Origin of the sequence: Lachnotalea sp. AF33-28 (assembly GCF_003477885.1) — a bacterium.
Lineage (GTDB): Bacteria > Bacillota > Clostridia > Lachnospirales > Lachnospiraceae > AF33-28.
In genome coordinates, this window is record NZ_QUEE01000001.1 from 288358 (window position 1) to 403700 (window position 115343).

Annotated in this window: 92 protein-coding genes, 1 riboswitch and 1 other annotated feature (2 of these 94 only partly in view); of the genes, 14 read left to right on the plus strand and 78 right to left on the minus strand. The window is 49.5% G+C overall.

Annotated elements, in window-relative coordinates; genetic code table 11:
- The 6 genes from DWZ56_RS01190 to rho form a co-directional block, all read right to left on the minus strand.
- A protein-coding gene (locus DWZ56_RS01190) for a glutaminase domain-containing protein (RefSeq protein ID WP_118554554.1) crosses the window boundary here: on the minus strand, positions 1 to 827 show its start. The gene continues 1138 nt to the left of window position 1, outside the view; only the first 827 of its 1965 coding nucleotides appear in the window; the start codon lies at positions 825 to 827; its stop codon lies beyond the left edge, outside the window.
- A 682-nt stretch (positions 828 to 1509) separates the two neighbouring features.
- The gene (gene prfA / locus DWZ56_RS01195) at positions 1510 to 2586 is read right to left on the minus strand and encodes a peptide chain release factor 1 (protein WP_118554555.1); all 1077 of its coding nucleotides are present in this window, start codon (positions 2584 to 2586) and stop codon (positions 1510 to 1512) included.
- Between the two features lie 61 nt (positions 2587 to 2647).
- A complete protein-coding gene (gene prmC, locus DWZ56_RS01200; RefSeq protein ID WP_118554556.1) occupies positions 2648 to 3508 on the minus strand; it encodes a peptide chain release factor N(5)-glutamine methyltransferase in 861 nt (286 codons plus the stop codon).
- Positions 3498 to 4466 (minus strand): DUF1385 domain-containing protein, encoded by a 969-nt coding sequence (locus DWZ56_RS01205; RefSeq protein ID WP_118554557.1) that lies wholly within the window; start codon positions 4464 to 4466, stop codon positions 3498 to 3500. Before DWZ56_RS01205 ends, prmC begins: the two co-directional genes overlap by 11 nt.
- A gap of 68 nt (positions 4467 to 4534) precedes the next feature.
- A complete protein-coding gene (gene rpmE, locus DWZ56_RS01210) occupies positions 4535 to 4741 on the minus strand; it encodes a 50S ribosomal protein L31 (protein WP_118554558.1) in 207 nt (68 codons plus the stop codon).
- Between the two features lie 103 nt (positions 4742 to 4844).
- Entirely contained in the window at positions 4845 to 6542 is a 1698-nt protein-coding gene (rho, locus tag DWZ56_RS01215) for a transcription termination factor Rho (protein WP_118554559.1), read from the minus strand.
- Positions 6543 to 7214: 672 nt separating this feature from the next.
- Between rho and DWZ56_RS01220 the strand changes: the two genes are divergently transcribed.
- Complete coding sequence (locus tag DWZ56_RS01220; protein WP_118554560.1) at positions 7215 to 7742, plus strand: DUF4364 family protein; 528 nt, start codon at positions 7215 to 7217, stop codon at positions 7740 to 7742.
- A 31-nt stretch (positions 7743 to 7773) separates the two neighbouring features.
- Positions 7774 to 8370, plus strand: a complete 597-nt coding sequence (yihA, locus tag DWZ56_RS01225) for a ribosome biogenesis GTP-binding protein YihA/YsxC (protein WP_118554561.1) — start codon at positions 7774 to 7776, stop codon at positions 8368 to 8370.
- Between the two features lie 684 nt (positions 8371 to 9054).
- Here yihA and lon read toward each other — a convergent pair.
- The 18 genes from lon to DWZ56_RS01315 form a co-directional block, all read right to left on the minus strand.
- Positions 9055 to 11355 (minus strand): endopeptidase La, encoded by a 2301-nt coding sequence (gene lon, locus DWZ56_RS01230; RefSeq protein WP_118554562.1) that lies wholly within the window; start codon positions 11353 to 11355, stop codon positions 9055 to 9057.
- A 101-nt stretch (positions 11356 to 11456) separates the two neighbouring features.
- Positions 11457 to 12728, minus strand: coding sequence for an ATP-dependent Clp protease ATP-binding subunit ClpX (clpX, locus tag DWZ56_RS01235; protein WP_118554563.1), 1272 nt, complete (start codon positions 12726 to 12728; stop codon positions 11457 to 11459).
- Positions 12729 to 12738: 10 nt separating this feature from the next.
- Positions 12739 to 13320, minus strand: coding sequence for an ATP-dependent Clp endopeptidase proteolytic subunit ClpP (gene clpP / locus DWZ56_RS01240; RefSeq protein WP_118554564.1), 582 nt, complete (start codon positions 13318 to 13320; stop codon positions 12739 to 12741).
- 48 nt (positions 13321 to 13368) lie between these two features.
- Entirely contained in the window at positions 13369 to 14655 is a 1287-nt protein-coding gene (gene tig / locus DWZ56_RS01245; protein ID WP_118554565.1) for a trigger factor, read from the minus strand.
- Between the two features lie 165 nt (positions 14656 to 14820).
- Positions 14821 to 15543 carry a lysophospholipid acyltransferase family protein gene (locus DWZ56_RS01250; RefSeq protein ID WP_118554566.1) on the minus strand — a complete coding sequence of 241 codons (723 nt, stop codon included), beginning with the start codon at positions 15541 to 15543 and terminating at the stop codon, positions 14821 to 14823.
- Positions 15544 to 15571: 28 nt separating this feature from the next.
- Positions 15572 to 17044, minus strand: coding sequence for a cardiolipin synthase (gene cls / locus DWZ56_RS01255; RefSeq protein WP_118554567.1), 1473 nt, complete (start codon positions 17042 to 17044; stop codon positions 15572 to 15574).
- A 185-nt stretch (positions 17045 to 17229) separates the two neighbouring features.
- Complete coding sequence (gene rplL, locus DWZ56_RS01260) at positions 17230 to 17604, minus strand: 50S ribosomal protein L7/L12 (protein ID WP_118554568.1); 375 nt, start codon at positions 17602 to 17604, stop codon at positions 17230 to 17232.
- 77 nt (positions 17605 to 17681) lie between these two features.
- Positions 17682 to 18176, minus strand: coding sequence for a 50S ribosomal protein L10 (gene rplJ / locus DWZ56_RS01265; protein ID WP_118554569.1), 495 nt, complete (start codon positions 18174 to 18176; stop codon positions 17682 to 17684).
- 32 nt (positions 18177 to 18208) lie between these two features.
- Positions 18209 to 18349: a sequence feature (ribosomal protein L10 leader region), on the minus strand.
- Between the two features lie 60 nt (positions 18350 to 18409).
- Positions 18410 to 19102, minus strand: coding sequence for a 50S ribosomal protein L1 (rplA, locus tag DWZ56_RS01270; RefSeq protein WP_118554570.1), 693 nt, complete (start codon positions 19100 to 19102; stop codon positions 18410 to 18412).
- A 105-nt stretch (positions 19103 to 19207) separates the two neighbouring features.
- Positions 19208 to 19633, minus strand: coding sequence for a 50S ribosomal protein L11 (gene rplK / locus DWZ56_RS01275; RefSeq protein WP_118554571.1), 426 nt, complete (start codon positions 19631 to 19633; stop codon positions 19208 to 19210).
- 151 nt (positions 19634 to 19784) lie between these two features.
- The gene (gene nusG, locus DWZ56_RS01280) at positions 19785 to 20306 is read right to left on the minus strand and encodes a transcription termination/antitermination protein NusG (protein ID WP_118554572.1); all 522 of its coding nucleotides are present in this window, start codon (positions 20304 to 20306) and stop codon (positions 19785 to 19787) included.
- A 15-nt stretch (positions 20307 to 20321) separates the two neighbouring features.
- A complete protein-coding gene (gene secE / locus DWZ56_RS01285; protein WP_118554573.1) occupies positions 20322 to 20528 on the minus strand; it encodes a preprotein translocase subunit SecE in 207 nt (68 codons plus the stop codon).
- A 35-nt stretch (positions 20529 to 20563) separates the two neighbouring features.
- Positions 20564 to 20728, minus strand: coding sequence for a 50S ribosomal protein L33 (gene rpmG / locus DWZ56_RS01290; RefSeq protein ID WP_279220265.1), 165 nt, complete (start codon positions 20726 to 20728; stop codon positions 20564 to 20566).
- Positions 20729 to 21304: 576 nt separating this feature from the next.
- Complete coding sequence (locus DWZ56_RS01295) at positions 21305 to 22885, minus strand: DUF5597 domain-containing protein (RefSeq protein ID WP_118554574.1); 1581 nt, start codon at positions 22883 to 22885, stop codon at positions 21305 to 21307.
- A gap of 15 nt (positions 22886 to 22900) precedes the next feature.
- Positions 22901 to 23920 (minus strand): LacI family DNA-binding transcriptional regulator, encoded by a 1020-nt coding sequence (locus tag DWZ56_RS01300; RefSeq protein ID WP_118554575.1) that lies wholly within the window; start codon positions 23918 to 23920, stop codon positions 22901 to 22903.
- Between the two features lie 9 nt (positions 23921 to 23929).
- Entirely contained in the window at positions 23930 to 24532 is a 603-nt protein-coding gene (locus DWZ56_RS01305; RefSeq protein WP_158584385.1) for a carbohydrate ABC transporter permease, read from the minus strand.
- A gap of 318 nt (positions 24533 to 24850) precedes the next feature.
- Positions 24851 to 25729, minus strand: coding sequence for a carbohydrate ABC transporter permease (locus DWZ56_RS01310; RefSeq protein WP_158584386.1), 879 nt, complete (start codon positions 25727 to 25729; stop codon positions 24851 to 24853).
- Positions 25730 to 25879: 150 nt separating this feature from the next.
- On the minus strand, positions 25880 to 27217 hold the full coding sequence (locus tag DWZ56_RS01315) for an ABC transporter substrate-binding protein (RefSeq protein ID WP_158584387.1): 1338 nt from the start codon (positions 27215 to 27217) through the stop codon (positions 25880 to 25882).
- A 146-nt stretch (positions 27218 to 27363) separates the two neighbouring features.
- Between DWZ56_RS01315 and DWZ56_RS01320 the strand changes: the two genes are divergently transcribed.
- A complete protein-coding gene (locus tag DWZ56_RS01320; protein WP_118554579.1) occupies positions 27364 to 29244 on the plus strand; it encodes an RICIN domain-containing protein in 1881 nt (626 codons plus the stop codon).
- Positions 29245 to 29281: 37 nt separating this feature from the next.
- Positions 29282 to 30211, plus strand: a complete 930-nt coding sequence (locus tag DWZ56_RS01325) for a helix-turn-helix transcriptional regulator (RefSeq protein WP_158584388.1) — start codon at positions 29282 to 29284, stop codon at positions 30209 to 30211.
- Between the two features lie 203 nt (positions 30212 to 30414).
- Here the strand turns inward: DWZ56_RS01325 and DWZ56_RS01330 are convergent, their stop codons facing one another.
- The 3 genes from DWZ56_RS01330 to DWZ56_RS01340 form a co-directional block, all read right to left on the minus strand.
- Positions 30415 to 32148, minus strand: coding sequence for a glycoside hydrolase family 35 protein (locus tag DWZ56_RS01330; RefSeq protein ID WP_118554775.1), 1734 nt, complete (start codon positions 32146 to 32148; stop codon positions 30415 to 30417).
- 184 nt (positions 32149 to 32332) lie between these two features.
- Positions 32333 to 33121, minus strand: a complete 789-nt coding sequence (locus tag DWZ56_RS01335; protein WP_158584389.1) for an APH(3') family aminoglycoside O-phosphotransferase — start codon at positions 33119 to 33121, stop codon at positions 32333 to 32335.
- Positions 33122 to 33134: 13 nt separating this feature from the next.
- Positions 33135 to 34328: a winged helix DNA-binding domain-containing protein gene (locus DWZ56_RS01340; RefSeq protein ID WP_243095005.1), complete on the minus strand. Its 1194-nt coding sequence runs from the start codon at positions 34326 to 34328 to the stop codon at positions 33135 to 33137.
- Positions 34329 to 34750: 422 nt separating this feature from the next.
- Between DWZ56_RS01340 and DWZ56_RS01345 the strand changes: the two genes are divergently transcribed.
- Positions 34751 to 35335 (plus strand): helix-turn-helix domain-containing protein, encoded by a 585-nt coding sequence (locus tag DWZ56_RS01345; RefSeq protein ID WP_118554582.1) that lies wholly within the window; start codon positions 34751 to 34753, stop codon positions 35333 to 35335.
- A 185-nt stretch (positions 35336 to 35520) separates the two neighbouring features.
- Here DWZ56_RS01345 and gnpA read toward each other — a convergent pair whose 3' ends face one another.
- The 4 genes from gnpA to DWZ56_RS01365 all read right to left on the minus strand — a co-directional run bounded on the left by gnpA (position 35521) and on the right by DWZ56_RS01365 (position 41087).
- Entirely contained in the window at positions 35521 to 37677 is a 2157-nt protein-coding gene (gene gnpA / locus DWZ56_RS01350) for a 1,3-beta-galactosyl-N-acetylhexosamine phosphorylase (RefSeq protein WP_118554777.1), read from the minus strand.
- A 102-nt stretch (positions 37678 to 37779) separates the two neighbouring features.
- Positions 37780 to 38622: a carbohydrate ABC transporter permease gene (locus DWZ56_RS01355; RefSeq protein ID WP_118554583.1), complete on the minus strand. Its 843-nt coding sequence runs from the start codon at positions 38620 to 38622 to the stop codon at positions 37780 to 37782.
- A gap of 15 nt (positions 38623 to 38637) precedes the next feature.
- Positions 38638 to 39531, minus strand: a complete 894-nt coding sequence (locus DWZ56_RS01360) for a carbohydrate ABC transporter permease (RefSeq protein WP_118554584.1) — start codon at positions 39529 to 39531, stop codon at positions 38638 to 38640.
- A 125-nt stretch (positions 39532 to 39656) separates the two neighbouring features.
- Complete coding sequence (locus DWZ56_RS01365; RefSeq protein WP_118554585.1) at positions 39657 to 41087, minus strand: carbohydrate ABC transporter substrate-binding protein; 1431 nt, start codon at positions 41085 to 41087, stop codon at positions 39657 to 39659.
- 377 nt (positions 41088 to 41464) lie between these two features.
- Between DWZ56_RS01365 and DWZ56_RS01370 the strand changes: the two genes are divergently transcribed.
- Both DWZ56_RS01370 and DWZ56_RS01375 read left to right on the plus strand, forming a co-directional pair.
- Positions 41465 to 42316, plus strand: coding sequence for an AraC family transcriptional regulator (locus tag DWZ56_RS01370; protein ID WP_118554778.1), 852 nt, complete (start codon positions 41465 to 41467; stop codon positions 42314 to 42316).
- A gap of 24 nt (positions 42317 to 42340) precedes the next feature.
- Positions 42341 to 43807: an arylsulfatase gene (locus tag DWZ56_RS01375; RefSeq protein ID WP_118554586.1), complete on the plus strand. Its 1467-nt coding sequence runs from the start codon at positions 42341 to 42343 to the stop codon at positions 43805 to 43807.
- Positions 43808 to 43810: 3 nt separating this feature from the next.
- Here DWZ56_RS01375 and DWZ56_RS01380 read toward each other — a convergent pair whose 3' ends face one another.
- From DWZ56_RS01380 to DWZ56_RS01390, 3 genes are all read right to left on the minus strand, one after another.
- Positions 43811 to 44539 carry a ComF family protein gene (locus DWZ56_RS01380; protein ID WP_243095007.1) on the minus strand — a complete coding sequence of 243 codons (729 nt, stop codon included), beginning with the start codon at positions 44537 to 44539 and terminating at the stop codon, positions 43811 to 43813.
- Positions 44529 to 46802 (minus strand): SF1B family DNA helicase RecD2, encoded by a 2274-nt coding sequence (recD2, locus tag DWZ56_RS01385; protein ID WP_118554780.1) that lies wholly within the window; start codon positions 46800 to 46802, stop codon positions 44529 to 44531. The genes DWZ56_RS01380 and recD2 overlap by 11 nt, the downstream gene beginning before the upstream one ends.
- 175 nt (positions 46803 to 46977) lie before the next feature.
- Positions 46978 to 47973: a rod shape-determining protein gene (locus tag DWZ56_RS01390; RefSeq protein ID WP_118554587.1), complete on the minus strand. Its 996-nt coding sequence runs from the start codon at positions 47971 to 47973 to the stop codon at positions 46978 to 46980.
- A 416-nt stretch (positions 47974 to 48389) separates the two neighbouring features.
- Here DWZ56_RS01390 and spoIIID point away from each other — a divergent pair, with 416 nt between their 5' ends.
- On the plus strand, positions 48390 to 48638 hold the full coding sequence (gene spoIIID, locus DWZ56_RS01395) for a sporulation transcriptional regulator SpoIIID (protein ID WP_118554588.1): 249 nt from the start codon (positions 48390 to 48392) through the stop codon (positions 48636 to 48638).
- 160 nt (positions 48639 to 48798) lie between these two features.
- Positions 48799 to 49683, plus strand: coding sequence for a putative ABC transporter permease (locus tag DWZ56_RS01400; protein ID WP_118554781.1), 885 nt, complete (start codon positions 48799 to 48801; stop codon positions 49681 to 49683).
- Between the two features lie 75 nt (positions 49684 to 49758).
- On the opposite strand, the gene DWZ56_RS01405 is transcribed toward DWZ56_RS01400, so the two are convergent.
- The 12 genes from DWZ56_RS01405 to DWZ56_RS01465 form a co-directional block, all read right to left on the minus strand.
- Positions 49759 to 52782 carry an efflux RND transporter permease subunit gene (locus tag DWZ56_RS01405; RefSeq protein ID WP_118554589.1) on the minus strand — a complete coding sequence of 1008 codons (3024 nt, stop codon included), beginning with the start codon at positions 52780 to 52782 and terminating at the stop codon, positions 49759 to 49761.
- A 21-nt stretch (positions 52783 to 52803) separates the two neighbouring features.
- Positions 52804 to 54492 carry an efflux RND transporter periplasmic adaptor subunit gene (locus DWZ56_RS01410; protein WP_158584390.1) on the minus strand — a complete coding sequence of 563 codons (1689 nt, stop codon included), beginning with the start codon at positions 54490 to 54492 and terminating at the stop codon, positions 52804 to 52806.
- A complete protein-coding gene (locus DWZ56_RS01415) occupies positions 54470 to 55186 on the minus strand; it encodes a TetR/AcrR family transcriptional regulator (RefSeq protein WP_158584391.1) in 717 nt (238 codons plus the stop codon). Before DWZ56_RS01415 ends, DWZ56_RS01410 begins: the two co-directional genes overlap by 23 nt.
- Positions 55187 to 55483: 297 nt before the next feature.
- Positions 55484 to 56521 carry a family 43 glycosylhydrolase gene (locus DWZ56_RS01425; RefSeq protein WP_118554592.1) on the minus strand — a complete coding sequence of 346 codons (1038 nt, stop codon included), beginning with the start codon at positions 56519 to 56521 and terminating at the stop codon, positions 55484 to 55486.
- Between the two features lie 89 nt (positions 56522 to 56610).
- Positions 56611 to 57393, minus strand: a complete 783-nt coding sequence (locus DWZ56_RS01430; RefSeq protein WP_118554593.1) for a response regulator transcription factor — start codon at positions 57391 to 57393, stop codon at positions 56611 to 56613.
- Positions 57368 to 59116 carry a sensor histidine kinase gene (locus tag DWZ56_RS01435; protein WP_118554594.1) on the minus strand — a complete coding sequence of 583 codons (1749 nt, stop codon included), beginning with the start codon at positions 59114 to 59116 and terminating at the stop codon, positions 57368 to 57370. The genes DWZ56_RS01430 and DWZ56_RS01435 overlap by 26 nt, the downstream gene beginning before the upstream one ends.
- A 212-nt stretch (positions 59117 to 59328) precedes the next feature.
- The gene (locus tag DWZ56_RS01440) at positions 59329 to 60618 is read right to left on the minus strand and encodes an MFS transporter (RefSeq protein WP_158584392.1); all 1290 of its coding nucleotides are present in this window, start codon (positions 60616 to 60618) and stop codon (positions 59329 to 59331) included.
- A gap of 97 nt (positions 60619 to 60715) precedes the next feature.
- Positions 60716 to 62353: a GH39 family glycosyl hydrolase gene (locus DWZ56_RS01445; protein WP_118554596.1), complete on the minus strand. Its 1638-nt coding sequence runs from the start codon at positions 62351 to 62353 to the stop codon at positions 60716 to 60718.
- A gap of 83 nt (positions 62354 to 62436) precedes the next feature.
- Positions 62437 to 64077 (minus strand): GH39 family glycosyl hydrolase, encoded by a 1641-nt coding sequence (locus DWZ56_RS01450; protein WP_158584393.1) that lies wholly within the window; start codon positions 64075 to 64077, stop codon positions 62437 to 62439.
- Between the two features lie 145 nt (positions 64078 to 64222).
- Positions 64223 to 65113 carry a carbohydrate ABC transporter permease gene (locus DWZ56_RS01455; protein ID WP_118554598.1) on the minus strand — a complete coding sequence of 297 codons (891 nt, stop codon included), beginning with the start codon at positions 65111 to 65113 and terminating at the stop codon, positions 64223 to 64225.
- Positions 65114 to 65123: 10 nt separating this feature from the next.
- Complete coding sequence (locus tag DWZ56_RS01460) at positions 65124 to 66038, minus strand: ABC transporter permease (protein ID WP_176927325.1); 915 nt, start codon at positions 66036 to 66038, stop codon at positions 65124 to 65126.
- 104 nt (positions 66039 to 66142) lie between these two features.
- A complete protein-coding gene (locus DWZ56_RS01465) occupies positions 66143 to 67759 on the minus strand; it encodes an ABC transporter substrate-binding protein (RefSeq protein WP_118554599.1) in 1617 nt (538 codons plus the stop codon).
- A 272-nt stretch (positions 67760 to 68031) separates the two neighbouring features.
- Between DWZ56_RS01465 and DWZ56_RS01470 the strand changes: the two genes are divergently transcribed.
- Positions 68032 to 68943 (plus strand): ATP-binding protein, encoded by a 912-nt coding sequence (locus DWZ56_RS01470; protein WP_442911435.1) that lies wholly within the window; start codon positions 68032 to 68034, stop codon positions 68941 to 68943.
- 116 nt (positions 68944 to 69059) lie between these two features.
- Here the strand turns inward: DWZ56_RS01470 and DWZ56_RS01475 are convergent, their stop codons facing one another.
- Positions 69060 to 70175 (minus strand): FKBP-type peptidyl-prolyl cis-trans isomerase, encoded by a 1116-nt coding sequence (locus DWZ56_RS01475; RefSeq protein ID WP_118554600.1) that lies wholly within the window; start codon positions 70173 to 70175, stop codon positions 69060 to 69062.
- 302 nt (positions 70176 to 70477) lie between these two features.
- Between DWZ56_RS01475 and DWZ56_RS01480 the strand changes: the two genes are divergently transcribed.
- Positions 70478 to 72451 carry an LTA synthase family protein gene (locus DWZ56_RS01480; RefSeq protein WP_118554601.1) on the plus strand — a complete coding sequence of 658 codons (1974 nt, stop codon included), beginning with the start codon at positions 70478 to 70480 and terminating at the stop codon, positions 72449 to 72451.
- 14 nt (positions 72452 to 72465) lie between these two features.
- On the opposite strand, the gene DWZ56_RS01485 is transcribed toward DWZ56_RS01480, so the two are convergent.
- The 12 genes from DWZ56_RS01485 to DWZ56_RS01540 form a co-directional block, all read right to left on the minus strand.
- A complete protein-coding gene (locus tag DWZ56_RS01485) occupies positions 72466 to 73425 on the minus strand; it encodes a D-2-hydroxyacid dehydrogenase (RefSeq protein ID WP_118554783.1) in 960 nt (319 codons plus the stop codon).
- A gap of 10 nt (positions 73426 to 73435) precedes the next feature.
- Positions 73436 to 74338, minus strand: coding sequence for a sugar phosphate isomerase/epimerase family protein (locus DWZ56_RS01490; protein WP_118554602.1), 903 nt, complete (start codon positions 74336 to 74338; stop codon positions 73436 to 73438).
- Between the two features lie 138 nt (positions 74339 to 74476).
- Complete coding sequence (locus DWZ56_RS01495) at positions 74477 to 76555, minus strand: beta-galactosidase (protein ID WP_118554603.1); 2079 nt, start codon at positions 76553 to 76555, stop codon at positions 74477 to 74479.
- A 26-nt stretch (positions 76556 to 76581) separates the two neighbouring features.
- Positions 76582 to 77973, minus strand: a complete 1392-nt coding sequence (locus DWZ56_RS01500) for a family 4 glycosyl hydrolase (protein ID WP_118554604.1) — start codon at positions 77971 to 77973, stop codon at positions 76582 to 76584.
- A gap of 310 nt (positions 77974 to 78283) precedes the next feature.
- The gene (locus DWZ56_RS01505; RefSeq protein ID WP_118554605.1) at positions 78284 to 79192 is read right to left on the minus strand and encodes an AraC family transcriptional regulator; all 909 of its coding nucleotides are present in this window, start codon (positions 79190 to 79192) and stop codon (positions 78284 to 78286) included.
- A gap of 16 nt (positions 79193 to 79208) precedes the next feature.
- On the minus strand, positions 79209 to 79718 hold the full coding sequence (locus DWZ56_RS01510) for a shikimate kinase (RefSeq protein WP_243095011.1): 510 nt from the start codon (positions 79716 to 79718) through the stop codon (positions 79209 to 79211).
- A 95-nt stretch (positions 79719 to 79813) separates the two neighbouring features.
- The gene (locus DWZ56_RS01515; RefSeq protein ID WP_118554606.1) at positions 79814 to 81466 is read right to left on the minus strand and encodes a putative manganese-dependent inorganic diphosphatase; all 1653 of its coding nucleotides are present in this window, start codon (positions 81464 to 81466) and stop codon (positions 79814 to 79816) included.
- A 407-nt stretch (positions 81467 to 81873) separates the two neighbouring features.
- Positions 81874 to 82146: a hypothetical protein gene (locus DWZ56_RS01520; protein WP_118554607.1), complete on the minus strand. Its 273-nt coding sequence runs from the start codon at positions 82144 to 82146 to the stop codon at positions 81874 to 81876.
- 162 nt (positions 82147 to 82308) lie between these two features.
- Positions 82309 to 84045, minus strand: coding sequence for an ABC transporter ATP-binding protein (locus DWZ56_RS01525; protein ID WP_118554608.1), 1737 nt, complete (start codon positions 84043 to 84045; stop codon positions 82309 to 82311).
- A gap of 16 nt (positions 84046 to 84061) precedes the next feature.
- Positions 84062 to 85192: an aldo/keto reductase gene (locus DWZ56_RS01530; RefSeq protein WP_199679534.1), complete on the minus strand. Its 1131-nt coding sequence runs from the start codon at positions 85190 to 85192 to the stop codon at positions 84062 to 84064.
- A gap of 117 nt (positions 85193 to 85309) precedes the next feature.
- A complete protein-coding gene (locus DWZ56_RS01535) occupies positions 85310 to 86251 on the minus strand; it encodes an ROK family glucokinase (protein WP_118554609.1) in 942 nt (313 codons plus the stop codon).
- A gap of 92 nt (positions 86252 to 86343) precedes the next feature.
- Entirely contained in the window at positions 86344 to 89778 is a 3435-nt protein-coding gene (locus DWZ56_RS01540; protein ID WP_118554610.1) for a glycosyl hydrolase 115 family protein, read from the minus strand.
- Between the two features lie 280 nt (positions 89779 to 90058).
- Between DWZ56_RS01540 and DWZ56_RS01545 the strand changes: the two genes are divergently transcribed.
- Complete coding sequence (locus DWZ56_RS01545; protein WP_118554611.1) at positions 90059 to 90907, plus strand: AraC family transcriptional regulator; 849 nt, start codon at positions 90059 to 90061, stop codon at positions 90905 to 90907.
- A gap of 247 nt (positions 90908 to 91154) precedes the next feature.
- On the plus strand, positions 91155 to 91913 hold the full coding sequence (locus DWZ56_RS01550) for an MBL fold metallo-hydrolase (RefSeq protein WP_118554612.1): 759 nt from the start codon (positions 91155 to 91157) through the stop codon (positions 91911 to 91913).
- Between the two features lie 190 nt (positions 91914 to 92103).
- On the opposite strand, the gene DWZ56_RS01555 is transcribed toward DWZ56_RS01550, so the two are convergent.
- From DWZ56_RS01555 to DWZ56_RS01645, 19 genes are all read right to left on the minus strand, one after another.
- Entirely contained in the window at positions 92104 to 92745 is a 642-nt protein-coding gene (locus DWZ56_RS01555) for a TasA family protein (protein ID WP_118554613.1), read from the minus strand.
- 3 nt (positions 92746 to 92748) lie between these two features.
- A complete protein-coding gene (locus tag DWZ56_RS01560; protein WP_118554614.1) occupies positions 92749 to 93306 on the minus strand; it encodes a signal peptidase I in 558 nt (185 codons plus the stop codon).
- Entirely contained in the window at positions 93284 to 93574 is a 291-nt protein-coding gene (locus DWZ56_RS01565) for a hypothetical protein (protein ID WP_243095013.1), read from the minus strand. The genes DWZ56_RS01560 and DWZ56_RS01565 overlap by 23 nt, the downstream gene beginning before the upstream one ends.
- Before the next feature lie 10 nt (positions 93575 to 93584).
- Positions 93585 to 94250, minus strand: coding sequence for a SipW-dependent-type signal peptide-containing protein (locus DWZ56_RS01570; protein ID WP_118554615.1), 666 nt, complete (start codon positions 94248 to 94250; stop codon positions 93585 to 93587).
- A 54-nt stretch (positions 94251 to 94304) separates the two neighbouring features.
- Positions 94305 to 94949, minus strand: a complete 645-nt coding sequence (locus tag DWZ56_RS01575; protein WP_118554616.1) for a SipW-dependent-type signal peptide-containing protein — start codon at positions 94947 to 94949, stop codon at positions 94305 to 94307.
- Between the two features lie 153 nt (positions 94950 to 95102).
- Positions 95103 to 95615 (minus strand): signal peptidase I, encoded by a 513-nt coding sequence (locus DWZ56_RS01580; protein ID WP_118554617.1) that lies wholly within the window; start codon positions 95613 to 95615, stop codon positions 95103 to 95105.
- A 43-nt stretch (positions 95616 to 95658) separates the two neighbouring features.
- A complete protein-coding gene (locus DWZ56_RS01585; RefSeq protein WP_118554618.1) occupies positions 95659 to 96225 on the minus strand; it encodes a hypothetical protein in 567 nt (188 codons plus the stop codon).
- A gap of 27 nt (positions 96226 to 96252) precedes the next feature.
- Positions 96253 to 101430: a vWA domain-containing protein gene (locus DWZ56_RS01590; protein ID WP_158584394.1), complete on the minus strand. Its 5178-nt coding sequence runs from the start codon at positions 101428 to 101430 to the stop codon at positions 96253 to 96255.
- Positions 101431 to 101622: 192 nt separating this feature from the next.
- Positions 101623 to 102102, minus strand: a complete 480-nt coding sequence (locus DWZ56_RS01595) for a hypothetical protein (RefSeq protein ID WP_118554620.1) — start codon at positions 102100 to 102102, stop codon at positions 101623 to 101625.
- A gap of 62 nt (positions 102103 to 102164) precedes the next feature.
- A complete protein-coding gene (locus DWZ56_RS23280; RefSeq protein ID WP_158584395.1) occupies positions 102165 to 103217 on the minus strand; it encodes a MucBP domain-containing protein in 1053 nt (350 codons plus the stop codon).
- Positions 103214 to 103987: a hypothetical protein gene (locus tag DWZ56_RS01605; RefSeq protein WP_118554621.1), complete on the minus strand. Its 774-nt coding sequence runs from the start codon at positions 103985 to 103987 to the stop codon at positions 103214 to 103216. Before DWZ56_RS01605 ends, DWZ56_RS23280 begins: the two co-directional genes overlap by 4 nt.
- 33 nt (positions 103988 to 104020) lie before the next feature.
- Complete coding sequence (locus DWZ56_RS01610; protein WP_118554622.1) at positions 104021 to 104671, minus strand: hypothetical protein; 651 nt, start codon at positions 104669 to 104671, stop codon at positions 104021 to 104023.
- A gap of 257 nt (positions 104672 to 104928) precedes the next feature.
- Positions 104929 to 106116: a methionine adenosyltransferase gene (gene metK, locus DWZ56_RS01615; protein ID WP_118554623.1), complete on the minus strand. Its 1188-nt coding sequence runs from the start codon at positions 106114 to 106116 to the stop codon at positions 104929 to 104931.
- 149 nt (positions 106117 to 106265) lie between these two features.
- Positions 106266 to 106363: riboswitch (SAM riboswitch) on the minus strand.
- A gap of 27 nt (positions 106364 to 106390) precedes the next feature.
- The gene (locus DWZ56_RS01620) at positions 106391 to 107686 is read right to left on the minus strand and encodes a UDP-N-acetylglucosamine 1-carboxyvinyltransferase (protein ID WP_118554624.1); all 1296 of its coding nucleotides are present in this window, start codon (positions 107684 to 107686) and stop codon (positions 106391 to 106393) included.
- A 378-nt stretch (positions 107687 to 108064) separates the two neighbouring features.
- Positions 108065 to 110611, minus strand: coding sequence for a hypothetical protein (locus DWZ56_RS01625; RefSeq protein ID WP_147369371.1), 2547 nt, complete (start codon positions 110609 to 110611; stop codon positions 108065 to 108067).
- Positions 110612 to 110864: 253 nt separating this feature from the next.
- Positions 110865 to 111398 (minus strand): hypothetical protein, encoded by a 534-nt coding sequence (locus DWZ56_RS01630; RefSeq protein WP_118554626.1) that lies wholly within the window; start codon positions 111396 to 111398, stop codon positions 110865 to 110867.
- Positions 111399 to 111556: 158 nt separating this feature from the next.
- The gene (locus DWZ56_RS01635; RefSeq protein WP_118554627.1) at positions 111557 to 112312 is read right to left on the minus strand and encodes a YwmB family TATA-box binding protein; all 756 of its coding nucleotides are present in this window, start codon (positions 112310 to 112312) and stop codon (positions 111557 to 111559) included.
- A gap of 96 nt (positions 112313 to 112408) precedes the next feature.
- The gene (locus tag DWZ56_RS01640; RefSeq protein WP_158584396.1) at positions 112409 to 114139 is read right to left on the minus strand and encodes a sensor histidine kinase; all 1731 of its coding nucleotides are present in this window, start codon (positions 114137 to 114139) and stop codon (positions 112409 to 112411) included.
- Positions 114120 to 114872, minus strand: a complete 753-nt coding sequence (locus DWZ56_RS01645; protein WP_118554629.1) for a response regulator transcription factor — start codon at positions 114870 to 114872, stop codon at positions 114120 to 114122. Before DWZ56_RS01645 ends, DWZ56_RS01640 begins: the two co-directional genes overlap by 20 nt.
- 244 nt (positions 114873 to 115116) lie before the next feature.
- On the opposite strand from DWZ56_RS01645, the gene DWZ56_RS01650 reads away from it, so the two are divergent.
- Positions 115117 to 115343, plus strand: partial view of an ABC transporter substrate-binding protein gene (locus tag DWZ56_RS01650; protein ID WP_118554630.1) — the beginning only. It continues 1156 nt past the right edge of the window; 227 of the gene's 1383 nt are visible here — the first part of the coding sequence; its start codon is at positions 115117 to 115119; its stop codon lies off the right edge, out of view.

Below are 115343 nucleotides of genomic sequence, written 5' to 3' on the forward strand. Positions count from 1 at the left end.
GTTCCTCCCAGACCTTCCGATCTCTGCTGTATCTCAAGCTCCAGGACCGCACAGCGCTCCAAAACCTCTTTTCTGTCTGCAAGGCTGGCTCCGATCGCTTCCAGTATGTTTCCGTACTTCTCTGTCCAGTATGACTTCCTCCACTGGCCGAAATAGTTTATCGAAACCTGATCGTCATAAGCGATCACAAGTCCTGCAGTTTTTGCCGATCTGCCCATCAAAACGGACGCTCCGATCCGTCCGCCCGCGCGATCATAGCTTAGGGCCGTCCGTTCCTCCTTAGAGGCCAGATATACGAAGCCCCAATCGATCGTCAGGCTGTCGCCGCTGTGGCACAGCGGCCGGGATGCAGCCCTTCCCATATATGCATATCCAAAATCCCGTATCCTGTAACTGCCTCCGATCAGTTCATCTTTTTTTCTCCGAACCAGATCCGAGGATACCCAGAGTTCGATATGCACGTCCGCATCCATCTTTCTGTCCACCCAAAAATCGATATACGTGCAGGGCCTGGACAGAAGCGCCGGATCGTCCGGTAAAAGGGGGGACGTAAAACAAACGGTGAGGCTGGCCCTCCCGTTTTCAAAATGATAGGTGGTGGAAACGGCACTGATATCCACCCAGACCTGCTCCATGACAGGATGCCCCTCTCTGTCCCCCATGAAACAGTACACGGTTTCATCCACCGTGATATATCCTCTGATTTGCTGCCTCTCACCGCACCAGTGCTGCGTGTCCCCGTCATACAGACGGTCGCAGGGTGACCAGATGCTGAAATAAGGATCATGCAGGACCAGAGGGGTGCTTGCTGTTCTTGTAATTCTCATATTGCCTCCATTCTTCCGCGGCCATGCCCTGTCTGAACATCTTCGTTCAAACAGGCACGGCGGCCGATTAAAATTTTCCGAATAAAGGCACAACATTGCATTGCAGGCGTCGTTTGAATTTACAATAATATATATCTGCGGTTTTGTCCAGTGAAATATAATCGGAACTGTTACTATTCACAGTTACCGTATAATTTCCGCGCATGTCGGGGCAGTGCATGGTCCTCATAGGGACACGCTCTCGCTCCGTGAAGCGCGCAGCGGTTCTAACGCTGCAAACTACGCAGCGCAAGAACCGGCGGGCTTCAAGGGATCCCTATGAGGACCATGCACTGCCCCGACATGCGCTGCTTTATCGGCAGCCGTGAATAGTAATCCTCGGATAAATTAATTTGATGCCATAACTGTTTATATACTTTGTCATGCTCATATAACAAGAAAGAATCCCGCTCGCGGGATTCTCCGCCTGCGGCGGGTCGCTTTAGCGACATGATTCCGCTGCGCCGCAGTGCGATCCACGCGGAGCGTTTTTATTACATAGGAGTACCTTCCTATGAAATAAAAAAGTAATGTCAATTAACTCTATCACATAGGAAAAGACGGTCTCCGAAACCATCGATGACCGTCTTTTTCATAAACTTATTGTAACCGCTTCATTCTCCTGAAATCCAAATCATGGCTTCTAGGCGTTTTCATCTAAGCGGCTTAGCTTCGCCGCCTGATCCGCCGCAATCAAGCTGTCGATGATCTCATACAGATCTCCGTCCATCACGGAATCGATCCTATATAGGGTCAGCTTAATCCTGTGCTCGGTCACACGCCCCTGGGGGAAGTTATAGGTGCGGATCTTTTCGGAACGGTCCCCGGTGCCGATCTGGCTGCGGCGTTCCTCCGCCTCGGCATTCTGCTTTTTGGCCAGCTCCAGATCGTACAGACGGGAGCGAAGGACCTTCAGCGCCTTCTCTTTATTCTTCAGCTGAGACTTCTCGTCCTGGCAGGAAACCACGATACCGGTGGGAAGATGGGTCAGCCGCACCGCAGAGTCCGTGGTATTTACGCACTGTCCGCCGTTGCCGGATGCGCGGAACACATCGAATTTACAGTCATTCATATCCAGCTCCACATCCACTTCTTCCGCTTCGGGCATGATCGCCACGGTGCTGGTGGAGGTGTGTATGCGCCCGCCGGATTCCGTGGCGGGCACCCTCTGTACCCGGTGAACGCCGCTCTCGTATTTCAGCTTGCTGTAAGCGCCCTGGCCGGTGATCATGAATACCACTTCCTTAAAACCGCCGATACCGCTCTCGTTCACGCTTAAGGTCTCCACCTTCCAGCGGTTCCTCTCGGCAAACCTCACATACATGCGGTACAGTTCGGCTGAAAACAGCGCGGCCTCATCCCCACCTGCGCCGGCCCTTATTTCCACAATAACATTCTTATCATCATTAGGGTCTTTAGGCAGCAGCAAAATCTTCAGCTTCTGCTCCATCTCTTCGATCCTGCGTTTCGCATCCGCCATCTCTTCCTTGGCCAGTTCACGCATCTCTTCGTCGGATTCCTCATCCAGAATCGCCAGGCTGTCCTCCACATCCTGCTTTGCCTGCTTGTACGCTTTATAGGCATCCACAACCGGTGAAAGCTCGGTCTGCTCCTTCATCAGCCTGCGGAATTTCGCCTGATCCTCCACCACGGAAGGATTGTTCAGCTCCTGTAGCAATTCCTCAAAACGGATCAATATATCGTCTAATCTGTCAAACATTTTATTCCCTCATTTCATGCAGCTGTCCGCAGTACCTGCCTGCCGCACAGCAAAATCCTGTTCATCGCATCACCGCTCTCACCACGCGGTCAAGCCCTGCCGGATCTTTAAATACCCGGACCTCATAAAAACTGTTTTCCTCCAACAGAGCAGCAACTGCCCGGGCCTGGTCATACCCGATCTCCAGATAAATCCTGCCCTCCGCACATAAAAACTTCCCCGCCTCGCAGGCAATCCTGCGGTAGAAGTACAGCCCGTCCCCGCTGCCGTCCAGCGCTATCCTGGGTTCATGGTCCCTGACCTCCGAGGTGAGCCCCGGGATCACCCCGCTGGGGATGTAGGGCGGATTGGAGAGCAGATAAGAATATTGTTCTCTGTCCGCAAGCGGTTCAAACAGATTTCCCAGACGGAAATCCACCTTCTCCCTGCAGTTTAAGTTCTCCGCATTTTTCTCTGCCGTCTTAAGCGCCGCTGCGGACACATCCACGGCGGTGACAGGCACCCCCTGAAGCTTCGCAACACTGATGCCGATGCAGCCGCTGCCCGTACACATATCCAGAACCGGCAGGGTGCGGCAGAGCCTCGCTCCCTGCGCCGTATTCATATCCGCCAGCACCAGTTCCACCAGGGTTTCCGTATCCTGGCGCGGGATCAGCACTTCCGGCCCCACCAGAAACTCAAGTCCCATAAACTCCTGGCTTCCTGTCAGATGCTGCAACGGTATATGCCCGGCCCGCTTCCCGATCAGTTCCCGGTACCGTTTAGTCTCTCCCAAAACGGGCATGTCGCGGTCCATCAGATATCTGGTCCGGTTCATCCCCAGAGCAAAGGACAGCAAAACCCATGCGTCAGTCCCCGCCTCCTCAATGCCGGAGGCTTTAAGGCACGATATGCCTTCTTCCAGCAGTTCTCTATACGTCATCTTCCTGCGGATACACCTTTCCAAAATTCTCCGTCTCATAGGCCTTCCAGTCAAATACGGCCTCCACCGAAGCGATGCCCACCTCAATCATGTCGTCATCCGGCTCTTTGGTGGTCAGATTCTGCAGCCAGAGGCCGGGCTTGCTTAACATATTCACAACCGGAGATTCACTGCGCCCGGCAAGCTTGATAAACTCATAGGATATGCCTGCGATGACCGGGATCAGCAGTATGCGTGAAATCACCCTGGGCAGCAGCGCCATCTTCGGGAGGAAGATAAACAGAATGATGCTGACCACCATGACAAACAGCATGAAGCTGGTGCCGCAGCGCTTATGCTGCTTGGAGCTCTTTCTGACGTTTTCCACCGTCAGATCCAGCCCGTGTTCTATGCAGTTGATGCATTTATGCTCTGCGCCGTGATACATGAATACGCGCTTAATGTCCTTCATCTGAGCGATCAGCGTCACATACAGCACAAAGATGCCGATGCGGATCACTCCTTCAATCAGCGACATAACAGTATGGGAAGGAATGAAACGGCGGAATACGTCCGCGATATAGACCGGCGCCACCATAAAGATCGCCACGGCCAGACAGATGGATACGGCTACGGTGCAGCCCATCATGATCTTGTCACGCTTTTCCTTCTTCGCGCTCTCTTTATCCAGCTCTTCCTGGGTCTTTGGCTTGGCATCTTCCTTCTCCTCCTCTTCCTCATAGAAGGTTGCGGAATAGGTCAGGGTCTTCATGCCCAGCACCATTGAGTCTATAAAGTTGAAAACTCCGCGGATAAACGGCAGAGCCAGTATTTTCTTCCCCTTTGTGAAGCCGGTATATGAATCCTTTTTAATCTCAATCTCCTGGTCGGGCTTTCGCACGGCAACCGCATAGTCATCGCCGTTTTTCATCATGATACCCTCTATAACGGCCTGACCTCCAATATTTGATGATTTCATTTAATCCTCCGCAATCTAAAAATAGGTTGAGGCTTAAAAACCAAACCTCAACCATATCTTTTTTGAAACTATTCAGCTTTTACGCCATACTTACGGTTAAACTTATCGATACGTCCGCGTGCAGCAGCAGCTTTCTGCTGTCCGGTGTAGAACGGATGGCACTTGGAGCAGATTTCTACGTGGATATCTTTCTTTGTAGATCCTGTTACGAATTCATTGCCGCAGTTGCAGACAACCTTTGCCTGATGGTACTCAGGATGGATTCCTTCTCTCATAATATTCACCTCTTCATCATAGTTGATGGTTTCCAACCATCTCTAACTAAAACAGCCTATTAATTGTATCACAGCCCATATGCTATTGCAAGCTGTTTTTCCTTTAAAACCTCATTTTTTTCACCATTTCTACAAATTCGCGGTTGTTCCTGGTGCGGGCAAAAAGATCCAGAACGCGCTCCACAATTTCCTCAGATCTCATATCCGTGGTGGCTTTTCGGATGATATCCACAGCCTCTCTCTCTTCAGGAGACAGCAGCAGATCATCCCTCCTGGTGCCGGATTTGAGTATATCGATGGCGGGGAAAATCCTCTTCTCGGACAGCTTGCGGTCCAGCACGAGTTCCATATTGCCGGTGCCTTTAAACTCCTCAAACACCACATCGTCCATCCTGGAACCGGTATCCACCAGCGCTGTGGCGAGAATCGTCAGGCTGCCGCCCTCCCGCATGTTTCTGGCCGCGCCAAAAAACCTCTTGGGCATATGCAGCGCCGCCGGGTCCAGACCGCCTGAAAGCGTGCGGCCGCTGGGCGCAACAGTCAGGTTATACGCCCTTGCCAGACGGGTGATGCTGTCTAACAGGATCGTCACATCCTTCCCATGCTCCACCAGACGCTTCGCGCGCTCCAGCACCATCTCCGACACCCTCTTATGGTGTTCCGGCAGCTCGTCAAAGGTGGAATAGATCACTTCCACGTTAGGCCCTTCAATGGATTCCTTAATATCGGTCACTTCCTCAGGCCGCTCATCGATCAGCAGGATAATCAGGTGCATCTCCCTGTGGTTTACGGTGATCGCCTTGGCGATCTGCTTGAGGAGCGTGGTTTTACCTGCCTTGGGCGGGGATACGATCATGCCTCTCTGCCCCTTGCCGATGGGCGACAGGATATCCACGATGCGCATGGAAGGCTTGCCCCCGGGCGTTTCCATATGGAGCCTCACGTTGGGGAATATGGGGGTCAGATCTTCAAAATTGGGCCTCCGCTCTGCCATATAGGCCGGCAGGCCGTTGACCTTGTTCACATACAGCAGCGCCGCGAACTTCTCCTGTCCGGTCTTAATCCTCTTGGAGCCCAGCACAATATCTCCGGTCTTTAAATTAAACCGGCGGATCTGGGAAGGGCTTACATAGACGTCGTTCTCGCCGGGCAGGTAATTGGCGCTTCGGATAAAGCCGAATCCATCCGGCATTACCTCGAGGATCCCTTCCGCCGGCACGCCGCTGTCAAGGGACTGCAGCTCCTCATTGCTCATGCCGCCGGGCCTTGTCATCCTTTGTCCGCGTCCGTCGTATCGGTTCTCCTGTCGTTCGGAACTCTTACCATCGGTTCGGTCGGCCCCTCCGGCATAGGAAGCATCTGTTCTTGCGGTATCTTCTGCGCTTTCCCTGGCCTCCTGTCCGTCATTTCCATTCAGGCTCACCCTGGCGTCCGGATTCTCTGTTCTGGGGGCATCCGCCCTCCGTCCTGCGGGCGGAAGTGTCCGTATGCTTCTGCTCCCAGCAGTATTCTGGCTTCTGGTGTTCTGGCGGTTTTCTCCCTGTCCCTGCCGGTTGTTCCTGGGCCTGCTCTCCTGACGCTCCTGGGGCGCGCTGTCCGTCCCTGTTTCGGTTTGCAGACCGCCGTTTTCTTTCACCATATCCGTATGTTCCGTCTGAATTTGTTTCTTCTCCTCTTCTGCCAGCGCCAGCAGGCTCTCAATGAGATCCGCTTTTTTCGCTGTAGAGATCCTCTTCAATCCTCTTGACTTTGCAATTTCTCTTAGCTCCGTCAAAGGCAGAGCTTCCAGTTTTTCCCGCATAATACTCTCCTTCATGCTTATGATCGCGTTTATCTGCCATTGCTTCATCCCACGCCCGGCAATCTCACGGAGTATGTCCACATCTTATATTAATACATGGCCCAACCTCATCTCAATGTGAGACCGATTTCCTTAGCCCACCGCTGCCGTTCATCTTATTCCTGGCAATTTATCTATCCGCATAGCTGCTTATTACCACATTTATCCATATAACTGAGTATCGTTTACCCGCACCGGCTGTTTGGCTTCAATGCCGGCTATATCCCGCTGTCTGGCTGTCTAGTATGCTGTTTGGCTGAACATAATAAAATGCTAGTTAATTATATGCTTTTCTTAGGTTATGGATTTGTAGGCGCAGCGGCCTTAAGACGTTTTACACGTAGAATTTCCCATTGTTTCATTCCGCACTCGGTAATCTCACAGAGCACCCCCACATCTTATCAGATGCATATGGCCTCATCTTTAGCGGAGGATACCGGTTTTTGTTAAAGAACAAGTAACATGTAAACGATTCTGTTTTCAGTTATATAACGCGCTGTGTTGTATCATACTTATATTACAGGAAGAATTCCACTTTGTCAAATATCTGTGCAGTTCTTTACTTGATTTCGCCACTTAAAATTGATATGATAAAGAGTGTCCGTACTTTTTTACCGGAAAGCAGGTGGATAAATGCTGTCAGAACCTTTAACTCTATACAAACTGATGATCCTCTATATGCTGAAACAGGTGAAATTTCCCCTGTCCAATTCGCAGATATCCGAATTCTTTCTGGATAATGAGTATACCACGTATTTCACTTTGCAGCAAGCCCTCTCCGAGCTTTTGGAATCCACTCTGATCCGGGTGGAAACCACGCGGAACAGCACCCGTTATGAAATCACGCGGGAAGGTGAAGATACGCTGACTTTTTTCGGAAAAAAGATCTCCGAAGCCATCGTGGAGGATATGGACCGTTTCCTTCAGGAAAATAAGATACGCTTAAGAAACGAAGTAGGAGTCGTAGCGGATTACTATAAGAACACCAGCCAGGATTTTACCGTACACTGTGAGATCCGTGAAGGAAAGAAGTCTCTGTTTGAACTGAACCTCTCCGTCCCCACCCAGGAACAGGCCGAGGCCATGTGCAGCCGCTGGCACGATTCCACTCAGGCCATCTACTCCTATGTAATGCAGGAGCTGATGAAAGAAAAAGATTAAACTATAACTATAGCAAAGAAGAGGTTAACCCATGATCATAAAATCCGTCAATCTGGAAACCGTATGTGGAATCACCAGCACTCTCCCCCAAAATACAATGCCCGAATTCGCATTCGCGGGCAAGTCAAACGTAGGGAAATCGTCACTGATCAACGCGCTGATGAACCGCAAATCCTATGCCAGGATCTCCGCCCAGCCCGGCAAAACTCAGACCATCAATTACTACAACATAAACGGCGAACTCTATTTCGTGGACCTGCCCGGCTACGGCTACGCCAAGGTATCCCAGGAGACTAAAGCCAAGTGGGGGAAGATGATTGAGAACTATCTCCATACCTCCGCACAGCTCAAATGTGTCTTTCTCCTGATCGACATCCGCCACGAGCCCTCCGCCAATGACCGGGATATGTATGACTGGATCGTATACAACGGCTTTCACCCGCTCATCATCGCCACTAAGGCGGACAAGATCAACCGCAGCCAGCTTTCCAAGCAGGTAAAGCTGATCCGCACAGCCTTAGATTTAGACGCCGGCACCACGGTCATCCCTTTCTCCGCCGAAACCAAACAGGGCAGAGACGACATATACGCCCGCATCGACCAATTACTCTCCGGCACCGATTTATAAAAATTCCGAATCCCACGCCCATGTCCGGCCAAATCTGCGCCTGACACGGGCATTTTTATTCAATAGGAAAAACGGCCTATTGAACAAAAATGCTCCGCAAGGATCGCACTGCGTGGAAGGTATTATGTCGCTAAAGCGACCCGCTGCAGGCGGAGAATCCCGCGAGCGGGATTCTTTTTCATTTATTTGGAAGATACTACCTATTATCCTTTTTCATTTCTTGAAGCTCTATTGAGGGCAGATAATCTCGCAAGTACTTCGGTTTTGCGGGCCGGCGTTCACACATGTACTCCGTTTTGAGGGCTGGCGATCTCGCGCATACTCTGTTTTGAGGGCCGGCGATCTCGCAGCCAGGGCTTAGCGGGGAGGACAGAAGGGGGGACGGAGGGCGCCGCTGCCAGGGGCTGTCTGTATACTTTGCATCTGCAGGCGTTTAGAGTATCTTAGTTGTCCTGATTTTATGCAAATGGGAAATGAACCTTGTTTGAGCGAAGCGAGTTTGGTTCATTTCCCATTGTCCTGCATAAAATCAGGAAAGCTTAGATACTCTTAACACCGAAGCCCGCAAAGTATGCAGACAGCCCCTGGCAGCGGCGCCCTCCGTCCCCCTTCCGTCCTCCCCGCTAAGCCCTGGCGGACCTCTTCGCGGCCCCACATTGGCGGACGCCTCCGGCGGCCCGCCCCCTACACCAGCGCCTGCTGAATCACCTCATCCATCGCGCTGACATAGGCGATATCCAATCCTCTGGTGATCTCCGCGGACAGCTCGGCCACATCCGGCCGGTTTTTCTCCGGCACCAGCACATGATGGATGTTCGCCATCTTAGCGGCCAGCAGCTTCTCCTTCAGCCCTCCGATGGGCAATACGCGTCCGCGCAGCGTCACTTCTCCGGTCATAGCCAGGTCCGCCTTTACCTTGCGGTCTATCACAGCAGACAGTATGGCCGTGGCCATGGTGATGCCGGCTGACGGGCCGTCCTTGGGCACAGCGCCTTCCGGTATGTGGATATGGATATCATGTTTATCGAAAAAGTCCTCTTCGATCTGAAAATCAGGCCCGATGGAACGGATGTAGCTGATGGCGGTCTGGGCGGACTCCTTCATCACATCCCCCATCTGTCCGGTCAGCTGGATCTTGCCGCTGCCCGGCATGACGTTGACCTCAATCTGCAGGGTGTCACCGCCCACGCTGGTCCATGCCAGCCCGCGCACAATCCCCACCTCGTCGGTTTCATTGGCCATGTCAAAGCTGACCCTTTCTATGCCCAGGTATTTCTCCAGACTGTTTTCTGTGACGCGCACCGAGGACTTGTTCTCCTCCAGTATCTCCTTGGCTGCTTTGCGGCAGATATCACCGATTCTTCTTTCCAGATTGCGCACGCCCGCTTCTCTGGTATAGTTTAAGATGATCTTCTGCAGGGCCTTTTTGCTGATGGACAGCTGGGCAGGAAGCAGCCCATTCTTTTTCATCTGCTTTGAAATCAGATAATTTTCCGCAATATGAAATTTCTCGTTTACCGTATAGCTGTTGACTTCGATAATCTCCATGCGGTCTAACAACGGCCGCGCAATGGTTTCCGTCGTGTTGGCCGTGGCGATGAACAGCACCTCCGACAGATCCAGCGGCAGTTCCACATAATGATCCCGGAATTTGTTGTTCTGTTCCGAATCCAGCACCTCCAGCAGTGCGGAAGCCGTGTCCCCTTTGTAATCGCTGCTTACCTTATCGATCTCGTCCAGCAGCATCAGAGGATTAGCGACGCCGGCCTGTTTCAGCCCTGCCGCAATGCGGCCGGGCATGGCGCCCACATAGGTCCTGCGGTGACCGCGGATCTCCGCCTCGTCCCGCACTCCGCCCAGGCAGATCCGCACATAATTACGGCCCAGCGCTCTGGCAACCGACCTGGCGATAGAAGTCTTACCGGTTCCCGGCGGGCCAACCAGACACAGAATCGGAGCCTCCCCTTTATCCGTCAGCCTGCGCACGGCTAGATGTTCCAGAATTCTCTCCTTCACCTTTTCCAGGCCGTAGTGGTCCGCATCCAGTATCTCCCTCGCATGCTTGATATCAATATTTTCTTCGGACTGCCTGTCCCAGGGCAGTTCCAGCAGCGTTTCGATATATGTGCGCATAACCGCGCTTTCCTGTCCTAAAGGGGTGGTGCGGAAACGCGCGATCTCCTTGCGGATTCTTTCCTTTATCTCGTCGGAAGCTGTCAGCGCGTCGCACTGCTTTATGTAGTCGTCGGCCTCTGATCCCGTATTCTCTTCGCCAAGTTCCTCGCGGATGACTTTCATCTGTTCCCGCAGGATGTATTCCTTCTGATTTTTGTCGATCCGGTCCCTGACCTTGATCTGGAATTCCTTCTTAATCCTGGCGATATCCGTCTCATGGCTGATCAGTTTCTCCTCATAGGCAAACAGCTCCAGATAGGACTCCGCATCCAGTATGGACTGTCTTGCTTCATACTCCAGCGGCAGTGAGATCCCAATCTGATAGAGAAGGACATCCAGCTCCTTTATCTTTAAAAGCCTGGGCACAATCTGTTTGCCCACCGGCATAACTTCCATGCCAAATACCTTCAGCCGGTCCCCTATGATTCGCACAAATCCTTCCTGGGTCAGAGGATCCAGTTCCCCTGCTATATCGCCCAAAGGTGAATCTTCCACCTCGCCAACCAGATAATCCCCAGATGTATCCAGTGTCATCAGTTTACCTCTGGTCAATCCCTCCACAGTCACTCTGGTCAGGCTGCTGGGCATCTTGAGCACCTGCTTTATACGGGCAGTTACTCCGAATCTGAACAGGTCCTCCTGCTCCGGCTCTTCCAGCTCCGGATCCCGCTGTGTGACCAGAAATACCATCTGGTCCGATTCCATGGCCTTGTCAAGCGCCGCAGCGGATTTGTCCCTGCTGACGTCAAAATGCGCCGACATATTGGGAAGGACTGAAAGCCCGCGAAGTGCTATTACTGGTTTTTCCATTGTATCCTCCACTTTTCATCTTATCTTTTTGCGAAAATAGCTGATAAAGGGGATTCTCCGGTTACAGGGTACTATCCTCATTTATCAGCTATTAGGTAAAGTTATGCAAACTTCTTTTTAACCTGAACCTCTTCTGTGCGGTAGGTCAGCTCCGGCTCACCGTCCTCCTCTTCCACCATAGCTCTGGTTACCCTGCATCTGCCTACGGTATCATCGGAAGGAAGCTCATACATCATATTCGTCATAGTATGCTCCAGAATCGCCCGGAGACCCCTGGCGCCAGTCTTGCGTTCCACTGATTTCTCCGCGATCACCTCCAGCGCATCCCTGTCAAATTCCAGCTCAATGCCGTCGATCTCGAACAGCTTCTGATACTGCTTGATCAGAGCATTCTTAGGTTCGGTGAGTATGCGCACCAAGGCGTCCTTATCCAGATAATTTAAGGATACGGAAACCGGCAGACGGCCCACAAACTCCGGGATCAAGCCGTATTTCACAAGATCCTGCGGCATGCATTTTTTCAGCATCACATCCACGTTATCGCCGACCTTCTCATGCACCTCGGCATTGAACCCGATGGAATTGGCCCCCAGCCGGTTTTCGATGATCCTCTCCAACCCGTCAAAGGCTCCCCCACAGATAAACAGGATGTTGGTAGTATCGATCTGATACATCTCCTGATGGGGATGCTTTCTTCCGCCCTGCGGCGGTACGCTGGCGATCGTTCCTTCCAGGATCTTTAACAGTGCCTGCTGTACGCCTTCGCCTGATACATCCCTGGTGATGGAAACGTTCTCGGATTTCTTTGTGATCTTATCGATCTCATCGATGTATACAATGCCGTATTCGGCCTTCTCTATGTCATAATCAGCGGACTGAATGATCTTGAGCAGAATGTTCTCCACATCCTCGCCCACATATCCCGCCTCTGTCAGAGCTGTCGCATCCGCAATGGCAAAAGGCACATTCAGCAGCCTGGCCAGCGTCTGCGCCAGAAAGGTCTTGCCGCAGCCGGTGGGTCCCAGCATCAGGATATTGCTCTTCTGTATCTCCACATCCGGGTCCACGCCGTATTTGATTCTTTTGTAATGATTATATACCGCTACCGACAGTACTTTTTTGGCCTCATCCTGGCCGATCACATATTCATCAAGAAATTTCTTGATTTCCTTCGGCTTAAGCAGGTTAATGCCTTCCAGTGCGCTGCCAGAAGCGTCATTCTCATCAAACTCTTCTTCTAAGAGCTCTGCGCAGAGCTCCACGCACTCATCACAGATATAGGTATCCTTGGAACCCGCGATCAGTTTTTTCACCTGATCCTGGGTCTTTCCGCAGAACGAGCACCTGTACTGATTGTCAAATCTATTCGCCATTGTTATCCTCCTACCGGCTTACAATCACTTCATCGATCAGGCCATAAGCTTTGGCTTCTTCCGCGCTCATGTAATTATCCCTCTCGGTATCCCTCTCAATTACCTCCAATGGCTGTCCTGTTCTGTCGGCGAGGATCTGGTTTAATTTCTTTCTGGTCTTGATGATCATATCGGCCACGATCTGAATCTCGGTGGCCTGGCCCTGAGCGCCGCCTGAAGGCTGATGAATCATGATCTCCGCATTTGGAAGCGCAAACCGCTTGCCCTTGGTGCCGCCCGCCAGCAAAAATGCTCCCATGCTGGCTGCCATACCCATGCAGATTGTGGATACGTCGCATTTGATATAATTCATCGTGTCGTAAATAGCCATGCCGGCCGTTACGGAACCTCCGGGGCTGTTGATGTACAGGGAAATATCCTTTCCGGGATCTTCCGACTCCAGAAACAGCATCTGCGCTACTACAATGCTGGCGGATACATCCGTCACCTCTTCACCTAAAAATATAATCCTGTCCCGAAGCAAACGGGAATAAATATCATAGAATCTTTCACCGCCTCTGACGGTTTCGATCACATTAGGTATAATAGCCATAGTGGCTCCTCCTCTCTGATCCTGCAATTAAGATGGGTGTAGAGCCCATCAAACCTCTGCTGCCTGTGCAACAAGGAAATCCACCGCCTTCTGTACGGCGATATCCTTCTTCATCGAGTTCTTTTCTTCCTCACCCATGAGGTCTTTCAGCTTGTCTGCCTCCATCTGGTACATGGCGGCCATATTTTCAATTTCCTTCTCCAGATCTTCTTCCGCAGCTTCGATGTTCTCCACGGCCGCCACTGCTTCCAGAACCAGTCTGGTCTGGATGCGCTTGAGTGCCTGAGGCTTCATCTGCTCTAACATGGAGCTCTCTGTCTGGCCTGTATACTGCATATACATCTCCATAGTCAGTCCCTGCTGCTGCATTCTCTGAGCGAAATCATTGACCATGGTCTTAGCCTGGGAATCCACCATCGCATCCGGAATCTCCATGGACGCGTTCTCAATCGCCTTATCCACTACGGCGTTTTCTTTCTCTGTCTTAGCTTCTTTCTCTTTGCGCTCGCGGATGTTCTTCTCAACATCGGCTTTGTATGCTTCCAGAGTATCGAATTCAGAAACTTCACTTGCGAACTCATCGTCAATTTCCGGCAGTTCTTTTACTTTGATGCCTTTTACGGTTACCTTAAATACAGCCGCCTTGCCCTTTAATTCTTCCGCCTGGTAGTCCTCCGGGAAAGTTACGTTTACTTCTGTCTCCTTGCCGATCTCGGCACCGATCAGCTGCTCTTCAAATCCGGGTATAAACGCGCCGGAACCGATCACCAGCTTATAGTCCGTACCCTTGCCGCCTTCAAACGCAACGCCGTCCACGAAGCCCTCGAAGTCAATGGTGGTTTCATCTTTATCCTGCACTGCGCGGTCTTCCACGGTGGTCATCACACCGTTCTTCTCCTGCTCTTTCCTGATCTCATCCATGATGTCGTCTTCGGTCACAATCACGGTGTTTTTAGGCACTTCGATTCCCTTATACTGTCCGAGAGTCACTTCCGGCTTCACAGCAACCGTAGCCGTATAGATCAGATCTTTGTCAGGATCCACCTGATCAAAGCCCAGTTCCGGCTGGGATACGATTTCCAGGCCGCTTTCCTTTGCAGCGTTTTCATAGCTTTCAGGAAGCAGGTCATTGACAGCGTCTTCCAGGAAGATACCCTTGCCGTACATCTGCTCGATCATTTTACGGGGAGCTTTACCTTTTCTGAAACCGGGAATATTGAATCTATTCTTTGTTCTTAAATAAACTCCCTGCATAGCCTTCTCCACCTCGGCAGCGGGTACCTCAATCGTAAGCTTTGCCATATTCTTTTCTAATGTCTCTACTTTTACACTCATCGCGTGTATCCTCCTTATTTATTCGCATTAATAATATTATTCCTGAATTCACTTTTTGTATAGCCAATTTTTAGCATTGGCAGTATATCATTATACCATAACACCGGCGGTTATGCCAACTGTTTTTTGTTCAATAGAAAATACTCCCGCGAGCGGGATTCTTTTTCATTTTATAGGCAAGTACTCGTTTTCGGAAATCACCGCATCGATCCTCTGCTTCACAAGGGCAGCCACCTCGTTGGTTTTCATATCTTTGTAATCGTCATAATACAGCGGGGCAAGATAATGCAGCTGCACGGTCAAAGGCTTTATAGAACTCACGTCAAACGCCTTATAGCTGTCGATGAGCACCGCCGGCACGATGGGGCATTTTGCATAATAGGCGCTCTTAAAGCTGCCGCCTTTAAATTCCTGGGTACGGTTCGGATTCTTCGTTCTGGTGCCTTCGCTGAAAATCAGATAGTTTCTTCCCTGCTTCACCTCTTCCGCCATCTGCCTGATCACTTTCATGGCGTTTCTGGGGTCTTCCCGGTCGATGGCCTGAGCCCGCATTATGATGCGCACCTGTTTGATCAGCACGACGTTCTGCACTTCCTTTTTCATCACTACGGTAAACGGATCGGGATTGGCCTCTAAAAATGCCAACACATCAAACAGCCCCTGATGATTTGGGAACAGGATATATCCGTTCTCTTTAGGAAGATTTTCCAGGCCGTGAACCTCTATCTTAACACGTCCGCCTTTATTAGCATGGACGGTCACATGTTTCAGCAGCGCAAATCTCTGTTCCTCCGTATATTTATCCGATCTGCCGTAATACCAGATCTTGAAAAACCAGATGGGCGCAAATAGTATATTTCTAAGCACCATGAGACAGATTCTTTTCATTTCAGCACCGCCTTCCGAATATCACCCGTTACATAAGCGGCGAAAGCAGCCTGCAGACCTGTTCCTTAAGGCGGATGATCAGCGGCCTTCCCGCATATGTTTTTCCGGTAATCTCCTTGCATTTTTTAATGTCTTCCAGGAAAATCTCCTCCAGCATGCCGGTGGCCTCTTCATCGTAGATCACAGCATTCACTTCGAAATTCAGCTGAAAGCTTCGGATATCCATGTTGGCGGTCCCGTAGCTGCTGACCGCCCCGTCCACCATAACGCCCTTGGCATGAATAAAGCCGTTCTGATAGGTAAAACATCTGGCCCCCGCCTCCAGAAGGTCGCCCATATAGGAGTAGGTTGCCCAGTAAACAAACGGATGGTCCGGCTTACATGGGATCATCAGCCGCACATCCACACCGGATTTAGCCGCGATGGTTAACGCCGACAGTATGGATTCATCCGGTATAAAATACGGCGTCTGGATATAAATATTTTTTTTGGCCTTATGCATCATACGCAGGTAAGTATCACGAATGTTTTCTGTCTTGGCATCCGGCCCGCTGGCGATGATCTGCATGCGGCGGCAGCCTTTACGCTCCCCGTTATAGGTGAAATACCGGCTGTCTGTAAAAAGATTCTTTCTGGTGGCGAAATTCCAATCCAGAGCAAATCTCATCTGCAGCGCCATCACCGCGTCTCCCCAGACCTTAAGGTGGGTGTCCCGCCAGTATCCGAACTTGGGATCCTTAGAGATATACTCCCTACCCACATTAAATCCGCCCACATAGGCTACCTTTCCATCAATTACAACAATCTTGCGGTGGTTGCGGTAATTCAAGCGGAGATGGAACCATTTCAGTGAGGCGGGAAAGAATGCGGTGATCTCAATACCGGCGGCCCTAAGCTCCTTTAAAAGCTTGCCGGGGAACATGCGGCAGCCCATAGCGTCGTAGAGAATTCTGACCTCCACTCCCTGCCTCGCTTTTTCTATCAGCACTTTCCGTATTTCATCAAACAGCTCGTCATTGCGGATAATGTAGTACTGCATATGGATATAGTCAGTGGCATTTTTCATCTCGGATATCAGGTCGTTAAATTTATCCACACCGTCCGTAAATATCTCCAGTTCATTGGTGTCAGTAAGTATGGCGCCCTCCACTTCCAGATTGTATAGGGCCAGATCTGCGAATTCCGAATAGATGAAATCGTCTTTATCGTGTGCTTTTGTCTTGAGCACCTCTTCCTGCATGCTGATGGTGGAATTGAGGCCGTCCTCCACTTCCTTAACCTTAAACATGTGGCTCTTATACATATCCTGACAAATCACCAGGTAAAGGATAAAGCCCACTATGGGAATGAAATAGAGTACCAGTAGCCATGTCCAGACCGCCTTGGGATCTCTTCTTTGAAAAAATACGATGATTATGGAAAATATGAGATTTATAAAAACCAGATTGTTCCAGATCCACATCCAGATTTCCATCAGGGTATCACCTAATGTATCCCACATAAGCGCTCCTTTCAATGTTACCGGCCAGTTAAGTTGGTGACCTGCGCGCACTTTACATGCGCCTTTGCCATGCCCATGCTTTCTTCAGAAAAGGGACAGCCAGCGGCTGTCCCTATGTGCGGTAATCCTAGTCCGCATACCGGATTCACAGTGATTCCGATATGATATCAGATTGTTTGCAGCTATTATTTCAGAGTAACCTTTGCACCTTCTGCTTCAAGAGAAGCCTTAGCAGCCTCTGCCTCTTCCTTGGAAACGCCCTCTTTCAGAACCTTAGGAGCTCCGTCTACCGCGTCCTTAGCTTCCTTTAAGCCTAAGCCGGTCAGCTCACGAACAACTTTGATAACCTTAACCTTGTTAGGACCAACTTCTGTCAGTTCAACATCGAAGGAATCCTTCTCTTCTTCTGCTGCTGCGCCAGCGCCTGCTGCTGCAACTACAACACCCGCTGCTGCGGATACACCAAATTCTTCTTCACAAGCTTTTACTAACTCGTTTAACTCTAATACGGATAACTCTTTGATAGCTTCAATAAATTCAGCTGTTGTTAACTTTGCCATTTCAATTACCTCCAATTATTTTTTTAATCTGATTATTCTGCTCCTGTCACCAACCGCAGGCTGATGACCTGCACACATTAGTGTGCTTCCGAATTTGCTTCTGCGATCTGATTAAGCACACGAGCCAGGTTTGTAATAGGTGACTGAATGCTTCCAAGCAGTTTGCCGAGCAGTTCTTCTCTGCTGGGGATCGTAGCGATAATTTTAATTCCGTCGTTGTCGTAGTATGTTCCGTCAACCACACCGGCCTTCAGTTCCAGTTTATCCGCTGTTTTAGAGAAGTTAAACAGGATTCTGGCAGGGGCTGTTGCGTCTTCTTTGGATACCGCTAGAGCAGTGGGTCCTTCCAGATGGGGAACCAGCGCTTCAAACTCTGTACCCTTAACCGCAAAATTGATCATGGTGTTTTTATAAACCTTGTAAACTACCCCGGCTTCTCTTAACTGCTTACGCATCTGTGTATCCTGCTCAACAGTCAGGCCTCTGTAGTCTACCAGCACCGCCGCTTTTGCGCCGTCTAACAGATCGGAGATCTCCGCAACGATCGGCTGCTTTTTTTCCACTTTTGCCATGAATGGTGCACCTCCTTATAGTATTAAGTACCGCCGATATAAAAAAACTCCTATACCGCAAGGCATAAGAGGCATAAGGATCTCTATCTAAGATTCTCTTATCTTCCTCGGCAGGCGTTATCATGCTTATGCCCTAAGGCACCTGCTGTCTTCGGCGTGATACTTGATATAAAATATCATAAAAAACCGGTTCTGTCAACCACTTTTTTGTTTTGACAGAACCGGTTATCTCGTTATCCTAATTTAACAGGATTGATCTTAACACCAGGTCCCATTGTGGAGGCCAGTGTTACACTCTTTAAGAACTGACCTTTAACAGCGCTGGGTCTTGCCTTAAGAATAGCATTTATAAGCGTCTGGAAGTTGTCGGTTAACTGCTCCTCACTGAAGGAAGCCTTACCAACTGGCACGTGAATAATATTTGTCTTATCCAATCTGTACTCAATCTTACCAGCCTTGATATCCTGGATCGCCTTTGTAACATCCATGGTAACGGTACCAGCCTTCGGGTTAGGCATTAAACCCTTCGGTCCAAGTACACGTCCCAGACGTCCTACAACGCCCATCATGTCCGGAGTAGCAACTACAACGTCAAAATCCAGCCAGCCTTCATTCTGGATCTTCGGGATCAGTTCCTCTGCGCCTACGAAGTCAGCGCCTGCAGCGGTTGCTTCATCAGCCTTTGCATTCTTTGCAAAAACTAATACCCTTACTGTCTTACCGGTTCCATGAGGCAGTACTACCGCACCACGGATCTGCTGATCGGCATGACGGCCATCACAGCCTGTTCTGATATGAGCTTCGATTGTTTCATCAAATTTTGCTGTTGCGGACTTCTTAACAAGGGATACTGCGTCTGCAACATCATAAAGTACGGAACGGTCAACTAATTTAGCGGCCTCAGCGTATTTTTTTCCTCTTTTCATTTCAAAAAACCTCCTAGTGGTAATTGCGGGAATGTCCCTCCCACGTTCTTTGTATTACAGTTCCCGCACATATGGCGGGTATTTCCTGCTGATTATCCGTAGCAGTTATTCAGCTACAGTGATGCCCATGCTTCTCGCGGTACCGGCTACCATGCTCATAGCAGCCTCTACGCTTGCAGCATTTAAGTCAGGCATTTTCTGCTCTGCGATCTTCCTTAAGTCTTCCTTGGAGATCGTAGCAACCTTGGTCTTATTCGGTACACCGGATCCGGATTTCAGGTTGCAGGCTTTCTTCAGCAGAACTGCTGCCGGCGGAGTCTTTGTGATAAAACTGAAGCTTCTGTCAGCATATACGGTAATCACTACAGGGATCACAACATCACCCATGTCCGCTGTCCTGGCATTGAATTCCTTGGTGAACTGCACGATATTCACACCGTGCTGTCCAAGAGCAGGACCAACCGGCGGTGCAGGTGTTGCCTTGCCTGCAGGAATCTGCAATTTGATATAACCTTGTACTTTTTTTGCCATTTTAGGCACCTCCTAAATCTTTTCAATTTTGCTCGTCACTCATGACGGCGCAACACTGAAAGTGTTGTGGTATTGTCGGGAGTTAATCACTGCTTCACGGCACGCATACGCGCCTTTCCCTCCCACGTCCGGCTTACAACCGGCACAAGTCTTACTGCATTTTCTTTACTTCCGTGAAGTTTAATTCCACCGGTGTCTCACGGCCGAACATGTCCACGTTGATCGTAACACTCTGTTTCCCCTGATTGATCGCCTTTATGACGCCAACCGTGTCTTTCCAGACGCCGGATATTACGGCTACGGTATCTCCCACTTCGAAATCAACAACAACATTGCCGCTCTCACGAATACCCAGAGGCCTCATCTCCGCCTCTGAAAGCGGAACAGGCTTGGAACCCGGGCCCACAAACCCTGTAACACCGCGGGTATTGCGGACTACATACCAGGTATCATCCGTCATGACCATGTGAATCAGCACATACCCGGGAAACATCTTCTTCTGAACTTCTTTTCTGACTCCGTTCTTCACTTCCACGACGTCTTCCAGGGGCACTGCCACTTCCAGGATCAGGTCGTGCAGCTTTCTGTTTTCGATTGTCTTCTCCAAATCGGCTTTGACTTTATTTTCATAGCCTGAGTAAGTGTGAACCACATACCAATTTGCCTCTGCCATAAAATCCACCCGTCCTTATTTAATGATCAAACCAAGACCTGACTTCAACACAAAGTCCAGCAATGCAATAACGATACCCAAGCCAATTCCTATTGCCAGCACGGCAGTAGTGTTTTTCACAAGTTCTTTCTGATCAGGCCATACAATTTTATGGAACTCTGCATTCAGATTTTTTAAGATGTTCTTTTTGGGAGCACGTTCTTTTTTTGCGTTTTCTTCCATTTTTTCACTTCCTTGCAATTGACTTGACGGCCTGTTTACTTAGTTTCCTTGTGCAGTGTGTGAGTCTTGCAGAATCTGCAGTACTTCTTGGTTTCCATTCTTTCCGGATGGTTCTTTTTTTCCTTTGTCATGTTGTAATTACGCTGTTTGCATTCTGTACATGCCAATGTGATTTTAACGCGCACAACTTCCACCTCCATATTCATTCACTTGTAAATTAGGTCAAAAAAAAAAGACCTATTCGCTTCCATACGCTCGCTCACTATACCATATTTCGAGCAGGAAGTCAATGGGTTGGGGAGGAAAATGTCAAATTGAAATTTGGTTACGGTTACGGTTGCTGTAAACTTCCCGCGCATGTGGGGGCAGAGTCTGGTCCTCATTGGGACACGCTCTCGCTCCGTGAAGCGCGCAGCGGTTCTAACGCTGCAAACTACGCAGCGAAAGAACCGGCGGGCTTCAAGGGATCCCTATGAGGACCAGACTCTGCCCCCACATGCGCTGCTTTACCGGCAACTCTAAGCTAATGTAAATCTCAGCATTCGATTTGACATTTTCAGCTGGGTGTCGGGCGGTTGCTGCTTTATGGTTTGCTCTAATGCTGCAAACTACGCAGCGAAAAAAACGGCGGGCTTCAAGGGATCCCTATGAGGACCATACTCCGGCCAGACATGTGCTGCTTTATCGGCAGCACTAAGCCATTGTAAATCGCAGCATTCGATTTGACATTTTCAGCTGGGTGTCGGGCGGTTGCTGCTTTATAGTTTGCTTGACAGTTAAAACTCATAGTATGACGCTTTTAATATGGTTGGCTTTTCTTCCATTTGGATGCGTTGTTCGTCGCCGTTTAGGTGCATATATCTAATACAGCCGGTGTCTTTATCGAAGGTACCCTTTTCCAGTGACAGGAAGTCCAATTGCCTGCCTGGGTCTGCGGTTTCGATGTTGGCTCTGTAGCCGTAGCCTAGAAAGATCAGCTCATTTTCGCTCTGTTGAATCGCCAGGCCGGCGCCTGGGATGAATTCGTCCACATCATTGATCGGATGGTAGAACTCTAATGATATGAGGTATCTGCCCAGACGGATCTGTTTGGTCATGCAGCCGTCGTTTTGTATAAATCCGATCATTTTATCCGATCCATAACAGCCGGCGATGAGCGGCATACTGTTGCCAAGCAGCCGGTAACTCATGGACAGGTACTCTTTTACTGTTTTGCTGGAAACATTCTTGTCATCCGGATTTGTGTGCATGATCTGCGTGATGAATGATTTATCCTCTCCGATACTCTCTGCGCCGAACGGGGAATAGCACAGCGCATGATAGGTGCCGACAGCTCCGTAAAGATTGGCGGGTGCCCATTTATCTCTGCGGGTTTCCGCTATGAAAAGCGGGTTGTCGCTTCTTGTATACAGGCCTGCCGCCTTTTCAAAGCTGAACGTGTAGAGATCCGGCGACAGCGCATCCAGATCGGGCGCTCCGCACTTCCAGATATCGAGCATCTCCGGCACCGGGCCGCCGCATGGATAAACACCTGGCTTTTCATCGTCGGATTCTTTCAGCCAGGCGTTCGTAAACATGAAAAGGGCATAGCACGCTTTGCCGGATTTCACTAGCCGGTTTATATGCAGGGAATAGTTCCAGCACATAAATGCTTCATCCGCGTTCCTTCTGAATATATTGGCCCAGGATTTATCGGAGGCGGATTTATAAATGTCCGCGGCTTCGCTAAGAAAGCTGGTTCCTGCTTTTTCGATATGCTCAATTAATGCCCGGGGAACATCTTTCCTGTATTCTTCGGCGGCGCCGGGCGAAAAATCTCTTGCAGCGCCAAGGATACCTACTTCGTTTTCGACCTGTACGGCTATCACGGTCTGACTGTCTAAGTCGGATTCTTTCAGAAATTTCATGAAGTTTGTAAAAGAATTGAGCTCCGCTGTTAAAAGATCGCTGCGAAACATGCTGAGCGTTCTTGTTTTCACTCCGGATTCGTCTTCCGTTCTTGGGAACCGTTCCAAATCCGTTTTGATCCAGTTCGGGACATAGGTTGAATGCCCGTTTTTCCAGCTTCCGAACCACAAAAGCACCAGTTTCATGCTGTGGCTGCGCGCGTCTGACAAAAGCTGTGAAACTGAATCAAACTCGAAATGATGTTCCTGGGGCTCTATGAGCTCCCAGTATACCGGGGCTAAAACTGTATTGCAGTTCAGCTCTTTTGCCCTTTTCCACACATTTTGCATATAATGGCGTGAGGTGCATGCCGAGTTATGCGCCTCAGCCGCCAGCATTATAAAAGGCTCTTCATTTATCAGAAAAGAAAAACCGCCGGCCGTTCGAACGATTCGAGGCAAATTTTTCATAGCTTTCCTCCCAAGTCATGACTGGTACCGGGTTGTACCCCTGATAATCAGATCTGTCGGTATGGCGATCCTGGTATTGGAACTCATATTCTCCACATTCTCTATCGCATTGACGATCGCCTTGGAATATTCTTTGTAATTGCACGCGACTGTTGTGATACCCGGATAAATGAACTTCGATATGTCCAGATTATCGTACCCCACAATCGCAATATCTTTGGGAATGCTCATGTTATTTTTATATGCCTCGCTCAATACCCCTGTCGCGACCAGATCATTGATGCATATAATGGCCTGCGGCAGCCTGTCGTTTTTTAACAGTCTCTGCATGGCGATATTGCCGCCCTGCACAGAGTAATCGCTTTCGATAATTTCCCTGCGTATGCTGATCCCATACTTCTCAGCATGATCGATAATCTCTTCTCTGCGCTTTATGGTGGTTCTGACATTAGAGTATCCCCCCAGCAGCGCAACATCCCTGTAACCGGAAGCGGATAAGTGCTCCAGAAGCTGCCTGCTGCTTTTATCCTGTTCCTGATAGATCTGTATGCACTTTAATTTGGGTACATCCACACAGGATATGACCGGTATCTTTTTATTGACATTTTCGATTTCACTGATATACTTTTTTTCACTTTCTGCATCGTCAAGGCGCCCGCCCATAAAGACTATCGCCCTGACATTGGCGGATATGAACTCATTGAGGATATTGGTTTCCAGGCGTTTATCTGATTCGGAATTGCATAACATCAGAGTATAGCCCTTTTTTTGAGCAATCAGCTCTGTTTCATAAAACAGCTGTGCATAATAGGGACTGTTAATGTGAGGGACAATAAAGCCCACCGTATTGGATTTGCTTGACTGCAGAGCTTTGGCGATCTGGTTCGGAGTATAATTGTACTTCTCGATCAGATCCAGCACCCTCCTTCTCTTTTCATCGTTCACTTTTCCCGTATTATTGATGATTCTGGACACCGTTGCCGTTGAAACATTCGCAAGTTTCGCAATTTCAACAATTGTTATTTTCTCGCTCATTAAACTGTCTTATCCTTTCAATCCACTGTCCACGATGCCTTTAATAAAATATTTCTGGAAGCATGCATACAGTATAATAATCGGCAATACCGAAAGCAATGCCATGGCCATGACCGGCCCCTGATCGAGCGCATCTTTGTATCCGCTGATGGATGAGTTTAAAAATACCAGGCCTACGGCCAATGTATATTTGTTCTGATCATTTAAAAATATAACCGGCCCGAAATAATCGTTCCATGTCCATGCAAACATAAAAATCGCCACTACGAATAAAACCGCTTTGGTATTGGGCAGCACGATATTATTTAAGATCTTCAGTTCGCTGCACCCGTCTATCCTCGCGGCTTCCTCTATTTCCGCCGGAAATGTCTTAAAGAACTGAAGCAGCAAGAATATGCTGAAAGCACTCCCCGCCAGCATATTGGGCAGTACGAGCGGTACAAACGTATTGATGAGCTTTAATTTCGCATAGATATTATACAGGGGTATGATCGTTACAAAATACGGCACCATCATGGTTGACATCAGTATTGCAAACCACAGGCTTTTAAGGGGGGCCTCATATTTGGCAAACCCGTAAGCCACCAGCGTAGTACTTATTAATGTACCCAAAATATTTAATACTGTTATTATACTACTATTTTTTAGATATGTAAAAAAATTGCCGCTTTTAAAAATATATTCAAAAGACCGCAGTGTAAAAGGTGACGGGAACAATTCCGGCGGATATTTTACGATTTGCTCCGTGCTCATTAAAGATGTCGATATAATCCAGAGAAACGGAAGTATAAAGATCGTCCCTAAAACAATACATACCAAAAACCAGGCCACATTTCTACTCTTTTTTAACATAAACAGCTGACTCCACCTTTCTCATGTCACCAGCCGAAGGCTGATGACCTACGCACACTTCTGTATGCTTCTTCAGACTTAATCTTCGTAATTCATGCGCTTCTGCAGTGATTTTAATATGAACATGCTGATGAACAATATGATAACAAACATTATCCATGCAAGCGATGCGGCGTATCCGAACCGGCCGAAACTAAATCCGCTGTCATAAATGTACATTCCGTACATATAAGTTTTTTTAAACGGACCCCCGCCGGTCATAATCAGCGGCTGTACAAATACCTGGAAGGCGTTAATGATCCCCATGACCAGATTGAACGCGAACACATTGGAGATTAACGGAAGAGTTATCTTAAAGAAACATTTTATGCTGCCTGCGCCGTCAATTTTGGCGGCTTCGTAATAGGAAGCGGGTATCTGTTTAATGCCGGCTAAAAATATCAGCATCTGTGAACCGCAGAAGATCAGATTCACCAGCGCAAGCGCATTCATGGCCCATTTAGAATCTGTCAGCCAGTACGGCCCCTGAATTCCGAAAACCGATAAAATATAATTGATTAAACCGCCCTCACCCTTTAATAAAAACTTGGCGACGGTAAATACCGCGGCCCCTGCGGCAATTGAGGGGAAATAAAAAACGATTTGAAAGAAATTGCTCGCCTTAGATTCCCTTGACAGCAAAAACGCGATGAGCAAAGCCAGGGTCAGACTTGTCGGCACCGCTATGAGCGCATAGTGAAAGGAATTGATCAGGCTTTTCTTAAACAGGTCGTCATGAAACAGTATGTCGGTATAGTTCTGCAAACCGATAAACTGCGGAGCCGAACTCCCGTTATATTGCGTCAGCGACAGATATAAAGAATATATCAGCGGTATAAAGGTCAGCAGAAAAAAGCCCACCAGCCACGGTGAAATAAACATATAAAAATATTTAGCCTGTTTTCTTTTATATTTCATATTTATCCATCCCAAGATCATCATGATGCAGTCAAAATAACTGCTCGGTCAATAAACTGCCTGTGATAAATTCCGGTATCACCCGCACCGATTCGCACCTGCACAGAGCAGTTGGGTGAATCAATAAGAGTGATACCGGGTAAAATCAGATTACTGTTTCATTCTGTCTAATTTCAGCTGGCCTTTCGTCTGGATATTTTCCAGCGTAGTATCCATGTCCTGTTCACCTGCAAACAGCAATTCCAATTCGTATTTAATAATTTCATCCTGAATTTCATTCAGAACCACACCGTCCACCGCATAATCAAGCGCATCAAAGAAAACAGATTTGTTAAACTTTTTCCAGCCATCCGGAATCGTATTGATAAATTCACTGTCCTCGCTGATGGCCTTTAAAGCAGGCAGACCAATGATCTCCATCTCGCCCTGTACCTTTTCTCCTGCGGACATATACTTGATGTATTCCCAGCATTCATCCTTATAAGGTGTATCCGCAGACATACCAATCGCTGTGGTCCACAACGGAGACCTCCACTGCCCATATGTCGGATTGCTGGGGAAGGTCACGATATCCCATTCAAAACTATCGCCTATCGCTTCGTTAAAGCTCGCCATATCCCAGGAAGCCCCTATTGTCATTGCAAATTTACCGTTTTCAAATGTTCCGCCCACATCGCCGGCCATCGTCGGAGTCGGCGAAACCTGATGCACCTGGTATAAGTCCGTGATAAACTGGACGCCGTCCCTGAAACCCTGTGTATCCGCGGTCATAGTACCGGTCTCCCACTCCCAGGCTTTGTAGCCGTCGTACAGGTTTCTTGCAAGAGAATATGCCCACCAGGATGAGAAGTCCACTCCCCATACCTTGCTGTCTCCCTCGCCTTTTGTCAAAGCTTTTGCCGCCGCAAGAAAGTCTTCCTCTGTCCAGTCATTTGTCGGAAGGGGAACATTGTTTTCCTCGAACATTGTCTTGTTGTAGATGATGAATCCTGAATAGAATGTACACGGCGCCGCATAAACGCTGCCATTGTATGACAGTCCGCTCATCAGGCTGTCCACCCACGCATCCTGCAGCCCGTCTTTTTCTATGTAAGAATCCAGCGGAGCAAACACATCATCCTTAAAATATTCACCACCGAAATCACCGGCAATCTGAACCAGATCCGCTAAGGTGCCGGATGAGAGCTGTACCGTTAATTTCTCGTGGAAACCTTCCGGGATCGCTTCCAGGTTAACATGAATGGTGTCGCTCTGAGCGTTAAACTCTTCAGTCCATTCTGTTTTCCTGTCAATCTCCTGCTGGTTGCCCCATAACAGAAACCTTAACTCCACCTTTTCTCCGTCCGCCGCGGCCGTACTGGCACCGCCTGTCTCTGCGCTGCTGCTGTCAGGAACTTTCGTCTCGTTTGACGATGTGCTGCATGCCGACAGCACCAGTATCATAACCATCGCGATCATAAATACCCTAATTTTTTTACTTTGTGGCATTGACATACCCTCCATTATTTAGTATAATTTAATCACCATTTGTAAACGTTTACATTTTATCATACAAATTTTCGTATGTCAACAGGTTTTGTAAATTGTATTTGTCTAACTATTTGTATTGTTCTTTAAAAAAGGAGGATTGCATTGTGCATAATGCAAAGAGATTTTTTAGTTTCTTAATTATAGCAGTACTGTTATTGACTTCAATGGGTTCCAGCGCAAAGGCGCAGAGCACCGTAACCATCAGTCCGGAATATGAATATCAAACCTTTAAAGGCTGGGGAACTTCACTGTCCTGGTGGGGAAATGCCATCGGCGGGTGGCAGGATACCGTAAAGCAGGGAGAAATACTGGACCTCATATTTGACGATACTGTCGGATTAGGATTTAATGTAGCAAGGTACAATATCGGTGGTGGCGACGATCCGACCCATGTCCATATGCGCAACGGTGCTAACCTTGAAGGTTACCAGCCTGAACCCGGAGTGTGGAACTATTCTGCCGATGCAACGCAGCGCCTCATACTGAATGAAGCGATTGAACGCGGCGTAAACATTGTTGAAGGTTTTGCAAAGACTCCGCCTCACTGGATGACCTACAGCGGGTGTTCCGCCGGAAATACGAACGGCACCAGCAATTTAAAGCCTGAATACTATGACGACTTCGCAGCTTATTTAGCGGATGTATATCTGTTATTTAAGGATACATACGGCATTACCTTCGACTCCATTTCCCCGATCAATGAGCCCAACGGGCCCTGGTGGGAAGTGAACAACAGACAGGAAGGCTGCCACTATACCCAGGAAGAGCAGAATGCATTTTTCAAAGTTTTAAAGGAAACTTTCGTTGCCAAGGGATTATCGGATGTCACTCTTGCGGGACCGGAGGGATTTGAATTCAATTCAACATTATCCTCATGGAACTCCTACGACAGCAATGCAAAAGCCAGCATTGACAAGATCAATACCCATTCCTATTACGGAACAGAGCGCCTGTATCTCAACACAGTAGCATTATGCAACGGCAAACGGCTGGCGCAGTCCGAATACGGCGTCGGCGTGGGGGATCACGACCATAACGCGATTGAAAGCGCCTTAGAGCTGGCCCACAAGATCCGCAACGACGTCCGGGAAATGCAGGTGGAGACCTGGACCTACTGGCAGGCTGTGGAAGAAGAATTCAATGTGAATAACTGGGGATTCATCCATGCCAGTTTTGAAGGCGAGGAGAGCTATGAAATCACAAAGCAATACTATGGAATGGCCAATTACTCCAAGTTTATCAGGCCGGGCTCCACGATCATCGGCGCCAATGATTCCAATATTCTCGCTGCTTTAAACAAAAATACAAATACCCTGACGTTAGTTGTGATCAACGATTCCCAGTCACAGAACAGTTATGATATTGATTTGTCCAAATTTACGACTGTGGGAAACAGTGCAAGCGCATACAGGACATCTCCCACCGAAAATCTTGCACAGCTTAGTGATATCAGCATTCAGAACAATTCTTTACAGGTAAACGCCGCGCCCCAGTCCATTACCACATACGTGATAAACGGTGTCACAACAAACGCCGTACCGGCTTTTGACAGAAATGCAACCTATAAAATTGTGAATAAAAGCGACAACACAAAGGTGATCGATGTGGAGAATTCCTCCCCTGATAACAGCGCAGCTGTTGTGATCATGGATGCGGACAGCAGCAGTATCAGCCAGGGCTGGAAATTCATCGTCAACGATTCAGGTGAATATTACATCGCGAATGTCAATGCGGCCAAAATGCTGGATGTGCCCGGCGCTTCAACAAACAACAGCACCACCATGGCGTTATGGCAGGCAAACGGCGATAACAATCAGCTTTGGCAGGTTGTTGACCTGAACAACGGCTACTTCAGCATTATCAATAAAAACAGCAGCAAAGCGTTAGGTGTCAGAAACGGTGATATGACGAACGGCAATAATATTGACCAGTATGATTATCACGGATATGATAACCAACAGTGGAAATTCGAAGCAATTAATTAAAACAAAGGCGGGTTATCAGTTACAACGGGTGATTTTTATGCGCAATGAAATCAATAATAAGAGAAGGGTTCCCGTCACTTCGGGCAACCAGGCGGTTTTTTCTTACGGTACATATGGCTTTCCATGTGAGCTTTTTTATGATAACATCGATGATTTTGCCGGGGGCACCGTAGAATGGCATTGGCAGCTGGAATTAGAATTTGCTGTCGTCTTAAAGGGTTCTATCGAGCTGACCGTACAGAATGATGTGATTACGGTTCATGAAAATGAAGGATATATTATTTTTCCCAATAAACTTCATAAGGTTAAGAAAAACGGCGGTCAATGCGGGCTATACCGAACGATCATCATCAGCCCGCAACTGATTTACGGGGACAGCAGATCCATACTGTTTCACAAATATTATCTTGCTGTGATCGATGCGGTATCGACCGGATTCATCCTCTTAAACAGAGATAACAGTTTCGGAAATAATATTTTGGACGAGCTTGCCGCCGCGATCCAACTGTTAACCCGCCCTTCCCTCAACTATGAGTTAGAGATACACAGACGCTTTGTAAATATATGGTCAATCTTATACGGCGGCGTGCAGGACGCCCATGACCGCAGTCCAAGGGTTTCATCTAAAGACGAGAATCTGACCAATAAGATATTGTCGTTTATACACACTAATTATAAGTACGATATCACTCTGGATGATATCGCAAGGAGCGGCAGCATCAGCAAATCAGAGTGCAGCAGGCTTTTTCAGCGTACTCTCTCCTGTACGCCCTTTGAGTATCTGACAAATTACAGGATTCTCAAAAGTCAGGAATATTTGAGCGGCGGGGATTATTCCATCACGGATATAGCGGGGTTGGTAGGATTTAACAGCGTTAATTATTACACAACTGTTTTTCGGAAAAATCTTGGATTTACTCCAAGCCAGTATAAAAAGCAGCTTAAGCTGTCCTTCGCGCAGATGTAAAACCTGGTCAACTGTGCCGGCAAAAATGCGCGCCAATACCTTCCCGCCGCAGTGCGATCCCAAGCGGAGCGTTTTTGTTCAATAGGTCGTATTTTCCTATTGAACAAGAAACGCCGGCATCTTATTTCGCCGGCGTTTCTTCACTTTCCCGAAATGTATTCCCTGTAATTCATGTCATCTTCCGGCACTCCTCTGTGCCGGATTCAGGGCCTGTCGCAAAACCGGATGGACCCGGATGATTTTCCTTCCGTTTCAAATATCACCAGCGTATTTCTTCCCTTTTTCAAAAGAGGCGCCGGTACATAAAGTCTTTTCTGAGGCCCGATCTCCCAGAACCGTCCTATATTGAAACCGTTGACAAACACTGCGCCTTTTCCCCAGCCTTCTGTATCCAGAAATGTGTCGGCCGGATCCGGGATCTCAAACTCAAATTCATAAAAGCCGGGCAGTCCCGCCCTCGCAGGAACGGAAAAATCCAGCCCTGTCAGGTCTTCCATTGGCAGCGGATAGATCTTCCATCCGAAATGCAGGTGCCCGTTTACCTGTATCCCCCCGTCTATGCCTTTTCTCTGGTCCTCCATAATGGGAGTGAAGTTCACGCGTCCCATATTTTCCATCAAAATATCCAGCTTTCCGGAGGTACACGCCGCACTCTCCACCGTTTGCTCTGACAGGAGCTCCCTGTCATAAAGCGTCAGGACAGGCTGCTCGTCCAGAAATATATTCGCTCTGTCATTCGCTTTCCATAAGCGTATCTTTTCCAGGCGGCTTAACCCAGGCAGATTGCTTTCATAAAGAATATAGCCATAGCCCTGGTTCAATTTTTCCATACAGACCGGACAGATGCTTTCAGCGGGAACGGATATATGATCAAGGTTACCAAACAGATCGGCGCTTCTTGTAACTCCGAACGCCCCATACGCCTTTCTCTTTATGCTGCAGCTCAAATGTACATCAGGCAAAGCGGCATACCTGCCGATGACTTTCCGGAATTCCGTATACTTTTCAGTGATTCGTCCATCCTCAGTCAGCAGCGCGTCATAATCATAGGAAGTGACATCCGGTTCCAGTCTTTCGTAATAGTTGGCCCCATTCATGAAGCCGAAATTTGTGCCGCCTTCAAACATATAGATATTGACGTGCCCTTCTGTAAGGAGATCATCCAAATCCTTAAGATGTTCTTCAAGGTCGCCGGTATGATGCTCTCCACCCCAGTAATCAAACCAGCCAACCCAGAACTCCATGCACATCAAAGGCTTATTCCCTATCTTTTTCTTCATTAATTCAAACTGGGCCCTGCCTTTTGAGCCGAAATTCCCGGTCGGCAGAGCGCCTTCCACTTTTCCGTGTTCGAAGGCCTCACCCCATGGGCCGTCCGAGGTCACGAGAGGGACTTCGCAGCCGTTTTCAATCATGAGATTTTTTATGAATTCCATATAGGCCGAATCATCGCCGTAATAGCCATATTCATTTTCTGCCTGCATCATGATTACCGGGCCGCCTCTTGTGATCTGCAGCGGGGCAATCACTTCAAATAATACTTTATAATAATCCCTGATGTGCCGGATGTACGGTTCATACATACATCTTAACCTCATCCCGTCTTCCTTCAGCAGCCAATAAGGCAGACCGCCGAATTCCCATTCTCCGCAGATATAGGGAGAGGGCCTCAAAATCACCATAAGGCCAAGTTCCTGCGCGGTCTTCACATATCTGGCAACATCCAGCATACCGCCAAAGTCAAAAGTTCCTTTATGCTTTTCATGAAGATTCCAGGGAATATAAGTCTCTACGGTATTGCAGCCCAATGCTTTGAGTTTCTCAAGACGGTCACGCCAATACTCAGGCAGAATCCGGAAATAATGCATTCCTCCGGAAATTATTTTAATTCGATTATCATTCAAATAAAAATCGTCTTTTATTTCAAATTTATCCATAATCCTGTCCTTTCGCGCATTTAATCCGGTTAAACAGGGCAGCCGGGTACTCCCCATTATCTTGATTATATCAGTGTGTATGCAAAATTTCTTTTAAATTATTTTCAAATTGTTACACTATATTCCCAAGCGGGGCGCAGCGCATAAGCTCTCCTTTTCACCGGCGGCACACCGGCTCTGTTAATCAGAATAATTCATCCAGCAATATATAATATTTCACTTTATCATAGTCCGGCTTCATTTGTAATTCTTCAAAAAACGCCGACAGGTCAAATGCTTCATCGTATACCTTCCCGCCATAGCAGCCCGCAGTATTGTGCTGCAGGCTCCGGCAGCACAGGGCGATATCCTGATAGCGGCCGCCGATTCCACTCCGGCCCAAATCGATAAACCCGTTCACCTTCCCGTCCTTAAAAAAGACATTGGGAAGACAGTAATCCCCATGAGAGAAGACCGGATCTTCCACAGGCTTGTGTTCTTTCAGCCACCGCAGCAGCTGTTTCGGGCTTTCAAACCCCCCGGGCCCATAGGTATCCGGCTCCGCATCTTCAATGCTGCAAAGGCCGTTCAGGACACGTGCCTCTGCGCACTTCAGTTTCCGGTCCAATCGGTTGTCGGAGGGACAGTGTGATATATCCACTGTCCAAAGCATGCGCAGCCCTTCCGCCAGCAGTTTGACCAAGCGCTTTGGCTGCTCAAGCATCTGCCCGTCACATGCCATCACGCCGTCAATCCTGCTCATGAGCAGATAACATCTGCCATCCTGGCAGACATAACTTAAGACTTCCGGCACCGGCAGCCGGCCGGCCAGCCATTCCATCATGCGGAATTCATTGACCGACTCCTCCCGCTCCGGCCCGATCTTAAGCACCATATCCTCAAAGCAGATTACTTGTGCATCCGACATGCCCACGCAGTCTACAGAATAAGGCCTGTCACCGATTATGTTCCTGATACTGTAAGGGATTTCCAATGCCGTCCTCCTTTTAATCTATCCGCAGATCCACCAGCTTCGCCTGCCGGAATGCCGCATATTCATCCGCAAGCTGTTCCGCTTTATTATATTCCGCAGCGGATATATGCTCCCAAAGTTTTATTTGAATGTGCAGGCGATCCTTCTGTGTTCTGACATTCCACTGGCCGATCACCTTACCGCCCCTAAGCACCGCACCCGGATTTCCTACAGTCCTCCAGACGGCCTTCTGCCTTTCCTTATCCTCCAGGATCAGCTCTCTGTCTTTCAGATCTAGATATGGGTCATGAGCTCCCAGCAGGAGAATCCTGTTTTCATCCGTCTTTGCCTGACGCAGTTTCTGTTCCTCTCCGTCCAGAATATATCGGAGCTTTCCGTTTACCTTTACCGGCCGCAGTTCTTCCTTCACCGTATTCCACAGCCGACGCGCCTGCTGCGGCGAACATCCCAGCCAGGTCATCAATTCCTTTTCTCCCGCGGGGCCGTAACAGCTAAGATACTTTCTGACCAGCTTTGCACCCGCATCCGCTGTCTGTACAGGACTGTGTCCCATCCAGTTCTGAAACGAGGTAAATGTCGGGCTGATACCTTCGCGCTCTCCGAACACAACCAGGGACAGATGGGAACAGGGACGGAGCATGAAGGACACAATCGCCTCACCGACCGTCTGCTTATCCGGGCTCCCATACATGGACGGCCCCTGCCACAGCTTTTTTTTATCCGCCGGAAGCCGACCGGATACTATATCGGCAAGCACCCGGTCCAGGATCTCTTTGCTCTTCACCGTATGCTGCCCGAGATATCCGGCCGCCGAAATCACCATCGGCAGCAGCTCATCAAAAGTCATCCGGACACAATCCAATGCCAGCGTAATCCCGCGCGTATAGATCCACGGTTCTTCACCTTCCTTAGGAATCAGTGCAGTCAGAAACAGATCCGTCTGGTCCGCAGGAAAAACCACCGGAACTCCCCGATAGCTCCAGGCCTGCACAACGCTCTTTTCCCGGTACAGCGCGTCCTGTAACCCGAGAAGGGACACACCCTCCAGACGGTTAAAAAGCGCAGTCTCCCAGGCACCTGGGGGTGAGTTCTGCAGACCGCAGGCGCCGGCCGACTCCGTCAGATCTTTCATCGGAGCCTTTGTGTCCAGATGATGAGAATGAAGACGGTATGCGATTATATTGTTCGTATCTATGCTGTCTGCCAATATACACGTTCCTCTTTTCTGCCGGAGATCGAAAGCTAAGTCCTTTCATTTCAGCATAAACCAGCCGCAACAGCTCCGGAAAACCGGTGCAGCATTATAATTGTGCTTTTCTGAAATATACATTCAATTTAACATAATTTATTAAATATATCAATTTCTTTCATCCATGACAGCCTGTTTCAGCATACTGCAACCGTTGGTTGCGCAACTTCCAGCTACGTTTGATGGACTGCATTCCTGCTGACATGGTATAATATCGGCAGATATTATACCTGCGCTGATTTTCGTCCGCGCAGCGGACATTTTCCTCTGAAAATCATGCGCATCCCCCGGAGGGGCTATGTCAGCCTGCTGACATGGCATAATATCGGCAGATATTATAACCGCGATGATTTTCGTCCGCGCAGAGCAGGAGGAACATTATGACATTTAAAGAAAAGCTTCAGACCCTAAGAAAATCCAAAGGCATGTCACAGGAGCAGCTGGCGGCCTGTGTCAATGTGTCCAGACAGGCCATTTCAAAGTGGGAGCTGGGCGAATCCATGCCGGACACCAATAATGTGATACAGCTAAGCAATCTGTTCAACGTTTCCATTGACTATCTGTTAAAGGATGAACTGGAGGAAGATCTGACCGGGCAGATGGGCAGTATGTCCGTCTCTCCGGAGGCGGCTAACCGACCGAAGGCCCGGAAACAAGGGCTGGCTATGATCATATCAGGCGCGGTAATGACCGGGATCGGTACTTTAGGCCATCTGACCATATGGGTGATGTCCACAATGATAAAGGTCCATGTGATCGTTGAACGGCAGGGACCTGACGGCAAGATCTGGTATCATGGCGGCGGCGATGTGCTCGGCTACGATTACGGCACCTTCATCGAGGAATACCGCCTTGGGGCATTGCTGCTGATTCTAAGCATCGTGCTCATAGTCGGAATCGCATTGTTAACACAGGGCGTGCAGAAACGCCGGTCTAAGATTGCCAAACCGGGCAGACGGGTGTAAAGCGGCCCATTCTCGCCGGGCCCCAAAACCAATAGAAACGTGCGCCGCCAGGCGCACCATAAGTGAAAAGAGAGAGGCAGCCAACAACAGCTGTCTCTCTCTTTCCTATTGGCCCCCTGCGCTGCGCTCGGCGGCAGGATGCGCACAAATGTGCACAAAGCGCACCTTTGTTCTACAGTACCTGTTTAAATCTCCACCCACCGCATCTCCATCGGTTCCAGGGACAGCCTGCATTTCTGCACGCCCTCCACATAGAATTCTGTTTCTTTCGGCTCGCGGGAGTTATTGATGATCGCTGCTTTGCCTGTCTTCTCAAATACTGCAACTTCGGTTTCCACATTGGTCACATAATATTTCTTCATCTCTTCCTCTCTGTGGGCCGCATAATAGATCGCCCTTAAGAGGATACGGCAGTTCTGCGGGGAATAGGGCAGACCCGCGAAATACACGCTGCGCCCCTTTCCGTATTCATTAACCACCAGACGGCTGTACTTCTGATCCATGTTCAGGATCTGGTAGTGATCACCCTGGGCATAGATGCGTGTCATGCCTTCTCCGAAGTCGATATCCCCTTCGATATCCTCCAGTATGAAATGGTCAGGATCCATAGCATTATACTTGTCGGTGCTTAGGGAAAATCCCATCTCGCGGTCCACGCCCAGCACATCCGAAAGCTGGAAATACCGGCCCTGGAACTGGCAGGCGCTGGGTTCGCCAACCCCTATGAAGCCGCCGCCATTATCCACGAAGGCGCGGATATTTGTAACCACCTTTTCATCGACCCAGTTTTCGGCGCCGCTCCAGGAGGTGTATGCATCCCCCGCATTGATGATGACGCGGATATCAGGATCAATCCCCTGTCTTACCTGTTCAAAGTCTATAAATTCCACCTCAATGGGCATTCCGCTTAAGCATTCGATCACTCCCACATAGGAATAAATCTCTCTGTGCCAGATGGAATGGTGCACCTGATTACACATCCAGCTGCGCAGCTTGCCCCAGCAGTTTAAGATCGCCACCTTAAAAGGCGCCATATAGGACCCGGTCCCATCCATATTCTCATGAATCTGCCGGAATTCTCCCACGATCTTTTGAATCTCATCCACAAAGCCCGGCCACTCTATGGCCAGCTTCAGATAGCCGCCGTAACCGATGCGGTCCAAAGGGGAACGCAGGATGGCTCTTCTGGCCTTGAGCCAGTTGTCCTGCGCTTCACCGATGGGATCACCGTGCTCGTTGAACACGTCCGGGAAGAAATAGGGCAGCAGACGGCCTTCCGTATATCTGGCGCCTTTGATATCCGAAATCATGCGCATCGTAACGCCGTCCCCCACTGAGCCGACCACCGCGTCCAGCCCGATATCTGCAAAATACTTGCCGAAGGGTTCCGTACCGATCCAGTGATCTCCAAGAAACATCATGGCTTCTTTTCCGTAACCGTGCACGATATCCACCAACTCCTTCGCCAGCCTGCTCACCTCGATCTGCTGGAACTCTATGAAATCCCGGAACTCTTTGGTGGGCACCCGGAATATGGAATTGTGGTATCCCTGATCCACAATGTATTCGGGACGGAAAGGATAACCTGCCCATTTTTCAAACTGCTCCAGTATATAGGGGCTCACGCTGGCGCTGTATCCGAACCACTCCACATATTTTTCACGCTTCTGATCGTCAAAGGTCAGTGTGAACTGATGGAAAAAGGTGGTAAACCTCACCACATCTACATTGGGATTTTCCTCACACCAGCGTTTCAATTTTTCCTTCACATATGCCTGGGTTTTGGGCTGACGCACATCGAAGGTCAGCTGGTGCGGCGCGTCCTTCCAGTCATTGGTGATGAAATTGTACATATGGACCGGATCCCAGATCAGGAAAGCTAAAAAGCTCACCGTATACTGATGATACGGCACAGTGCAGATCTCCACTTCGCCGGTGCTCTCATCGTAAAACCACCGGTCCGCCGGAACCACTTCTCCCGTAGTGCGGTCAATGACCTCCCACCAGCGCTTGGGGTCATCAATCGTATTCACCTTCAGCTGTTCGGTATGAAATCCTCGCATCAGTTCAATCCGCAAGGTATCCCCCCTGGCGGTAAGCCTGTCGCTGATCAGATACTCCTGTTGGATCTCCTCCGGGTTCTTTTCAGCCCACTCATTGTCCTTCCGGGTGGTATAATACGTCGCATAAATCTTGCCGTCCAGTTTCAGCAGCTCTTCCGGCATATTGGTGCCGTCACAGTCTCTAAGCGCATCAGCGCCTAAAAGCTCTTTTAATTCTATTGTCTCCTTCACCATGTCCACATCGGTGGGGAGAGTCAATCTTCCTGTAATGTGTTCCATATCAATCATGTCCTTCCTGTTCAACCGTATGCCGGCCGGGCGCATATCCCCCTGTGCCGGGCCGGCATACTTTTCTTTCACACTGCATAACCGCGCCGACGATCAGCCCTTCAAACCGCCCAGGCTCAAGCCGGAAGTCAGTTTCTTCTGTACCAGCAGATAGAATATCATCGTCGGAATCATAACGATCACCATGGCCGCAAACAGCGCGCCCCAGTCCGTCGCATATTTCGCCTGCTCCATCAGGTTCTTTAAGCCGACGGGCAGAGTCTTTTTGGAATCGTCCCTTAAGAACTGGAGAGCCAGAATGTATTCGTTCCAGTACTCCATAAAGGAAAACATCAGCATGGTGGCCACGCCCGGCTTGCACATCGGGAATACCACGCTCACCATCGTTCGGAAATGGCCGGCTCCGTCTATATTGGCTGCTTCCACATACGCGTTGTCCACGCCTTCCATAAATCCTGACATCAGAAAAATGTAAAAGGGGAGCGTCGTACACGCATACACCACACACATCGCGATGCGGCTGTTGAGCATCCCAAAATTCAAGAGCAGCATGAACAGCGGAACAACCAGATAGTTCTTCTGGATAAACATGCCCGCCATCAGAAGGGCGCGTATAGGATTCAGCACCTTTCCGGAGTATCTGCCCAGCGCGTAAGAGGCAGGAACCACCATCAAAAGTGACAGCGCCATGGACAGGGCAGTTACAAATATAGAGTTCATGAAGTTCGCCCCTATGTCCGCATTCGTCCAGGCACGAGCGAAGTTATTCCACTGCAGCACCGCCGGCAGAGCCAGGGGATACTGCGAAATTTCATTGTTGTCCTTCAGTGAGGAGATAAACGTCCATACCAGAGGAAGGATAACGAGTATCACCGCTACAAACAGCAGCACTCTAAGTAAAATCCGGACTATCTTGCGTTTGGCTTCTTTACTCATCTTTTCTCCTCCCTTCTATTTGTCTTTCCTGGCCGTCAACACCTGGGCTAGGATCGCCAGGACAAACGAGAACAGGAATACCACTACGGATACGGACATCGCATAGCCGAAGTTTGCGTTGCTGAATGCCTGCAGGTTCACGTAGGACAGCAGCACCTCAGACGCTCCCTGGGGCTCTCCGTTGGTCATAACCGTAACGAACTGGAAGCTCATATTCATTGTGGACAGGATGAAAAACACCAGCGTCGTCCTGACTGTCGGCCAAATGAGCGGAAGGGTGATCTTAAAGAACTCCTGGAGGCGGTTGGCGCCTTCCAGATCAGATACCTCATAGAGCTCCGGTGAAATTCCGTCCATGCCCGCGATATACATGACCATATAATAGCCTACCGCCTGCCAGATCATCGCCAGCGCGATCACCCAGAGCACATAGCGGCTGTCACCGAACCAGTTGGGCGGCGACACCATTCCCAGCCCTTTTAAGGCGGAGTTAACAATTCCAGTCACAGGGTTGAACAGGTTCTTAAAAATAATACCGATCACCACGATGGAGAGCACATTGGGGAAAAACAGAACCACTCTGTAGAAATTGCCTTCCTTTAACTTGCCCCTGCTGATTACCGCCGCAAAGAACAGCGAAAAGGCCATCGTGACGATGGTGACGAATACCATCAGAAACACTGTATTTCTGAATGCCAGCTGGAAAGATTTATTGGCAAACAGGGTTGTGAAGTTGTCGAGTCCGATAAATGTCTTTTTGCCCGTGCCGCCGCTCCATTTATAGAGCGACATTCTGAACACCTGTATCGCCGGATACAATATGAATATACAGAAACCGATCAGCGCCGGCGCGACACAGCAGGCCAGAAACATTTTTTCTTTTTTCTTTCTTCCGGCTAATCCTTTCATTCCAGATACCACCTCTCACACATAATTACTTTCACCCATAACCACTTGATGCCTGACTGTCAAAGACAATTCAGGCATCAAGTTCTGATCATATGTCACGTCGCCGCAACGGTCTTATTATGAATTTATTCAGCTGTTACTAAAGAGTCTCTTACATCATCAGAAATCTTATCTGAAGCTGCGATCCAGTCATCCACAGTTTCCTTGCCATCAACCACTGAGTTTACATGTCCGTAGAATTCTTTCTTGGGAACGATTTCGCTGTCAACTGCCGCGAAACCGCCGATGTAAGGCATATAGCCCTCTTCAAATGCCTGGAATGTGGAAAGAACCAGCGGATCCAGAACATCCGCTACAAGGCTGGTAGCTCCAACTACAGGCGGAATGCCGCCGGTGGTCTGCGCGTTCAGCTTGATCGCTTCTTCCGAATACAGGAATTTTAAGAATTCTTTGGCCATATCAACATTTTCTGCTGCAGCGGGGATATAAACCTCCTCTACGCTGGACATCAGATATTTGTCATCGCTTGCATTGTAGTAAGGAATCGGAGCATAACCCCATTCAAAAGCCTTGCCGTTGATCTCTTCGCCCTTGATTTCGGCCATCTCGCCTACAATCCAGGAACCGCAGGGTACAAACAGTGCGGAGCCGTTCATAACAGCGGTCTGCGCTGTAGTATGATCGATGCCGGTGGTGTTCTCAAGCAGGTATCCGCCTGATCCTAATTTGGCAACTGTCTCAAATACTTTTCTGACACCGTCGTTATTCCATGCGCCTTCCACATAGGTAAAGCAGTCATCCATACCCTTCACGCCGATCTGGGATACAATCAGGGGAACAATCACGGTCTCCATATACCCGGGGGCATTGCCTCCCTGATAGGTAAACAGCGCTCTCTTCTGTCCCTGGATCTCTTTATCCTTGATCTCATCACCAAGTGCGAAGAACTCATCCCAACTCGCCGGAACCTTCATGCCCTCTTCTTCAAAGAGTGTGGCATTGTAGAACAGTCCGTTGGCGGTATAGTACAGCGGAGCCAGATATACTTTTCCGTCGCCGTAAGGCTGGGAAAGGGAGGTATCCAGGAATCCGTCCAGGATCTTGCCCTTTAACTCCGCGGTTTCAAATACGTCGGTCAGATCTGCCAGCGCCTGATCCTTGATCAGCCTCTGTGCCAGTCCGGACGGGTTGCTGCTGGGGCAGTAGATGAAATCCGGTACATCGCCGGCCAGCATGGAAGAGTTCACCTTCTCACCGATGGAAGGATCGCAGTCAATGTTAAAGGTAACATTGGGATACTGCTTTGTGAATGCTTCCGTAACCGCCACCCAGAAAGCGTCTCCGTAACCGCCTTTGAAGATGGCCAGGTTTAATGTGACAGGATCGCCTGTGGCCTCCGCTGTTGTGGGCGCCTCTGTTTCCGCACCCTTTGCAGTCGTTTCTGTCTCAGCCTTGGTTGTGGGAGCCGCTGTGGATTCCTCCGGCTTACCGCTGCAGCCTGCCAGCATTGTGATCAGCATCACAGCCGTCAGTAGTAATGATAACACTTTTTTCATTACAAATTTCCTCCTTTTCTTAGCATAATGCACAAGTTCATTTCGTTATGCTTATAGTATATTGATTTTTTTACCAATATTCAATTCATTTATTGTTGCATTTTTTATATATATTGTTTTTATTGCTAAATTTATCTTTATTTTTCACCGGTTTCATTCTATAATATACAATGTAGCATTTACAAATGCTTTTATTGTAAGCACTTTCCACAATTAAGTTTTATATATATTGTCAATCTCCGCATCTTTATACTAAAACGTTAGCACATTAATGTGCGCGCAGGTCATCAGCCTTCGGCTGGTGACAGGAATGAGGTAGCGCACTGATGTGCGCGCAGGTCATCAGCCTTCGGCTGGTGACAGGAAAAGGAGGAACTATGGGAGTAACACGCTACAACCTGGATGTGGATGAGCTGAAGAAGACGGATTTCCGCCTGCTCTATGTCACCACTTCCAAATATGAGGGGGACTGGCAAAGCCTGCCCCACACCCATCACTTCACGGAGCTTTTCTATGTGTTAAACGGTACAGGCAACTTCTTAATAGAAGACAGGCTCTTCACCGTGAGCCCCAATGATCTGGTGATTGTCAATCCGCATATTGAACACACCGAAAAATCCATGAACGCCAACCCGCTGGAATATATCGTGTTCGGCATAGAAGGCCTTATCTTTACCTTTGATCAGAAGTTCGAGAATGAAAATTTCGGCCTCTACAATTTTTCTGCAGAAAAGAACCAGCTGACCTATCTTCTGAACTTCATGCTGCAGGAAATACAGGAGAAAAACCCGCATCATGAAACCATCTGCCAGAATATCCTGGAAATTTTGATCCTTTATATCAACCGCACTCACGATCTGGGCATTAACACGGTGCCTTCCTCCAGGATGTCCAAGGAATGCGCCGCGGCCAAACGGTTTCTGGACGCCAATTATGCGCAGAATATCACGCTGGATACGCTGGTTGATGTCACCCATATGAACAAATACTATCTTGTGCATTCCTTTACAAAATATACCGGGCTGTCCCCGATTAATTACCTGATTCAGAAACGCGTCCAGGCCAGCATGGATCTGTTATGCAACACCAACCACTCCATCGCGCAGATTGCCTCCAGCACCGGATTCGCTTCACAGTCCTACTTTTCACAGATCTTTAAAAAAGCGGTGGGGCTTAGTCCTAATCAGTATAGGAAACGGAACAGTCCGCAGGAGCAGAAAAACAAATAAAACAGAGCATAGGAGGAAATTTATATGAAACAGCCAAATATCATCCTGATCATGACCGATCAGCTGCGGGGCGACTGCCTGGGAGCGTCAGGGCATCCGGATGTCAAGACGCCCTATCTGGATACGCTCGCCGCCCGCGGCACAGTGTTTGACAACGCATATTCCTCATGTCCCAGCTGCATACCGGCCAGGGCAGCCATCCATACCGGAATGAGCCAGGAACATCATGGCAGAGTCGGCTATGAAGATATGCTGGACTGGGATTATCCGGTCACGATGGCGGGGGAGCTGGCCGCCGCCGGATATCATACGCAGTGCATCGGCAAAATGCATGTGCATCCTCTGCGCAGCCTCATGGGCTTTCATAATGTAAGGCTCCATGACGGCTACCTGCACAGCTACCGCTATCCGGATACGCCTTATTATGAATCTCAGAAAATTGCGGACGACTATTTCTACTGGCTTAAAAATGAGCTGGGAATCGAAGCGGATGTAACAGATACCGGCATGGAATGCAACTCCTGGGTGGCGCGGCCCTGGATCTATGAAGAAAAATATCACCCCACCAACTGGGTGACCTCGGAATGCATCGATTTCCTGAGGAGACGGGATACGACGAAACCGTTCTTTCTGATGGCTTCCTATCTGCGGCCCCACCCGCCCTTCGATGCGCCGGAGTATTATTTTGATCTCTATAAAGACAGAAAACTGACGCCGCCGGCGCTGGGAGACTGGGTAGATGACGGGGCATTAAAGCAGTCCGGACGCATCTTCGACTCCAGCACCGGTCCCATCGATCCGGAGCTTATGCGCCAGGCTCAGATCGGTTATTACGCCTGCATTACCCACTTAGACCACCAGATCGGCCGGCTGATTCAGGCGCTGGTGGAGCACCGCGTGTATGAGGATTCCCTGATTCTGTTTACCTCAGACCATGGGGAAGAACTCTGTGACCATCATCTGTTCCGCAAATCCAGACCTTATCAGGGCAGCATCCATGTGCCCATGATTCTTTCCGGAAAGGAGGAACTGACCGGAAGCGCACGAAATACCAGAAGCAGCGCCGTCGTGGAGCTTAGGGACATCATGCCCACCCTGCTTGATGCGGCAGGACGCCAAATTCCCGGCAGCGTAGACGGCCGCAGCATGATCCGCATCCTGAAAGGCGAAGAAAAACCGCGCCGGTGGCTGCACGGGGAACATGAGGCCGGCATAAATTCCAACCAATTTATAGTGACCGCCGAAGATAAATATATCTGGTACTCACAGACCGGCAGAGAACAGTATTTTAATCTGAAGGAGGATCCCCGTGAACTTCATAACCTAATTGGGGAAGAGACATATAAAGAACGCATCGGCTGGCTTAGAACCAAACTCATAGAATCGCTGGATGGAAGAGAGGAAGGCTATACGGACGGACAGAAACTCATCACCGGACGCAGGCCACTGAATGTACTAAGTTTTCTTAGAAACCGCCGTAATGAAGTTTAACGATCAGATCTCACCGATACAAATGCTGACACAGTATATCTCCCTCACCCCGGCCTTTTTCAAAGCCCTGGCGCAGGCTTCCATCGTAGCTCCGGTGGTATAGATATCATCAATCAGCAAAACGGTGCCGGGAAGGCGGGCGCATCTGCCCCATGAGATGGCCTTTTCCAGATTGTGCAGCCTTCCCGCGCTGCCCAGCCCTTTCTGGGGCAGTGTTTTTCTGGTTCTTATCAGGGCATGTGGATAGACCGGGATTTTAAGGCGGCGTCCCAGCCGGCGGGCTAAAACCTCCGACTGATTATAGCCTCGCTCTCTGCGCCTGCTGCTGTGGACGGGCACCGGCACAATAGCCTGAATGCGCATTTCCTGCAGGTCTCTTCCATGGAGGCGCAGCAGCTCTTCTATATAGAAATCCGCATACTCCCGTTTATTGTTATATTTGAACTTCATCATGGATGATTTTACCGCTTCATTGTAATTAAACAGGGCGATCTGCCGGCGAAACCCCGGCATGCGTTTCCTGCAGCCCGGGCAGTATTCCTCTTTATCGTCATCCACTTCCTTGCCGCATTTCTTGCAGACCGGTTCCGTGACATAAGACAGTTTGCCGCGGCAGCCGGGGCAGACAAGCTGCCCCTTAGAAGAAACGATCCCATGACAGACAGGACATCTGTGCGGATATAAAAGATCAATCAGTGTGCTTATCAAAGGCTTTTCCTTTCTATTGTCCAAACAGACCGCCCATGCCGCTGAAGGTGCCGCCGACGGAATCGGTGCCGGACTGTTCCACTTCCTTTAAGCGGCGGTCCAGACCGGAATAGCGCTTCTGTTCCTTTTCATTGGCAGCCATCTCCTGAAACGCGCCCACTGAGCCGACGATACAAACACAGGATTTTGCTCTGGTGACTCCGGTGTATAGCAGATTTCTGTTCATCAGCATGCGCGGGCCGCTAAGAAGCGGCAGTATCACCGCGGGATACTCGCTCCCCTGGGATTTATGCACGGTGATAGCATAGGCCAGCTCCAGCTCTTCCAGCTCCTTAAAACTATAGGTGACCAGACGGTGTTCATCAAACTCAACCGTGAGTTCTTCCGAAAAAAGATTGATCTCCTTCACGACTCCCATGTCTCCGTTAAATACGCCTTTCCCGCGGTCGGAGGGTATGCCGTACCGGCTTCTTACTTCCCATTCGATCTGATAATTATTGCGCACCTGCATGACTTTATCGCCTTCCCGGAAAACGGTGCCGCCCACCTGCTTTTCTCTCTTCTTATCAGCGGGAGGATTCAAGTACTCCTGGAGGATGGAATTGAGCCGCTCCACGCCCAGAATTCCCTTGCGCATCGGCGTCATCACCTGAATCTCATGCATGCCCGCATGGACATAGCCGGGCAGTTTGTCCTTGATCAGCGTGATGGTAGCATTAATGATCGAATTGGGATCGTCCCTGCGGATAAACAGGAAATCATTGCTCCTTTTGGCCGGATCGATCGGAATACCCTGATTGATCTTGTGGGCATTAACAATGATATCGCTGTAAGTGGCCTGCCGGAATATCTTCTCCAGCTTCACCACATGGAAGCAGCCGGACTCAATGATATCCTTCAGCACATTCCCGGGCCCTACGCTCGGCAGCTGGTCCACGTCCCCCACCAGGATCAGCCTGGTGCCTACGGGGACAGCCTTTAAGAGCGCATACAGAATATTGAGATCCACCATGGACATCTCATCGATGATGATCGCATCCGCCTCCAGCGGGTTCTGCTCGTTGCGTTCAAACCGACCGCTCTCAGGACTCTCATCGGGCACCGCAGTGAGCTCCAGCATGCGGTGGATCGTCCTGGCCTCATAACCCGTGGCCTCGGTCATGCGCTTTGCCGCTCTGCCCGTGGGCGCAGCCAGCAGTATCTCCATGTTCTCCTGTTCGAGATACCGGATGATCGTGGTGATCGTGGTGGTTTTACCTGTGCCGGGTCCCCCGGTGATGACCAGAAGGCCATTTTTTACAGCCTCTGCCACCGCTTCCCGCTGATGGGTGTCCAGCACGATATCGGACTGGGCCTCAATCCTGCTAAGCCTCTGCTGCAGTTCAATGTCCGGCACATCGTAGCCGATATTGAGATCATGCAGCATTTTTGCCGCATTTAATTCCATATAATAGTACTTCGAAGCGTAGACAATCCGCCCCTCGGGCTCTTTCTGGACGATGAGTTTTTTTTCAATGGTCAGGTCCATCAGATATTTTTCGATCGAGCTTAGTTCCACCCCCAGAAGGCTGCTGGTATTTCTGACCAGCTCTTCCTCCGGCAGATACACATGCCCATTGCTTAAGCCCTGCAGTAATGTATAAAGGATGCCGCTTCTGATGCGGAAATCCGAATCCGTATGTATGCCCACCTTAACCGCGATTTCATCCGCAATTTTAAAACCCACTCCCGGGATATCGTCGGCCATCCGGTAGGGGTTCTGCTTAATGAGGGAATACACCTCCGCGCCGTACTGGTTGTAGATCTTGGCTGCCAGATTAAGGGAAATGCCGTAGTTTTGCAGAAACATCATGGCAGAACGCATATCCCTCTTTTCACAGACCAGGCTGGCGATTTCCATGGCTTTGTTCTCACTGATTCCCTTAATCTCGGCCAGGCGTTCCGGCTCCTCCTCGATGATTCGGAAGGTATCGTCCTTAAACCGGCCCACAATCCTGGCGGCCAGCGCCGGCCCGATCCCCTTGATCGCGCCCGAGCTTAAGTAGCGCTCAATGGACACGCTGTCCTCCGGCGCTTTGATTTCATATTCGAGCACCTTAAGCTGCTCACCGTACATCTGATGCGTCGAAAACTCACCTCTGGCCTCAATATATTCCCCTTCACTGACAAAAGGAAGGGTTCCCACCAGCGTATATTCCTCGTCGGAGGAGGAGATCTCCATCACCGTATAGCCGGTCTCCTCACTGCGGTACACGATATGTTCCACATATCCTTCAACCTTTTCCATATATCCGTCATCTTCCTGCCTTATGCTAATAGCCATGTCCGGCAAATGGCGCCGAACAGCGGGACTTCTCCTCTTGATTCACAAAAAGTCTTATCAGAGGCATGTCATCCCCTGCCTCTGATAAGACTTTTCCATTCACCGGGCTCCGCCTGCCTGACAGCCTTTAAAAACGCCGTCAGTCCTCACGGTCCCCGTTCATAAACTCCACAAATCTTCCGGTCCCGATCGCAACCGCAATAAGCGGTTCCTCCGCGATCATCGTATTGATGCCGGTCTTTTCCTCGATCAGTGAATCCAGACCGCTAAGAAGGCTGCCGCCTCCGGTCATGACGATGCCGCGGTCATAGATATCCGCCGCAAGTTCCGGTGGAGTCCTCTCCAGAACATTATGCACGGCATCCACGATCTGCATGGCAGGCTCTCTTAAAGCCTCCAGAGTTTCATCCGATGTGATGGTGATCGTCTTGGGAAGTCCGGTAACCAGGTTACGGCCCCTGACCTCCATCGTGGCCAGCTCCGGCCTCTTATACGCGGAACCGATCTGTATCTTTACATCCTCCGCGGTTCTTTCACCGATCAGAAGATTATGTTTCTTTCTCATATAACGCACAATCGCCTCATCAAAGTCATCTCCGGCGATCTTAACCGAAGTGCTGACAACCGTGCCTCCCAGAGAGATCACGGCGATATCGGATGTGCCGCCGCCGATATCCACGATCATATTGCCGCATGCCTTGGAAATATCAATGCCTGCACCGATCGCCGCCGCAACCGGCTCCTCTATGATGGCCACCTCGCGGGCGCCTGCCGCATAAGCCGCCTCTTCCACCGCCTTCTTCTCCACTTCTGTGGCGCCGCTGGGAATACATACACTGATTCTGGGTTTTCTTAAGGTTCTCTTTCCCATGGCCTTCTTGATGAAATATTTCAGCATCTGCTCTGTCACGGTGTAATTGGAAATTACTCCCTGGCGCAGCGGACGCACCGCCATGATATTACCGGGGGTTCTTCCGATCATGAGCCGGGCATCTTCGCCAATCGCCTTGATTTCATTCGTATCACGATTTATCGCCACGACGGATGGCTCTTTTAATACCACACCTTTTCCCTTGATATATACAAGGATACTGGCTGTGCCCAAGTCAATTCCGATATCTGTAGATAATGCCATTCTCTTTTTTCCTCCTGATTATTGCCATGATTTCATCTTTATCTGTAATTTCTGTTCTGTCCTGTGGGTTATGCGCGCGGCAGTTCCTGTAGCCAGCCGCGTACTCTTTTATATTATATACAAAAAGATCAGTTTTTCAAAGGTTTTTTAAATTTTTATTGTTTTTTCATATTATGAACATAACTTAATCACAATTATGCTTTATAATAAGCATGTATCATAAAAGTGATACAGAGCTTTTTCATACTCATACCCGGCAGCCTGGCTGCCGGGCACCCCCTCCGAATCAAAATCCCGCTTGCGGGATTTTTTTTATTCAATAGAAACTACGATTTCCGGGTGCCGAAAGGTGAAAGTACTGAACGGCCGTCCTTTTGCATACACTGTAAAAACAGTTAAATGCAGGGGGATTCCCCATGAAAGACTATATCGAAGAACGCGCGGTGGAAATCGCCAATTACATCATTGAAAACAACGCGACGGTGCGTCAGACGGCCAAACAATTCGGTATCAGCAAAAGTACGGTGCATAAGGATGTGACGGACCGTCTGGAGCTGATCAACCCCGCGCTGGCATCCCAGGCCAGAATCGTTCTGGATGTCAACAAGTCTGAACGCCATATCCGCGGAGGGATGGCGACCAAAGAGAAGTACCTCCATAAATAATCAGAAAGATTTACCACACGAAATTCCAATCAGAGGATTGACACACTTCCCTGTTTTGCGTTATGCTATCAGCATGACTGCCGGATACGCTGCCGGAAAATGCAGCGGTTTGGACGCCGGTTTTCTGCCGGTGATATTACTAATGACAGGGGCGATAAACTTGTACACTTACAGTATACTGCAATGGCTGATTTTCTTCTACATATATTGCTTCATCGGATGGGTATTTGAATCCTCCTGGGTATCCTTCTTAAGCAGAAGGTTCGTAAACAGAGGATTTTTAAGGGCGCCGCTTCTGCCGCTCTATGGCACAGGGGCAATCATGATGCTCTGGGTATCCATCCCCTTTCAGGGCAATCTGTTAATGACGTTTATCGCCGGCACGGTCGGCGCTACGATTCTGGAATATATTGTGGGTGTGGGCATGGAAGCCCTGTTTAAAGTCAAATATTGGGATTACAGCAAACAGCGCTTTAATTTTCAGGGAGTGATCTGTCTCTCCTCGTCCATCGCATGGGGATTTCTTACGCTGCTGTTAACGCAGGTCATTCACAGGCCGATCGAGGAGCTGGTATTTCGTATGCCGCAGCCTGCCCTGTGGATCGTGGACATCGCTGTAAGCATCGTGTTTATCGCCGATACGGTAATTTCCGTACACGCAGCTCTGGACATCCGCAAGATGTTGGATAAGATGACAGAGATACGAGCAGAGCTGGATAAGATCCAGGTACAGCTGTCTTTGTTTAAAATGGAAACAAGGGATCAGCTAAACGGCCTGAAGGACAAAACATTAGAACAGATGGACGCATTTAAGGCATATACAAAGGAACAGCTGGAGGCTCTGAAAGAGGCATCTCCTGTGAACTTCAGCCTGCTGGAAACGCTGAAAGAAAAAAGCGCTGAATATGAGTCTGTACGGGAACACTTTAATTTTTTCAAGAAAGCACTGCTGCGGGGCAATCCCAACGCATCGTCCCGCAAGTTTAATGATGCGCTTAAGGATTTGAAAGCATATCTGGATGAATCAAAAAAAATAAAAAAATAGGATCTGCCTGCGGTGGTAATTTAACCGCAGGCTTTTTTCTGTTGATGCAGATGTATTGCTTGTACAGAAGCCCTCTTATCTGTCTTTTACGGCCAGTGAATAGAGTACGGGGACGACTACCATCGTGAGAACAGTGGAAAACAGAAGCCCGAAAAGCAGTACAGAGGCCATGGGGGCTGTCATCGGATCGCCGGCAAGGATCAGAGGCACAAGGCCTATGCAGGTGGTGGTGCTGGACATCATGATGGGGCGGAACCTGGCGGCAACAGCCTGGCGGCACGCATCCATGAGGGATGCCCCCTGTCTGCGCAGTTCATCCATCGCTTCAATCAGCAGGATGCCGTTATTCACTACGATACCGAACAGGCTGACCACGCCGAGCAGCGCCATGACCTGGATATCCATATTCAGCATAAACAGCCCCAGGCAGCAGCCGATCAGGCTTAAAGGGATCGTGCTCAAGATGATAAATGGCTTTTTAAAATTACTGAACTGCAGAAGCAGAATCACATAGATTACGACCACCGCTGCGAGGGCTCCCAGCCCCAGGTCACTGACCAGATCCATCATGCTCTTTACTTCACCCATAGAGGCGATACCGGTCTCTTCTAAATCCATATCCGGAATGTAATCGCGGTTTAAAGTATTCTCTATGGTAAAGGCGCTGTAACCGGGGCTGACATCGCTTAACACCTTCACACAGCGTCTGCCGTTATAGTGGTCTATCACCGGTATGGCTGACTCCAGCTCCACTTCCGCGACCTGCCCTAACAGCACCTGTGTCTCTGAGATAGAGGAGGATATGGGCAGCTGATACAGTTCCTCAAGGCTTGAAACATTGCTGCGTACCACGATGTCCATGTCCGCGCCTCCCGCGGAATAGGTGCTGGCTGCGGCCCCCATCAGGCTTGTGTTCAGCTGTTTTACCACATCGTATTTTAACAGGCCGTATCCGGACAGCATTTCGCCATCCAGCTTTACGCGGTACTGGTACTGCGGCTGGGATGCGGTGCACCGGACGTTTTCGGTGCCGGGAATCTGCTCCAGGGCAGCCATCAGGCTGCCGGCGGCCCCGTTGATTTTATCCATATCGATCCCTGTAACATTCAGAACGATCCTGGCGTCTGTGGGGATCGAATACTCCAGGCACTTCACCTCTGCATCAGCTCCGGCAATTGCGCCATCCATCAGTGCCTGGATGTGCCGGGCTGCATCCGAAATATCCGAATACTTTTTCAGTTCCTCTTCGTTAAGCTGCATCATGATCTGGGACACGTTATCCGCCGCCGTTACGGTCGGCACGGTCAGAAAAAAGCTGGGCAGCCCTTTCCCCACTGCGGTGGTATAGTGATCCACAAGGGGTTCCTCTTTCAGGATGTCTTCCGCTATGGCGGTCAGCTCCGCGGTCTTTGCCAGGCTCATCGTCTCCCCCTTCAGGTTCAGATAGATGATGGGCTTGGAGGCCGCCGGGAAAAACTGCATCCCAAGATTCAATACCAGAAACAAGGCGATGCCCAGGGTGCCGAAGGCTGCAACGATCGTCAGAATCCTGTGGCGCAGCCCCAGGGCCAGCAGCCTGGTAAAGCCCTTTCTTACTATTCCTTCACGGCCTGCTTTTTTTGCCGACTCCGGTTGAAAGAAATAATAGGCCAGCACAGGAATGACAAACATCGCCAGGCAATAGCTGGCTGTGAGCGCAGCTATCACCACAGTAGGGATCGTATTGGCAACCTTGCCTATGGCTCCGGGCACGATATAGATCACGCTGAAGGTGACCATAGTGGTCAGCGTGGAGGTCAGCACGGGAATGGCGGTGGATTTCACCGCATCCACGATGGCGGACACCCTCTCCTTTCCCTTATTCAGGTTCTGCTGTATCTCTTCGCTTATGACAATCGCGTTATCCACCAGTATGCCCAGGCTGACAATCAGCGCGGCGATGGAGATAAACTGGAACTCAATGTGCAGCAGGTTCATGACGATGAACGTGATAACGATGGACATAGGCAGGGCCACCGAGATCACCATGGCGTTGCGCAGCCGCACCCCGATCATGACCACGATCACGATCAGCAGTATACTCTCTAACAGGTTGACAATAAAATCCGTGATGGAAGCATCAATATCCTCAGGTGAATACACCACCTCGTGAAAATTGATATCCTCCGGCACCTCTTCCTTCAGCCGGTCTATGACTGCGCGCACGTCTTTTCCAATGTTGACGGCATTCTTCCCTTCCGTAAAGTTTCCGGTCAGCAATATGGCGTTTTCACCGTCCTGCTTATAAAAGAATTCATCCACATCTTCGATATAAATATCCGCAATGTCCTTCAGCTTCACAAAGCTTAGCGAATCCGAAGCTCCGCTCACCACAGTGTTTTCTATATCCCTAAGGCTTTCAAACACCGCGGGCGTATTTACATTGATCGTGCCGCTTTCGTAGCTGATGCTGCCGGAAGGGATGTTCAGGTTCTGGGCCTGAAGCAGCGACAGCACATTTTCTATGCTGATGCCGTAAAGTTTCATCTGCTCTATGGAAAGCTCCACCGCTACCTGCCGTGTCCTCTGGCCGTCTATGGTGATAGAGGACACACCGTCCACTTCCATCAGTTCATCTTTAATGATTTTCGCGTATTCCTGCAGCTCTTGGCTGGTATAGTCCGCCCCTGACAGGGAGATGATGAACTGATTATCCGTCACCACACTGGTATTGATGCTGCTCTCCTGGCACATCTGGGGAAGATTTGGCTGCACATCCTCAATGGCCCGGCGCAGGTCGCTCTCCACCTCTTCCATCTGTACATCCATATCATACATCAGGATGATGGCGGAGGCACTCTCCAGGCTCATGCTCGTATAATAATCCACATGCTCAAGGCCGGCGACCGCGTCCTCCAGCCGTTCCGTCACGGCGCTCTCCACCTCTTCGGGGGATGCGCCTGGGTAAACTGTGGTGATGACCGCAGCCGCCACCGCCGTGTTGGGATTCTCCTGCTTCGGTATGACATAGTAGCTGTACGCCCCATAGAAGGCAATCAAGAACAGGAAAAATATAACCTGTGATCTCTTTTTTATAAGAAGCTTAACAATCTTTTCCATGCGTCCTCCCGGTCTGATATTCTACTCCAATATGGAAACCCGGCCTCCCGACTTCACGGTCTTCATCCCTTCCGTTATGATCATTCCGCCTTCTTCCAGCCCTTCTACGCATACTATATCATCGCTGATATCTGTGATCTTTACCTTGCGCACCGCTGCTCGCCCGTCCTCTACGGCCATCACATAATCCTCTCCGTTGTTTAAGATCACGCTGATGGGCAGCCAGACCCCGCGCTTTTCATTGCCTGTTATCTTCACGCTGGCCGTCTCTCCCAGATAAAGCCCGTCATCCGTGCTGTCAATGCTCACGTTGGTGGAATAGGTCCGGCTTGTTTCGTCGGGAAGGGTGCCGATATCCAGAACCTTCCCCGAATATGTATTTCCGTTTACGGTAATTTCGGCCAGCATGCCGGCTGATATCTCACGCACGTCTGCCTGTGAAACTCCAAAATTCACCACCATCTCATGGGAGCCGATCACCATGATGGGCACCAAAGGGTTCGCCATAGCGCCCTCTTTCGTGGTGATTGTCACCACATAACCGTCCGACGGCGATACCAGCACGGTATCCTCCACCGCGCCGTTTGCCATCTCGTAGGCCGACTTTGCCGCGTTGTAAGAGGAAACGGCGCTATTATAGTTTAGCTCCGCCGCATCCAGCTGATATTTCAGCAGATCCTTACCGGTTACGGACGGCTGGGTGCTGGTATCAATGGTGTCATACGCCTGCTGCAGCGTCTGGACTTCCGCCTTCAACGCCGCCAGCTCCGTTTCTTTTTGAGCCTTGCCCAGATCCTGTTCCTTCTGTGCCAGAGCATTCTGGGCGCTCACCAGCCCGGTCTGTTCCGCCGCCCATATGCTCTCGGCATCCTGCCAGGCCTGGCGCTTTTCCGGAATCACATTGCCGCTCACGCTGTCCTCCAGGGATTTCTGGTATTCCTCTCTGGCTTTATCCGCAGCGGCGCGGGAGGCTTCCACACGCTTTGCTGCCTCGTCCACCGCCCTGCGCTCCGGTTCGCAGGCGGCATTAACCTCATCAAGTTCCTTCTGCTTAGCGTCCCGCCTGCCTGTGGCCTCGTCCAATGCCTTTTTAGCCTCTTCCTTCTGCTGGTCCGGATTCACAATTTCCGCGCTGTCATATCGGGCCTGTGCCTCATCCCTGGCCACCCTGGCCGATTCCATCGCAGATCTGGCCGATTCCATGCTTTCCTTGGCCTGGGCAGCCGCATCCGTCACTTTCGAATCATCCAGTCTGGCCAGCACATCCCCCGCCCTGACCTCATCACCTTCAGATACGAACAGCGTTTCCAGCGTTCCGATGGTGGGAACCGTAAGCTGTGTGAGGGTCTGCGGCTGCACCAGTCCGATATAATTGATATAGATGTCATGGGACGCCGGGGATACTTCCATCACCTTAACCGGATACACCTTTTCCTTTGCTGTAACGGTCTCCGCCTTATCTTTGCCGCGCATGAAAAACCAGACCACACCGCACACCAGTGCCAGAACAAGCGCTGCAGCCACCATGATTTTTTTCCAATATCCGCCCGGCTGTTTTTTCTTCAAAATCCCGTTTTCCTCATCGCCCCGCTCCGGCTTATGATCCGCCGGACCTTCTGCGGGTGTTTTTGTGCTCCATCCTTCCGCCGAGTATCTGGCGGCTGCCTCATCCATTGGCAGCTCCGTCCTATGCCTGTCCGCTCTTCCCATCAGCATCCTCCTGTCTCCAACGTATTCTCCCTTCGGCAGTGGCCGCAGAGATATAATTGCTGGCAGCATTTACCTGCGCGAATACAAAGTCATACATTACCTTATGATCGTATTCCATGGGGTCATCCAGGATATAACGGAACTGGCGCTCCACACCGGCACAGAGCGATACGCAGCAGATATCGGTCAGCCTCTCAAAAGCGGTCCAGGTCTGCCGGTCCATCTCCAGCAGCCTCAGTATGCTCTCCTTCACAATGGCGGCAAAGCACTCACGAAGCTTATCCCCTACCACTCTGGCATTGAGCAGAATCTTCATGCGCCTGGGCTCCGTCCTGCACAATTCCATGATGCGCGAAAGAATGCGGCCGATCAGTTCCAGAATCAATCCGACTGATGGCTCCATGTCCTGTGAAGGCCTAAAATCCGGCGGAATCTCCAGCCTCATTCGTGTCATATCCACCAGATTACCGCTCTCCTCACGTATGATTTGATTAATCCGGTCCGTCATCGGAGCCGTGATCGCCCTGATCAGCTCATCCTTGTTTTCAAAATATCGGTATACATTTCCCGCCGTGATCCCCGCTGCACGTCCGATCTCCCGCATATTGATATCGCATGTGCCGTTTTCCAGCATAGCATCCATGGCCGCCTCCAGAATTGCCTGCCGCACCTCATCTTTTAATGTCTGAGCCATAAATAAACTCCCGTTCATTTTTTAATAGTATACATCAGTTCATTTTTTGAGTCAAATGAAAAAAGTATAAACAGATGGCATCGCGAATCTTCCCCCCTAACCGTTTTTCATTCGCATCGTACACCCCATATGTATATAATGTATATATGCACGGTATTTCTGAATTCTTTACAGGGTAAAAATCGTTTTCCTATAAATTGCTGGGCCACGGACATGTAATCAAGTACAAGATTCTCAACTGGTCTCGACACAACTCAGCATTGGAATACAATGCCCCATGCCAGAAAGATACCGGCTTTATTCATAATCTTCTATCTTCCACTCCGACTTCCAGTCGATGTATACCATTTCGCCTTCAAACCGAAGTGGAAGCCACACATAATCTGAAATGGAGGTATTTCTCGAAGCATCCAGATCGAAGTCCATTCTTTCATTGCCTTTTCCATTGAACATATTTTCATACCACTTGGCATACACTGGGTATTCCATATCCATAAGATCCGGAAGCCAGCGATCCGCACAGGCTATATAAAGATCCTTTTTTCCCTGAACCATAAAAACAGAGGATATCTGGGAATGGAAGGAGGTCCGACTCAAATCATTCACATGAGGATTTCCCAAAACCCGAAAGGGTCCGTGCCAGGTATCTGCAATGGCCACCTCCGACGGATTCGGAAAATATCCCGTTGTTCCCGAAGTAATCAGATAATGCTTATGATTGCGGATAAAATGAGCTGTAGCTTCCCGCACATAGGGCGGATACGGACGGGGAAAATGGGTACTGTAATACCCTGTCACGTCTGTATAATCTGCCGTCAGATCCGCGCAGATCGTCTCACTGTGCACCCGTTCAAAATAATAATATGCCTTGCCGTCCTCCGCCACTGCCAGGTCAAAGTCCCCCGCACTCATATTCAGCGGCTTTAAACCTTCCTTCGCCTTGGTATACGGCCCCAGAATATGATCTGCAGTCAGGACAGTTTCCGTCTGTGTTCCGTCCCTGTGCATGATTTTCAACCACGCTACAAACTTTTTCGTAAACTTATTATAAATAATATGAGGCCTGTCCATCATGGATTCTGGATGAAGGGAAGATACAGGATCCTCCGTTTCCGGTTGAATAATGACTCCTTGATCCTCCCAATTATAAAGATCCTTCGAAGTATAACAACGTACTCCCCAATGCCAGATCCCGTTTTCTCCGGTGGTCTTTTCCTTATTTTCTCCATACCAGTAGTAAAGACCGTCCAAATACATAACAGAACCGGCATGTGCCTGAATCCTGTTTCCTTTAGTATCCAACCAGGGCTTCCCCGGACAAATTCTGTCATACATAAACAAATAAACCTCCTCTAAACACAGCATCTCTCTCCGGAAGTAATACACCCTGCCGAGAGACGACCGCCTGATTTAAACACACTTTCTTATTTTTTTTGCTCTAGCAGATTTTTCCGGTATTGCGTTGGCGATACCTGCTCTCGCTTTTTGAAAACCTTTCGCATATATGTGGCATCAGAAAATCCCGCCTTACAGGCAATCACATCTATGGAATAGTCCGTCGCAAGAAGCAGACTCTTCACCTTCCGGATCCGCTCACTGACAATGAAAGAATTTAACGTCTCGCCGGATTTTTTATGAAAAATATAAGACAAATAATCCTCATTCAAAAAAATCCGGTTTGCGATCAGCATCCTGTTCAGCTCCAAAGAGGAAATATTTTCCCGAACAACCTTTTTGACCTGATTCACAATATCCATAGTGGTCTCTTCTCTGGTCAGCCTGATGCGCTCCTCTGCCGTTAAGCTGCTCCACCATTTATCAAACACCTTCTCATGAATCCTTTTATCAATGGCTTCCTGAACTACCATCTTAATCACCCGTATGGAAACCGGCTTCAGCAGATATTTGATGCAATTGTGCTGCATAGCATTATAGGCATATTCGAATTTTTTATGTGCAGTAAGCAGAATTTTTACAGGATCCAGCTTCCGCTGCTCCATCCACCTTAAAAGATCCAGTCCTGATTCACCCGGCATCTCCACATCGGTTATGAGAATTTCCACTTCATTTTTGTCCAGGATGTCCTTTGCTCCCTGGACACTGTAGGCACAAAAGACCGAATCCAGCTCCAAATCATCGCATCTGAGGCTATCACTGATACTCTCTGCTATTAAATATTCATCATCTACCACCAACAGATTCATCATCGCACTTTATCTCAGCTTTCACATAGGGCATATGGAACTCCACTACCGCTCCCTGCGCATTATACAGCAAAACCTGTGCATCACTAGCCAAAAACTTCAATCTTTTTATAACATTATACAATCCGATATGGGATCCATCTGTCTGTTCCCATTCATCAAAAGCATTGTATCTTTCCAGCACTTCCTCAGGAAACCCATATCCCGTATCTCTGTGAATCAGACAGATCCAGCTGGTTTCACCCTTCTGATACCGACGATATGATATCTCTATTTTTACCTTCTTTTCGATCTGAACATTGTATTTTACCGTGTTTTCCGTCAGCATCAGCAAAAGCAGGATCGGAACCTGTGCATCCAGTATCGTGTCGTCCCCGCTACTTTCACAGGTAATGCTAAAGGGATAGTGCATCTGAGTAAAACGGACATAATTTCCCACATAATAGAGCTCTTCCTTTAAATCTACCAATACCCGATCGCTTAAGGAATAGCGCAGATGCTCCGATAAGGTTTGGATTAGGCCGTTGAAAATCTCACTGTCTCCGTGACCCGATTCACTCAGATTTTGAAGCACAAAGAGACAATTGATGAGAAAATGCGGTGAGATCTGAGACTTCAACTTGGACATTTCCAGTTTGATCCGTTCATTCCTTTCCAAGATATACTCATGCTGAGAAACAATGGATTTATTATACATATACTCCAAAGCCTCAATGGAATCATTGATCTCCCTGCAGTAGGTCTTGGGTATCGTGATTGTAAGAGCTGTTTCTTCTGTATGAACCTGCTGATTCACATTCTTCAGCTGCCTAAAGGGGTTCAGCAGCATTTGCTTAAATATCAGCAGGATCAAAGTAACAAAAAATATCAGCAGCACAAGAAACGTTACCAGATACAGATACATCAAACTCATATCCGTTGCCATCGAGCTTTTATGTATCAGGATTTCAATCTCCTGATCCAGATAGCTTACCGCTGCCGGGAATACATAAAACTCCTCGTTTCCGGCTTTTAGCTTCTGCATATTTCCCTTGCCGTAGAACTCGTATCTTTCCGTGATATCAATGGTACTGTGGTGCAGAGATCCATCCGGATTCTTCAAGATATACTCACAGGAAACTCCCGTCATATCCGTCAGCTCCTGTAAAAGATGATCCAGCTCCACAAAAAGGCCGCCGATAATCCCATTGTATGTCCGCATACGCTTCGTGGCGCACCAACTTCCGTCCACCTGCACGATCTCCCAGTTGCTGCTTTCCAGGGATGCCTCATCCGCAAAAAAGGGGTGATCCACAATATCACGCCGTATCCTTTCTGCTATCTGTGCTGCCATCTGGGTACTGCTTGCAGGTACATAGATCTCTTCCTCTACAAAATACAAAAAGCAACCGTCTATAAAACTGAAGCCCTTCAGGCAGTTTTTCAGAAAGTTCTGCAGGTTTACTATGCTGTGAACCTTCTGTGTTTCATTTTCTGAGTATTTAAGCTCATTTACATCCGTATTGCGATAGCAAATGCCCGTTAGGAGCTCCTCCAAATCCACCAGTCTGCTATACAGATTTGCATCATTGGCCGCTATGGTGTTCTCCAGCTCATCATGTATCTTTGCCAAGCCAGAAGAGCTGATATAAGAGAATAAAAATGCAGAAAACAGTACATACACAAAAAACAGAACACTGGATACTACATAGACCAGCATAAAAATAGAATAGTCTCTCTTTTTCATTTTTTCTTACATCCAAATTTCTTCCAGTACTGCGCTGTCCATCCTGCCGGTTGCTCCGGCTAGATGCGATTCCAGGCAGCATGCTCCGCACAGTCTGTGTAAATCATTATTATACAGATTCAGTATAACATAAATCACTGCTATGTTCAAAAAAAACGTCCACTTCTATTTTATGTCTTATTTTCTGGGCGCACTAACAGTTTAGCTTTTTCCTAATGTTTCTGTAAGACGAACGCTTTTTTCAAAATAATAACACTAAGTGTCATGGCAAAAGCTGCCAGGAACATCCCGATCAGTGCAGTAACCTGCTGCGCATAAACGGCAATTCCCAAAAAGGTGTTTCCGGAATCCTGTATGTAGGACACCAGTTCGCCAGCGGTCATGGTTGCGAGCAATGCCATAACACCGGAAACCGCATGACTTAGAGCAATCATATCCGAACGCTGCGTATGAGGCACATAGTCAAAGACCAGATTCAGAACTGCATTGCCAATACCACCCATGGCAGCACCATTCAGAATGTAGTAAAGTAAAAGCATGATGCTTCCGTTTTCCGGTACTGCGAACACACAGATCAGATACGATGCACTATTCAGGGCAAAGCACAGCGTTGCCATTGCCGCAAAGGATTTGCGGTCTGCGTATTTCCCCAGAAAAATGGTTGAAATAATCCGGCAAACGCTGGATACCGTGGTCAGCAGCACGATAAAAGTCTGCGAAAATGCCATTTCCTTTATCATATAGGTATTTAAAAAGGAAGTGGCCACAGTCTGAGACATGCTGTTAAGGGAAAACAAACACATCAGCAACAGAACGTTTTTATTATTCAACAGCTTTCTCAGACTTTCCGGAAAAGTCATTTTCTCCTGCTTTACCTCCTCTCGTTCCGGCTCAATCGTGAACACCATACTCAAAGTTGTAAGAACAGCAAGTCCGAAAATAGTCAGCGCAAAAATTAAGAAAGCGGTATTCATCCTTTTCAGCATTCCGAAATGATCCACAATATAGCCCATTACAAAGGAAAAAACAATTCCGCAGATCAGGGAGGTAATCTCCTTGCTTCCCGTAAACCGCCCCCGATGTCCATTCTTCACCAGAGACATCTGCCAGTTTATTTTAACCGGCTTTACTACATTTGAAACGAAAAAAGCAATGAAAATAATGCATATAAAGCTTCCGGTCTTTACCTGTGAGGACAGGGAAGCAAGGGGTATTAAATACAACAACATGAAGAACAATTGACTCAGCACACACATCCCTATTGTAATACGCTTTACACGCTTCTTCCTGATCAGCAGAGCGAACAGCTGGAACAGGCTTCCACAAGATAAAAAAGAAGAAATAATTCCGGTAAGGCTGTCCGAAAACCCAAGCTCGCTGGTAATACGCGCAAGGAAGGATCCTGTTACCAGTAAAATAACAAGGTATTCCGAGGTTGCTTCCACCACATAAAAAAAACGTCCTCTGCGAAATTCTCTTGCATTATAATCAAATGTATCCAAAAGGCAATTCAGTCTCCTCTCTCCAACCGGCTACCAAATCCGGATGTAACCCTTCAGTAAGACAGGATACATCCGGATTTGGGACTTATAAATCCGGTTAAGCATAAATTTTAATCAATACCACATCATTGACCTTCAGCTCCGTGGCAACAGCTACCTGTCCATCCTTATATTCGAAGGGCAGCGCCACCTCCACCATAGCAGTCTTTTCCTTGATCAGAGCCACTTCCTCTGCATTGGGAACCATGGGAGATCCCATCTCTTCCCACAATGCCAGAGGATTGCAGTGGGTATCATCGATACGCTGAATCGTAACCTTTGAAGGCTTCTCATCCATCTGGATGGAAAGCTCCACAGCCTCGGCCGGAAAATCTGCATTTTTTACCTTCTGACGGGTTACCACAAATTGTACACCCTCCGCGTTTTGAAAAGCAGCAAGGCCAATATCCCCGAGAATCGTGTCCTTTCCTTCTTCATCCCTTAATACCAGGCGTTCATCCCCCACCTGACGCAGCATTTTGAAGGCATAGAATACCGGCTTGGGAATTCCACTCTTCGTCAGCATGCCGTAGCAGCCGCAAAACTCCTCCGGCATCAGATCTCGGTTCTGATACAGGTCAGTCAGAAAAAAGAACTGAGAGCCAGTTACAAAGTCCTCAATAGCCAGGGCATTCTTAATGGCATAGGCAGCCATCTTCTTTGTATCATTGGTATAAGAAGTGTTGAAGGCATTGATATTCCATTCAGTATAAAACAGGGGAAGCCCATCGGATTGCCGGCAGATCACCTCCGCATTGTGAACAAAAAGATTAAATACGCTGTCCTCATCCTCGGAGGGATCTCCCATCCAAGCCCGATAGCCGTCCAGAACACTGCCGGGCGGCGTATTCTCAAGCAGCTCATTCATCTTCTCCCTCTGTTCCTCTACAATGATTTGGGCCTCCTTCTGACGCTCCAGTTCAGTTTTGATGTCCTTCATCCGCATGACATCCTGCTCCTCTGTGGTACCCTCTACACCACCCAGCGGATCTCCTGCATACTGATGGGTACTGGTAAAATCCACCGGCACATCATGCTCCCGGCAATATTTTACGAAGGAGCCCACCCACTTACTGTTGGAGGTAACCGGGCCGCCGATTTTAATCTGCGGATCGCATTCCTTGATAGCACGGGCTGTAGCCTCGTAGAAATGGAAGTAATCCTCCTGGGTTCCAGAGAAGAAGGGAATCGGAAGATCTGGCTCATTCCAGAACTCGAAATACCAGGTACAGACCTCCTCCCGGCCATAGCGATGAAACAGGAACGAAAAAAATTCTTTTATGAAGCCACACCATTCCTCCATGCGTTCCGGCATGCAAGCATATTCTCCGAACATGTTGGGCAGCGCTCCCTTAAAGGCCAGGGCCTTTGGAATATTCGCCAGTATGATGAATGGCTTTCCGCCTGCGCGCAGGATATTATCATAGGCAGCTGCACAGTTGCGGAAAGAACGGGTCACAAACTTCTCTGCATTGGGCACCGGATATAAATCTGCCAAAGAAAAAATGGGCTGAGATTCCGAATCAAAGGAATCATGCACACGAATGTGTTCCGCTTTGATCTCTTCTCGGACAAACTTCAGCTGCTCCAAGAAGTCTGCACGCGTAGCAGCCGGATGGCAGGCAGCGTTTATACCAAATTCCCAGTGACGGTTCAGCTTCTTTGACTTCGTGTCTTTTAAAATTGAATACTTCATAAGCAATCTATCCTTTCTTTTGATAGAAGATGGGTACCGGGCGGGGATTCACTGCCCTTGTACCCAAAGAATAAACTTGTTGATTAAGCATAAATGGTAATCATGGCAACATCGTTTACCTTCAGCCCGGCAGCAACCTGAACCTGACCATCTTCATAGACGAAGGACAGTGCCTCTTCTACCATGGCTGTCTTTTTCCTGATATCCTTTACCTCTGCTGCATTGGGAAACTGCGGAGATCCCATCTTCTCCCACAGAGCCAGAGGATTACAGTGGGTATCATCAATGCGCTGGATGGTTACTCTGGATGGAACCTTCTCAAACTCTACAGCGATCTCCACATTCTCTGCCAGAGCATCAGAATCCTTTACCTTCTGACGGGTCACAACCACCTGTACATCCTTGTCCTTTTTGAAGGCAGCGATGCCGATATCATTGAGGATCATATCTGTTCCGTCTTCATTTTTCAGCACATAACGGTCATCTCCAGCCTGACGCAGCATCTTAAAGGCATAAAATGCAGGCTTGGGAATTCCACTCTTGGTCAGAAGACCGTAGCAGCCACAGAACTCTTCCGGGAACATGCCCTTATCTGTATAAAGGTCAGTCAGGAAAAAAAACATGGAGCCTGTTACACTCTTTTCAATTGCCAGCGCATTTTTAATGGCATAGGCAGCCACCTTTTTGGTATCGTTGGTATAAGAAGTATTAAAGGCATTGATATTCCACTCGGTGTAATACAGAGGTAGTCCTTCTGACTGCCGGCAGGCCACAGCCGCATTATAAGAGAACAAATTCAGTACACTGTCCTCATCCTCTGAAGGATCTCCCATCCATGCCCGGTAACCCTCCAATGGCGTTCCGATCGGAATGGTTCCCAACAGGTCATTCATCTTCTGATTTTTCTCTTCCACAATGAGTTGAGCTTCCTTTTGGCGCTCCAGTTCGGTTTTGATGTTCTTCATACGTATAACATCTTCTTCCTCGGTTGTTCCTTCCACGCCGCCCAAAGGATCGCCTGCATACTGATGAGTACTGATAAAATCTACCGGCACATCATGCTCTTTACAATATTTCACAAAGGTACCAATCCACTTGCTGTTGGAAGTAACCGGTCCACCTATCTTCAGCTCCGAATCAAAGCCCTTGATGGCACGGGCAGTCGCTTCATAGAAGTGGAAATAATCCTCCTGGGTTCCAGAAAACATGGGAATCGGAAGATCCGGCTCATTCCAGAACTCAAAAAACCAGGTCCGAACCTCTTCTTTTCCATAGCGGTGATACAGGAATTCAAAATAGGATACTACATATTCACACCAATCCTCCATACTTTCCGGCATACACGCATATTCCCCAAACATATTGGGCAAAGCCCCTTTGAAAGCCAAGGCTTTCGGTATTCTCCCCAGAATAACAACCGGCTTTACTCCCACACGCAAAATGCAGTCATATGCCTCTCCACACAGGCGGAAGGTTCGGGTAACAAACTTTCTGGCATTGGGAATATCATACAGATCGGACAGAGAAAAAATCGTCTGCGTCCGACTGTCTGTAAAAGTTCCGCCCAACCGAACGTAATCTGCGCCGATTTCATCCTTGTAATATTTCAGTTGCTCCAGAAAATCCGTCTTCATGGCAGCGATGGGATTTGCAGCGCCAATACCAAATTCCCAGTGTCGGTTCAGTTTCTCAGTTGCTGTGTTTTTTTTAATGGAATACTTCATACTCAACATCCTCGTATAAACTCTTTGGCAAAGTTTTATACATTTCCTTTCTTAATTTTTTGTAGATGTATGGACAACACCAGAAGCCGCATAAATACGGCATCTCTACTTCTTTTGCAGACCGTGCGCCCTTTTTAGGGCGCACCTATCCCTTAACAGCCCCCAAGGTAATTCCCTTTACAATGTTCTTCTGCAGGAAGGGATACATAACTAGAATTGGCAAAAGCCCCACAACCGCCATGGCCATACGCACGGAAACTGTCGGCATCTCCGACAGAGCCTCTGCCGAAGAATTCATATCAAAATCTTGCTGCGCCAATGCCTGGATGTTCTGATTCAAAACATTAAGCAGGGTTTGGATGCCGTACAGATCCCGCCGTTTGCTAAGATAGACATAACCGTTATTCCAGTCATTCCAATAACCGGTTGCCACAAAGAGCATAATGGTGGCGATGATGGGCTTGGCCAGAGGAAGGGCGATCCTCAAAAATATATTGAAGCGTCCGGCCCCATCAACGGTGGCTGCCTCCATAAGCTCTTCTGGAACACTGTTCTGGAAATAATTTTTGATCAAAAGTATGTACATGGCATTCATCAGAAGATTAGGGAGCAACAGCGCCAAGAAGGTATCTCTGATGTGAAATACATTTACATAATTTACATAGGTAGGTACCAGGCCGCCGTTAAACAGCATGGTAAAAAATACATAAAAGATCAGAGGCCCTTTCAGTGTCAGTCCCGGTCTAGAAATGGCGTATGCCAACGGCAGGGAAAGACAGAGAGAAACCGTGGTTCCCACCATCACCAGAACAATGGATATCCCATAGGAGCGGAAAATCGATTCCTTCGAGTTAAAAATATATTCGTAAGCGTCCAAGCTAAACTTCCTTGGAAATACATTATAGCCACACTGTATCAGCGTCAGGTTGTCAGTCAATGAAGAGCCAATCAGTATAAACAGCGGCAGCAAGATGCATACGGTAATAATAAACATAACAATATGTCCAATAATCTGTATCGTTCTATCCTTATTCATCCCTTATCTCCTAAAACAGTGCGTTATCCCTATCAATCTTTCTAACAATGAGGTTCGCTGTCAAAACCAGAATAAAGCCAACAATGGACTGATACATTCCAGCTGCAGCAGAACGTGTGATGGTTCCAAGCTCAATCAAACCGCGATATACATACGTATCGATGGTATTGGTTACCGGGAACAGGGCACCGGAGTTCATGGGCACCTGATAGAATAAGCCGAAATCCGAGTTGAAGATTCGACCGACAGCCAGAAGCACCAGCATAATAATGGTAGGTTTCAAAAGCGGAAGCGTGATCTTTGTGATTTGCTGCCAGCTGTTGGCTCCATCTATTACTGCCGCCTCGTAGTAGCTGTCATCAATGCTGACAATAGAGGACAAATAGAGAATCGCCTGATAGCCGATGCTCTTCCATACATTTACGATTACCAGTATAAACGGCCAATATTGCTTCTCCGTATACCAGGAAATCGCTTCCTTTCCCGATGCTGTCAGCATAGAATTGATCAGGCCATGTTCCACGCCCAAAAAGGAAAATACGAGATAACTGATAATTACACTGGAAATCATATGGGGTAACAGCATTACAATCTGATAGATGTTCCGAACTCTTTTCGCCCTTAAGCGAGACAGCAAAATTGCCGCTGATATTCCAAAGACAGTATTCAACGTAATAAATACCAGATTGTATAGCACGGTATTTCTCGTAATCACAAATGCATCGTTGGTCATAAACAGGTATTTAAAATTATCAAAGCCTGCCCATGGCGATCTCCAGATACCGTCCTTTGCATTGTAGTTCTTAAATGCAAGCACCAGGCCGGGAAGCGGCATATAATTGTTGATAAACAGATATGTAAGTCCCGGAAGCGCCATCAGATAATAGACAATCTCTTTCCTTAGCCTCTTGATTCTTTTATTCATAGTGAAAATCCCATTCTATTCTTTTGATTCAGGCATGGAACAGCTTAACTGCCCCATGCCTGCAGAACCTTTCAATCGTTTCAGGGTAGTATCGTTCGTAAAAGTTACTTTCCATTAGCTGCCGCCCACTCATCCAGCTGTCTTTGCTTTTCTTCCATGTACTTATCTAATCCGGCCTTTTCCAGCTTTTTTACCAGTTCGGGAGTAACCTCATCCGGATCTACAAAGCCCAGCATCAACTGCATTTTGTATTCCTGCCATACATTGGTCAGAGCAATATACTCATTCTGAACACCGGAATTGTCAAATAAGAATCCTGATGCCGCAGACTTAACAGCTGCTTCATTCATCTGCTCATACTGCTCCCAAAGATTTGCCGACTGTACAGACAGAACACCTGCGATCATCTGATTCGGCATTTCCCACTCAACATTCATATCATATGCCGGAGCATCTACAAGCTCCAGTCTTCCATCCTCTGTAAGGTTATACTCCACACCTTCTTCACCCCAGCATAGCAGTCTGCTTAATTCTGCATCTGTAAAGAGTGCATTGAGAACCTGCATCGCTGCTACCGGATCCTCGGTCTTGGAGGAAATGCCCCAAGGCATATCATTAATCGAATCAGAAGCCGAATAGTAATCCTCCATCTGGAACAGCACGCTGGGGCCTCCGCCTGTGCTTGCTGCCTGTCCGGGCTTGGAGTTACTCATACCGCATACGATCTCAAATGCATCAATACGGGTAGATGCAGCTGTTTCATTTGTCAGGGAATCTGCGGAAATGTAGCCATCCAAATTCAATTGACGCACCCACCTTAAATACTCCAGCCATTTCTCATTAGTAAAGAGATTCTCTACCTTCAGTTCGCCGGTTTCATAATCGAGGATTCCAAAGGGATCTCCGCCTAAAAGGTCAACGGGAACCATATGATCTTCCGCTGCAGTAGAAGGAGAAATAATACCCTTGTCCGGATAAGCCGCCTTAAATAGCGCCAGTACCTCTGTCATCCCTTCATAATCCGTAAAAACGGTATCATCTAGGATGAAACGTCCTTCTGCTTTGGCCTTTTTCTGCGAATCTTTAATTGCGGTTTCATAATCATATCCAATGGCATCCAGGCGCTCTTTTCTGATAAATACACCACCCAATCCGTTTGCCATTTCCTTCATATTGGGGATCGCATACAGAGTTCCATCAACTCGACAGGTCTCGATGGCATCCATGCCAACCGTTTCGATGATGCCTGCTCCATAGTTTTCCAGTAGCCCGTCCGCCTCCAGATCATAGAAATAACCATTGCCAATACAATTGCTAAGACCAATCAGGCTGGTGGACATCAGGTCCGGAGCATCTTCGGATGCAAAGCCTAACTGTATCTGCTGTGCATAGTTGCCCAGCTCATAATTCATAACCTCCAACTTAATGCCCAGGGTCTCCTCCAGATGAGCGCTCATCAATGCATTTACACGCTCTGCTCCCTCTGTCGGACCGGTAAAGCTGAAAAATGCCATGCTAATGGTTGGCATTTCTCCAGACTCTTTTCTGGCCTGGATCGCTGCTTCCGCATGAGACAGGGCACCTTCTTCTGCTACCTTTGTCTCCTCAGAATCAACCGAGGACTCTGTTGTCGATGTGCTTTCCTCTTTCTTTGCACCACAGCCCGCCAGACTTACCAGCATGGTCATTGCCAGTACTACACAAAGTAACCTTTTCTTCATTTGCTACGCCTCCTTTTTTAGTAGTGCTTTGATACATTCTCAAACATATCTCATGTTTTTATTATAATTTTGATTCCTTTTCCAAACAATGTACTTTTCTTATGGCAAACTGTACATTTCTTAGCTTTTGTTACCATCTGTGTATAAAGAGCAACACGGAACCCTGTACACCTCCGGTAATGCTGCACTTTGCTCCCTGCGCAGAACGGATCATGGCAGAAGTATCAGAGTTTTTATACCATATGGAGGAGCTGTCAAGAGAGGCGATCTTCGTGGACGGAACAGAGATAGAAGCATGTCAAGAAACTGTATATCTGCGGAAACCGGAATCTCTGCTTCACCTCTCACCGCTTTCACAAAGCGAGATTATGGAACAACCTGCAGAGACACCATTCAGTCTGGATCTAGCCCTTTTGTCCAAACGCCAGAAAGACCACACCATGCTGGATACACCAGAGATTTTCCAGCGAATCCATCTGGGGGGAATGCCTGCTCTGGTTACCGGTACCTATGCTAACACCGGTGTCTTCTATTCCAGTTACATTGACACTTATATGGAGCGGGATGTACGGCGGCTTTCCAATGACATTGACAGTTTAAAGTTTCTGCGGTTTCTGCGTTCCGCTGCCGCCAGAGCTTCCCAGCAGGTTAACTACAAAGGTATTGCCGACGATGCGGAGATTGACCAGACCACAGCCAAAAACTGGCTCCATGACCTGGAGGCGCTGGGTATCATCTTCCTGCTGGAACCTTATTCCAACAACGTGCTCAAGCGTACCGTCTCCACACCCAAGCTCTATTTTTATGACTCCGGCCTTGTTTGCTATCTGACCCGCTGGAGCAGCCCGGAAACTGCCATGGAGGGTGCTATGAGCGGTACTTTGCTGGAGAATTATGTGGTTGCGGAGATTATCAAGACTTACCAGAATGCTGGGCAGGAACCGTTCCTGTATTATTACCGGGATAAGGATGTCAGAGAAATCGACTTGATTTTAGAGCGGGACGGAAAGCTGTTCCCAATCGAGATCAAGAAAATGGCTTCACCACCCCAAAAGCTGACGAAGGTATTCGACCTGATTGATAAATACCCGTTACAACGCAGCACCAGCGCCATCCTGTGTATGGCGGATCAACTGGGGGCTTTCGACAAGGACAATCTAATTGTGCCCATCTTTCTCATTTGAACAAAGAAACTTGCAGGAATATTCGGAGTTGGAACTGGAAAATACACAGAAATAAAAATTACCCCGGACCGTCCGCCATGCAGGCCGGGGGCCGGGGTAAATACGATTGTCTTTGATTATTTTACTACAACGGAGTCCATCACGATATCATAAACCATTCCCTGAAGGATGGTCTTGCGCAGATAGTCTGCTCCGAAATAAGCCTCGATTTCTTCCTGTGAAGCGTTGTTGTTGATCTCGGATATTTCCTTGATCCTGTCAGTGTAAGCCTGATCGCTCACTTCCATGTTCTCCGCCTCGGTGATGGCAAGCATCAGCATCTCATCGCGGAAGTTCTCCTCCAGCAGCACGTCGAACTCTTCTTCCGACATATTGTATACCGCAGTCAGTATATCTGAAAGCGCCATCCCGTACTGGGCCGCATAGGCGGTCAGCGTCTCCTTCTCACCGTTTACATAAGTATCCTTAGCGGATGGATATCCGTTTACGGCAGCGTTATTAACCACCATGGTCCAGGCTGCCTGCCACTTCTTTCCGTCAATTAATTCCTGCTTTACGGATTCACGGTATGCATCGGCGGTATCGAAATTAAAATTCTGCTTCGCCACTTCATCCGTTAGCTCCGTAGCCTGTACCTTAATGGAGTTGACTGTAACGTTAAATACCACAGCCTGCCCCGCCAGATCCGGGTTATTGGAATAAGTCTCGGGGAAGGACAGGTTCAGTTCCAGCTTGTCTCCTATGTTCGCACCGATCAGACCGTCCTCAAATCCTTCGATAAACTGGCCTGAACCGATGGTCAGATCCTGTCCGGCAGCCGTACCGCCTTCAAAAGCAACGCCGTCCTTCAGACCTTCATAATCTATGTTGACGGTATCCCCTTCTGCAACAGGTCTATCCGTTACATCCACATAAGCTGTCGATATATTTTCAGTGATCTTTGTGTTCACTTCATCATCCGTAACCTCCACATCAGCGGCAGCCACTTCCAGATCCTTATATTGGCCGAGTTTCACATAGTCGGACGCCACATAGGTTTCCGCCTCAGTGGAACCTTCCGTTCCCGCTTCACTGCCGTCGGTACCGGCCTCGCTGCCGTCTTCAGTCCCTGCCGCAGAACCGGCCTCTGTGGTCTGTGTTTCCTTTGAGCCGTCCTTGTCATTGCCGGAACAGCCGGTCATTACCAGGGCCAGGCAGAGCACCATGGCCGCTATCATGTTTAATTTCTTCATTCTTTGATTCCTTTCTGAAAAACACAGTCAGTACGCAATGCCCAACCGATTGTTTTTCCACAAATTCGCTGCTTTGCAGGCGTTTTATCAACAAACGCCTTTCTATATTAACACAACCGCGGACAAAACAAAAGTGTTTTCTGCGTTCTCACAGAATTTTCGTTTACTGTCCGGACTGATATTATTGATTACCAGCGCGCAGGCCAGGGAGTAACCGTAAGAAAATTGTTATAAATACTACATGCATTTTTCACCGTTTTGCTTTAAAATACCTTACATAACTATTGTAAGGGGAGTGTCAAATGTTTGTAAAATCCTGGAAGAGAATACTTTGTGCCTTCAGTATTGGCGTGCTGGGAGGGACATTGTGTGCTGTGACGGCGGCAGGGGAAGGAATATCTGCACTGCTTATTCCCTGTATACTGCTGACGGCAGGGATGGCGGTCCTTGTACCGCTTAACATAAAGTTTAATGAGATCTTTAGTTCCGTTATTTTTGTTCTGACCCCGTTTTTTACGTTTTACCTAATGGAAAGTCTGACCCACGATGTGTGGACTATGGATTTGACGGCGCAGATCGTGAATCTGCTGTTTTTCTATCTGATCTTCCTGGGACTGCTCATGGTATTCGGCAAGGTCAGCACAGCGCTCATTACGGGCAATACAGCCCTGGCCTTCATCGGCATCGCAAACTACTACGTGCAGCTGTTTCGCGGGAATCCGATCCTGCCCTGGGATCTGCAGTCCATCGGCACGGCTATGAGCGTGACCAATAATTATACATTTGAAGTAAATTACCGCGTGCTGATCATAGTGCTGCTTTTTCTGCTGATCAATGCCACAGCGTCAAAGTGCCGTGCCGGCATAAAGCGGGTTCCGTTCCGCCTTGCGGGTGCGTTTGCCTGTATGCTGCTGATCTTCGGGGGCAGCAAGCTGCTGCATAATGAGACCGTCACCGATGCCCTGCTGCCCGGAGGCACCCTTTTTACTCAATGGGCCACTTACCGGGACAACGGCTTTCTGGTCAGCTTTATGGTGAATCTAAAGTATATGGATATCTCGGAACCGGCCGGCTATGATGTGGAATCCGTCGTGGAAACAGTGGCACAATATGCCGACCTGCCCGAGGAAACTTACGTTACCACACCGCTTGAAAAACCAAGAAAAAATCCGAACATCATCGTCATCATGAACGAGGCCTTCTCCGACCTGTCTGTGATCCATGAGTTCGGAGTAACAAAAGATTACATGCCTTTTATCCGCTCTTTAAGCGGCCGCGAAAACACTGTCAACGGGAACCTCTTTGTCTCCGTAGTGGGCGGCAACACCGCCAACACGGAGTTTGAATTTCTAACCGGCAGCACCATGGCGTTTCTCCCTGCGGGCAGCGTCCCATACCAGCAGTATATAAGCGATGAACTTCCGAACCTGACCTCCATACTGAAAGAACAGGGCTACCTGACCACTGCCATCCACCCCTTTTCCTCAAGCGGCTGGAGCCGGAACAGCGTCTATCCTCTGCTGAAATTCGATTATACTTATTTTAAGAACTCGTTTCGCAATCCGGAGTATATCCGGCAGTACATCAGCGACCGCTCGTCTTTTCAGAAGATCATCGATCAGTATGAACGGAAAAATGCGGATGAAAGCGTCTTTATATTCAACGTAACCATGCAGAACCACGGCGGCTATTCTCTGGAATATGACAACTTCCGGTCTACGGTGCATCTGACCGATATAGAAAACCGCCCCGGCACCGAACAGTATCTCTCCCTGATCCTGGAATCGGACCGGGCCTTCCAGTCACTGGTGGAGTATTTCGCGGCAGAGGAAGAGGAGACCGTCATCCTGATGTTCGGCGATCATCAGCCCACTGACTATGTCGCCAACTGCATCGTGGATCTCACCGGCAAGACCATGGATGAAATGACACTGGAAGAACAGCAGACGCGCTACACCGTTCCCTTCATGCTCTGGGCCAACTATGATATCGAGGAAGGCTATTATGACAGGATCAGCGCCAACTACCTAAGCACCGTCCTAATGGACGCCGCCGGCCTGCAGAAATCCGACTACCAGAGTTTCCTCTCCGGTCTTAAGGAAACGCTTCCGGTCATCACCGCTAACTGTGTCGCAGACGCCGACGGCAGCTTTTATTCCATGGATGAAGCTGAAGAACTGTACCCTGAGCTGATTCAGGAGTACCGGGTTCTCCAATACAACCTGCTCTTTGACAGCAAAAACCGCCGCGATGAGGTTTTCACTCTGACAAAGTAACCTCTTCCCGTAACCTACAGCCCGTTCACCACATTGACAGGGCTTCCGGCCAAAAATGCTTTCAGATTATCCGCGGCAATCTGCATCAGTCTCTCCCTGGACTCCTTCGGCGCCCAGGCGATATGCGGCGTAATGATGATATTGGGCGCATGTAGCAGCGGATTGTCCGCTTTGATCGGTTCAGATGAGACCACATCCACAGCGGCGCCTCCCACCTTTCCACTCACCAGCGCGTCCTTAAGATCCTCCTCCACAATCAGGGGACCTCTTGCATCATTGATAATCAAGACGCCGTCCTTCATCCTGCTTATGGACTCCCGGTTGATGATGCCTTCCGTGTCAGGAAACAGCGGGCAGTGCAGAGTGATCACATCCGACTGTGCCAGAAGCTCATCCAGATCGGCATAACGGTACCACTCCTCTTCCTCTTCTTTATGACCGGCATTATACGCCAGGATTTTCATCCCCATAGCGGCTGCGATCCTGGCCGCAGCGCGGCCGATCCGCCCAAAGCCGATCACTCCCATGGTCTTTTTGTCCAGCTCTGTCAGAGGATAATTCCAATAGCACCAGTCCGGGCTGGCCGTCCAATCCCCGTTTTTCACACTGCGCGCATGTTCACCCACATGGTGGCAGAGCTCCAGCAGCAGAGCGATCGTATACTGTGCCACTGAAGCGGTTCCATAGGACGGTATATTGCTCACAGGAATGCCCGCCCTGGCCGCCGCGGCAACATCCACCACATTATAGCCGGTTGCCAGCACGCCTATAAACTTCAGATTTTTACACTGCTTCATAATATCTTCTGACAGAACCGTCTTATTTGTATACAGGATGTCCGCACAGCAGGCCCTTTCAACCGTCAGTTCTGCAGGCGTTCTGTCATAAACTGTGAGTTCCCCCAGCCTTTCGAATTCTTTCCAGCTAAGATCTCCCGGGTTTTCCGTATATCCGTCCAGCACCACAATCTTCATTTTGTTCACCTCAATCCTCCAGCAGAGCCCATGCCCTGTTGATCACTCTCTTGGAATTAGTAAGAATCAGATCCGCATCCTCATTCCCCCAGGGCTTAACCTCCAGGGACAGCACATAGGGTTCCTCCGAACAGAAAAAGCCTTCACGCTTCAGCACGCGGAAGAAATCCAGCAGCTCTCCGGTATCATTCGCGCTCCCCGGGAAGCCGAATCTTGGATGCTGATCGCCATATGCCTCAAGGCCTTTCTGCACAACCGCATTGCCGATATGCAGATGCCTGATGTACGGCCGCAGCGTCCGGATCACAAATTCACTCTTCTCATAGGTAAGAGGAAAATGGGATAAATCCACCAGCAGTCCGAAATTGGGGCAGCTGCAGCGCACGTCCGCCGCAAATCTGGCGGCCAGCGGCGCCGGCCCGATCAGAGCGGCCTTGTCGATATCATAGTCAAACACTTCCAGGTTGACGCCCATGCCCTTTGTCTCTGCGTACCGGCACAAATTAACCGTTGTCTTAAGCAGCTGTTCATAGGCTTCCTCCTTAGCTTCTTCCTCCCATTTACCCGCGAGAAATGCCACGGCCTTAGCCCCGAGATACTCCGCTTCATCCACCGCTTCAAGCAATGTCTTCTCCGCAGCCTGTCTCTTTTCTTCCGACAGGTCATTGGGATTTAATCCGGTGGATAAAAGCCGCGGCTGCGCGCCGTAACACACCTTTATATGGGACTGTTCCATCATATCCCTGGCTTCTTTGCGGTCCGCATCATCAGCTATCTGTGTAACCTCCACGGCATCAAAAAATTCATCGGCGCAAATCTTACGCAGAGCGTCCTTCTGGCTGTAATTCTGGGGAGGATAGCTCATCCACAAAATCGTGCCTATCTTAAAATACTTATGTATGGATTCCTTCATAATCTGACCGTTCTCCTTTCTCATGTCACCAGCCGCAGGCTGATGACCTACGCACACTTCAGTGTGCTTCCTCATTCTCATGTCACCAGCCGAAGGCTGATGACCTACGCACACCTCAGTGTGCTTCCTCATTGTTTCTCATTGTAATTCCAGGACCACCGCATCCCTTCCTCCTACGGATACCTCAATCTCATTTTTGTCCGCAGACAGGATCCGCCCTCCGGCCCAGTAAATGCGGCCGGGCAGTCCGCCGTCTCTTAGTGAGATACAGACCTTTTTCTCCTCACGGCCGGGATTGACAACCCAGAGGACGCGCCGTGTTCCATCCAGATGGAGGCGGGCTTGAATCACATGATCCGATACCCGTATCGGAAGACTTACGCCGAGATATTTCAGCAGCCTGCCGTAAAATGTGTGGTTATCCTCTCCACCAAGGGAAATGGCCGCGCCCACAAGGACGGCCGTCCCCTCTCCGCAGCGATTCCGCGCAGCAATGACTGCGTCCCCGTACCGTGCAAGCTCCCCGGCCCCCTTTAGCTCGTAGGTTTGTATGAATCCGCCGCCCCGCACTTCTTCCCCCAGCAGATCGAACCGGACATTGACCGCCAGATCCGGCATGAACTGCGCATTTCTCTGTCGGACTCCGAACAGCGCCTCCAATTCAGGGACAGGCTGTACAGCATTGGCATGCATATACTCTGTAAAAAAGCCGGGACAGGATTCCGCGATCAGGGTACCGCCCTCCTTAACCCATGCCGCCAGCCGCTTTGCATGTTCCTCTGACAGCGCCAAAGGAAACGGAAAATACAGTATGTGCGCCTTTTCGATGTCATCGATATGCACGAAATCCGCCTGTATGCCCTGGGAGTAAAACCCTTCGTACGCGCCGTACAGCGCCGCAGGATACATATGCTCCTCTCCGGACTGGGACAGCAGAAAGGAGGCCGTCTCACATTCCGGCACAAACAGGATATGTATGTCCCCGCAGGCCGGATGCGCCCGCCACAAATCTTTCTGTTCCGGGCGGTTAGCCCATACAGCGATCTTGGAGGCCATTTCCGAGCGCTCAGTCCTTCCTCCATCCATGTCATAGGGAGCAAAAGCGCCAAACAGCGGCCCGTCCAGCAGCGGACGGAAACGGGTATACAATATGCCTCTGCCGCCGCAGGCCATCAGGATCAGATTCCACAGCCTGATATCCTCCTTTTCCGGCACCCTGCCGTCTGAAGCCGCCCGTCCTTTAAGCTGTGGCTGCATCCAGAGAGGGCCGCCCTGTGCTTCGGTATGCCAGAACGGAGTATCCCCCGACGCGCTGCGCAGCAGGTCAAATGCGGCAAAATTTCTCCACGGTTCGTTTCCTTTTCTGCATGGCACCCAGGTCAGGCCGTATATGTCGGCCTTTTTAGCGGCGGCCCAGTGGTCGCTCGCCTGCTCCGAATAATAGGCAAAGCAGTCTGACATCCCATGGGCGGTGATCTTCGCGCTACGGTCAGCTGAACGGATGCGGTCTATCTTCCATTGGATGTTTTCATACAGCCTGTCATGGCGGAACTGCAGCCAGTCCACGCTGTCAGGGAAGAAGCCCGGTTTGACCGGCGGATAGATCTCGTCAAAGTCCGTCAGGCTGTACACATGCCAGTTTTTATTAACCGCATCTACGGTTTTGTATTTTCTCCTAAGCCAGTTCCTGTATTCCCTTACGGTATCTTCGCAGAAACAGGTGTCCGTCCTCTGATAGCACTCATTATGGATATCATATCCGTACAGCATGGGGTGTCCGCCGTACCGGCGCGCCGCGGCCTCCAGGAAGGCTCCCGCCATGGCCCTGGCCGCCGGTTTATCCAGGCAGAACCCGGTGGGAAAACCGCCCACTGCGGAATTACCGGCCATCTGCGGATATAGTATATTCCCCCTGCCGGCCTCCTGTAAAAGCTCCGGATAGCGGGCTGCAGCCCAGGCCGGCACTGAAACCGTGATCTCCGCCAGCACGATCTGTATGCCATATTTTTCAGCCAGTTCAAACTGCCTGTCATAATCCGACCAATCGTATACGCCGGGAGCGGTCTCCACCGCGCTCCAGATCAGCCAGTGCCTGAACAGGTTATATCCGTCCTTTGCGGCGCGCATGTAGTCCCGTTCCCAGTCCTCCTGCGGCGGGGTGCTCTTCCGGAAATAAACCGCCCCATACGGAAACTGCAGTTCATTTTTTGCCGTCATATACTGTCTCCTTTTCGATTCTGCTGCTACCAGCCGGCCGGCAGATATGCCTTCGTATCCCTTATCATCTCTTTCAGCATCTCTCTGCCCTGTTCGGCTGATATTTTAGATCCTGTATTAGGATCCCGCATCAGAGCGGCCAGAGCGGCCTCAAAATCCGTCTCCAGCGCGGCCCTCACAATCAGGCTGTGATTCTTAGCGTGCGGCAGAACCAATTTTCTTACGCTCTCCGGCAGCGGCCCGGCCATAATGGGATAGATGCAGTCTTTGTCCAGCACCGCATTTACTTCCACCACCGCTTCTTTCGGCAGGTTCGGAATCACAAGGCTCTCATTGGGGATATTCACATTTGATATAAAACGTCCCAGGCCGCATAGGGCTTTAATGATGCCTACCCCTTCCTCCTTTGACGGCAGGAGTTCCACCTGTTCCTTTCCCGCTGCCAGTTTCTCCCCTTTCTCCATCCGTTCCATCTGAACCTGCTTCCGGCTTGCTACCGTGGTGAGGCCAAACTGCCAGTCCTGCACAGTTTCGGGATCTTTCAAATATTCTGTGCCGGGCATAAATTCCGCCAGATGGCGGTCCCCCGCGGCTGCAATGATGCCGAATCTGCGAAACAGATCCATCTTGACACACTGCCCTCCCTTTATATGCTCCTTCTGCCAGAAGCCCTCTTCCTTCACAAGTCCGGTATCATAATACTCGCGGATGAATCTCTCATACAGAGGAAACAGATCCGTTCCCAGGCATTGCGCCCTGTCAAGCCAGGTAAAATGGTTGATCCCCATCACATTGACATTTATATCTCTTCTGACCGCATCCTGACTGCCACCATACTTTTTATAAATTTCCAGAAGCAGGTTCTGTGTTCCGAATACTTCATGACAGCACCCCAGAGCCTTAATCTCCGGAAAAACATGATACAGCGTTTTCACACACACGGACATGGGATTCGTATAGCTGATCACCCACGTATCCTTCGCCCATCTGCGGACTGCCTGCGCAATGTCCCGGTACATCGGCACGGTTCGCAGCGCGCGCACAATCCCCCCGGGCCCGACCGTATCCCCCACCGACTGATAGATGCCGTATTTCTCCGGCAGATGAACATCCGTCTCCATCTCATCCAGCGTTCCCGGCAGTATGGATACGATGGTAAAATCCGCGCCTGTCAATGCCTCTTTTAGGGTATCCGCCGTATGATACCTCCATTTGCCCGGTGTGTTTCTTTCTTCCAGAGAATTTCCGATGGCCTCATTTTTCGCGGCTGCGGCTCTGTCTATATCATATAGCCATACATCGCCGGACAACGCCGGTTCAAGCGCCAGGTCCGCCATCAGTTTCCAGGCCCAGGCACGGGAACCGCCGCCAATATATGCGATCTTGATTCCCATGGCTTTGCGATCACTGTACTCCATATATTTATTTGCTCCTTTCAAATGCTACCAGCCAATGGCTGATCCCGTCATTCGATGTCTGTCAGTTCTTTGGCGCCATGCTCATCATCCTGACAATAGCAATTATAATACATTGTAAAATAATAATCTTGTATTAAATATTCCACTAATACAGAATTTTTTATACTTTCGAGCACTGTTTGAGCGTAAATATAGTTTTAATTTGATACCGTGCTGCCGGCCGGGCCATGGCGGAATGCGGCGGCACATCTATTAAACAGCACCGCAGAGGCTTTGCACGGATCCGTGCAAATGCCTCTGCGGTTCACTTTTAACATTTATTTGTTATAATACTCTGACCCATTCTCTCCGTCAGCTGTTTTTTATCTTCCAACACCTGCCTGCGGAAACGCAGAGGAGTGGTGTGGGCATATTTTTTAAATACCCGTTCAAAATAAGAGACATTTTCATAACCCAGCATCTCAGATATCGCCGTCACATTAGGTTCCGGCGTCGACAGCAGCTGCTTCGCCTTCATAATCCGGCGGATGTTCAGATATTCATTGACTGTAAAGCCTGTCACTTCTTTAAATATGCGGCTCAGATAGGATTTGCTGATAAAAAACCGGCCGGCGATTTCCTCCAGCGACCCTGCGCTGCGGTAGTTTTCGCTGATGTAATCCGCAATCTCCTGTACTTTCAGGTATTTCTCCGTCTGCAGCATGGCCGGCACGGGATACGGGTCGTTCTGGCGCAGGCACCTCGCCGCGTAGATCAGCAGCTCCATCAGGCGCATTCCTGACATCAGGCGGCAGCCCTCCTGCCCCTCCCGGATCTCACGCACCATATCATAGATCAGTTTTTCCACATATTTCTGCTGGTCCATGTCGAGCCGAATCACTCCGCTGTGCTCGGCAAAAAACTCTTCCAGCGAGAAATCGGGATTTGTAAACACCAGATCTGACTGCTTGCTGTTTAGCTGGATCAGAATTCTGTCATGATAGGAACTGCCCGCCACAGGGCTGGTTTTATGCACCTGATTCTTATTTATAAACACCAGGGATCCGTTCCGCACAAGGTGGGTGCTGTGATCGATAAAATAATACCGCTCGCCCTCCAGCAGATAATAGATTTCATATTCCTCATGGAAATGCCTGGATGCCATATTATATTCATAATCTCGGATCACCCGGCTGATTGTTATGCCCCCCGACCGCTCCTCAAATACGGTAGTCTTCATCGCTTTCCCCCGGCTGTCACCTGTCCGTGAACATTCCCCTTAAATAGTCCACAATATCTCCGGCCGCCTTTCCTTCTTCATCCACAGTGATTTCAGCATACTTCTCATACAGCGGAACTCTTTCATTATAAAGGTCCTTAAGGGTCATGCCTTCTTTTAACACTACCCCCCGGTCCACCAGGTTTCCCAGGCGTTCCTCCAGTTCTTCATAGCTGATCTTAAGATATACCACCGTGCTGATGCTGCTTAAATGGTCCATGGCTTCTGCATAATAAATTACGCTGCCGCCGGGAGCAATAACAGCCTTTTTCGCTTCGAGCTCACTGTTCACCCGGTTTTCGATCTCCATGAATCCGTCCAGCCCCTCTTCTGCGATAATGTCCTTTAGCAGGCGCTGTTCCTTCTCCTGTATCAGAAGATCCGAATCCACGAAGGAATAACCCAGCCTTTTAGCCAGAAGCACCCCTACCGTGCTTTTGCCGGAACCCGGCATTCCGATCAGTGTGATATTATCCGCGTTCATCATTTATGTCTTCCTCCTATTGCCGCAGTACCGTCATGAGACTCTTGTTTGATTATATCAGAAATCCCATATAAATCATACTATATTTTTTCAGATCCTTATTGCTGCAGGACCATCATAAGAGCCGGCACCAACTGTTTTTTTCGGGACACCACTCCCTCTAAATAGGCGCTGTTATCGGATACCTCTGCCTGCGCAAATGCCTCGGAAAGCAGCTGCTTCGCATTACCCCCGTCAAAAATCAGCTTCGTGGATTCATCCAGTATGCTGGTCAGCATAAAAAATACCATATCCGCCTTATGTCTCTGCCGGGCTTCCTTAAGATAAGGGGTCAGGCGCTGTTCAATCTGGAAAAGCTCATCCGTATTCATGGAGTTGATCTGGCCGATCCCCAGCGTCACGCTGCCCACGGTAAACTCCTTATAATCCTGATAGAAAATTTCTTTTTCCGATTTGGACAGCAGGTTGCTTCCTGCGGAAAACATTTCCTTCGCCAGGACCTTGGTATCCACGCCCGCAGTCTTCGCCAGATCCTCTGCAGCCTGCCGGTCCACCTCCGTACAGGTGGGCGAGCGGTACAGCAGGGTATCGGATATGATTGCGCAGCAGAGAAGGCCGGCGATCTCATTTTCTATGGGGATGCCCGCCTCCCGGTACATCTGATAGACAATGGTAGCCGTGCAGCCTAATGGCTGGTTCCGGAAAAATACCGGGGACATCGTCTCGATGGTGCCAAGGCGGTGATGATCGATGATCTCGAGGATTTCCGCGTTCTCTATGCCGTCCACCGCCTGGCCGCGCTCATTATGATCCACCAGGATCACTTGTTTTCTTTTCATGCCCAGCAGATTCCGGCGTGAGATCATGCCCCGGTAGCTTCCGTTGTCATCCAGGATCGGGAAATCACGGTGCCGCTTGCTGGCCATAACTTCCCGAATATCTTCCACGAAGTCATCCATGCTGAATGTGATCAGCTGATCCGTCTTCATGAAATGCCGGATCGGCATGCTCTGGTTGATCAGGCGCGCCACCGTGTAAGTATCAAACGGAGAGCTGATCACCGTGCACTTATGCTCCTCCGCCAGCTTTTTGATCGTCATGGAGACGGCTGCTCCCTCGCATACGATGATGCAGGCAGCATTCATCTCTATGGCACAGAGCTGGGATTCATAGCGGTTGCCCAGTATGACCAGATCCCCCTTTTCGATATAACTTTCCATCAGATCCGGATTGGCTGCCGCAATCAGCACCTTTCCTTTATCAAAGCAACCCTTTGTGCTGCCCACCACCAGGTTTCCGTCAATCGTTTCCACGATGTTGGCATAGGGTGTCTTTGCCACTGACAAAATCCTGCTGTCATATACATCCATATAGGAATTGGCGATATCGCCAATGGTAATCAGGCCCTCCAGCACATGATTTTTGACGATGGGCAGCGTGACTACATTGTTGTCCTTCATATTGCTCCAGGCCTTTTTCAGCGATATGCTGCTGTTTACGCCTTTCGTTTCCCGGATCTCAATGTCTTTCACCTGTGTGCCTACGTCCTGAATATACTCCGGCGCCTCCACCCCAAAACGGTCCAGGACAAACTGTGTCTCCTGATTTACCTGGCCTGCCCTCCTGGGCTCATAATTCTGCCCGGTAAGCAGATGTTTCAGTCTGGCGTAGGCGATAGCAGAGCAGATAGAATCCGTATCCGGATTCTTATGCCCGATCACAATGGTCTTTCTCTGCGCTAAAGTTGCCATATATTTCTCCTCTCTCGACTTTTTCGCCAATTCACTTTTCCCCTATTCTACTCCCCCATGTGCAGATATTCCATACCCTATGCACATTTCATTTACATATTCAACAGATTAAACAATTTCCAGCCACATGTTACACTTTATTTACTGTTTGTTCATATTTTATTCACACATTGTTGTTATGCTATTTGTATAGAAACAAGTGATAAACATGGTTGTTTTCGTCAAAGTGCATATAGATTTTTCATAATTGTCCCGGGGCGCAAGTCCCGGGAACTCCTCATTTATGGGGATAAATTATGGAGATAAATCCCGAATCAACAAAAGCGTATTGCAACACGGAATCCTAATTTACCCGTTTTTTACGGGAACATTCCTTCTGCAATACGCTTTTTTGCGCCACTCTACATTCAGCCTTCCGCTTCCTCTGTCTCTTCCGTCAAAATCCCGGCCAAATCCGGCAGCACCATTTCGGTTCTCGTATAATCCGGAAGGGACGCCAGGTATTTCTGATACTGATTGTAGGCGGTCACTCCGACACCTGTGCCGATCCCTCCGACTACGGCCACAAGAAGCACCCATAAGGCGATCTTAGTCAGCATTTTCTTCTTTTTCTCTTTTGCAAGAATCTCTTTGCGGCGGGCTTTTTCCTCTTTATATTTTTCTACTTTTTCTACGCTCATGATCTCTCTTTCCTTCCATCAATAGTACCTGCGCGGCAGCGTTCGTACAGGCTGCAACCATATAAAGATATTTTATACTGAATTCGTTTTTTTCGCAAGGATTTCTTTCCATTATACAAAGTTCAGCGCATGTTACAGTTCAGGGGCCGATAAAGCAGCGCATCACGCGTTGCCCGCAAACTGCATATTGTAAAGCCTGCTGTATAATCCACCCGCGGCCAGCAGTTCCTCATGGCTTCCGGATTCCTCTATGCCCTTTTCCGTCAGCACCAGGATTCGCTCAGCGTTGCGGATCGTAGACAGCCGGTGGGCAATCACAAATGTGGTACGGTTGCTCGCCAGTCTCTCCAGAGATTCCTGCACCACCTGCTCACTCTCATTATCAAGCGCCGAAGTGGCCTCATCGAAAATTAATACCGGCGGATTTTTCAGAAATACCCTGGCCAGTGACAGGCGCTGTTTCTGGCCCCCGGACAGTTTTACCCCGCGCTGCCCGATATCGGTCAAATAGCCGTCGGGAAGGCTCATGATGAACTCATGGGCATTCGCGTTTTTCGCGGCCTCAATCACTTCCTGCTCGGTGGCTTCCGGCTTACCGTAGCGGATATTATCCATAACCGTTCCGGTAAAAAGGTATACGTCCTGCTGCACGATCCCAATGTTGCGGCGCAGATCCTTAAGCTTCATGTCGCGCACATCGATGCCGTCAATCTTCACATTGCCGCCGCTCACCTCATAGAATCTGGGAATCAAACTGCACAGGGTGGTTTTTCCCGCGCCGGAAGGTCCCACAAGGGCTACATAATCTCCGGCTCCCACCTTCAGGCTTAGGTGATCCAGCACATTTTCAGCAGTGTCCTTGTAATGAAAAGATACGTTTTCAAAGCTGATCTCACCTTTCAGCCCCGATACAGCCAGAGCACCCGGCTTGTCCGCTATATCCGGCTCCACCGCCAGCACTTCCAGAAACCGCTCAAAACCGCTCATGCCGTTCTGGAACTGCTCGGTAAAGTTGATCAGCTTGCGGATGGGCTCCGTAAAGTTATTGATATAGAGCAGAAAGGTAACCAGATCCGTAACCTGTATGATGTTCTTTGTCATCATCACAGCGCCCGATACGATGACCACAATTGTAATCAGCGTGATGAATGCGCCGAGCCCTGCGTGAAACAGTCCCATATAATAATAGCTGTTGTTCTTGCTCTCAAGGAAACGCTGGTTGCCCTGGTCAAATTTGTCCATCTCCATCTCTTCATTGCTGAAGGATTTCACGACGCGGATGCCGGATAAGCTGTCCTCGATCTGCGCATTGATATCCGCGATTCTGGCGCGGTTCCTTTTAAATGCCAGCTTCATTTTCTTATTGAAATACAGCGCATAAATCAGCATGAACGGAACCAGTGCAAAAGCCGCCAGCGCCAGCATCGGATTGACCGTCAGCAGTATGACGAAGGATCCGATGAACTTGATCAGGGAGATCACGATGTCCTCCGGCCCGTGGTGAAACAGCTCGCTGATTTCAAACAGGTCATTGGTAACCCTGGACATCATCTGCCCTACCTTCTGATCGTCGTAATAGGCAAAGGAGAGCTTCTGATAGTGCCCGAATATTTCATGGCGCATATCCCGTTCCATGCGCGCGCCCATCATATGTCCTGCATGGGCTATGTAATAATTGCAATAGCATTCCAGCAGCACCATGCCTACCATGAGCGCAGCCAGCTGCAGGATGCGGCTCATGGCCTGCGCGGTTTCAAAATAGATCACCGTATTGGTGATATAACGGATGATCAGGGGAATAATGAGTGTGATAACGGCTCCCAGGCAGGCAAAAAACATGTCTGCCAGGAAAGCCTTCACATAAGGTCTGTAATAGGATATAAACTTCTTCCACTTCATGTCAAAATAAGCCTCTCTAGTTCATTTCTGCAGCCATTGCCGCGATCTCTTTCATTCGTTCGGGAACCTTAAGGCTCTGCGGGCACTGGCTCATGCACGCGCCGCACTCCACGCAGCGATCCGCCCGCTCTGACTCCGGCAGTTCCTCATAGGCCCGTTTAAAGCCGTTTTTATTCTTGGAAATGGCATAATCGTTATAAATCTTAAAAATCTTCGGTATATTGACGCCGGCGGGGCAGTCCATACAGTAACGGCAGCCGGTGCAGGGAATCGTTTTGTTCTTTTTGAATTTTTCCAGCGCTGCATCAATAACTCCCCGCTGTTCATCCGTAAGAGGCTCAAACTCGCTGGCTGTATGCACATTATCGATCACCTGATCCATGTTTGACATGCCGCTTAGCACCGTCAGCACCCTGGGCAGAGACATGGCAAAGCGCAGCGCCCAGGACGCCACGGAGTGCTCCGGCTCCGCATCCTTGAATACCTGATCGGCCTCCTCACACAGGGATGCCAGCATACCGCCTCTGACCGGTTCCATGATGACGGCCTGCAGCCCCTTCCCTGCGATAAGCTCATACTGACGCTTAGCATCCTGCAGTTCCCAGTCCAGATAGTTCAACTGGATCTGCACAAAATCCCACTGATAGCGGTTTAACAGCTCCTCAAGCACATCCGGCGTATCGTGGAAGGAAAATCCCAGATGACGGATCTTCCCCTCTTCCTTAAGGCGGCAGAGTGCAGGCATCACCTCATATTTTTCCAGCCAGTCCATACGCTCTCTGTTCATAGCATGGCACAGATAAAAATCAAAATAATCCACCTGACACTTTTTCAGCTGTTCATTGAAGGTATCCAGAACATCCTCTTTCTTCTGCAACTTCCACATCGGAAGCTTTGTAGCGAGCTTAAAAGAATCTCTGGGATACTTTTTCAGCGCCTCTCCGATCACCAGCTCCGACTGGCCCCCATGATAAGGGAACGCCGTGTCGAAATAATTGACCCCGTTATTATAAGCGTAGTCGATAATTTCACAGGCTCTGGGAATATCGATTTCCTCCTTATCGGGAGTTACTTTAGGAAACCTCATGCATCCAAGTCCCAACAATGACACCTTTTCTTCGTTTTTATTAAATTCGCGGTATTTCATCCCTTTTCATCCTCTCTCTTTCCTAAACGATAATAATAGAAGGGGATGGCCTCTGCAGACATGGTGTCCGCAGAGCCAGCCCCCGGTTTCACTTATATTACGTCAACATGCAGCCGTTTACAACACTAGTCTGGCAGCGCCGTACATGCCCGCGTCATTGCCCAGAGACGCCAGAGCCACTTCCGCCTGCGGATCAGATACATATATATATCCTGCGTACAAACGCTTCAGCATATCAGTCAGATAAACGCCCGCTTTGGATACGCCTCCTCCTATGATAAATACCTCCGGGTCCGTGATATGGCTGGCAAAGGACATCACCAGCGCCAGATAACGCATGGACCCCTCCACGGATTCAGCTGCCAGAGCATCTCCATCCTTGGCCGCATCCAGCACATCCTTGCAGGTGAACCCGTCCATGTCCCGCAGCACCGACGGCCGATCGGACTTGGCCAGCGCGCGTTGTGCCTGTTTTACGATACCGGTGGCCGAAGCATACTGCTCCAGGCATCCGTGATTTCCGCAGTTGCAGGCGTCGGGCTCATGAGGGTTTACCGTGATATGTCCTACCTCGCCACCCATACCGAAAGAGCCGGCAATCATCCGGCCGTCCACTACCACGCCTCCGCCCACTCCTGTGCCCAGCGTAAAGAATACGGCGTTCTTGTAACCGGCTCCGCCGCCCTTCCACAGCTCACCCAGCGCGGCAACATTGGCGTCGTTGCCCGCCTTAACCGGTATGCCGCCCAGCATCTCTGAAAGCGTTTTTTCCGGGTAAAAGGGCTCAAACCACCCCAGGTTTACACACTTCGTAAGTTTCCCGTCATTTCCCACCGGCCCGGGCACACCGACGCCCACACCGATAATATCCTCCTTATCGATCCCCTTATCCTTCAGCTTTTTCAGGATGGACTCCGCAATATCGGAAAGGATATGGCTTCCCGCATCTTCCTTCCTGGTTGGGATCTCCCATTTATCCTCTACCTGCCCTTCCCTGTCCAAAAGCCCAAATTTCGTCGTTGTACCGCCCAGATCCACTCCAATACACTTTGTTCCCATGAGACCGCTCTCCTTTTCTGAAATCGCTGCATGCGTATTCGTATATAAATACTTTACACGCTTTTGGAGATTTTGGCAATATGATTTCGGAATTAGCGCAGCCTCCAATCTTTATCCAAAGGCGGTATGCTGTCACCTTTTGTCAGACAGATCCTGTCTATACGAAGGCCGGAAGCCAGGCAGTAAACGGTGAGGAGGTGTCCGCCGGCGTCCATATGACAGACAGCGGCGGGAATCCATCTCCATACCTGCTCGGCTTCGTAGCGCCAGAGCCTGCCTCCCCGATAAAGCGCTTCCTTTGGCAGCACTGCATGATCAATGGCCGCGGATATACAGGAATCCTCGTTAGAGTTAAATTTAGCAAGCATCCACACGGTATAATCCCCGCCATCACAGCTTAAACGGTAGTTTAAAGAGGGCGCGGCCTCTGTGCTGTCCCACTTAAGGCCCTGGCGGCGGATATACATGGCCAGGCCGCTGCGGCCATAGGATTCACTGCTGCAGTACTGCCACGTGTAGTGCTCCGTATAAGCGTACGGGGTCTGAGCATAGGCTGCTACTGCGTCGATCCTGACCTGACCGTCTTTTTCCGGATAGACGGACATACCTCCCTGCAGCAGCTCGTAAGGAGACCTGGCAGTGCCATATTCCTCCTGCTCTGCGATCAGATCGTTCGCCAGCAGCGTATTTCCGGCAAATACCCTGTCTGCGTAGAGCATCGGCCTGGGTTTCAGAGGCAGGGTGCCATACCAGATATTAGATGCTTCCTTTATAAATTTCTCATCCGGCAGCGCCTGGGAGCCTTCCGTCGTGCCCAGGCTGTTATATTTTCTGGGACGGCAGTAAAGCACGAATTTTGTAAACGCAAAATATCGGTCCACCGCCGTAAAGGTAACGGTGTGCATGCCCCGCTTCATGGCAGGCAGATGCAGATAAAGCTTATCCACATGGTCCATGGTATTCACCGTCCACTGGCCGCGCCACTCATCGTTGGATTCGGATTCCACCGTCTGGGGCGTCCCTTCATCCACGGACACCCCCATGCGGATCCTTCCGGTAGAGTTAAGGGAAGGGTAACGGTGTATTTCCAGCAGGCTGTCTGCAGCGTCTTCGGTCAGGAGGATCGGGTAGGACAGTGGTGAACCCTGTTCATATGCTTCAACCAGATCGCCCCCGCCCCTTCCCAGGCGTTTGATGTGCCGCCAGCCCGGAGCCTGCCTGCTGTCCGCACGGACCGCCACAATACCGTCGTCTTCACATATTGCGGCTATATCAGGGGGGATCTCCCCCAAGGAGCGAGAGCTGCAATTTGCAGCGGAATCTGCCGCAGATAAGAGTTCTGTCAGTGACTGTACGGTAACATCAATACAGGTGACGGTTTGATCCGTACGGTTTCTGACTTGTATCCTGCCTTTTCTGGACGCCGCTGTGTCCTCTACGGTCACCAGTATACGGATTTCGCCGCGTACCGTTCCCCGGGTCTCTGACAGCTTCATCCAGTCATCCGCTTCCGCCTCGAAGGTAAATTCACCCGCTCCGGCGTTGGCGATCTCAAACCACTTAGTCGCCGGCTTTGTAAAGCGCAGCTCGCTGTCACCGTTCCACAGGGTGATGAGCATCTTTCTGCCTCCAATGGACAGGGGCGGCGTACAGGCCGGGTGCATTGCGGTTCTGGGCGGCGGGAAATCCTCGGGTGTCACCATCCCCCTCCATTTGCCTCCCAGCATCTCTTCATTATAGTATTTAAGCATCCTGCGCCTCTGGTCGTCGTAGAAGCGGGAATACTCCGTGTACCGGGCCGCCGCCTGCATCTTTCCCTGGTTCACACAGAGAGTGCTGCGGTCCGCAAAATAATACTGGGCATTGGTGTAATATGCGGCATGAATTTTCATCAGAGCCATCTGAAAAAACGCTGGCTTTTCATTCTCCGGCAGCGATTCATATATGGCATTTGCCCTGTCATACATCTCTTTGTAACGGTTGAGCCGCACGGCTCCCTCGTCCCCGTATGCGGTCTGCGAAAACGTATCATTATCCAGATTTTCTATCTTGCGCACATTGGTGAGCTGGGTGAAATCATTGAGTATCCCGGCCATCTCATCGCCGTGTCCGCCGCTGAAATTACGGTCGATCCAGCCGGCCAGCCAGGCATCCACATCCGAGGTGCTGCCGTTCTCTTTTCCGATCTCCCACGCCAGGCGCAGATAGTACTCCATCTCCTGCTCCAGAGGCTTGAGGGCGCCCACATTCATGACCCACAGCTTCTGTATGCCGTTTTCATACGCCTTTTCCAGCTCATATTTGGTCTGTGCCAGAGGGATGGAACAGATAAAGAGATAGGATCTTCCGGGCGGAGACCAGTAGGAATTGTGATAGTAGATGCCGTTTCCGCCGCTCCTTCTCTGTTCTTTTTCGGAAGGATAACGCCGCACATACCCATAATTGTCATTGGACCAGATCAGGGTAATGTCTTCCGGAACATCCAGACCGTTGTCGTACAGATCCAGCACCTCTTTATAGGGTACAAAGAGCTTTAACGTATCCCTGCCAAGCGTATCCGCCAGTATCTCCTTCTGATCCCCGATCACCTTCTGCAAAAGCGCCACTTTTTTACGCCGCATCTCCTCTTTGGACTCCGCCTTGAGCGCTCTTGTCTCAAAACCGGAATCGTGGATACCGCGCATGCCGAGCGTATAGCTCACCTCAAAATCCCGGTTCTGCTCCACGCTCTCCCGCCAGTATTCCTTAAGGATATCCCTGTTTCTGCCCTCAACGGAATAGTCATATACGGCATCGTCGTATCCCTTTTTCGTGATCCAGGGAATCCACTCCCGGTTGTTGCTGCGCATCAGCATATCACAGTGTGAAGTGCCCACCACCAGGCCCATACGGTCCGCCAGAGCACCGTTCTCCACCTTCAGGTTGAAGGAATTCACATGCATGGCGGGCCATATGTAATTCCCTTTCAGCCTTAAAATCAGTTCAAATATCTTTTCATATGTATGAACCCCGATAGTATCCTCATCCATATGAAGGCGCGCCCAGCAGTCCAGTTCCTCCTCGTCATTGATGAAAATCCCGCGGTATTCTACCGAAGGGTAGTCAATCACTTCAAAACCGTCCTCCAGCGCAAACTGTTCCTTCACCTTAACCGGCACATCCGCGAAGTAGTGCCAGGGCGACACCCCGATCCTTTCGCAGAGATCATAGATGCCGTATATTGTTCCCCTGCGGTCTGTACCCGCGATCACAAGCCTGTTACCGCAGACTTTCAGCATATAGGCTTCCCTGCGAAGACGGCCCTGTTCATCCTTCAGCCTGTCCGCGTCCACATAGGGCGCTGTCAGCTCCGATACCCCTACGGTGCCGACAAGTATCCTGCTGTCCGCACCCGCATCCGTGCAATGAATCCCTACAGCCCTTGAGAGATCTGTTTTCAGATTAAAAAATGCCGTCTTCACTGCCTCCGATTCGTTTTCAGACAGACCGACGCCGACAGTTTCCTGTGAATTTAATACAAACTCCATTTTCCCTCTTTCCGTGCGCTGCCGCACACATACAGATTTTACGGATACACCACCAATCCGCTATCGTACCCGGACTTCGCGCAGCTTTGCTGCAGCTTCCATCAGGATACCGATCAGTACTAATTTATCATGCAATATATATGGAATAAAGCACATTTATTGCTGAATCAGCCGGATAATCAATCATATCTTGCAGAACATCAGCGGCTTTGCTATACTTAATTCTATAATAAAACTGATCAGGGCTTCAGGGCATTAAAACAATCCGGGAGGCGATCCGATGTACCCCACCCTGTTTCTGCCATACAGCGGCTTATTCTTTGATTATATTGAGAGTCATAAGAAGCACACCATGACCGTGCAGCAGTACCACGATACCTATGAGATCTACCTGCAGACGAAAGGTGAACGCTATATCTTTCTGGAAAATATATGCCATGCCATGAAACCCGGCGATGTCTGTATCATCCGGCCTTTCGATCTTCATTACGGGGAGAGCCGGACCTCGGATTATTACGGCAGATATGTGCTGAACTTTCCGGAGGAGAAGCTGGATCTTTTACTCACGCAGGGAGAGCGGCAGCTTCTCTTTCAGCGTTTTCACAGCTGCATACTGCACCTGACGGGTGAAGTCTGGGAACGCACACTCACTATATTGCAGGGCTTAAGCGCCTGCTGGGACCAGAGCGGTTTCCTGGCAGAAAAGCTGCAGTACTCCTATGTATTTCAGCTGCTGATGCTGTTAAAGGACCGCATGCCGGAGCAGGAGGAACCCGCCATAAGCGGTGTTTCTTCCGATGTACGGCCAGAAATCCTGCAGGCCATTCACTATCTCAATGAGCACTACCGGGATCCTATAGATCTTGATACCATAGCGGACACTGTTCATATGAGCAAATACCATTTCTGCCGTCTGTTTAGCAAAGCCACCGGCGCCACTTTCGTGGAATATCTGAATAATGTGCGGCTGACCAAGGTTCATCAGATGCTTCTGGAAACCGCACTCTCTCTGTCACAAATCGCAGAACAGACCGGATTCTCATCACCGGGACACCTTTCCAGGGTTTTTGGCAGCGTATATCAGATGTCGCCCAGTAAGTTCCGGAAGCAGAAACATGACATCTCATAATTTTAAGGAAAAGCGGAAGCACGCCGAAGCGTGCGCAGGTCATCAACCTTCGGTTGGTGACAGGAAAAGCGGAAGCACGCCGAAGCGTGCGCAGGTCATCAACCTTCGGTTGGTGACAGGAAAAGCGGAAGCACGCCGAAGCGTGCGCAGGTCATCAACCTTCGGTTGGTGACAGGAAAAGCGGAAGCACGCCGAAGCGTGCGCAGGTCATCAACCTTCGGTTGGTGACAGATAAAGGAGGAGTACGATGGAACAGACTACTTTTTATTTTCTGGGAACAGGCGCTGCAGATTGGGATGAGCGGCAGCCCGACGGAGAACTGCGGAGATTTACCAGCACGCTGATAGACGGACATATACTGATGGATTTCACTTCAGCGGGTTTTGATCTGCTGGGGGAGCGGCAGGCTGATGTGGATATTGTCTTTCTCACCCATTCACACCCGGATCACTTTGACCCGGAGGCAATCGAACGCCTGGCCGCCGGGAGGGCAGAGCCGCTCATCCTGTACGCACACCGGAGCATCGCCTCTGAAATCCGGATAGCGCGGGTCAATGTCATTCTCCTGGATACGGAAAATCCTGTATCCTGCGGCCCCTATAAAGTGATACCGCTTCCATCCAATCATGCCTCCTTCAGGAAATATGAGCAGACGCTCCACTATCTGTTTTGCGGTCCGCGCAATTTTCTCTATGCATTGGACGGCGGCTGGCTTTCCAACCGGGAAGCAAAGCGCATCAGAGGAACTGCGCTGGATGCCGTGATCATGGACTGCACCATAGGCGACGGTTATGAAGGGGACTGCCGTATATTTGAGCACAATTCCCTGCCCATGATCCGGATCATGGAACAGACACTGCGAAAAACCGGCATGATGAAACAGGCCGCGCCGCTGATCCTGACTCATTTTGCCAAAACGCTGCATCCTTCCCAGGCAAAACTGCAGGCCTCCCTGACGCCGCTCCAGCTAGCCGCTTATGATGGACTGACTGTCTGTTTATCATAGCGTATATGATTTCAAGGAAAATAAAAAGGGAAAGAAAAAAAGCATTCGCCGGTAGCTTCAGCGAATGCTTTTCATCTATTTCGAAGTTCTTTGCCTGGAACACTACTTCTTAACGGCACTGTTAACATTTTCATCTCCATGCATAGTACTGTCGAAACCTAAGTTATCCCGGCCTGAGCCTTATTAAGCCTTATTCTGCGGCAGTAGTATATTCTACAACCGGCTCGGTTCCCAAACCCCAAGGATCATCCGCAGCGGTAAAGTCGGGTGTGATATTTCTTGCCTGTACGGCTTCCACATCATAGTCCAGAACCAAAGTGGCATCCGCATAGTCGTTGTTCCAGCTGCCCGGCACTTTGATCGTATACTCTTCGCCTGTCTCGCCCTGTACTGCCAGGAATTCAATGGTATTTACACTGGTTCCCGGGACTGCCGTATCGTTGGTCAGTATCTTTGTATAATAATAGTAATCGCCGATCTTAACCCAGTCTTCAGCCAAAACCGCTCCAAAGTCAGAGCTACCGTCCTCATTAAACAGAGGGAAGGTTTTATCGCCGACTTCAACAACCGGCGCTTTCAGGCGAACCCATGCATCGGAGCTTCCATCTGCAAGGGTAACAGTCAGATCCTTCATGATCGGATCACCGGGGATCAGGGACTGATAATCTTCTTCATTGTAATTGGGCTCATCTATCTCAATATCCACATGGTTTAAAACCATATTGTTGCTTACGGAATCTTTATCTGTAAACCATGCAAGCGTCTGGCCTACCGCAAGCGCTCCCAACAGTCCAACTGCTGCTACCGCAAGCGCGATTTTTTTCTTTTTCATTTATTATCCTCCTTTTTTTATGTCACCAACCGAAGGTTGATGACCTACGCACACTTCAGTGTGCTTCTTATGAGATGCTTTTTTCTTCAGGATATCTCCTGCGGTCCAAAGGATCAGAGCTGCTGCAAAGATGGCAATGCCTGCTGCAATACCGTTTTTGGAATGCAGAAAAACAGACATGCTTCCCAAATAAGGAATGCAGAACACTGCTTTTCCGATCAGGCGGTCAAAGGAAATCGGCGTGGAATCCTCAAACTCATTGGCATCTCCCTTGGTGGTAAATACACGGTTCACGTCATCGATCGCTGTGACTCTGTGGGTTGCCACCACATCGCTCTCAGCCGACATCTTAAATGTGATGGGGTCTCCCACCTTCACATCCTCCGCCTTCGCCTCTTTGACATATACCACGCTCCCCACAGGAAACACAGGTTCCATGCTGCCGCTTAAAACTCCGTACAGCTGGTAGCCAAACAGCTTCGGCACCGTCAATGGCACAGCCAGCAGAATCATCAGGAGAATCAATATGGTTCCAAGACTATTCAGTATCTTCGATGCCACGCTCTTCGTCCTCCCACTGCGTTTCGCTGACTTCCATTGTGGAGTCCATCAGTTTAATCAGTTCCAATGCGCTGCGGAAACTCTGCTTCTTCTGTCCCTGTACCCAGGTCACCGCTCCCTGCCAGCTCCCATACTCCTGACGCTTGATTTCGACGATAAATGTTTGACCGTTATACTCACTTTTTCTGGATCTGATCTCGTCCTTCATCAAACATCTTACCCTTTCCAGGGAGGCTCCGGTAACGGGGCCTTCCCCTGCTATCCTCATTCTTACACCCTTACTTGTTATATCCCATTACATCAATCGGCTCACCTGTGGAACCCAGCCATCCGCTGATCTTGCCTTCCGTGGTTGCCGGTGTGAAGTAATCCGCCTGAATTGCTTCCGCGTATACTTTAATGTTGAAGGTCTGGCCTGCGGTGTTCGCAGCCCACTCTTCTCCGGGGATTGTCACGGTCTTAAACAGCACCGCTGTCTCTGTAGCCTTGCGAACGGACTGATAGTAGAAATATCCGTCTGTTTCGTTGTAATACCAGTCGTCATCCGCTTTGATCTGTGCGATCAGGGCGTCCTCCAGAACCTTTAGATCCGCTTCTGTAATCTTGCTGCCATCCGGAGCCGTAACTTCCAGTTTTGCACGAACATAAGCATCGGCGGAATCTTCTGTCACAGTGATCGTAGGGTTCTTCGGAACCGTCTGTCCGGGAAGCACCTCACCGAAGGTCAGACCTTTATCCGTGATCTCTGTAGTCTGTATATACTCCTTGCCTGTAGAATCCTTCTCCACTTGATTCTCAGTCAGAGTGATATCCACATGGCCGACTGTTAAGGTGTTCGGGATTTCTTCTTTATCCGTTAAGTACGCGATCGTCGATCCCACACCCACTATGGCGATCAGGAGCACCGCAGCCAGCACGGCAAATAATTTCTTTTTATTCTTCATATTGTTTCACCTCTGCTCATGAATTGAGTAGTATTTTGATGAAAGAAACCTAAATTAGTTATTTCCCCATACAGTTGCCGCAAGAGCCTCTGCATCTGATGTATTTGCGGACTGTACCGCACAGGACTGAACATTAATCTGCGGCAGGTTGGAGCCGGTGCCGTCTGCAGTTGTATTATATGTTACTGTAGTGAATAATGCGGGTAATACTGTATCCGCAGCTGCCTTTTTCACTATATGATCAGCTGTTCCTGTATACTGATAGATACCGTCTCTTGTTGCACCAAGTCCTGTAGTGGTTCCATCTGTATTAGCTACTTTTGTCCAAGCTGTATTGATCTCGCCAACCGTGAAATCTTGCTCGCCCGCTTTGCCTGTATTAAGAGCTTCCAACGCATCGATTCCGGTCACCTTCATGAATACGTAGCAGTCTGTAGAGTCCTTTACAACTGTTGTGGTAGGATCTTTCTTCATCTGATCGCCGGGCTGCAGATCCGTATATTCATTACCCGTTGTTGTTCTAACGTCGGGGTTTGTTACATCTTCCTCATCCAGCTTGATCTCAATTCCGTTTCCTACTGTAAAGGTATTGTTCAGAGTCTGTGTATTGCTGGTCAGGTATGCCAATGTAGCGCCTGCTCCGATGACTGCGATTAATCCGAGAGCAATGATCATGGTTAACAAACTTTTCTTTTTCATAAATTTAATCTCCTTTTCTTGTTTTAAGGTTTTCAATCTCCAGTTACAACGGCCGCCTTTCACTAAACAGTGAGCGGTTTACTTCTTTACATTTTTTATAAGGATACTATATCGCGGGCAGGTCACACAAAGGTCATACCGATGATAATTTATTTATGTATGCTGCTTGCGGTCTGTCTCCTTCTTATCTTCTCCGGACAGGATATCCGGTAAAAAGATTAATAAAATCAACACGATCAGTACGCCGCAGATCGCGGCGATCCCGATCGGAGTTTTCGCATAAATGGTCAGATAACCCAGCAGCGGCAGATGAAAAAATACCTTTCCCACGACATTTGTAAATGCTACCGGAGCCGCATCTTCGGTCTCGTTCGCATCCCCTTGGGTGTGCAGCTGCTGTGCCTCCTCATCGATGCCGATGATCCGGTGGGTCACCATGGTATCTCCGCTCAAACGGTATGTCACTATGTCACCGACTTCCAGCTCCGAAACATCCACCGCCTTTGCGTAGACCACGGATCCCACCGGGATCTTGGGCGTCATGCTTCCGCTTAGTACCGCCATGCTCTTGAATCCCAGCAGCGCCGGGGCAATCATGACCACCGCCAGAATCGCCAGCAGCGCCAGAATGATTCCTGACAGGATATTACATACTTTCTTAAACACTTCCTATGTCCTCCTAACATGTCGCTTAAGCGGTCATTCGTATTTATTGGGCATCAAAGACAGCCCAGACTCTTTTTGCATTTTCAGCACTATAGTTCCCATCCGCATCTATAGCGGATATTGAATTCCCGTTTTCATCCACCGCTCTGGTCTGGATGGATTCCTGATACAGCGTTATTTGAAACGGTACAAAGTCTGACAAATCTGCTTTGCCGTTCAGTTTATATGCTGTAAATAAAGGAACTTCTGTCCTTTTGCCGGGCTCAACAAAGCCTTGATAATAGTAGAACCCATCGCCTTCATTATATAGCCAAAGTTCGTTAAATCCCTCCAGCTCCACCTTTGCATCCTCCGGTGAAACCGTAGCTCTCATGCGGACCAGGCAGTTGCTCTCTCCCGTGTTTTTCACGTACGGTTCTTTCGTCCCCTCGCTGTTCACATTTTCTTCTATCTCTGTGTCAACGCTTCCTACCGAAAAGGTGTTGGTCAGGGAAGAGGCCCGCGCCAGATTCAGCGCCATGGTCACTCCCCCGATCACCGCTGCGGCAAGGAAAACAGCTGCGGCTATCATGAAGATTCTGTTATTCTTATTTCTCAATATCTTTTTCATCGTATCCTCCTGCCTTCCTCACCTTTCTTAGTTGCTTTCCACAGTTACTTTTTCGGGACGGATGACAATTTTTCCGTTTTCAACCGTAAACCGGTTCACCACAATATCCGTATCGGAGAAGTATTCATCTCCGGTCTTCTTATTGCTGAATACTGCTTTGCCGTCTCTGGAATTGATATCCCTTGTGCCGTCCGCTTTTCTACCCAGGAAGAAGCTGTCTGAATCCGTGTTGGCCGGATAAGAGCCCTCTCCGCTAAGCACCGCGCTGCCGTCTAAATCGTAACGGCTGCTGTCCAGCTCTTCCACCGTATAGGTTCCTTTCGGAAGGCCGCTGAATGTTGTTCTCAAGGCCACATAACCGTCAGCATCCGCTTCCATGTTTTCCAGTTTCTCTTTGTTGAAACGCACATATCCGTACAGGACCTTGCCGGTATCTTCATTGGTCAGGCTGAAGGTGAAGATCGGATCTCCCTGATTCAGATTGATATCTTTTTTGAGGATCTTCTTTTCCACTGTCACAGAGCCGCTGACCACGTGAATCGTATAGGTGTTGCTCCCATCAACCGCTGTAACCTTGTTGCCGCCGGAAGCTGCCGCTCCGGTCTCTCCGGAAGTGAATGGGGTAAAGGTTACGGTCAGCGTATACACCTGGTCCGTTTCCGGGCGTTTCTTTGCTATTTCTTCCAGCGTGATGGTCTTCCCGTCCGCATCCGTCCAGTTGTAATTGAACTCTCCCTTTGCTTCCTTACCGCACCAGTAATCCGAACGCTCTTCAAACATGGATTCCTGTACGCCTTCCGTAGGAATATTCTCACCCAGGAAGATCCATTCTTCTTCGGGATCCACTGCAAATTTTGCATAAACATTTACAATGGGCTCCGGCAGCGGCTTAACCGCTCCGTTTATGGTTACCTGTGATCCCGGGGCATTGGTCGTTACATCGTTGCCCCCAAGGAACTCTTCTCTGGCCACTACTTTAATCGTTTTGTGGAATCCGCCGCCTGTAATTGTAGATTCCGGCCATGTAACGGTCATTCCGTCTGCACTTACGGTCGCGCCTTCAGATATCAGCCTTTCCCTCTCCCCGGGAGCCAGTTCAAATCTGGGATCCAGCACATCCGTCACATCCGCTTTCCCGATTTTAGATACGATGGAGCTTCCGATAGAAGAGAATGCCAGTTCCAAATCGCTCACGGTATCTGCAGTGAGGTACCTGGATGCATCGCCAGCTACGTTTGTCATATATGCATCGACTTTTTGTTTCGTACTATCATCCAAGCCTTTAAATACACCGACAGCAAAGATTTTTGCATCATAATCGGATCGGAAACTGTCGGCATAGGCAATTGCCTTATTAGCCAATCCCGTACTGCTAAGCTCCCCGGTGCCGCTGCTCCATGATTCTCCTGATCCGCTGCCATATCCACTATATGGCACACCATCTGTAAAAAACACTACCGCTTTACTGTTTTCGTCGGTGCTATAATCACGGAACAGTTCCGCAGCATCTTTCATTCCAAGATCCGGCCTTGTAACACGGTTATTATAAGGCAGGCTGTCAATCGCTTCTTTAATATCGGTTCCGTTTGATATAAATCTGCATGCAGTCGAACTGCTTGAATTATAATAAACTACTGCAATTCTGCTTTCCGGCGAATCCTTCAAAATGTTATCTACAAACAATTTAGCCGCATCCTTCATTGCAGACATCCTTGTTTTATTCCCATCCATTTTGTTAGACCACATGCTCCCTGAATTATCCAGTACCAGCACGATATCATATGCTGCTGTTTCAGTAATTCCCGGGATCTCCACGTCTTCTGCGGATACATCTATATTGATCTGATATGTGCGGTCTTCCCACGCTCCAATCAATTTTGCCGTTTTATTTACGGTTACGCTGTCAATCTTTAACTCATTGACAAATTCAACCGTCATATCCGTCTTGCCGATCAGTACTTCCGCTGTTGCTGCCGTAAGCGGCAGGGCCTCGCCGTCTTTATGGATCGCCTTTAACAGATAGTTGCCGTTTTCCTCAATAACCTCTTTAACTGTAAACCGGTCTCCTTCAAATGCCGGAAAGATCTTCACTTCTCCAGCTTTCAGTTTTACCGTCTCCTGACTGGTAATGCCGGCAGCAGTCGTTTTTTCCACAACAAATTCAAATTCATCGTCCGCATAAGAGGCATTTCCTGCCGCTGTGCCGGTCACCGATTTTGTAAGGCGGAAATTTACCGGCGCCGCAGGCGGCTCAATGTATACTTCCGGGCTGGTGAGATCGGAGCCGTTCTTATAGGAATTCGGATCTTCGCTGGTCTGATGCTGTGCATCCCCATTCACATCCGTATAGTGCACTTCCGCTTTATCATTTGTCAGCAGATCCGGATTTTCTTCACTGGCCTCCGCCGAGCTGTATACCCCAGGTTTTGCCTCTATCTGGAACCTCACTTCGGTTCCTTCCGCGACAACCTTGGCGAAATGCAGATCCACTGTCCGCTCTGCTCCCAGACTGTAATAGTTGTCAGGTGCTGTTCCCGTGCCGTCGTATTTGGGCAAATCCACCCATGCTCCGCCGGCTACCCGGTATTGTGCCACCAGCTCCGTGCCGTTACCCGGCAGGTACAGGTTGAAATTGTCATGGTGCGCCACATCGGTAATGGTCGCGTTTGTCGCGATCTGTTTGTTCAGCACCGATACAAGAATCTGATTTAAAATTGTAGCGATCTCGCCTGAACCGGAGGTATAATAATTCGCTTCCGTTGAGGCCACAGCCGTCAGAAAACCGGAAATAAAGTCATCTGCCGACGCATACCAGTCTGTGCTGTTGCTGCCGTACCGCCAGAACTGAAGGCCCAGGCGGTTATCCACACCGATCGTGCTGTCATACTGTGAAGGTGTTATGATGAAGCTCTTGTTACCGTTATCATCCGTGCTTGCCGAACCCTCATACTGTCCCTGTGAGTTGCGTGAAGTGGATACGGATATGCTGCCGCTGCTGGAAATATCATAGTTAATTGTATATATTTCCGCCCCCAGCTGTTTGATTGCATCCGCCTGCTCGTTGGCGCTGATCGCTTCTCCGTAAGGACGTCCATCCAGCCCCTGCTGGCTGGGCGCACCGTCTGTCAGCAGTATCACGATCTTATGGGATGTGCGGTATTCCGGAACAGCAGCCACCAGCTCTTTGGCCTTTTCCAGTCCGCTGTCGGTCTGTGTGCCTCCGTTTGCATTCAATCCGGTCACATGGGATTTTAACGTTTCCTCATCTCTTGTGAAGTTAACGCTGTCCACCGCATAACCGGTTCCGCTGTAATCCACAAGCGCAACACGGTTATTTTCATTGGCATTCAGGATCCCGGAGATAAATCCGGTTCTTCCCTCAGGTGTTGAGGCAGATCCGTCACCGTTTAAAGCGTTTTTCAGATTTCCGATCTTATTGCTCATGCTTCCGGAACGGTCGATTACAAACAGCACATCCACAGGCTGGGTATTTACAGTGGATGCCTGGCCGCTCATGGCGAAATTAATCCACCATCTGTACTCGTCTTCCGCGGTGTTCTCTACTTTACCGCCCAGGCTCTTTTCAATTTTCAAAGTATCTTCCATCGGCTTGGTGTAGCGTATTCTTATAACCACACCGTTGATCCTGCGGCTGCCCGTTACCGTGATTCCGCTTCCGTCAGCTTTGAGGGCAACATTGCTGTCAAAATCGCCGTTGCTCACCGTGATGATATCATAAGATTCACCGGCAGCCGGCCGAAACGGTATATCCGCGCTTCCGGTCCTGCTGATCTGATAGTTTTCTGTATCAACTGATCCGTCCGCGTGTTCATGTTCTACGGTAACGCTTGTTTCGGCGCTGTATGCTTTTACATAGATGTCCAGATAGTTCAGCCTTTTCTTGCTGTCGCTGTCATATTTTCCAGCCTCATATTTTTTCATATCCCAGCCGCCATTGCTGATCGTGCCATCAGAGCCGGGTTCCATGGTGCGCTCACCGTCTATTTCACCGCGCCCCTCATATCCTCTGTAATAACGTACTGCCTTTACCAGCTCATAATTAATGTTTTCAGGCACCGATATGCTGATATCACCGGTTTCTTCTCCCTGCTTCTGAAAATATCCTCTCGAAGGCTGTGTTTCCAGCACATTATTTGTATCTGCGTCAATCACACGGACAACCAGATGATATCTGTCCTTTGTAAATCCATTTACCTGTGAAAAATCATTCTCTGTCCATACATTCACATAATTACCGCTGGTTAACTGGCTGGTATAAGCCGGCACTGTCCCGACCACAGAGATGATATACATTGAAAAGCTCTCGGTCTCGAACTCAACCTTCTCAATCCCTTCATCCGTGGTTTCCACAGTTGCTTCCACGTCTGTCACGGTCTCACTGTCTTCCATATGATAAACGTTCAGCTCAGTGGTTTCCTCTTCCATCGCTGCAAGGGCAACCTTCTGGACGAATTCCATACTGACAGAGACCTTGCCGGCAGGTTCCACCTCTTTGCCGTCTTTCACAAAGCTGATATCATATGCCATCATATCGTGGACATCCGCTTCCTGCTCCTGCGCTTTTGCAGCAACCAGCTCTGCGGCCTTGTCATACTCAGCTCCGCTGTTAACCGGAACCACCTTCAGCTCTGCACCTGCCGGAAGAATATCAGGAGAGGAAAGAGTGGCCGTCACACGGATCGTGCCGTCCTCATATACGAATTCTGTCTTGCTCTCCCCGGGAATCTCGTTGCCGGATACGCTCGGAAGCTCATTGCCGGATACAGAACCCGTTTCATCCACAGCATTTCCGGATATGCTTCCGTCCGGATCCTCTGCCGAACGATCCGTAGAGGCTTCGGAACTTCCTTCTGTTGCTGCCTGTGTGCTTTCATCAGAACCGGATGTCACATCGTTCCCTTTTGCGCCGCCCGTTACGGCTGCAGAACTTTCATCGGAAGATGACGAGGGTTCCTGGCTGCTCTCCGAAGGAGCGGCTGCCGGCGCAGATGACTGCAGCGACAGAACAGAACTTTCGTTGCCCGGATCCGTCGGCTCTGTACCGTTCAGCTCATTGCCTGATACGGCAGCAGTTCCTTCATCTCCGGATGCCCGCACGATATCATTGACGTTAGGCAAAACGGTAATGATCAGTGCCAGGCACAGGATGATCGGTAAAATGCTCTTTTTAAATCTGAATTTCATTCTTTTTCCTCCTCTGCCCACTCTATTATCCCTGTTTCGTTCTTTTTTCATATCTGACCTCCGCGGTTTATAACGGTACGTCCTCGCTCTGACTGTCCGCAGGCTCGGTGCTTATCTTTGAAACCTTATGCTGATTGAACCGGTTTCTGATACCTATTTCACATTACTTACCTGTACTATACCAAGTCTCAGTCACATAGCGGTCACAGTGGCATTTTTGGCTTCGTTTTTTTCCAAAGTCATATTCAGGCAGCGTTCAAGGCAATACAAAAGCTGCAGATCCCCGTCAAATACCTCATATTTTTTCGTGCTTCTGTTATACAGCCCGCCCTGCCAGCTGCTGTGCTGGCGCGTCCTGATCACTATGTCGAAGGTCGCTGTCTTACCGCACTGTCCGATGATTTCTTCCGCCCTCAGCATGATCTTAGGCTTAATGTTAAAGGCAACCTTATCCGCTTCACCGGTAAACTGCCGCTTTACCTGATATCCCTGCGGATATCCCGCACGATCGAACATGCGGTCCGTCTGCAAAAGCAGTTCATTATAGTCATAAAAACAAATAGGACCTGTTGACAGGGGGCTGTATACCCGTCCTTCCATCCGGCCATTTTGATAGCTGTCCACACATATCCGCAGGCCGCCCGCAGGATATACTACCGCATGTTTTTCCACTTCATCGTCTCCTTTATCCTCAAAAATCCAATCAGGTGCAGCCCCAATTGGATTTTTGTCATCTATGCTTCAGGTTTCTGTTTTTTCTTTGCTATCAGGAACCAGGCAGCTGCCAATATTGCTGCGAGCACCGCTGCGCCTCCCGCCAGATACAGCGGCAGATTGGATTCGGATGCAACATCCGGCTGTTCTGCCATAGGAACTTCAGGTTCTGTGATATCCACTTCCCCTCCCTGACTTTCCTGATTCTCTGTGGGCTGTGTTTCCTGGCCCTGTGAGGTTTCAGGTTCGGGAGCCAGAGGGACCTCCGGCTCCGGGATATTCACTTCCGGTTCGGGTGTTACAGGCGTTACAGGCGCTGGATTAACAGGCGTAACGGGAGGAGTAACCGGCGCTACCGGTTGCCCTGGAACCACCTGCTCGATCACATTTTCACGAATGACCGTGCCACCGGGGATCACCTCTTCCACGATCTGCTCGATCGTGCCGCCTGAAGGCGGGTTCGTTAACTTATATACAAATGATACGCTCAAGCCTTCACCAGTCACTTCCAGCGTCTTCACAGCGCCATCCGCATAATAGCCGGATACAGATTTGGCTCTTGCAGTTATGGTATCGCCTTTATTGGCGGTAGCTATAACAGGAGACGCTACGTCCACGCCGTTTTCATCCACATACTTCACGGTATATTCCACACCGTCCACCAGGCGCAGATACTTGGCCACCATCTCTTCCTTGCCTTCCACTGAGGCAGGTGTGGCAGCGGCGTCCCATTCTGCCGTATTCACCACATAGCCGGCAGCCGGCACCACGGTGGGCAGATCCGGAAAAGCCGCGCCATAAACTACTTTATATACAACCTTGGTCTGGTCATTATTCATCGTCACTACGGTTCCGTCAGCCAGGGTTGCGCTCTCCCCTGCCTTAAGCTCCGTTCCTTCCACATTTACCTGAAAGGTTCCCTTATTTCCTGAACGGAATACTACATCATAGATCCTTTGGGAGCCGTCACCGGATGCCTCTGCGCGCAGTCCCGGAAACAGCAGCACCGTAATCAGTAATGCCACAGCGGTGCTAAACAGTCTGCTCATCCATTTCTTTCCCGCTTTCCTCATGACTTCTCCTCCGTTTTCTTTCTCCTCTTAACAACTATAAATACAATCACAGCCGCACACGCCGCCAGCACTGCGGCCAGCGCCGCTATGCTTGTAGGATCTCCCGTATGAACTCCGGCCATTACCTGCTGTGTGGTCTGTTTGATCACATCCACGACCTGCACGGTGGTTTCACCGACCTTCTGTACCACCTTGCGCACAACCGTAGGCTCCGGTGTGGGGATCTCATCATACTGTACGCTGAACTGGAACAGGATTTCGGCATCCGAATTCTGATAGTCATTTCCCATTGCCGTCCCGTCCGCAGAGATCGTCATATTCACCGTCTGCGTTTCACCTTTTTTTAGTGTCGCCAGAAGGATTCTTCCTCCCATTGCGCCGTCGGACAGATCCGTAAGCCCGCCGTTTTCTCCGCCGATGGTTCCCTGATAAATGGTCTCTCCGCCGGCTTCAAATACTATATCGTATACCGCGTTTTTTGCCTGGTTGTCTTCCGACAAATCCTTGGCAACATCCGTCTGGATGTAGAATTTCATCTCACGCTGGTCTTTGTTGCTCAAAACGAACTGCTGTGTTCTGGGTTCTCCGGGGAGCATTCCCTTAAATTCCTGTGCGAAATCGTCCGTATTCCCCGCGAACTGGAAATATTCCTTTGCGTCCCCCGTAAAGGTCACCGCCGGTGTGGAGGCCGCGCTGCTCGCATAGCTCGTCATGCAGGTTCCAAATACCAGCATCATTACCATGCCTATCATCATCAAACGTTTCTTCATCCTTATATCCTCCTCACTGCTTTCGCACGCACCTTATTCTTCTACGCTTTCCAGACGCCCGTCACTGCCGATTGTTACATCCAGTCCCCATTCGTCCATCATCGCGTCCTTAGCGCCTACCACCTGAATCGCGTCGGCATCCGCCTGCAGATGTGCTGTCAGGCCCGCGTATATATGCTGCTCGGTGCTGGGGATATTGCCGATCTGCAGAGCGTTGAATAAGCTGGAGGTGGATTCACCCGCCTTAAGCGGATAGCGGTAAAACATTGTTATCTCTTCCCCATACTCGTCATCGTCCCAGATGATCCAGTTCGAATCCATATTGTCGTCCGTAAGAAGGGCGATCTGTCCGGCATCCGCCTCAGTCACCTTTTCGCTGCTGCCGTCCACCCAGTATTTTGTCAAGCGTACGCGCAGATACAGATCGTAATACCCATCATTGGTTCCGGCCAATGAGTACTCTACCGTATCGCCCGGCATAATAAACGAGAGGTCCGTACCGGCTTTGTCCATTGCCGGCTCCGCTTCCTTCCCCTCCTCCACTAATTTCACGCTCAGGTTTTCAGTCGTGATATTGTTTTTTGTCTGGTCCGATGTGGCGCTGAAAAATGCCAGAGCACCTCCTACACAGGACGTAATAAAAAGGATCGCTGCTATGCTCATAAGTATCATTTTCTTTTTCACGGCTCATACTCCTTATCTACAAAATTTCATACTGGCTCCACTCTTGACTTCATTATATACGCTGATTGTCACACGCGGGTCACATAGCGGCAATTCCCCCGGCAAAGTCCGGAATCAGCCGAAACAGCGCCTGAACTTTTCTTTAATAAATGTGGGCAGCTTTTGCTCTAAGGCAAATAAAAATCAGGTAAGAACGCCTCCCCGTGAGGTTCTTACCTGATTTCTGCACACCTTGATAAAAACGTAACAGTTTCTATTTATAAACAGCTTTTTAACATATCCACCTTATCCAGACGTTCCCAGGGAAGATCCAGGTCATTGCGGCCAAAATGACCGTAAGCCGCCGTCTGTTTATAGATGGGTCTGCGCAGGTTGAGCATTTTGATAATCCCTGCCGGGCGCAAGTCAAAGTGCTCGCGGATAATCTCCACCAGACGCTCGTCCGCTACTTTACCGGTACCGAAGGTATCCACCATGACGGATGTAGGCTGCGCCACGCCGATGGCATAGGACAGCTGGATCTCGCACTTGTCGGCCAGTCCCGCCGCCACAATATTTTTGGCCACATAGCGGGCTGCGTAGGCTGCGGATCTGTCCACCTTTGTGCAGTCCTTCCCGGAGAATGCCCCGCCGCCGTGACGGGCATATCCGCCGTAGGTATCCACAATGATTTTGCGGCCTGTCAGTCCGCTGTCACCCTGAGGCCCGCCGATCACAAAGCGGCCTGTAGGGTTGATGAAAAATTTGGTATTTTCATCAATCATTTCCGCCGGAAGGATCTCGTCAAATACATATTTCTTAATATCCGCATGGATCTGTTCCTGGGTCACCTGATCGTCGTGCTGTGTGGAAAGTACCACCGCGTCCAGTCGTGCCGGCCTGCCGTTCTCATCATATTCCACCGTCACTTGAGTCTTACCGTCCGGGCGAAGGTAGGAAAGAGTGCCGTTTTTGCGCACTTCGGTGAGTCTGCGGGCCAGCGTATGGGCCAGCCAGATCGGATAGGGCATGTACTCCTCTGTTTCATTGGTGGCAAATCCGAACATCATGCCCTGATCGCCGGCGCCGATGGCCTCGATTTCATCATCGGTCATCTTATTTTCCTTAGCTTCCAGCGCTTTGTTTACGCCCATGGCGATATCTCCGGACTGCTCGTCGATAGCAGTGATCACGCCGCAGGTCGTGGCATCAAAGCCGAATTTCGCTCTCGTATAGCCGATTTCAGCCACCGTATCCCGAACAACCTTCTGGATATCCACATATGCCTTCGTGGTGATCTCACCCATCACCATAACCAGACCCGTGGTCACACAGGTCTCGCAGGCAACACGGCTCATGGGATCCTGTTCCAGCAGTGCGTCCAGTATGGCGTCCGATATCTGGTCGCACATTTTATCGGGATGGCCTTCCGTTACTGACTCTGAAGTAAATAATCTTCTTTCCATTTGATAAACTTCCTCCTTGGTTTATTAATAGTATTGCTGATATGCGTATTTTTCTGATCCAAAACGGAGCATTTTTTGTTCAATAGGTCGCAATTTCCTATTGAATCATAAAAGGCCCGCAAAAAGCGGACCTGTTATTTCACAACGTCCTCTTATTGTTCGATTTCTCGCTCAGGTTGGCACCTTCCTCATAAGGGGTTGCCGTGACTTCACAGATCCTTTGTATCTCCATCACTCTGAATAAGAGTTTGCATATATTTAATTTTTAGCCGGCTCAGCCGATCTTCAGTTTGAATCTCTGGATGTCCTTATCATCGCTGACTCTCTCCAGCATCGCGCCCAGCGCCTGCAGCTTCTCATCAAAGCACTCATAACCGCGCTGGATAAATTCCACATCGTCCACTGTTGTGTATCCGTCCGCCGCCAGTCCCGCCAGCACCAGGGCTGCCCCTGCCCGCAGGTCCGGTGCGCTGACCTCTGCTCCGGTCAGATTCTGTACACCGTTGATCACCGCCACATTGCCCTCCACCTTGATGGTGGCGCCCATGCGTGACAGTTCATCCACATACTTAAACCTGTTCTCAAAAATACTCTCTGTTACGATGCTCGTTCCTTCCGCCAGCGCCAGCGCCACCGATATCTGCGGCTGCATATCCGTCGGGAATCCGGGATATGGGAGGGTTTTCACATGGGTATGAGTCAGCCTGGGCTTTCCTACCACGCGAACCGCATCGTCAAACTCCGATACCTCACAACCCATCTCGATCAGCTTGGCGCTGATTGCTTCCAGGTGCTTGGGTATCACATTCTTTACCATGATATCGCCTTTGGTAACTGCGGCCGCAAACATAAACGTACCGGCCTCTATCTGATCCGGAATAATGGAGTATTCCGTTCCATGCAGCTTTTCCACGCCGGTAATACGGATCACATCCGTGCCGGCTCCTTTTATCAAAGCGCCCATGCTGTTGAGCATGTTCGCCACATCTACAACATGAGGTTCCTTAGCGGCGTTTTCAATAATCGTTCTGCCTTCCGCCAGTGAAGCCGCCAGCATGATATTGATGGTAGCTCCCACCGATACCACATCCAGGAATATATGGCTCCCCACAAGCTGATCCACATCCACAGCCACCATGCCGCCCTGCTCGATACGGGCCTGTGCTCCCAGAGCGCGGAACCCCTTCAGATGCTGGTCTATGGGCCGGGTGCCGATATTGCATCCGCCGGGCAGAGCAACCTCCGCCTTCTTATACTTGCCGAGCAGCGCGCCGAGCAGATAATAGGATGCCCGGATCTTCCTGATATAATCGTAATTCACACAGATTGTATGAATCGTGCTGCCGATGATTCTGACTGTATGTCTATCGATCCTCTCAACGATCGCTCCGATTGCTCTGATTGCTTCCAGCAAAACATTGGTGTCGCGTACATCCGGCAGATTTTCTATAACGACCGGTTCGTCCGTCATAACCGCCGCCGCAAGTATACCCAGAGCCGCATTTTTAGCGCCTCCAACCACGACCTCCCCGACCAAAGGATTGCCGCCCTTCATAATATACTGTATCATTATGCACCTCTGCTATAGTTCAAACACTATTATTTCAAATGCGCCAAGCGCATTTTTTCTTCTTTCCCATATATCTTCCCTCAATCATTCTCTTATTATAACACAAGATTTTTATTTGTAAAATCATTTTTGTCCGGACAGAAACGGGCCGAAGCGGTCTGCCTGTTTCTGCATGCCCGCTCCGGCCCGTTTCACTGTTAAAATCGGTACAATTGTAGTTACATTTTAAAAGCTTTCCAAAAAATTGACCGGTCTCCAGAATTTCCTCCGGCGCTTACACCAAGCTTTCTGAAAAATGGCAAAATATTCGAACTTTAACAATTTACGATATTTTTCCACTTTTTTCATTCTTTTTCGGCCTCTTTGCCAGCAGCCAGATCAGCCGCTGTATCCTAAAAACCTGTTTCCGGAAAGTCTGAACATTTCTTCTGCTTCCGCGGCTTTCACAGATATACTCTTGCCCTGCATCGGATCAAACAGGTAGACATTGCTGTTGTCATAACCGACGATCAGGTAAGCGCCGTTCCCTTCTGTCATGGCCAACAGGGGCCTGCCCTGGCTTAGAAAATAATATACAACGGCGGTCAGATCACAGCCGGTCAGATCGTAGGTTCTGCCCGGCAGGGATTGTGTCAGGATTTCCAGCGGCGTTCTGCCCTCCGCAAGCAATCCTTTTACATCCACGCTGATATTTTCGTACTTGAGCATCACATCCACACAGGCCGCCAGACGACTGCTTTCATCCGCCGCTGTGGAGGTTGTGCTGACCGAAACACTGGCTCCGCTGCCTTTAAATCCTCTGCGCATCACATAATTTCCGCTGCCGTCCAGCACCAAGCCGATATCGTCATACACCATATTGACCGCCTCCGCCGCCGTCCTGCAGATCGCCTGCAGATCGCCTTTGGAATAAGCGTAATATGCCTGGTCCTCCTTGCCTGAATCTGCGAATGCCAGCAGATTGCTGTTCTCCAGTATGATCTTGGAGGGCGCTTTTTGCTGTATCCCGTTTTCACCGGCCGTACCGTTCACCTTGAGCAGATACACCCGCTTTTTCCAGCTTGTATCCTTTGTCTCCAGGCCATATACAGCGCTCTGGGGTACGGATTGATTCATGATGAGCGCATCCTCATCCGCAGCCGCAAATCCCTCCCCGGTCTTTACCGCCCTCATCAGGCGGATGCTGCCCGGCTCAATGCTGACCCCGGTCACATAGACGCCTCCAATCTCATAGTCAGTCTCGATCCCGCCATCCTCATTGATGATTTCAAGCTTATACATAGGAAATGTTCCGGCGGTCTCCACGTCCGCGGGCACATCCGACTGTCTGGCATAACCGCAGATAAAATCGTCGCCGCAAAATCCCAGCGCCTTTAAGTATTCACCCTCTCCGGCCGTAACCGTCTGCTTTTTCCCGCTGTCCAGATACATGACCTGCACGCTGGAAGCCGCATAGGGCTTCTCTCCTTCCTGCCAGGCGATCACACTGCGGTCGTCGCTGATCACCAGGGATTCCTCATTCACATAATCCACAACAACCAGGCACTCATTGCCCACAAAATCAATCGCATAAATGCTGTTATTGAGCATCAGATACAATAGACCGGTATCGCTGATATAGCTTAAAGTGCCGAGCTCTTCCTTCATAATAGAATACGGCTTTTCATAGGGCAGGTAAAACACCTCTTCCAGCGCATTCTCCTCGCTGTGGTAGCGGTAAAATACCAGCCCCACCTCTCCCTCATGGCTGCCCCGGTTCATATATCCATATACGATAAAATCCATATTGCCCTTATCATCGCTTCCCACCATCTGGATATCGTGCTGGCGGTAATCCGTACGCACACCGTCGTCATTTTCATCCCGAAAACTGAAGATCCTGGTCAGATCTCCTGTACTGCCCTGATAGCCCCAGAGCTCTCCGTTAAGCACGAACCGCTGCCATGATTCACTGCCGGTACCATCCACTTTGACAGAGCCGCTGCTTAAGATACCCAGATCAATATATCCGCCGGAAGAGGTAATCGTATCGGGCTCCAGCAGCTGGTCCATGCTGCGGTTAAAGGTCAGCAAATACCACTGTGACTGCGATTTCTGAAGGCAGTAGGTCTCCTCCACATCGTAGGTTCTCACAGTGCCGTCTTCATCCGCGGCTTTCACGCGGTAATTCAGCCGGATGGTCCCAATAGAGGAGCTGATATCCTTGACGGAGATCACAGGCTCTGTGATACGGCTGGGAGACAGTTTTCCCCAGACAATCTGGCTGTAGCTGGTGCGCAGACTGACATCGCCCAGCGTATCCTTGTCCTCCGTGGAATTTTTCATATAAACGGCCAGGGATTTAGCAGCCTCCTTATCCAGAGTCTTCAGGCTGAAATCCGTGACAAAATCGATCATCTCTGCGGTATGCAGGGAATCTGAGTACACTATATTGCCATAATAATAGACATTGCCCGAATCCCGGGTGGACACAATCAGCGTCAGCAGATATTCCGTATCCTCTTCCAGCAGATTCTGTATGGGCAGCACGGCCGTAATGCGGTCTTCCTGCGTATCCCAGGCCGTAAGCTGCGTGCTCTCCACCAGCCGCTTCGTATCCAGGCTGCGGATTTCATAAGAAATATTCACCACCTCACTCCCATAGCGGTCAATCAGCACTGTAAGGCGCCGGTCTTTTGGCAGAGGCGTGGTGGTGTCCTTCATATACTGGCCCTTCATCGGTGCGGTATATCCGTGCATGCGGTTGATTTCCCTGCCTTCAAATTCCATGTAAACCACCGGCAGCACTGCCTCCCCCATGGTCTCATAGGAAGCGGATATCTGCCGGTTCTCGTCCTTGCCAAGCAACACCAGTGCGGCCATTCCGGCCACGGTCGCCACAAAGATCAGAATCAAAACGACGATTTTTTTCCAAAGTTTTCTCATGCAATTCCTCTTTACCCCGGTGCCCCGGAGTGTCTGACTGATATAGTAAACGCCATAATCCATAGAATTATGACGTTATTTCGTGTACCTCCTGCCATGAAATACCTGCCATGGCTATATTATATTGTAAAGGGTGAACCCGGAAACCTCAACCTTAATTTTATTAACTTTTTCTGTCATGAAACCTTAATATTACTATTCACGGCTGCCCCGCCATTCGCGGGAAGTTACGGTAACTGTGAATAGTAACGCCCTAATAGAACCATGGGCGGCAGTTTCTGCGCAGACATCTCCGGCGGTATATTTCCTGCAGCAGCATGACTTCAACCGCATTCCTAAGCCACTGGTCCGGTCCCGGCCTCCCGCAATTTCTGCAGGCGGTGGTTTCCACATCGTCTTCCTCATCATCCACATCTGCCTGAGCTTCCAGGGTCTTCAGATTCTGATATACCCTGTCGCCCATGCGGCTGATGGCAAAGCGGTCGGGATATTCATCATACATGGGAGAGCCTTCATATTCGTGGCGGTCACATTCCTCTTCTACCGCTCTCTGTATCCTTTTCATATGCTCCGGATACATGCCTCTTAGATATTCCAGATCCGCTTCCGCTTCGTAGTCCATGCCGCCTTCATAGGGCGTCCACATGCCGCTGTAACCGACATTTCCGGCACTCTGCATGGCGGAAATCATATAGGGATCATCCGGTAAACCGTAATAAGCATCACAGGCCAGCGTTCTGGGTGCCTGATATCTGCCGAACATACCATAATTTTTATAGGAATCCATATGGCAAACTCCTTTATGCTTACTTTTATAGTAATATGGTATGCCCGGCAGAGGAATCCGTGTATGATGTTGATGTGTTAATGCGCTAATTTTCTCATTGTCTGAACCGCTATAAATTTTTCCAAAATTTTGACCGCCCAGGCAGCGGCACCGCGTTCTCAATAATCGTTCAGTAAAATTGGGCAGCCAAGATAAATAAATGTCCTGTCGGTCAGCTCGTCATAGGAAAACGCGATATTGATATTCACCCGCCTTCCGTTAATCAGCACGTAGTCCTTTACATTTTCCGTGTATCCATAGACGGTATAGAGTTCATCGGTGCGGTGCCCTTCCTGGACTTTCGCCCCCATCTTCTTCATCATCTCATCGGTGATCACATCTTTGGCGGCCAGATCCAGACGGCTGTCACAAATACCGGTCAGCTCCAGCGTCACCCTGCCGGCCAGCCGGTATTCCGAAAGCAGGTCCTCCATCAGTTTTTTATAGGGAAGGGCGCTGTCCAGATTCTGGTAGATTGTGAGCTTTGCGTAGAAATAGTTCTCCACCTCCACGTCGTGCTCCCCTTCCCTGTCCTCCACTGATACAAACCGCAGGGTCGTGCTGCCGTTTTTTCCGTCCTTTTTAAGCGACGTTTCCAGCCTGCCGCCATCCCGCACTTCGGACAGTTCATAACCCATCGTTATGCCAAGGTCCGCTGCAAAGGACTTTAGCAGTTCTTCTCTTTCTCCGGCCAGATAATAGCCGCTTCCGGCAGAGGAGCTGATTTCCAGAGTACACCTGGATTCGCTGTAGTCCACTCTGGAAAATGCGCTGATCACCTTATTTTCATCCTGGTTCTTCGCGGAACCTGACATCTGCATCAGTGCCAGCAGCCATAACAGCCCAACCAGGCCAAATACCACTTTTTTCGTCATTCTATTCACCTGCGCTTTTTATGCGCCGCATATATTTGAATTTGTTAAAAGTGTTGCCCGGTTTTCAGTGATTATTCACTGTGGATTGCATGCCCATCACAAAGGTATACTAAAGTACACCAACGTCCCCATACCCATTTTACTGCGGATATGAAGTTCGCTTTCCTCTGAATAGGCCAGCACCAGACGGTGACAGCAGTTCTGCAGGCCGATATGATCCGCCGTATATTCCACCTCCTGTGAATGGAAGTTTTCCCTTATCCTTTGAAGCCTCTCCTTTCCAATACCGCCGCCGTTGTCGCAGACCCTGATTTCCATTCCTGATCCGCGGCTCCGGACGGTTATCTTAATCTTTCCGCCGGACTCCCTGGACTTTACCCCGTGCACGATGGAATTTTCCACGATCGGCTGCAGGATCAGGCGCAAAACCATATTGGACAGCAGCATATCTTCCACATCCCACACCACCTGGAATCCGTTATCGTACCTGGCCTGCTGAATCCTTATATATTTGCGGCAGTTTTCGATTTCTTCCTTTAAACTGACCATCGAATCGCCGGATTCCAGTGAAAAGCGCATGATATCCGAGAGGTTTTCTACCATGCTGTTCGCCTGGGTCTGGCGCCCCGCCGTCAGGGAAAGGATCTCGTAGTTGATCGTCTGCAGCGTGTTATACAGGAAATGAGGATTGATCTGGTACTGCAGCGCCTGCAGCTGGGCCGTCTGAAGGCGGTATTTTCTCTCGGAAAGCTGCACCTGCAGATAGTTGTTTTCTATGAAGATACGTATAATATTGTGGAGTATCTGCGAATACATGTCCCGGTTATTATATTCCACCTGTGGCAGCGGCTGCTTTTTATCGGCATAATCAAACAGCGTCACCACTTGGTTCAGCTGGCGGTAGCTTTTCAGGGACAGGCCGTAAGCCAGGATAATGGTCACCACCGCAATCATGAGTGTGATCAGAATTGTAACCCTGGCATTCTGCATGGCAATGGAATACAGCGTGCCTTTCGGAACCGATGTTATGATATGAAGCCCATATTCCGGATAGTCAGCTGTCATGATAAAGCTGCCGCTATTTGCGCCTGCATTGATCCGGTCATTTAAAGCCGCAGCCTCCGCCTCCTGCAGGGCCGCGTTGTGCATCAGTATACGGCCGCTGTCATCCGTTATGATGACGGACTGATTCTCATAAAACATCATAGAATCATAGATCCGGCTGATATCTGCAGCGGAATAATTGACCGCGCTCCCTCCCGCAAAATTATGAAATTTGCAGAATACGGTTATGACTTCTCTGGGCTTCTCGAAACTGTAATCATTTTTGTTACGTTTCGTAATCCACTGCTCTTTCTCTCCATCCACCAGCATTTCAACCCACTCCCGGTCAGTCAGCGAATCCAGGAAGACAAAATTCATGGCCGAAGTATAGACTCTGTTAATGGAATTGGGCAGATAGATATATATGGAATCCGCAGCAGAATCGGAATTGACCACCGAGTTTATAAAAGCCGAAAAATGGCGGATGGAAATCATCTCCGGATACTGGATATCTCTGCTGTTCATCATGCGGCTTAAGCCGGAGGTAAGGCTGCTGCTCTCAATATAGACATTGACACCCTTGCTCTCTCCGGTCAGCCCGTCCAGATGATCTTCAACCAGATTCAGAGAATTTTCCATGCGCCTGCCGATGTCCTCGGATGCCTCCCTCCAGGACAGCCATACCATAACCGCTCCCAGCAGCAGAGTGGGCAGCACAAAAGCGCAGAAAAATGTCAGAAAGTTCTTCTTAACAAACTGTTTTTTAACATTGATCGTCTTCACCGCCAGCCCCCTTCCGCGACCTGTATTCCCTCGGTGCCGTGCCGTAAAAGCTGCGAAAGGCCCTCGTAAAATTCTTAGGATCGTCATAGCCGAGGCGTTCCGCGATCTGATAGGTTTTCAGCACCCCATCATCCAGCATCTTTCCGGCACAGGTCATCCTGGACTCCAGGATGAAATCCGAGAAATTTCTTCCTGTATACTGCTTGTAAAGGGCGGATAGATAGCTGGCGCTAAGTCCCACTCTGGCGGCCGCGCCCTTGAGCGTAGCGCAGCTTAGATTTTCCAGCACATAACGGTTCACCTTTTCAACTACTGACATATAATAACTGCCGCCCCGGTCCTCTTCCTCCCGGTGTTCCAGATCCAGTCTCACCCGTATCCTCTGAAACACGTCCAAAAGCTCCTGATATTTCACAGGTTTTAATATGTATTCGTATACGCCGTATTTGATCGCCTGTTTCGCATACTGAAAATCCGCGTAACCGCTTAAAAACACGATCACCGGTTCTTGTCTGTCATGATGCAGTTCCTTAGCAAGGCGGATCCCGTCCATCCCCGGCATGGAGATATCCGTCAGCACCACATCCAGAGATTCCTTCTGCAGATACTCCAGTATACCAAAACCGTTCTTTGCCCTGACTCTGATTTCAAATCCCATCTCAGCCCAGGGATAATACTCACAGAGCCCCGACAGCAGCCGGCTCTCGTCATCGGCTATTCCCAGCTTGTACATTCTACCCCCCCCATTTAAAATTACTGTAACTCCATACTATAATTTTCACTTATGCAAAACGTTTTGTCAACGGGCGGGGCTTTGGCAATCCGTCCCTGTTTTCGTAAAAAATGACACTTTTTCGTATTTGGCCGCACTGTTTTACCGATGTCCCACATGCTAAGATAAGGGTACAAAAGAAGCACACCGAAGTGTGCGCAGGTCATCAACCTTCGGTTGGTGACATTAAAAAAGGAGGGTTTATATGAAAATGAAACGAACGGTCAGTTTATTCTGCGCATTTCTGCTGGCTGCCGGCCTGATGGCAGGGTGCCAGCCAGTCAAAAAGGATGCGTCCGGAGAATCTACCACGGCAGCTGTCACATCCGCTGCCACCGAAGCGCAGGAAACCTCTGCCGCCGGTACCGCAGGACAGAAGGAGCCGGTAACCTTAAGATTTTCCTGGTGGGGAGGAGATACGCGCCATGAAGC

What these genes read in the sequence shown, in the direction of transcription:
- yihA (WP_118554561.1), top strand. Translation starts at nt 7,774, where the DNA reads ATGATCATAAAATCCGTCAATCTGGAAACCGTATGTGGAATCACCAGC.
- DWZ56_RS01315 (WP_158584387.1), bottom strand. Translation starts at nt 27,217, where the DNA reads ATGCCACAAAGTAAAAAAATTAGGGTATTTATGATCGCGATGGTTATG.
- DWZ56_RS01435 (WP_118554594.1), bottom strand. Translation starts at nt 59,116, where the DNA reads ATGAAAAAGAGAGACTATTCTATTTTTATGCTGGTCTATGTAGTATCC.
- DWZ56_RS01545 (WP_118554611.1), top strand. Translation starts at nt 90,059, where the DNA reads ATGTACCCCACCCTGTTTCTGCCATACAGCGGCTTATTCTTTGATTAT.
- DWZ56_RS01570 (WP_118554615.1), bottom strand. Translation starts at nt 94,250, where the DNA reads ATGAAGAATAAAAAGAAATTATTTGCCGTGCTGGCTGCGGTGCTCCTG.
- DWZ56_RS01565 (WP_243095013.1), bottom strand. Translation starts at nt 93,574, where the DNA reads ATGAGGATAGCAGGGGAAGGCCCCGTTACCGGAGCCTCCCTGGAAAGG.
- DWZ56_RS01625 (WP_147369371.1), bottom strand. Translation starts at nt 110,611, where the DNA reads ATGAGAAAACTTTGGAAAAAAATCGTCGTTTTGATTCTGATCTTTGTG.
- rplK (WP_118554571.1), bottom strand. Translation starts at nt 19,633, where the DNA reads ATGGCAAAAAAAGTACAAGGTTATATCAAATTGCAGATTCCTGCAGGC.
- DWZ56_RS01505 (WP_118554605.1), bottom strand. Translation starts at nt 79,192, where the DNA reads ATGAAGACTACCGTATTTGAGGAGCGGTCGGGGGGCATAACAATCAGC.
- DWZ56_RS01630 (WP_118554626.1), bottom strand. Translation starts at nt 111,398, where the DNA reads ATGGATTCCTATAAAAATTATGGTATGTTCGGCAGATATCAGGCACCC.
- DWZ56_RS01585 (WP_118554618.1), bottom strand. Translation starts at nt 96,225, where the DNA reads ATGAAAAAGATATTGAGAAATAAGAATAACAGAATCTTCATGATAGCC.
- nusG (WP_118554572.1), bottom strand. Translation starts at nt 20,306, where the DNA reads ATGGCAGAGGCAAATTGGTATGTGGTTCACACTTACTCAGGCTATGAA.
- DWZ56_RS01295 (WP_118554574.1), bottom strand. Translation starts at nt 22,885, where the DNA reads ATGAAAAATTTGCCTCGAATCGTTCGAACGGCCGGCGGTTTTTCTTTT.
- rpmE (WP_118554558.1), bottom strand. Translation starts at nt 4,741, where the DNA reads ATGAGAGAAGGAATCCATCCTGAGTACCATCAGGCAAAGGTTGTCTGC.
- rpmG (WP_279220265.1), bottom strand. Translation starts at nt 20,728, where the DNA reads ATGGAGGTGGAAGTTGTGCGCGTTAAAATCACATTGGCATGTACAGAA.
- DWZ56_RS01550 (WP_118554612.1), top strand. Translation starts at nt 91,155, where the DNA reads ATGGAACAGACTACTTTTTATTTTCTGGGAACAGGCGCTGCAGATTGG.
- clpP (WP_118554564.1), bottom strand. Translation starts at nt 13,320, where the DNA reads ATGGCTATTATACCTAATGTGATCGAAACCGTCAGAGGCGGTGAAAGA.
- DWZ56_RS01370 (WP_118554778.1), top strand. Translation starts at nt 41,465, where the DNA reads ATGGGAGTAACACGCTACAACCTGGATGTGGATGAGCTGAAGAAGACG.
- DWZ56_RS01605 (WP_118554621.1), bottom strand. Translation starts at nt 103,987, where the DNA reads ATGAAGAAACGTTTGATGATGATAGGCATGGTAATGATGCTGGTATTT.
- DWZ56_RS01495 (WP_118554603.1), bottom strand. Translation starts at nt 76,555, where the DNA reads ATGACGGCAAAAAATGAACTGCAGTTTCCGTATGGGGCGGTTTATTTC.
- DWZ56_RS01345 (WP_118554582.1), top strand. Translation starts at nt 34,751, where the DNA reads ATGACATTTAAAGAAAAGCTTCAGACCCTAAGAAAATCCAAAGGCATG.
- DWZ56_RS01250 (WP_118554566.1), bottom strand. Translation starts at nt 15,543, where the DNA reads ATGAAAAGAATCTGTCTCATGGTGCTTAGAAATATACTATTTGCGCCC.
- DWZ56_RS01450 (WP_158584393.1), bottom strand. Translation starts at nt 64,077, where the DNA reads ATGAAGTATTCCATTAAAAAAAACACAGCAACTGAGAAACTGAACCGA.
- DWZ56_RS01590 (WP_158584394.1), bottom strand. Translation starts at nt 101,430, where the DNA reads ATGAAATTCAGATTTAAAAAGAGCATTTTACCGATCATCCTGTGCCTG.
- DWZ56_RS01500 (WP_118554604.1), bottom strand. Translation starts at nt 77,973, where the DNA reads ATGGAGTACAGTGATCGCAAAGCCATGGGAATCAAGATCGCATATATT.
- DWZ56_RS01540 (WP_118554610.1), bottom strand. Translation starts at nt 89,778, where the DNA reads ATGGAGTTTGTATTAAATTCACAGGAAACTGTCGGCGTCGGTCTGTCT.
- DWZ56_RS01485 (WP_118554783.1), bottom strand. Translation starts at nt 73,425, where the DNA reads ATGAAGATTGTGGTGCTGGACGGATATACGGAAAACCCGGGAGATCTT.
- DWZ56_RS01410 (WP_158584390.1), bottom strand. Translation starts at nt 54,492, where the DNA reads ATGGGAAGAGCGGACAGGCATAGGACGGAGCTGCCAATGGATGAGGCA.
- DWZ56_RS01325 (WP_158584388.1), top strand. Translation starts at nt 29,282, where the DNA reads ATGCGCAATGAAATCAATAATAAGAGAAGGGTTCCCGTCACTTCGGGC.
- DWZ56_RS01310 (WP_158584386.1), bottom strand. Translation starts at nt 25,729, where the DNA reads ATGAAATATAAAAGAAAACAGGCTAAATATTTTTATATGTTTATTTCA.
- DWZ56_RS01465 (WP_118554599.1), bottom strand. Translation starts at nt 67,759, where the DNA reads ATGAAGAAAAGGTTACTTTGTGTAGTACTGGCAATGACCATGCTGGTA.
- DWZ56_RS01475 (WP_118554600.1), bottom strand. Translation starts at nt 70,175, where the DNA reads ATGAAGAAATTAAACATGATAGCGGCCATGGTGCTCTGCCTGGCCCTG.
- rplA (WP_118554570.1), bottom strand. Translation starts at nt 19,102, where the DNA reads ATGAAAAGAGGAAAAAAATACGCTGAGGCCGCTAAATTAGTTGACCGT.
- DWZ56_RS01355 (WP_118554583.1), bottom strand. Translation starts at nt 38,622, where the DNA reads ATGAGTAAAGAAGCCAAACGCAAGATAGTCCGGATTTTACTTAGAGTG.
- rho (WP_118554559.1), bottom strand. Translation starts at nt 6,542, where the DNA reads ATGCGGGAAAAACTGGAAGCTCTGCCTTTGACGGAGCTAAGAGAAATT.
- rplL (WP_118554568.1), bottom strand. Translation starts at nt 17,604, where the DNA reads ATGGCAAAGTTAACAACAGCTGAATTTATTGAAGCTATCAAAGAGTTA.
- DWZ56_RS01480 (WP_118554601.1), top strand. Translation starts at nt 70,478, where the DNA reads ATGTTTGTAAAATCCTGGAAGAGAATACTTTGTGCCTTCAGTATTGGC.
- DWZ56_RS01365 (WP_118554585.1), bottom strand. Translation starts at nt 41,087, where the DNA reads ATGAAAAAAGTGTTATCATTACTACTGACGGCTGTGATGCTGATCACA.
- DWZ56_RS01530 (WP_199679534.1), bottom strand. Translation starts at nt 85,192, where the DNA reads ATGAAATACCGCGAATTTAATAAAAACGAAGAAAAGGTGTCATTGTTG.
- DWZ56_RS01360 (WP_118554584.1), bottom strand. Translation starts at nt 39,531, where the DNA reads ATGAAAGGATTAGCCGGAAGAAAGAAAAAAGAAAAAATGTTTCTGGCC.
- DWZ56_RS01525 (WP_118554608.1), bottom strand. Translation starts at nt 84,045, where the DNA reads ATGAAGTGGAAGAAGTTTATATCCTATTACAGACCTTATGTGAAGGCT.
- DWZ56_RS01445 (WP_118554596.1), bottom strand. Translation starts at nt 62,353, where the DNA reads ATGAAGTATTCAATTTTAAAAGACACGAAGTCAAAGAAGCTGAACCGT.
- DWZ56_RS01555 (WP_118554613.1), bottom strand. Translation starts at nt 92,745, where the DNA reads ATGAAAAAGAAAAAAATCGCGCTTGCGGTAGCAGCAGTTGGACTGTTG.
- DWZ56_RS01515 (WP_118554606.1), bottom strand. Translation starts at nt 81,466, where the DNA reads ATGGCAACTTTAGCGCAGAGAAAGACCATTGTGATCGGGCATAAGAAT.
- rplJ (WP_118554569.1), bottom strand. Translation starts at nt 18,176, where the DNA reads ATGGCAAAAGTGGAAAAAAAGCAGCCGATCGTTGCGGAGATCTCCGAT.
- prmC (WP_118554556.1), bottom strand. Translation starts at nt 3,508, where the DNA reads ATGACGTATAGAGAACTGCTGGAAGAAGGCATATCGTGCCTTAAAGCC.
- recD2 (WP_118554780.1), bottom strand. Translation starts at nt 46,802, where the DNA reads ATGGAAAAGGTTGAAGGATATGTGGAACATATCGTGTACCGCAGTGAG.
- DWZ56_RS01635 (WP_118554627.1), bottom strand. Translation starts at nt 112,312, where the DNA reads ATGACGAAAAAAGTGGTATTTGGCCTGGTTGGGCTGTTATGGCTGCTG.
- DWZ56_RS01520 (WP_118554607.1), bottom strand. Translation starts at nt 82,146, where the DNA reads ATGAGCGTAGAAAAAGTAGAAAAATATAAAGAGGAAAAAGCCCGCCGC.
- DWZ56_RS01220 (WP_118554560.1), top strand. Translation starts at nt 7,215, where the DNA reads ATGCTGTCAGAACCTTTAACTCTATACAAACTGATGATCCTCTATATG.
- prfA (WP_118554555.1), bottom strand. Translation starts at nt 2,586, where the DNA reads ATGTTTGACAGATTAGACGATATATTGATCCGTTTTGAGGAATTGCTA.
- DWZ56_RS01415 (WP_158584391.1), bottom strand. Translation starts at nt 55,186, where the DNA reads ATGGCTCAGACATTAAAAGATGAGGTGCGGCAGGCAATTCTGGAGGCG.
- DWZ56_RS01455 (WP_118554598.1), bottom strand. Translation starts at nt 65,113, where the DNA reads ATGAATAAGGATAGAACGATACAGATTATTGGACATATTGTTATGTTT.
- DWZ56_RS01300 (WP_118554575.1), bottom strand. Translation starts at nt 23,920, where the DNA reads ATGAGCGAGAAAATAACAATTGTTGAAATTGCGAAACTTGCGAATGTT.
- DWZ56_RS01390 (WP_118554587.1), bottom strand. Translation starts at nt 47,973, where the DNA reads ATGGCATTATCTACAGATATCGGAATTGACTTGGGCACAGCCAGTATC.
- DWZ56_RS01620 (WP_118554624.1), bottom strand. Translation starts at nt 107,686, where the DNA reads ATGATACAGTATATTATGAAGGGCGGCAATCCTTTGGTCGGGGAGGTC.
- secE (WP_118554573.1), bottom strand. Translation starts at nt 20,528, where the DNA reads ATGGAAGAAAACGCAAAAAAAGAACGTGCTCCCAAAAAGAACATCTTA.
- tig (WP_118554565.1), bottom strand. Translation starts at nt 14,655, where the DNA reads ATGAGTGTAAAAGTAGAGACATTAGAAAAGAATATGGCAAAGCTTACG.
- DWZ56_RS01535 (WP_118554609.1), bottom strand. Translation starts at nt 86,251, where the DNA reads ATGGGAACAAAGTGTATTGGAGTGGATCTGGGCGGTACAACGACGAAA.
- DWZ56_RS01205 (WP_118554557.1), bottom strand. Translation starts at nt 4,466, where the DNA reads ATGAAATCATCAAATATTGGAGGTCAGGCCGTTATAGAGGGTATCATG.
- cls (WP_118554567.1), bottom strand. Translation starts at nt 17,044, where the DNA reads ATGTGGGATACATTAGGTGATACCCTGATGGAAATCTGGATGTGGATC.
- DWZ56_RS01645 (WP_118554629.1), bottom strand. Translation starts at nt 114,872, where the DNA reads ATGTACAAGCTGGGAATAGCCGATGACGAGAGCCGGCTGCTGTCGGGG.
- DWZ56_RS01510 (WP_243095011.1), bottom strand. Translation starts at nt 79,718, where the DNA reads ATGATGAACGCGGATAATATCACACTGATCGGAATGCCGGGTTCCGGC.
- metK (WP_118554623.1), bottom strand. Translation starts at nt 106,116, where the DNA reads ATGGAAAGAAGATTATTTACTTCAGAGTCAGTAACGGAAGGCCATCCC.
- DWZ56_RS01330 (WP_118554775.1), bottom strand. Translation starts at nt 32,148, where the DNA reads ATGGATAAATTTGAAATAAAAGACGATTTTTATTTGAATGATAATCGA.
- gnpA (WP_118554777.1), bottom strand. Translation starts at nt 37,677, where the DNA reads ATGGAACACATTACAGGAAGATTGACTCTCCCCACCGATGTGGACATG.
- DWZ56_RS23280 (WP_158584395.1), bottom strand. Translation starts at nt 103,217, where the DNA reads ATGAGGAAAGCGGGAAAGAAATGGATGAGCAGACTGTTTAGCACCGCT.
- DWZ56_RS01405 (WP_118554589.1), bottom strand. Translation starts at nt 52,782, where the DNA reads ATGGAAAAGATTGTTAAGCTTCTTATAAAAAAGAGATCACAGGTTATA.
- DWZ56_RS01425 (WP_118554592.1), bottom strand. Translation starts at nt 56,521, where the DNA reads ATGTATGACAGAATTTGTCCGGGGAAGCCCTGGTTGGATACTAAAGGA.
- DWZ56_RS01430 (WP_118554593.1), bottom strand. Translation starts at nt 57,393, where the DNA reads ATGATGAATCTGTTGGTGGTAGATGATGAATATTTAATAGCAGAGAGT.
- spoIIID (WP_118554588.1), top strand. Translation starts at nt 48,390, where the DNA reads ATGAAAGACTATATCGAAGAACGCGCGGTGGAAATCGCCAATTACATC.
- DWZ56_RS01375 (WP_118554586.1), top strand. Translation starts at nt 42,341, where the DNA reads ATGAAACAGCCAAATATCATCCTGATCATGACCGATCAGCTGCGGGGC.
- DWZ56_RS01460 (WP_176927325.1), bottom strand. Translation starts at nt 66,038, where the DNA reads ATGAATAAAAGAATCAAGAGGCTAAGGAAAGAGATTGTCTATTATCTG.
- clpX (WP_118554563.1), bottom strand. Translation starts at nt 12,728, where the DNA reads ATGGCGAATAGATTTGACAATCAGTACAGGTGCTCGTTCTGCGGAAAG.
- lon (WP_118554562.1), bottom strand. Translation starts at nt 11,355, where the DNA reads ATGGAAAAACCAGTAATAGCACTTCGCGGGCTTTCAGTCCTTCCCAAT.
- DWZ56_RS01575 (WP_118554616.1), bottom strand. Translation starts at nt 94,949, where the DNA reads ATGAAAAAGAAAAGTTTGTTAACCATGATCATTGCTCTCGGATTAATC.
- DWZ56_RS01490 (WP_118554602.1), bottom strand. Translation starts at nt 74,338, where the DNA reads ATGAAGGAATCCATACATAAGTATTTTAAGATAGGCACGATTTTGTGG.